Source organism: Kiloniella majae, assembly GCF_002118315.1.
GTDB lineage: Bacteria > Pseudomonadota > Alphaproteobacteria > Kiloniellales > Kiloniellaceae > Kiloniella > Kiloniella majae.
In genome coordinates, this window is the sequence record NZ_MTSZ01000001.1 from 402,804 (window position 1) to 518,146 (window position 115,343).

A 115,343-nucleotide genomic window follows, 5' to 3' on the forward strand; every position below is an offset into this window, starting at 1 on the left:
ACAAATATTTTTCAACATCTTAGCAATTCACTTCATCAAAATTATTTTAAATCAAAACAGCAGACTAGATAGTGATTGTTATGAACACTCGCAACCGAAACAAACCGTACTTGTTACTCTATAACTGCTCACCCAACGAAAATGTGAAGAAATCTTCAGGATTATCGATTTCCTTTAATCGCTTATTTTCAATCAGCCAGTATCTGGTGCCAGTATTTCTTACAAAAGCCCTGTCATGACTAACCAGAAGACAGCTGGCATTATGGGCCTGTAACTCTTCTTCCAAAGCCTCCTGCCCTTCAATATCCAGGTGGTTGGTGGGTTCATCCAACAGATAAAAATTCGGATTGCGAAGCCGAAGATCCAGCATCGCCAAACGTGATTTCTGTCCACCGGATAACGCACCGATGGGTTTACTTTGCATATCCAGATTAATGCCAGCCCCGGCCAGCAAGGCAATGGCACGCTGATCCCCCACATCAAAGCGTTCAGTTATAACCTCTTGCGGTGTTGCTTGATCGTCCAGTTGGGACAATGCTTGATCGGAATAGCCCATGACAACGCTTGGTGTGGATTTGATCGTCGGGTGTTCGTCCATGACGGCCTGTTGCACCATACGGATCAACTGGGTTTTCCCGGTTCCGTTACGCCCAAGCAAAACAATACGATCCCCTCGTTTGATCCACAGAGGTGGGGTCTTGAATAAAACTTTGCCATCAGGGGTTGTGACTTCCCCCTCTTCCAGTGTGATCAAAGCCTTGGCATGGGTATCTGAATTGACGAGTTTGATGGCTCCCGCCGACTTGTCTTTATAGGCTGCCTGAGATTGTTGTTCGATTTTATCCGCACGCTCTTTAAGCTGCTTGGTTTTGGTGATCAGCAGATCACTACCAGAATTAACCCCGATATTCTTAAGCTTCGCAGCCTGACGTCGAAGTTGTTGCGCCTTGCGAGCATCATTTTCAAACTGACGCTCTTTCGCGGCATCACTTTCATCCAACGCTGCCCGTGCCTGACTATAGGAAAGCGCAAAACTTTGCGACTGATCTTCCCGTAGAAAAAGCGTGCGATTGGTCACGGCATCGAGAAAAGCACGGTCATGACTGGCCACCAGTATCGGCGTATCCCGCGCCACAGTATCCAGCCAATTCTGAAGGAACCCAATGCGCGAAAGATCAAGATGGTTGGTCGGCTCATCCATTAACAATAGATCAGGTTCTCCTACCCACACCCGGGCAAGTAACATGACGCGTTGCCAACCACCGGACAGTTCACGAACCAAGCGACTGTGTAACTCTATGGGAACCGACAAATCATCCAGAACAACGTCCACGCGCCAGCTTTCATATTCTGCCTGCTCGGTAGGTAGAACAGAAAGCACAGCATCATAGAGGCTTCGCCCCATAAGTTCGTCGGGAACATTTTGTTCCACATACCCGACCTTAAGTCCCCGGGCGCGGGTTATGTCCCCCTCTGTCGGCTCCATCCCACCAGCAAGACAACTCAACAACGTGGATTTCCCGCGTCCATTGGCGGCAACCAAACCAATGTGGTCACCTTTATTGATGGAGAAATTTAAATTGGAAAAAAGTGGTGCCCCGAGGGTGATACCAAGATCCTTGGTATTAAGAAGTGTCATAACAATCTCGTACAGAGTTAAAGCGCTGACCTACATTTCTCGGGTTATAGAATTAGGGCCAAGCATTCAAGGAGTGGAATATTCTCAACACATTGCAACCTTAATCGCGCGTTTTCAAGTACTTTCAACGCACTTGAACCTTAAGCCCTCACTTTAATCATTAAGTAAACATAAGATTGCAAATCAAAAATTTGAGCGCAAACAGATATACGAGCCAACCTCTAGCTGACTTCTTTACGCTCCCAGACCAATGACGCCACGGCAATGTCTTCAGCAGCAATCCCGGTCAGATCGGCGATTGTAATATCATCAGCATTTAAACGCCCCTGCTGTTCACCCGCAAGAACAAGCCCCAATGAGATGGCCCGATCTTCTGAGACTAGACAACCGCGAACTGCATGCCCCAGATCGCCGTGATGGACACATTGGGCAAGGTCGTCGACCATAATAACCGCAGCTTGCGCAAACAATGCTGCGCCCAGTTCCTGTTTTCCCGGATTGTCCGTTCCCATGGCAACGATATGAGTACCCGGTTGCACATCCTCATTAAGTACCAATGCTTTTGGCGACGGGGTTGTTGTAATGACGAGATTGCATCGTTTAAGGAGATCTTTTACTTCTGATGCTGTGCTGACGCCATATCCCTGCGCTGTCATGTCATCGACGTAATTCGCTACCTGTTCAGGATTGCGCCCATAAACCACGATTGACTTTAATCCTAAAAGACGACAGGTCCAATCTGCTTGTAGCCGGGCCTGTTCCCCTGTGCCAATGATACCAACTGCGCTCACCTTATCCGGGGCGCCGGCCTGTGCCGCCAACGCACCCGCCGCTGCTGTGCGGATATCTGTGAGCCAGCCCTTGTCATCCAACACACAGACGGGCGCGCCCGTTTGCGCACTCAGGACCAGCATCATGCCACTATTGGGGGACAGGCCAAGCTTACCGTTATCTCGAAAGCCACTCGCTATTTTCACCACAAAGGTATCGGCCCCTTTTTGATGACCATACTTGATATGGCACTCCCCAACTGCCGGATTATCTAGTTGCAAGATACCCGGTGGTGGTGAGTTTACGTCCCCTCGCCCATGAGAAATCAGAGCCTCCTTTACAGCTGAAAGAATATCATCTTCACTCAGGCAAGCTTGAATTTCATCGAGCGTTATAATCGGTAATGTATTCATGTGTTACTCTTGAGGTAAGCACGGAAAACGGCAAGACCTTCATCGATATTTTTGCGTCCAAAGCCGACCCGAAAACGGTTCCAGATCACAGGTAGCAGGTCAGATTTATAAATCCGCGGTGGTAGAAGTAACACACCGGATTTATTGATCAGATCTTCACAAAAATCATCCGTTGTTCCCTGGCCTTTATAAGCGGGAAATCCAACACATCCCCCATCGGGCACCTGCCAATCAAACAGATCAGGAAATTCATCAAAAAATTCTGTCAGCTTGTTAGCGTTTTCTTTCACCAGTTTGCGGTTGGTCGCAAGGATCTGCTCTCGCGCTCGCAGAGCAATGATAGACAACCACTCGCTCGGCCCGGAATTACATATAGAGAGATAGTGTTTGTAACATTCCATTTGTTTCAGGAGATCCCGATCCTGACAGGCAATCCAGCCGATACGTAACCCTGGCAGTCCGTAAGCCTTTGACATCACATTCAAAGATAGTGCCTTTTCATAAACATCTGCAGCATGTGGCAATCGTAGGCTCTCATCACGCTCAACACCCCGATAGACTTCATCACTAAACAGATAAATATCGTGGGCACGGCAAAGTTCAATCAAGCAATCAAAGGAACTGCGTTTTAAAATGGCCCCAGTCGGGTTATTGGGAAAGTTAATGGAAATCAGCTTTGTATTGGGGCGAATTGCCTTTTCAAGCGCATCCATATCCAGCGACCAGTTATCATCCGGGTCAAGCGGAACACCCGTGACCTCACAGATATCGAGAGGTAGAGTTTCTGCCGCCTGATAGTTTGGCACTACAACAATAGCATGATCCCTAGGTTCCAACAGAACCCGCATTGCTACGTAAACACCTTCCTCAGCCCCGGCAAAACACAGAATATCCTCCGGTGTTAACCCGTTATATGTATTGGCAATCTCTTGCCTTAACATAGGATGCCCAAAGGTTTCGGTATAACTTAGTGGTAAATCATAAAACATCTCTCGATCTTCTTCGCTTGCCATCGCCAAAAGCTCATTAATGGTCATGCTCTGAATATCAGACGCAGTCATATGATATCTGGCTTTGAACTCCCAATCAGAAAAAAACGTTTCCAGTGAAAAATTACGCATTCTCTTTCTTTCTCTCGACTGAGTTGATCACACCACAAAATGTCTCATAACCGATATTGCGTCCGCAGATTACAACCGCAATCTTTTCCCCCGCGTAATCACGTCCGGTTTTAAGAGCAGCAGCAACGGCAACACCCGCGGCCCCTTCAATAATAAAGCGTTCACTGGTCGCCACATCGCGCATGGCTTGCGCAATTTCTTCTTCGCTGACCAAGACATGACGATCAATAACTTGCTGACAGATCGGAAAGGTAACGGTGCCCTCTTCAACACCGCCTGCGGAACCGTCAGCCAGGGTGTCGGCCTCCCACGCGTCATAAATCTCGCCCTTTTCCAGACAATAGTGCATTGATGCCGCGTTTTCGGCCCAACACCCGATGATATCAACATCAGGCAAACACGATTTGAGATAACTCCCCACACCCGAAATAAGCCCCCCGCCGCCAACACAAATATAGACGGCAGCAAGGTCTGGGCATTGCATCGCAAGTTCCAAACCGATTGTTCCCTGTCCAGCGATGACATCCAGGTCTGCATAGGCAGAAACGTAGGTGATACCCTGTTCTGTTGCTGCCGTTCTTGCCGTACGTTCACTATCCACACAGGTGCCTTCGACCAAAACGGTTTTCGCCCCCATCCTGGTGATGTTCCCATGCTTCAAAGGAGACACCGTATCCGGCAAATAGATCGTGGCTTCCACATCCCCGACGCTGGCAGCCTGAGCTGTCGCCATGCCATGGTTCCCGGTTGATGCCGTTGTTATTCCTTTTGTACGTTGCTCTTCGGACAAGGTCAGAACCTTGTTCATCGCCCCGCGCATTTTGAAGGACCCTGTACGTTGCAAATGCTCACCCTTAAGCAAAAAGGTCGCCCCCGTACGCTCACTAAAGGACGGCGCTTCGTCCAACGGCGTTTCACGCACACCGCCATCCACAGCCTTAATTCGCTGATTAGCCGCAACAATTTCCTCGACCAGATTGCGATCATTTATGATCATGCCGATCCCCTTTGCTCTTTTAAATATTTGTATACGGTGGCGCGTCCAAGCCCCAAACAACGAGCCACATAGTTGGCAGATCCTTGCCCCTGAAAAGCCCCTTTAGCTTCCAGAGCAATAACCAGATCATGCTTTTCACGTCGTCCGAGCGCTTGCAGGCTCAGTCTGTTTTCCAACAACCATTCCTGAATAAAAATGTTGATCCGCTCATGCCAGTCATCGCGAAAGATCTCCTCAATCTTGTCGCTTTGGTTCTCGCTGTTCTCTTCGGGCTCACATCCTTCTTCTGGCGCTCCCAGCATCATTCCCAGAACCTGATGCATCCGGTTCATGTCTGACATATCCAGATTTACACAGATCATAGCTTCTGCTTCACCACCACTATTCCGCATGACAATACTGATAGACTTGAGAACTTTACCGTCCCAATTCACCTTGCGATAAGGCCCAAGCACGCGATCACCCTCGGCAAACTCTACTTCGTCCATATGGGATGGTGATCCAATTTCACGATTGGAATAGTTATTCGCCAGATAAACAATCTCTTGCATTTTCAGATCGTGTATCACGACTTCGGCATGGGGATGCATTAATGCCGCAATCCCGTCTGCCATAGATTTGTAGTTCGTCAATTCTTCCATAACTAGACATATAGTCTATATTTGGAATATGAGTCTAGAAATATTTTGCAACAGATATTCCATCAATATTTAAGGTCGAGAAAAGAAGAATTATTTGTCGCCTGATGTCTAAAATTTTAAGTTGTTTATCTTATGAATAGAAAATATACTTATTCCTACATTGTTATGTGAAAGCCTCACAATAACAATCCGTCGGTTCAACCTTCGGCTTCATCATTTCATTTTACCGCTAATCAGCCCGATTGGTAGATAGCCACCGGGGATTAGCAGATGACCGCTGGGATTTTGACGTGCCGATTATAAATAATATCCACACGAGTAATATCACTATCGGCGTAAATATTCGTTATGCGCGACTTTTAAAAAATCTGTCCAAGTCAGACCTTGCACATAAGGTCGGTGTTAAAGCGCATTATATCCAACAATGTGAAGCCGGTGAAATCGAAATTCCCCCGCCCCTTTTACAAGATATCGCCAATGTCCTTGGTGTTACGATTTCTTCGTTTATCAATACAACAAAACGCGCCCCCGCCAGCAAAGACAGCTATCTTTCAAAAGCGCTGAAAGCAGTTAACGAATTAGAAGATTCTATTGCGCAAAACCACGAATACAGATTAGCCGAAACGGGCAACTCGAATATCAGAACAGACTAATCCCATTTGAATTCTGATGAAAGGTCTTCAGCAGTAAGACAAGTTAGTCTGAAGCATTCTTTCCTAGTTGCTTAATAATTGCGCCGGTAAAGGTCGTAACACCTTCTTTCTTGGCAATTTTCTTGTGATGAGAAAACAGTGTATTCACAGAAATTCCCAACATTTCAGCCATTGCTGCATTAGAGAGTTCAGGCTGATTAATCTGCAGTCTCAAAATTTTTTGCTGTATCGGTGAAAGCGTGATGTTTTCCCTGCTCAATTGCCGCAACAATGTATGACCCGAGCAAAGTTGACGATCCAGCTTATCAGCCGCCAAAGCCAAAATCCCGGAATGTTTTTGGTATAACTCTTCCACAGGACAATCTGTTGTCAGAATTAAAGCTGATTTTAGATTGCTGCGCCCTGAAAAAACAACAACACCATCTTCCATCCCAAATAGTTTCCATAAATTATCCGCTACTTTAGCTTCTGCACTGCCAACAAGAATAGTACGCCGGGCCTCTGCAAAGGTATAACTACGATGCCACTGATGAATAGCACGTGCTACGGGACAAAAACGGTATACTTGCGCTGCGTAATAGTGCTCCTGAAAACCTCTTGCCAGAAGACCTTCCCAGTTGTCCATTACATCCGGGTACCATCGCTGAAAGAACAAACCATTAAAACCCAGATTTAGAATCAGATCTCTGGTCTCTCCAGGCGTTTCCGCCTGGAGAATATCTTGCGCAAATTTTAACTCTTTCACACTTATGTTTATCCTTGGGTCTGAGCAAAAACATCTGGAAAGGCGCGTACAGCCTGCCGCAATGAAACCTCCCCCCTCAATCTAGCCTTGTCTTTTGTTGTCTCCAACGACAATTTGATCGGCACATATTCATGTCCGCGATAGTTAAGTGGCTTTTCCCCCGTAGGTCTAAAGCCATAAAGCTTCCAAAACCGCATCAACTTCGGATCTTCAACAATACCAATCACAGTTTGCAGACCCATCATTTCTGTGTATCGCTTTGCATTTAAAAGCAAAGATCGGAAAATCCAAGGATTTTTCCCCCTAACCTCTTTCAAGACAGAGAGACGTTCCCAAATTGTCGTACCACCTTCATCCATAGAGATAATGCGAATTCTCATTGTACCACAAACAATCCCGTTCCATTGGGCAATTAAGTGGGCTGAACACAAATCATTTCCGTCAAACTGCTCCTCCTCTGGCTCTCCTCCCTCACCCATAAAAACTTGACGTCTTATGCCATAGGCAAGCTCTAGTTCATCCAGAGTTTTAACAATAGAAACATCAATAGCGGATTTAGTCATTATCTTATCCTAACCTTTAAGTGAACAAACACTCGTTAGAATAAGGCGTGAAGTTAACTTCTTTAGTTATGGATAGTGGCTGAGATAAAAATATACGAAAATTTCATTTTTTACGCACATTATAAATCTGGGAAACTCCAATACGCTCTGTTTTTTTACTAAGGCAGTAAGCAAGATCTCAATAAAGGAGAGATCAGAATGAACCGCTTTAGCTTTATATTACTTCTAAGTATCTTTTATTCATCAATGCATACCACTGCATTCAGCAGGGATTTCGTCATCATGGCTAATCCCCAGGAACCATATAAGTTTCAAGAAAATGGGATTATCCAAGGGATCGATATCGAAATTGTCGATATTGTCATGAAGAAGCTGAATATTGCCTATGTCATAAAATTTATAAAATCTGATGCCCGCATTCAACAGGAAGCTCAAAAGGGTAGAGCTGACATGTTGCTTCTATTCTCGAAAAGAAAATCCAGAGAAGAGTATCTACTCTATCCAGAAGAATCCTATGTGAATATAACCTGGAACTTCTTCATTCGAGCCGAAGACGAGAATAAGATTACCTTTGACACCTTCGATGATCTCAAGGGACTAACAATTGGCGCAACCAATGATATTTCCTACACCCCTGCTTTTTTTGATGCCAATCTTAGACTTGAAATGGCGCCACGTAATGATTTGCAAATCGGTAAACTTTTAAAAAACCGGTTAGACGCCGTCCCGATGAATACAATCAGCACACTTTATGAAGAAAAGAAAAAAGGCAATCTTGAGAAAATTACCTTCTTACCCAAACCACTCAAATCAAAGCCTTATTACAACGTTTTTTCCAAAGCCTCTACCTATCCAAATATCAGAGAAATACATCGAAAATACAATCAGATCATTAAAGAGCTAAAGGCAGACGGTACAATTCAAAATATTTTTGAAAAATATCTCTCAAAACAGATAAATATTCCTAACTCTTAGGCTATTTCACTCAATCCTCTGAAATAAAATCGCAACAAGCTTCAAACGCAAGCTTTCAAACATGGAATAAATCTCGAATACACGGTTAGAACTTACTTATCTGACCAGATCGCGAGTTCATTGCCATTCGGGTCCTCAAAATGAAACCGCTTCCCCCCGGGAAATTCATATATATCCTGCTTAATAACACCGCCTGCCTCTTTAACTTTGGCAAGAATTTTCCCGAGATCATTACTATACAAAACAACCAACACCCCCGGATCAGCAACTGGCCGCTTGCTTTCTCCGTTAAAACCACCTTCAACACCTGCACCAGAAAAGCTGATATAATCCGGGCCCCAGTCCTGAAACACCCACCCAAAACAAGTTTCATAAAAGGCTTTTGTCGCGGATACATCACGCAAAGGAAACTCAATATAATTAATATGATTGTTAGTATTACTCATCAAAACATAATCTCCATGACCGGATTAATTCGTTTAATCTTCAGCCGCTATTATCAAGCTTTTCATTTTGGGATAAAGGAATATTATTAAAACAATTATCCCATATATGGAACACCTTCATGCACTACAATGCCATGGCGATTTTCGTTTACATCGTTCAAACCAAGAGCTTTACCAAAGCAGCCAAAGAGTTATCCCTTCCCCTTTCCACACTAAGTCGAAAAATTACAGAACTTGAAAAATCTCTTGAAACTAAACTACTTACTCGTACAACGCGTTCAGTTGAACTAACGGATATCGGCAAAATTTATTATCAACATTGCCAAGAAGGCTTGGCATCATTCAATTTTGCAAACCAAACGCTGCGCCAATACAGATCAACGGAACAGGGGCAACTTCATATATCTGTTCCACCCAACCTCGCAGAACCATTGTTTCTGCCAATCGTAAAAACATTTCAAAGTCGATACAAACAAGCGAAGGTAAATGTCTCTATTTCGGAAAGGCTATTAAACTTCGATGACGATAATCTTGATATATCTTTTCGGGTTGCACCACCTGAAAACCACAACCATGTCGTCGTTTCCCTGCTAAAATACCGTCATATCCTGATCGGGGCACCAAGTTATCTCGCCATTAAATCCCCCATAAAGAAACCAAGTGATCTAAAAAAGCATTCGCTCATAGGATTTGGGTTTCATAATAAACCAGAGCTTATCTGGCGATTTCAAAACGGCAAAAAAAATTATGAACACTCATTCTCGCCCAATCTTTCTATAAATGACTATATGAGTGTCCTCGAAGCAGCAAAACTTGGGATGGGTATTGCAGAAGCTCCCTCAATCTTGTGTACCGAGAAAATTGACGCCGGAGATATTGTTAAACTGTTGCCCTCATGGCATTTTCCGGAAATAACCCTTTTTGCAGTGCATCAGGGGTCTCAAAGACTTTCTCGCCTCGCAAGGCTATTCCTAGATTTATGTAAAGATCAGTTTCAGATCAAAAGATATGAACTCACCAATCGTTAGATGTTTAGTATCTGAACCTGTTTAAAGAAAGCTGCGCGACAGTATATCAAGCTTTTTCAGTTTATTTTCAACTTAGTTCCCACGCAAATCCACAATGGCTACGTATCGTGTCAAGCACGCCCCATACCCTAAATATAGCCCCATTAAAGCCATTGATATACAACCACTATTACACTTATGTGAAATTCTTCTTCTCAAAAGAAGTATTTTCAGGTTATAGTGTATGGAAAGTTGTTGACGTGAGTGCGTTACCTGAGTGTTTAGCGAAACCACTAGGGGGAGACGACAAGATGACTGATCGTATCAGGCATAATAGCCGCAAAGATCAGAACACCATCTCCACAAGCCTCAGCCCATTCTGGCTTCGCTTTTGTTTCCCCGCTTTTCAAATTTTTTCTTTAGTTTCATCCTTTTCACTTCTTCCCAATTGCAAAAAAACTAACCGTTTTTTGCAAGGTTTTCGAGACAGAACTCTTGAGATCAATGCTCTAAATTTATTTTTACAGAATAAAACCTCCCTACCCTGAGCAAGTATAGTTTGTGTCAACTTGCTAACTTCCCCGGTCTCCCTTGGCCGGGGATTTTTTTTCAAACACCATCCCCATACTACCTTCAAAAACTATTGTTCTCACTCAACAAATTAGTACTATCTTCGCATAATAAATTTATCCTCCAAAGGCAGAAATCATGGCTGATATCGCACTTGAGTGTTCTTGCGGCAAAGTAAAGGGAGTGGCGAGGAACATATCGCCAACAACGGGGCGACGCGTCATCTGTTATTGCGGAGATTGCCAGAATTTCGCAAAAAAAATTGGCCGTGCTGATGATGTTCTCAATACTCATGGCGGAACCGATATTTTTCAGATCACACCGTCTCAAGTTGAAATTACGCAGGGGCAAGATCAACTTCGCTATTTAAAGTTATCAGAAAAAGGTATCTATCGCTGGTACACTAACTGTTGTCAGACACCTGCCGGAAATATGGTAGGCCCCAAACTTCCCTTTATCGGTATCGTTCACAACTTTATGGCTTGTGGAGATGACTGCGAAAAAGTTCTGGGGCCAGTACGCTATTCAGTTATGGAACAAGGCGCAATAAAACCTCAGGACACAACAAAATCAATGCCCTCGGCTGAAAAATCTGCTGGGAAATTTCCAATAGGTTTGATGATTAAAATTTTTGCGCGACTATTTATTGATAAGATCCAGGGTAAAAACAGGCCAAATGCCTTTTTCAAATCTGATGGAACACCTGTTTCAGAATAATGTCCCGCGAACGTTGTTTCGTTTAACAGTGATCAAATAACAAAGAAAATAGCAAAGATCGTCAGCACTAATATTGCTGAACCGAATATAATTGGGTGACCAGTTTTTTCTTATGGCCTGACTTATTTTCTTTTCTGACGCAGTTTATGATTTTGGCCCAGCTTGTTATTTTGGCCGTGCGCTTTAACAGGAATAACGCAAGGCACCTCAGCTTTTGAGCCACCAAACGTTTGGTTCAAATTCATCAAAAAAGAAATCAGCGGTTTTAAAAATACCATTGTGGTCTTCCTTATTATTTTGCCAATTCTTGGTCTAATCTTCGAACTTCGAATATCAAAGTCACAATCCTATTAGACCACGTAATTTTGCGAGCAAATCACCAAGGAGCACACCCTCATCTAGAGATCTCAGTTTTTCAGAAACATTTTAAAATAGCCTTAACAAGCCAGCAAATAAATCACCCTTAACATTCGGAACGGATCTATAGTCAAATCAACCAGACATCTGAGTAAGCCAATTTGTGATCCGCTGCTCATTTACCCCAAAATCACTTTTCCCATAGTGGGAACGACTATAGATCGCCAAGGTCGAGGTTGTTGAGCCAAGCGGGATAAAACGGATCGTAATGCTATCGGGATAACGTATCCACTCTGTTCGTTGAATAAAATCATATTGTTGCTTTTGCTCATCTGCGGCCCCCTCTTCTATCCGGGGCTGTTTCTTGATAAATGTCAGCCACTCTGCCTTTAGCTCATCCACAGATAAATTGTAAACCGGGCTTTCCCGGTGGGCAGATGCCTGACAGAAACTTTTAGGGCAAACCAGAAATTGATTTAGGGTTGATGGCAGTGTCAATGTACTGAAATTAATTTTCTTTTCTTCGATCGGACCAAAAACAAGCTCCAAACCCCGGTCTCGCCCAATAAAAATCAACCCCACCAATATGAAAATGATGATACCGACCAATAGTCCCATAAAAACTTTCAGAAACATCATTACTGTCTTCCTTATACTGGCTCGTTTTCATCTGTACTGGTCTATATTGCTCTGATCTATATTGCCTGTGGGATCACACTTTTAAATAGGCGGCTAAGGCGGCTTTAAACAAGAATTGAGTTCTCTTTAACACTTTATAGCTATGCTATTGATTGAAAAGTGAAGGTAATAAGTAAAAACATAATAATTCAAACTGGATAGCGAGGAAAGCAAACAGATGCCTTTAAAATTTTCTTCTGCCGCTTCACCAGAAAACACTAATCGCTATTCAAACAATGCGCCCGATGTTTTCAGTCGTGGAAGCCTGATGTTCACCTATGAACTTTTGCGCAAAAACAATCCAGAACTGGCATTGACCGTACGTAATATTGTTCATGGAACACCTTTGGATAAATCAGATCAGAATATTGACTGTCAAAACACGGATCACTTTCAGGTACAGCTAAGCCCCCTTCAGATACGTGCCATCGTCGAAGGACTTGTTGCTCAGGACATTCCCTCTCCCTCCCCTGAAAATATGGGCAAGGTTATCATGGCCAAGGCACTGGTTGATGAATGGGCTAAACTAGCCCGAAAAATGCTGCAGGAACTTCCCGAAGAACAAAGTAGCTCGTTTTGATCCTGGTTACTTATCTTCATTTTCCTGTTGCTTGTTCTTTGGATTAATCTTCACCATATCTATTAAAACAGAATGTGGCAGTGCCGGAACAAAATTGCCATCCCGTCCCTCCATGTCTTCATTGGCGACCATTGAGTTAATGATCGCTTCTTCTGTTGCCTGTATAACCGATTCAAACAGGAAATCCAGATCCGCATCGGGGATAAAGGCGACACTTTGAACAGCAGGTTTTGTCTCAGCCAAGACATCACCATTGGCTGTTGAAAAGGCCAGAAAGATATCACCGGACCCATGCGCCCCGATCCCGCCGGTTTTCCCCATCCCCAAAGCCGCCCGACGCGCCAACCGCTTGAGTTGATGCGGAAGCAACGGCGCATCCGTCGCAACAATACCAATAATAGAACTAAGCTCTGTACTGGCGGTCTGTTCGACCATCTTTGGTTCAGACAACCCTTTACCAATGGGGTGCCCCAGAATTGTCAGATCGTCACGTTTACCAAAGTTCGATTGTACAAAGACACCGACAGTGTAATCCCGCCCGGCATAGCCAACCCGACGCGAGGCGGTCCCCGACCCGGCTTTGAAACCAAAGCTCTTCATGCCCGTCCCACCGCCAACACTTCCCTCTTCTATCGGGCCGGATTTCGCCGTTTCGATTGCCTCGTACACGTGTTCATTCCTGACATGAAAGCCATTAATATCATTCAGAAAACCATCATAAGTTTCAGCGGCGACAGGCAAGCCAAAACTGTCCAGAAACTCAACAGGGTAAATCTGACTGGCCCAGCGCAGGGTCGCATCCCGGGTCAGACCACAGGCATGGGTGTTGGTTATGGTAATCGGCAAGGTCAGCAAGCCAACTTCTTCCAGATAGTGAGAAGACGTCAGCTCACCATTTCCGTTAAAGGAAAAACATCCCGCGAAAACAGGTTTACAGATCTCTGACTTAGGACGAGGTAAAATAGCCGTGACGCCCGTTCGCACAGGGCCTTTGCCAACCTGCAAAGCTCCTTGCCCTTCGATCAAGGTCGTATAACCGACACTCACCCCGGCAACATCGGTGATTGAATTGTGTTGTCCCGGTTCACCGGGAAATTCCAATCCAAGCCCCGCTGCCCTCATTTTCCTCGCAGGTGTAGTTTTCTTACTGTTAAAGGAAATATCAGACATCGCTGGCTTTCTGTTCTTCAATAAAGCATCAAGAGTTCTAGCCCAGTAGTATTGTCGGAAACCAGTCTTCACGCAACTTCTCGCCTCTTTGATGCCATGCTCGAGAAAAGGCGATAAATGAAGGCTGGCTTCCTATCCCAATAGACAGCCATAAAGTTCTTGATATACTCTTGAGCCAACAAAACCCCATAATAAACAGGTTGCGGATCAGGGAGGTCGAGAATGTCAGGTGAAATCGTACAATCAACAAACTTTAGACCTGACCATGACCATACTAATTTTAACACTGCTCTCTGGGTCAGTTCACTCATTGACAATATTGGGAAAAAACATTTTTTCCCGTGGGTTGCTGATCAGCTAAAACACGTTATCCCACACGAATTCTGTATGATATTTCAATATCAAAAAGAACAGCGACCACAGGTTCTCTACGACGGATTAAGCCCGCTGGGATATCGGGAAGGTTTGAAAAATTTTCTGCAAAGTACCTGGCAGATTAATCCCTTTTACCACGCCTGTCGCGAAGGTTTGAAGCCCGGTCTGCACACGATGGAAGCCCTGTCACGGGAAATTTCGTCACGCTCCTATGCAGAGAAATCCAAAAGCCCCCATGATTACAAAATGCGCCCAGATCAAATGGAAGAAATCGGCTATGTCACAGATGGTTGGCCACTGGGTATGCAGGAACTTATGCTGGCTATTCCCCTGCCCGGTAATGATGTGATTGAAATTTCTCTGTCGCAAAAAACAGATCACGCGGGCAAAAACGCCGCCTTGCTTGAACGCTCGCAAGAATTGGTGCCCATTATCATCAGCGCCATCAAAAAACACTGTGAAGCCCTCGGCTTAACACAAGAAGCAGCACAGCAAGCTCTTATACCGGACCGCTATGATCTTACACCGAGAGAAGAAAACATCATGGATCTGATCCTATCTGGACACGGATCAGAGGCAATTGGCCTTCGCCTTGGCATTGCCCTGCCAACGGTCAAAACGCATCGCAGGAACCTCTATCGCAAGCTTGGTATTTCAACACAGGCAGAGCTTTTTGCGCTTGTCTCCCAAAGAGTTCACTAGAATTGAGCTTCGCCCTTCAAACCACTGATCATCCCAAACTCATCCTTTAGGATGATTGTTCGGACCAAAGAGGCCTGACAACAATCCTTGCAGAACAAAGTGGTTTTTGAGGATTAAATTATGACCTTCCCCATTGAAAGCGTTCGCGCGCAATTCCCTTCCCTGTCCTTGACCGATAGCTTAAACGGTAAAGAGCAACGGCGGATCTATCTGGATAATCCCGCCGGGACACAGGTAACATCGCGCGTGATTGAGGCGGTTTCGAACTGTTTTCTTAACGCAAATGCCAATCTTGGCGGATACTTTCCAACATCAATTGCCGCAGAAAAGGTCGTTGATGATTGCCATCTGGCCATGGCCGACTTCATGGGGTCTGATGATCCCGGCGAAATCATTATCGGCGCGACCATGACAACGCTAACCATGCACATGTCGCGCAGTATCTGTCGTAATTTCAAGCCGGGGGATGAAATCATCGTCACCCGGATGGATCACGAAGGCAACGTTGCTGCATGGTTAGAGATTGCGCAGGATCTGGATCTGGTGATCAAGTGGGCCGACTTTGACAAGGCGAGCTGGAAAATCGAACCGGAACATATCAAAGGCCTTATTACTGATAAAACAAAGCTGTTGGCGTTGAACTATGCCAGTAACCTGACCGGGGCCATCAACGACGTTAAGTCCATTATTGCCGAGGCCCATAAATCTGATGTGCTGGTTTATGTTGATGCGGTTCAACTGGCCCCGCACCACCAGATTGACGTCAAAGACCTGGGCTGTGATTTCCTGATCTGTTCACCCTACAAATTCTTTGGCCCGCATATCGGGGTTCTTTGGGGCAAACGATCAATACTCGAGAAAATGCACGCCTATAAATGCCGCTGTGTACCGGAAACATTGGCAACCAAGTATGAAACCGGCACGCCCGCGATTGAGCTTTTGGCCGGATTGACCGCCGCCATAGATTATTACGCATGGCTGGGCGGCGAACTGGGCCAGACAGGATCTCGCCGTGCGCAAATGACCACAGCCTTTAGCGCCGCAATAGAATACGAAGAAAACCTGACCAGTCAGCTTATCGAAGGCTTGCAAGAAATTGATGGTGTGGAAATCTTTGGCCCCACCGCACATAACCAGATGAAGTCGCGGGTACCCACCGTGTCTATCCGCCACAACAAAGTAAAGCCGGATCCCCTCGCAAAGGCTTTGAGTGAAGAAAATATCTTCGTCTGGAGTGGCCATAACTATGCCATTGGTGTTGTTGAAAGCCTTGGTATTCCAATGGACGAAGGTATCTTGCGTATTGGCATCGCCCATTACAACACCGCCGAGGAAGTAGAGACAATCCTTGGCTCAATCAAAAACATTGTGACCAACATCTAACGCTTTACGGCATCCGGCCGATAACAAAAAGCCCTCATATCTTCTGCCTCCCCTGCGATATATGGTAGATGTATTATGAGGGCTTTTCGTTATGAGTTTTTTTCGGGTTATCCTCATTTGGGCCTGCTCTCATAAAAGTGAAGGTAAATCATATCCCGTGACTGGCCTCGTGTATGATTTATCGGCCATACTCAATACCAAGAAAATGACACGCCTGTTTCAGTTTTTACGCCAACGTTTTGAGCCCCACAGTTTAACCGCATAAAACGGAGATATTCATATCATGACAATATCAAAAACCTTTGCTGTCGCCGGAACGCTTTTGTTGATGGCAATGCCACACGCAATGGCAGCCGAAGATCACCCTATGGGCTTTTTCGTGACATCTGTCGGTTCCGGCCAAGGGGGTAATCTTGGTGGTCTGGAAGGCGCGGATGCCCACTGTGCCAAGCTTGCCGAAGCTGCGGGGTCAAAGGGTCGGACATGGCGGGCCTATCTCGGCACACAGGAAGAAGGCAAACGCGGTGTCTCCCCGCGGGATCGTATTGGCCTCGGCCCCTGGTATAATGCCAATGGTGTCTTGATTGCCAGTGACGTCGACCAGCTTCACCTGAACCCCAACATCGTCATGCGCACTGCTGTTGATGAAAACGGTAATCGTGTTAACGGACGCGGCGACAAACCAAACCAGCACGATATCCTCACCGGTGCTATGTCAGACGGCACAGCCTATTTCCCTCGGGATAAAAATGATCACACCTGTAGCAACTGGACCAGTTCCGGCGAAGGTGCCACCACGGTCGGCCACCACGACCGCCACGGCGGCGGCAACACATCCTGGAACGCCGCCCACGACAGCCGAGGTTGCAGCCAAAGTGATCTAACTAAAACGGGAGGCTCCGGCCTGTTCTATTGCTTTGCTGCAGATTAGAAGGGGTTGCCCCAGATTATAAGAACTTAACAAAACAGGCCCAGAAGGAAATCAGCCTGATGGGCCTGTTTCTGAATTCAACCGAAGCTGAATCCAGCGCTACCAATCAGAAACATGATGCACCTATTCCAAAGTCTTCGACTTATTTGTCAAAACCCCTTAATTTTCGGCTTTTCTTGGAGGCGTTCTGTTTATCACATATTTTGAGAGAAAATCACGCATGCGAGTACGCGTACCTTCCCAATTACAAAGCTCAGTCTTTGGAAATTGGTATGAAATATCCCAGCCTTCAAATGTAGTTTTTGCATTACAAAAACGATTGTTTTTGAAAGATTTACAATTGGCGTAAAAACCATCTTCACGTTGTATTTTTTTGAGGACTTTTTTTACGTCTAACTCCTGAATTTCCATTGTAGTAAGTGGATAAAAATGTTCTCCATTAGTGAAGGGATAAACATCTTTATACTCTGGGTTAGAAAATGTAGGCTCTGAGCCATCACTATAAATAGTTAAGTCACAAAATTGATCTGTTTCTCTGTAATCACCATCCAAAATCGACGAATATTTTGGACCAGAAATAGGCGTAATACCTGAATAAATATCTATATATGATTGATTTCGAGTTAACTCTCTACGCGCTTTACTATAAGCATCCATATCAAGTACGAGTTTTTCTGTTTCTCTGAGCTTTGGCTCAATTGCCTCGAACGCATAATAATCGAGCCTTAATCCAATTTTCCACTGCGGCCCACCATCCTGATTACCTCTGTAAAAATACATATCTGCAGGAAAAGCAAAGCTGATGCTTTCTCCTGTGGTTTGATATTTGTCTTCTCTAGTCGAATTGTATTTATGAAGTGTGACTATGATAGGCTCTGAACCTTTATCCACCACAGGCCCCGGGTTTAGCCTTACTGGCACAGAATAAGGATATTTGATGGCATACCAAAGCTTATAGCCAGCAATAGAAATTATTATCAGAAGGGATGTGGCTATAACTTTACGCATCAGATCTATTCAATTCACTACTTAAACTAGTAATTTCACCTTACAGAACACCCTATCATTCGCCAACAAAAACAAAACAATGACTTGAAACACCATACTCTTTAAACTTTAAAAATAGTTGTGGTGTTTCATAGATACCAAATTAAAATAACTTATTAGCTAAGGAAAATACCGTGAAGTGTCTGGTTGTTATTGCGCATCCGTTAAAGGATAGTTTGTGCAAACATCTCGCGAAGGAGGCAATCGCGCATTTAGAGGCCAAGGGCTATGAGATCACGGTAAAGGATCTCTATGCTGAAAGCTTTGCACCTACCCTCACCCATGCTGAACGGCAGAGTTATTTTACGGAAGAGTTTGATAGCAGTGTCTTGGAGCAGGACCTTAGACAGTTAAAAGAAACACAATGCCTTGTGCTGATCTTTCCGACGTGGTGGTTTGGTTTTCCCGCCATTCTCAAGGGCTGGTTTGACCGGGTGTGGGCGCCGGGGCATGCCTATGATCACGCAGATGATAACAAGGCTATTTTGCCCAAGCTCGACAATCTGGTTGAGATGAAGGTCATTACCACGCTTGGGTCGCCCAGATGGGTTGATCTCTTGATTTTGCGTCAACCTGTCCGGCGGGTTCTCAAAACTGCAATCCGGGGAACCTGCGCGCCCAAATGTCGCTTTCAGATGCTCTCTCTTTATGCTAGCGAAAGCCTGAGCAAAGAAAAAGTGGATCGTTTTATCCGGAAAATCAGAACACGGTTTTAAACCAACGTTCTATAGCCATTTATCTGAACCCTTGCTCACCCGATATTTCATCGGTCGTATAGGCTTATCTATACTTCTCTCTGTACGTCTTGAACAAAAAATCAAGTTAAATAACTAAACCAGAAGAACAATCCACTTCGAATCAATTCAATTTTCAGAATTCAAAACTAAAACTAATAATTACGTACTAGCAATTAAACTTGAGCAGCGTCCTGCTCGGCCTGATCATCTTTGATGCCACGCTGAACACGATTTACTTCGCTGGAAATTTCAAAAAGAAGCTGCACCATACGTTCGTGCATGGACTGTAGACGGGTAATCTTGCTCTGTAGATCAGCAGTTTCAATAACTTCAACATTTGGCGGTAAGCTGGTATTGTCTTCGGATCCTTCCAGCAACCAAATCATATTCACGCTCAAGACACCGGCCAGCGCGACAAGTTTGTTGGCACGAGGCTCTGAACGATCACTTTCCCAATTATTCATGGTCGAGACTTTAACTCCGACACGGCGCGCAAGCTGTGATGCACTCAACCCCTTACTCTTACGTGCTGCCTCGATACGTTCGCCCATCGTGATATATGTCATAAAAATTTCCTAATATAATTAAACAAAACATTCATTAAAGAGCTTCGGGGATCATTACTCATATGATAACAACAACACAGAGTGTATCCCTTTAGCACTACCCAAAGGGATACACTCTTGAGAACGTCATAACAAGAGAAATTTTTGTGAAAGGGCAAAACCCATCTATTAATTAATTGATTTTAATTATTATTTTTTCAGTAAAATCACATAACACGCAAAAAAAGCCTCATCCTGCATCCTAACCACATCTTGTTATTTTCTTTACCTATCCGGTTTATTCTTGCGCTATGAAGACAGATAGCTTGCTGGCCCTGACATAATATATGCCCCTACAACACATGATCAAAATACCTCACCATAATACAGCCCCGGCATGGCTGCCCCGCAGTATCGTTGATTGACAGAAGGGCCATTCAGCTATAGTGAGACCGCACTCTTTTAATTTGAAATTTGGCGATAATGAGCAATTTTTCCGACCTTGGCCTTCGTGATCCTATTCTCCGTGCAATCAAAGAAGGCGGTTATGAACAGATGACGCCTATCCAGTCACGGGCTATTCCCAACATTATGGAGGGAAAAGATCTGATTGGTGTTGCCCAGACCGGGACTGGAAAAACAGCGGCTTTCTCATTGCCGCTGATACAATATCTGCTCAAAGGCGAAGGCAAGCGCAAAGCCAAGACAGCAAGGTCCTTGATTCTGGCCCCGACACGTGAACTTGCGATCCAGATTTCAGATAACGTCCGTGACTATTCCAAATATCTGCACCTGCGCAGCACCATCGTTTTTGGTGGCGCATCCGAAAAACCACAGATCAAGGCAATGGCCCCCGGTGTTGATATCCTGATCGCAACACCCGGTCGTTTGCTGGATTTGATGTCACAGGGTCATATTAAACTAAACGAAGTTGAATTCCTCGTCCTTGACGAAGCTGACCGGATGCTCGACATGGGCTTTATCCGTGACATCAAGAAAATCATCAAGGAACTGCCAGAAAAACGGCAGACTGTACTGCTTTCCGCCACCATGCCGAAGTCTGTTACGACACTGGCCAACACCATTCTGATCAACCCGGTACGTGTAGAGGTTGCCCCCGCAGCCACCACCGCTGAGAAGGTTGAACAACATGTCATGATGGTCCCCAAAAGCCGTAAACGTGATTTGCTGGGACATGTGCTCAAGGACGACGCAATCAAACGGGTTCTAATTTTCACCAGAACAAAACACGGCGCGAACCGCGTTTCCGAGTTTTTGGAAAAACAGGGTATTACCTCTGCCGCTATTCACGGCAATAAATCCCAAAATGCCCGTCAACGCGCCCTGGCTGATTTTCGGGATGGCGCGATCCGTGCGCTGGTTGCCACTGATGTTGCCGCACGCGGTATTGACGTAGATGGTGTCACCCATGTCATCAACTTCGAACTTCCAAACGAGCCAGACAGTTATGTTCACCGCATTGGTCGGACAGCCCGCGCAGGCGCCACAGGTATTTCCTATTCCTTCTGCGATCATGAAGAACGTGCATACCTGAAAGATATCGAAAAGAACATTCGTCAAAGCGTGCCTGTTTTTGAAGAGCATCCTTACCACGAAGAAGGTATGGCCGCCGCCCCTGCGGGCAGTTCAAAAGACGGAAAGAATGGCGGAAGACCCAACCGGAATTCCCGCAACGGTAAGCCCCGAAACGATAAATCCGGCAACAAAAGCCGTCGTGGCAATTCGCAAAAGCCATCCGGAAGATCCAAGTCTGCAGCAGGAAAACCTAATCCGGGCAACCCCAGCCAAGGTAAACCAAGTCAAGGTAAACCCAATAATAGTTCGGGCAATAACGCTGGAAACAAATCAGGCAGTCGGCCAAGCAACGGACCGGGCAACCGACCCAATAACTCAAAGAGCAACAGATCCAGAAACAGGCCCGGCAATAAAAGCTCTAACGCTGCTTAACCCTGGTATTGTTCGTATTACTCCTAGAAACAAAGGGATAGTGCTTTTCGTATTGTTATTGATTGCGTTCCCAAAGCTTTCACGAGCTGTCTTGATCCTGCAAGCCATGTTTAATCAAGAGATTACGATAGGTACCGTCAGTTTTCATGGCACGTAGTTGCGTGTCGATCAGTTCAAGGATTAGTTTATATTCAGGTGTTTTCCTGGATATTCCGATGTAAAGTTTCTTTACCTCAATAGCTTCTGTTCCATAAGAAAACATATTGAGATTGGGGAAGAGTTTATTCGCAGTATAACGCGCCACCAATTCATCAGCCAACGCGGCGTCAACACGTCCGTCTTCAAGTTTTCTAAGTATTGTTTCCAGATCTTTTGACACATCTCGTTTGAAGTGTGTCGCCTCGGCAAAAGATTTTGGATAGGCATAATCCTGTGCCACACCAACATAGAGATTTTCCAGATCCCGAATGGAATTAACTCTGCGTTTGCCCTCTTTTAAAGAGATAAAAACCAGTCTGTTTTCACCTAACACCGCACCATAGGCAATTTTCTCTGCCCGTTCGGCTTGATACCACAGACCCGGGACTAAATCGACTTTGCCATCATAGGTTTCCTTGAGCACACGCGACCAGGGAATGGCTTTTGCTTCAACCTTAATACCTGCACGATCCATCGCTTTTTTCAACACCTCAACGACAAAGCCTTGTTCAGGCAGGTCATACCCCATATAGGGTGCCCATTCGGATACACCGATTACAAGGGGGCGCTGTGCGATACTGTCAAGAATAGATTCATCAACTTGCTCGGCATAACTAGTCCCAGACAGAAAAAAGACAAACATGACTAAACAACGATAGAGAAACTGAACCAGGATATTCATCAAATAGATCCTATAAACCCTATAAAAAATGTCCCCTCATAGAACGGCAAATGATCAGGAAGACCGATCTGCCTGTGTAATATTGTGCTTCGTCAAAATCGCATCGTAAGTGCCATCAGCTTTCATATCCGCAAGCGCTTTCTCAAACAAATCCAGTATGCGTTCATGATCCGGGTTTGCTTTGGATATTCCTAGAAAAATATCCTTACTTCCCAATACCTTGCGTGAATAACGAAACTCAATCATTCCTTCAAAAAGTCGATAAGTTGTATGGCGAGCAACCAATTCATCCCCCAACGCGGCATCAATACGCCCTCTGGCAAGTTTGCTAAGATTACTATCCAGATTTGGTGATAGATCTTTGATAAAATGTGTCGCATTTAAAAAATGTTGAGGGTAGGCATAGTCTTTCACAATGCCCACACGCAGATGATTAAGGTCATCCAGCGTCTCGATAACATAGGGGGATTCAGGATGACTGATAAGGACCAATCTTGCCTTTGCCAATACAGGTCCATACGCGATTGTTTTTGCCCGTTTTTCTTTGTACCAGATACCGGGAATGATATCGATTTCTCCCCGGCTCGCGCCCTTTATCACACGTGACCACGGCATCTTTTCTGCTGTGCTGTCATAACCAGCTCGCGTTAAGGCAACTTGCACAATATCCGTTAACAAACCATGCCCGGGCAGATCATATCCATTATAAGGCGCCCATTCGGACACGCCGACAACAAGTTTTTTGTTTTGAGATGATGATATTGTTGCTTGAGCAGAAACAGGTGAAATGCAAAGACGACAAACACAAAATACAGCCAGAAGCAACAACAGTTGTCCCAGTTTGCACCTTGTATATTCTTTACCTACAATACGTTTCATGCGTGATTCCTAACGCCGTTTTTACCCCTCACGCCAGAATCATTATTGCTATACTGATCTCTTCTTTAGTCCTGTAAAAGAAAACAGTCTATAAACCCCTGTTAGGTTTTATTGTACCCTCTTGTCCTTTTTCATTGGTTAAGAGGTTTTATTCTCAAAGACCTTTATACTACCCGCGAAAGATATATAAATATAGCCCCAAAGAGAGAAAGAAAGGATGGCATAGTAGGCCGATAAGAAAAAGGCTTCTAATTACCAGTTATCAAGAGACTGATTTCAGGCCAGTGATAAACCACAATGCTGATAGAAATTGGATTAATGGCAACGGCTAAAACCGAGCCGACAATATTCGTCACACGGGGATAATCGGGTGCAAAGTAATGAATAGTCTTTACCCAGATCATAGCCCACCATTTAAGAACCTGCCAAATCGACCTGAGAACAATATTATAGACAATATGTGTCACAGTTTTCCTGATCGCCGCCCAAAAAGCCGCAAACAGTATTAAAAACAGAGTTGAAAAAACGCCTTCCAAATCACTCCCCCTCAAAGACCTTATTCTAAAGTGGCCCTGTTTTTATTTAATTTCAAACAAAACCACACACGCCAGACTTGCAAAGACCTTTCTTTAGGTGTTTCATTCACATTCTCTTCCTTAGCAAAGTTTCCTTTGAAAGCACATTCCATGATTATCAAAGCAGCCGTTGTTGGCCTTGGCTCGGTGAACAAAAATCTGTTGAAGATCCTGATCAATAAAAAAGAACAGCTACAGAATAATCACGGTATCAGCTTTCAAATTGTCTGTGTTTCCGACAGCTCTGGTGTTGCGATCAATCCCGATGGTTTCGATCCACAGGATATGATCAGCCGAAAAGAGGCCGGTGAACGCGCCTCTTCTTTTCAAGGCTTTAGAAAAGACGCGTCCATTCAGGATATCCTGGAGGATACTAAAATTGATCTGGTTTTCGAAGCCTCTCCTGTCGATTTGAAAACGGGGGAGCCCGGCCTAGGCATCACCCGCACTGCTTTGTCCAAAGGCATTTCTGTTGTACTTGCCAACAAAGGGCCTGTAGCCCTTGCCTATGAAGAGTTACAGAAAATCGCAACCAAAACCGGGGCTTCTTTGGAAATGAGCGCAACGGTATGTGGCGGTTTACCAATTCTCAATATTGGTAGACGGGATCTGATCGTCGCTGATATCACCAAGCTTCAGGGTATTTTCAATTCCACCAGTAACTTTATTCTGGATGAAATGGCAACGGGGCGTTCCTACGACGATGCGTTGGCCGAAGCACAGGAACGCGGCATTGCCGAAGCTGATCCCAGCCTCGATGTCGGTGGATGGGATACTGCGAACAAACTGGTCATTATTGCCAATGCCATTTTAGGACAGACCGTTACCCTCAAAGATGTTGATGTTACTGGTATCGAAAATATTACCGAGGCTGATCTGAAATCTGCTCAAGCCAACAACAAACAAATCAAACTGGTTGCTAAATATGAAAATAACCAGTTGTCTGTTAGCCCTCTTGCTTTGCCACAAGATAGTTTCCTGGCCCATTGCACAGGTTGGGAAATGGCCGTAGAGCTTCACACCGATATCTATGGCATCATGTATCACAAACTCTGGGAACGTGAACCGGCCCCAACCGCCGCATCCATGTTGCGCGATGCCGTGAACATATTTGAAAACAAGACTTACTGAGTTACGAACAGAAAACAACGAAACGATGCCCCGCGCAGAAAAGACACTCGCTTTGGAAACAACACCAGAAAAAACTCCCCTGAATAGCCAGGCTTATCTTATTTTGCTCCTGCTTTTTATCGGGGTTTTCTGTAATGGCATGATTGTGCCTTTTATGGGCTTTTTCATTATCGATGAACTAGGGCGTGATCCTTGGGAAATCAGTATCTATGTCGGTCTTGTCAGTGTCTTGACCCTATTGATGAACCGCCAGTTCGGAGAACGCTTTGACAAGGGGGCGCGGGTACGTCCGCTAATTGCCATATCTGCATTTGCATTTCTGACCGCAACAACGACCCTTTCGCTGTATCCCTCCTATTGGGTGATCGTCGGTTTTATCAGTATCTGTTTCAGCTTCTCAAACGCCTCAACCTCCCTCATGTACAGCTTTGGGCGTGCCTATGCCGAAAAACAGGGCATGGCCATTACCGCCTACAATTCCTACCTGCGCAGCATGACTTCACTGGGCTGGATGATGGCACCGGCTTTGTCCTTTTTCCTTGCCGGGCAATGGGGGAACAGTTTCGTGTTCTATACCGCAGCCTCTCTTGCCGTTCTCTGGGTTATTTTGTGGTTTTTCGTTGTGCCAACTGACTTCACCGCCGCAGCCAAAGAACCATCATCGCAACAAGCATCATCTGAACATAAATCGCTCAATCACGGTTTATGGTTGGCCGCCACCGCCTGCCTCTTTATTGCCGGGGCACACATATTGACCAGCGCCGCCTTGCCACTTTACTTTACACAGGAAGCCAAACTGCCAACCTATGCACCGGGACTGGCCTTTGCGATCAAGTGCCTGACCGAAGTGGTGGTTATTCTTATGATCCCCTATGCCATGCAGAAATACAGCCCGCGAACAGCTCTCTACGCAGCAACACTGATCGCCATGCCGACCTTCTATATCCTCTCCCAAGTGGACAGTTTGCCCCAGTTGGTAGTGGGTGCCGCGCTGGAAGGTCTTTACTACGGTATATTCGCGGGTGTCAGCATCACCTTTGTCCAAAGCTTTGCCAATGGCCGTCTGGGCCGCGCCACCTCTCTCTACATGAACAGCCTCTTCCTCGGCGGCATGCTAGGCAATGTCTCCATGGGCCTTATCGCCAGTGCCTACAGCTATCAAACAGCCATCCAGCTTTCCCTGATAATCATCACCATCGCGCTCGTCGTTCTTATCGCATCCCGACGCAGTGACCGGGCTGTTGAGAGTGGGTTAAGTGTTTAGATTCTGTGTAAAGGATAACATTCCATATTCATCTTAAGTACTGACTCTTTTGCATTAATTCGTCAGAAAGCGCTTCAATTTCATCCGTTATTAAATCACTAAGGATTTGCCTGTATCCTGACCAATATTGCGTTCACTAGGTGTTATTGTTCAGGGCAAGAGATGAAGAAGTTATCCGCGTTATATATCGTATCAGTCCTGTTCCTGATACTTAGTCCATCCCATTCACATGCGAAGAACTACAGCGTCTGTACCGTTGAAATTCCGGGCGGGATGACAAAGGATAAAGAAGGTCCTCAGCCGCTGTTTAATTTTTATCAGGAAGTTATAAAACGGATTTCCGATAAAACCGGGCACACATTCGAGTTGCAATTCGCGCCTTCTTTACGATGCCAAAACCTGTTTTTCAAACGGGAAATTGACATCATCTGGCCCTATATTATCAGTGGCGAGGCAGACAGATTTAAAGAAGCCGGTTATACATTCCTCCCCATATATTCCATGCCAATCATTATGGGTGGGTATTATATTTTCACGAGAGAAGAAGACCCAGTTGCACATCAAGTTGCCGATTTAGAAGGTAAGAGTGTTGTCAGTGCAAGGGGTTACGGCATTCCAATAGAGCTGGAAAAAAGCACCAACATAACAAAATCAATTACAAACGGTAACGAGCTCATTCCCCCAATGCTCCTTGGCAAAAGGGTCGATGCCGGCATTATCCAAACTGGTTGGGTGCCGACACTCAGGGAACAGGGGCTGTTGGAAGGTCTGCACCACGGTGAAGTTATCGATTTTTGGGGTGGCTCTTTTACCTTTTACCCGGATGAGGAAGGCGTGGAACTTATGAACTCCTTCTCGAACACTATCCTTGAACTGGTAACAGAGGGAAAATACAGAGACATGATGACTGGCGCGCCCTATTACATTCCTAATTATTAAAGAGCCTGCCTATTAAGCTAAACCAACGTGTTAACTGTTTCCATAATTCACCATTAAAATAACAAACCAGAGCATGGGATGAGAGACAAAGCCGAGAATGCGTCCCCATAATATTGCATCGTCAGCACCATTAGGTGTGTTCGAAAGCACATTTTCCATAAATCTAGTCGTTACAGTAAACCAACTAAGCATCAGAAATTTTAATACTGAAACATACACAAATTTTACAACAACAAATACAACTATAAATAAAATAGCTTTCATCCTGCCCCCAATCAGCAATTACAGGATGCAGCTTAGAGGAGAAAAAGGCAACCAGACAAGAAGCTTAAACCTTCTAGCCCAATTTAACATCGCCGAGGGCACCCGGTGACAAAACGTTCTTTATCTGCGCGACCAGTTCTTTGACCTTTTTTGGGGTGTAGCTATCGTAAAATCCTTGGTTGCTTCGCCCTATGGCATGTTCGGCAGAAAAACTGCCGTTGTATTTTTCCACCACAATCCGGACCACCCATTCGCGTATAGACGAAATAAAGCTTTCATCGTCTAGACGAGCATCATCCTGTGGGATCGAAAGATTAAAGTGCAGACCACCATCACCCACATGACCAAAATCACAGATCCGCACATTCGGGAATTCTTCCGGCAATTCCTTCGCCATAAAGGCCCGAAACTTCATCAGGTCGCCACGACGGAATGACACATCAAAAGCCACCAGCTTACCGGCGTGTTTCACCCCTTCGGAAAGAGCATGCCGCAAGGCCCACATTTCTTCGGGACGCCCAATAAAGGCATTTTCCAGTGGCGCATCTGCATCTTCCCAGATCTCTGCCAACACCACTTCCATCAACTCGTCCAAACTCTGCTCGCTTTCGCGTTTGGCCCAGGTTCGGGACAGTTCGACCAACAGCACATAATCCGGAATCTCACCTCCGGGAAAGGGATTACGTAGCGAAGGCACATGATCAAAAGCGGCGCGGATCGCCTCAGCCGACATACCTTCGAAGGCGGTCAGGTTGGTATCACAGCGTTCTTCCATTTCCAGCAACAGCTTGAGGACAGCGGCTTCATCCCGGGGCACCAACAGCGCGGCCGTAGATTGCTGTGGCAAGCGGACGACATTTAATACGGCTTCTGTTACGACACCCAGAACACCTGTGGTCCCAATAAACAGATGCTTCCAGTCAATACCCGTATTGTCCTTGCGCAGACCCGACATGAAATCAAGCTCAGTCCCAGCTTCGTCAGCCAAAACAACCTTTACCCCCAAGGTATTCTGGCGCACATCACCATAACGTAAGAACCGGGCACCACCAGTGTTGGTCGCGATCATCCCCCCTATGCGAGGATCAGCGCCAAGATCAATCGGGAAAACATAGCCCTTGGGTTCCAGAAAGGCATTCAGATCAGACAGACGCACACCAGCCCCCACCGTGACCGAACGGTTTTCTTCGTCAAAAATAATCTGCTCAGAGGTAGTTATCTCTGCATCAGTAGCTTGAAGCGCACTCGTTTCTGTCAGGCGATCAAAACTGAGAACGCCCTGAGTGCCCGAACTATCAGGTGTCGAGGCCCCAACCAAACCACTATTGCCGGATTGTGGCACAAGAGTAATACCCCGCCCATAACAATAAGCCAGCACCCGAGAGGTCTCCTTACTGTTCCCCGGACGCACAACAAAAGCGGCCTCCCCCGAACCATAGCGTACACAGCTTTCATAAGGGGCAAAATCACCCTTGCTACTTCTGTCTGGTCGCAACAGTCCTTTTTCACCAACAATATCATTCAGGGCGTCAAGGTCTTGCTGGGTCACAAGAGTCTGCAAGGTCGGGGTTGTCATTTTGATAAACTCTGGTTTTAAAACAGTAAGGTGCCCCAAAACAGGACATGTATCAGGGCACCCGTCAATATTGGCAATGTTATAAGCAGAGGTGCCTTACATAGCCATCATTTCTTACGTCACCTGCTTTTCTTACGCTGCTTCTGACGCTTCTTGAGATGGAAGAGATTTTTCAGACAGCTTCTCAAGACAACGTGTCAACGATGCCTGTTCCAGTTCGGCATAGAGAGCCAGCTCGTCCAAAATCTCCGCACCCAAGGCTTTTTCAAATGCGGCCTGACTTGGGTTACTGTAAACAATCCCTGCCCCACCATCACCAAGGTTGGACTGGAAAATGCCCGCTGCTGATACTGGCAGGAAATCTTCATAGACAATAGGGTCCATACGCAAGATGCCTGCTTCCAACAAGCCATCAACGGTGCCGGAAACACCTACGGATCGGGAAATTTCAACGCCCTTTTCAGTTAGCGAATAACGGAAAAATGCAAGCCCTTCCGTACGCAGTTCCTCATAGGTGTCTGGAAAGGCCGCAAAGCTTTCAACCAGCAGATCCTCGTAAGTACCCTCTCCTGCCCGCACACCTGCGCGGGTTTCATCCAGCAGCTCGTCATAGAGCGTACGGCCTTTCGGGGTCAGGGCAATACCACGCTGTTCGATCTCACCAAAACGGGCAGTGTGTGATCCCTCTTCCCACTTTCCATCAGCTTGTTTGAAGAACACCTTTTCTTCCAAAGCCTTGAATGATGTCTGGCGCAACAGGATCGGGCATTTACGCTGCGGTGGGCCTTCGATAACAGCTTTGGGATCAATACCGCGCTGTGGCATTCCCACCTGAACAGCATCAATATCCAATGTCCGCGGGGTCAAGTGATTGATATGCGGACCATGGAAGCTGACAATATCTGCAATCAGGCGATGTTCATCATGCAGTCTGTTATAAAGTTCCTTGTCTATGTTGGCTTTAGTATGCCAACGGAATGTTTCCAGTGCTTCGGTGACAAACTGTGTAGCATCTTCGGCGTTCAATCCGCCCTGTGCTTCGGCCCGGTCAATCAGGTTCAAAGCTGCTGTGGTAAAGATTTCACGGTTGTCCAGCACCTCTTGTGCCGCAACCCGAAGTGCTTCGTCTTCAATAAGTTCCAGGCGCAACAAAGATGTGAAAATACGGAACGGGTTCTGGTTCAAATCAACCTCATCCACCGGGCGGAAAGCTGTGGAATGCACAGGGATACCCGCAACGGACAAATCGTAATAACTGACAGGCTCCATGCCCATGACCGCAAAAAGGCGGCGCAGGGTAAAAAGCTCTTTTTCTGTGCCGACGCGAATAGCCCCATGGCGTTCTTCGGTAATACGGTCCAGACCATCGGTGTGGGTCAGTTGATCACGAAGATCCTTGTCTTGTTCCAGAGACGCCGCATTGACATCGGCCACCAGATCCATCAACTCGCCATAGGCTGGAACCTCTTCCTTGTACATCGCTGACATTGCCTGCGAGAACTGGGCGCGGATTTCATTTTTCCCCAAAAAGGCATTGGTCTGAATGTTATCGTTTGTCATTACTTTATCTCCGAACGCAACTACGGTTGCTTTTGCTCGCCTAACGAGCCTTAACCTATATTCAGGTTAGGAGATAGCATTTGTGAAAGCGCGAAGAAAAACGATATCTTTTCATCACTTCATGAGTTTTACGAATGTCTAAAATAACCATCACTCTCATGAGGGAATATTTTTATTCCGGGTCAATCCCGCCATATACACTAATAGCTTCTTCACGGCCTCTGACCTTATGAGTGCCTTCATCACAATAGTAATTCCGCCAGCTTTTAAGACCTTCGAATTCTGCCTGTCTCAGGATATCTTCGCTGACCAGAACCCGCTTATCGAACTTGCGACAAAGCTCCTGAAGCCTGCTTGTGGTGTTGACCGTATCACCAATGACTGTAAAGCTCATGGACTCCCGAACGCCAATGTCCCCCAACACCACTTCACCATAGTGAACAGAGATATCTGCAACGATCTTTTCACGCCCCTGTGTTATGCGTTTTTCATTCCACCGATCAAGCTCTTTGACCATATCATAAGAGCATTTCAGGGCATTGACGGCGTCTTTATTTCCGGCTTCCGGCATCCCGAATATTGCCAACAATGAGTCCCCGGCAAAGTGTTCGATTGACCCGCTATAGGAAAAAATCACTTTGGCCATTCGGGTGTAGAAGGACTGTAAAATAGCCACAACGCGCTCGGGATCCAGCTTCTCAGCAATCGTTGTCGATCCCTGGATATCAATAAACAACACAGCAACATTCTGACGACGCATCTGGCCCAAGGGATTATCGTGTTCCGATAGATGCTCTGCTGTTTGCGGTGAAAAGTATCGGGCCAGATTGATCCGTTTTCGATTGGCTTCCGCAGCTTCATAGCGGGCCTGAACCAACTTGTTCTCTGTTTCAACGCGTCTTGATATATCGCGCTGTACGGCAACATAACAAGTAGCCTTTCCAAAGTGATCTAAAACAGTTGAAATACTCCATTCCATCATAAATTCGGAACTATCTTTGCGGTAATTAATCGTTTGCCCTTCCCATACCTCTCCCGCAGCAAGGGTTTCTCTCATATTATCAAAGATATGATGGTCTGTTTTTTCGCCTTGTAAAACGCGGGGAGACTTCCCCAGAATTTCTGCCCGGGACCAGCCTGTCATCTTTTCAAATGACTGGTTCACATAAATTATTTTTGGCCCAGGAGCATCCAGATCGCAATCTGTAACCAGAATACTGTCTGTCGCATATTCAAGAACATCGTTAGCATCAAAGTGTGCCGTTACATACTTTGTCATTCACCTCACCTATTGGGAGAACGGGAATATCTATGCGAGCAACCAGTACAAAAAGAATAACCCTTTTCCTTTATAATAGATACCAATCTAATCTATTATTATGACACTGCCCTACAAAAGTTCCGTCTTGGTCCTCTGTTTTTCTTGGCCCTCTGTTTTTCTTGCGACATTCTTTATAATTTTTTGAGAAATAATCATGCCTCTTTTATCCGATATGCTGAACAATCCCATCGGCGCAGTTACCTATACGTTCGCCGACAGCTCCAGCGGCATACTCAACGCTCGTTGGGCATTCAGTGCACAGGAAGATGTCCATATTGTCTGCAAAGGTACTGCTATCCCGGATAATTTTGAGAAACCAGATACTCCTCCAAAGGTTCTCACCGTGCCTGCTGATAAGGATCCCTTTATCGGGCCCTATACGATTACCTATGCTGGTCCCGATGGTCAGGAGAGTGATCCCTGGGATCTTTTGATTACCCGGAAAAATGAGATTTATTACGCGGTTTGGTCAAAGAATGACATCGCGCACTATCATGGCATTGGGTTCGTTTCACAGGAAAGTTTGATCTGTGGATGGCGCCCTGTAACATAATTCTACAAAAATAATATAATCATATCGTCAGGGTGGTTTAGCAACCAGGAGAAGTAAGTGAAAAAAACACAGGAAATATTGTCCCAAAATACCACTTTAAATATTGATTGGCATTCAGCTGTGTTGACGCGTGAGACACCCATTACGAAAAACTACAAACATACTCAAAATGTCCGAAGATTTATGAACTCGGAATGCGGTGATCGCTTCAAATTTAACAGGGCCTTTATGAGTTGGATCAAAAATGGAGAGCCCAAAACATTAGGCGACGTAGCAGACCACTGGCTAGCTCAAAACGCAAGTTAAGAAACGACTGGAGAGATTCAATTTCAGGAGGCACTTAATAATCTGCTTACCTGTCAGCATTTCATCTAAACGAGGTAATACTCAATCTGTTCTGTCGGCTGGATCTCTGGCCGGATTTCTGGCTGAATTTTTTGGTATTTTTTTGTGATCAGCTTTAAAGTTTGCACTAAACTTTGACCAGAACCTGGCCAAGCGTATACGCAATGGCAAGAACGGCACCAGTGCCGCATTATCAGACGTCTCATCCCAAAACATAACGCCCTCCCCGGCTATATTTGTTCAGCTTTATTCGAGCACTTTTATTTTCATGAGAAAACTCTACGCCCGTTATGTGACTCTAATGTTGCATTTTTATGAATTCACTTCCAATCAGACAGGCAAAAAAGATAAAACCGTGCTATAATTAAATTCTGTTTTTGATCCACATCGCTAAAAACATGTAAAAACAAATACTTGTTTCACAGCATATGAACAATTAGGGAAAACAGTACGGAACAAGCCCAAAACCCTTAAGGATTTTGTTAATATTCCGCTGACTATACTCAAGGTCTGGCTTTTATAAATCGGTGAAATCACAAAAAAATACACGATAAAAAAGCCAGACGAACAGGATGTTTTCAGGTTGCTTTCAAGATCGTTTTCCTTGAAGGCTGGATGCCTTTGAATGCATCTCTTTTTTATGTTTATTTTGGCATATTCTGGTACTCCTCAGGCATTTTGAGTACCCTGTTCGCTAGGCTTGGAAATCAAATCGGTCACTCTGGTGACATAAATAAATATCCCGAGCCTCTTCCAGTGCGGTTTTATTTGTTGTTGTGTTGCCAGTGCTTAATCTCACTCTTAAAGGAGTTGAGACTTAAAAAGAGTTGGGGCTTAAAGGAGTTCAAATCGTGGCCTACAGTGCAAAAAATCTTAGTGAAGCTTTGGGAAAAGAAATGGCGCAAGGGTACCGCGCGCGTAAAATCGCAAAGCTTGCCGGTAAAATCCACCATAATCATCGCAGCGAACTTTCTCGCTACCTTGATTGCAAGTTGATGCAACTTACGGCAATGGAAGAAGGACCAGAATTCGAGTTTTCCGAAGGCGAAATGCAGCATCTTATTTCAGAGCTACGAAGTCATTAAACACTTCCTGCTTGCTCCGAACTGATCATTAGAACGATCACATAAATCGCTATATAAGTGAGCAACTGTGAACGTTAATTTACATGGAATTTTCTCCCGGGACAATAATCCGAGACAATAATCCGGGGCAGTGATATCGTGTATACAGACGGTCTATAAAGGCAATCCATGGAAACAGAAGAGAAGCCAACGTTGCGTTTTTCTTGTCTTTTGACTTTCTCTGATCAACTGGAACAGGCTTTATCCAGATCAAGCTCTTTAAGGCGACGCGATAAAGCCGTCTTGCTGGTATTCAACGCATCTGCCACGGCAGATAGAGTTGGCCTTGTGCCGTATGCATCTGATGGCGACAAAAGTACAATCGCAGCTTCAATATCCTGTCTGGACAAGACTTTTGATTTACCGCCTTTGTTTTCCTGGCTGGTTTTCCTCGCCTTAGAGGCTGTGACCTGAGCGCCCGTTTTCTGTTTTTCTGCCTGCTCGGCTTCCGTTTTTCGGGTACTCGTTTTACGGGGGGTGGCGCTTTCCATTCCCTTAAGTGTTCGCTCTATGGACAGGTCCCGTTCGTTATCCGCCAGTGCCGCAATGAAACCATGAAACATCTTCCCAAGCGGCGTCCCCGAATTCAGTCCCTCACAGAGCGATTGAAAATAAATTCCCCGCGATTGTATATCCTGTAGAAAGGTAATCAGATCAACAGTACGACGCCCAAGCCTGTCCAACCGCCAAACCACCAGACTATCGCCAACACTCAATTCAGCCAAAGCATCTTCCAAAGCAGGACAAACGACCCGATTGGACGCCAGAATTTCAGAATAAACCTTTTCGCAGCCCTCAGCCTTCAACGCTGCAACCTGCTGATCCAAATTCTGTCCCTCCCCCGATGCCCGCGCATACCCGATCTTCATTTTGCCCTACCCAGGGTTTTCCATTATCAGGATAAGCATCGCCTTGTCTGATAGTGCTTCATAGGAATGCTTCACATCCGCAGGATAGCGAAAATAGTCACCCTCAGTTAATTCTTGCAAATTGCCCTCGGGGCCAAGGCGGACCTGTCCGCGACAAACAAAAGCATGCTCAACTGTGTTTTGTGTATGGGCCGCCGCCTCTCTCACCGAGCCGCTTTTAAGATAAACGCGATAGAGATCCCGTCGGCAAGATGTTGGACAATCTGCCAATAGGGTTGAAGAAAGTTCCGACAGATCAGACGACAACTGATCCTCTTCGTCGGCCCTGATAATTCTGAAATCTGACTTCGGTGTCTCAAACAAAAAGCTGAGCGGAATATTCAACGCAGAGGCTATCGCCCAAAGCGTTTCAAGACTGGGATTGCCCTGTCCGCCTTCCAACTGAGAGAGGGTTGATTTGGCAACACCCGCCTGGGAAGCCAATGCGGACAAGCTCATCTTGGCGCGGGTGCGTTCGCGTTGTATCGCAGTTGCAATCAAAGATACCGGGGTCATATCAACAACTCTGTTCTTTATAAAAGACAAACGTTCTATTTGACGAACAATACACAATCGTTCATTATGCTGAACAATATTCTTATTTAACGAACAAAAGTCAAGATTTCAGTTCGTGCAAACACCAGATCATTGGCGTTATGACACCTGAAACCTCAAAGCCGATCACTCCATGGCCGAGAGTTTGTACTTTGTTAGGGAGCACGTCGTATGAGCGACAAAACATATGCATCAGAGACCATTATCGTCCCGGACAGGACATTGGCGGTAAACTCTAAAACCAATATGGCATCAGACATAAAAGATGGCATCAAGGATGTCTCACCAATTCTGTTTGCCATTGTCCCCTTTGCTGCGGTTTTTGGCGCTGTTGCTATTGAAAGTGGGTTGAGCTTTGGGGAAACCATGCTTACTTCGTTGTCAATCTATGCCGCCGCCAGTCAGTACGTCATGATCGACCTGATGGGCCAAAATGTTCCCGCTTGGTCCATTGTTCTCGCCGTCTTTGCCGTTAATTTTCGCCATGTACTCTACTCAGCATCAATTGGGCGAACAATGGGAGCTTTTTCACCACTTCAAAAAGCTCTGGCCTTTTTCCTATTGGTCGATCCGCAATTTGCATCCTCTGAATCTCGTGCCGCAAAATCCGGGCTGAGACCAGCATATTACTTTGCCTATGCAGCGATGATTTATTCCACATGGCTTGCAGCCAATTGCATTGGTGCTCTGTTTGGTTCCCTCATTGAATCACCTTACGACTATGGGTTGGATTTTATCCTGCCGCTTTATTTCACTGGTCTTGTCGCTGGCTTTCACAAGCGTCCGAACTTCATCCCTGTTCTTGCTATTAGCGCAAGCATTTCTTTGCTCGCCTGGTTTACGGTCGGAAGCCCCTGGCACATCACCCTTGGTGGTATCGCCGGATTAATAACTGCAGCCGCCTTAAGCAAACCTGCTAAAGGAAACACGAAAGAGGAAACAGCAAATGCATGATAATACGGTTCTCTTGATCCTCGCCTGTGCTCTGGCAACCTATGCGACCCGAACAGGTGGCCATTTGGTCCTCTCACGTTTTGGCACAACGCACCACCGCCTCGAAGCAGCGCTCGAAGCTGTCCCCACCGCCGTTTTGGCGGCCCTGGTTGCGCCGTCACTTGTGACCAACGGCCCAGCCGAAGCACTCTCCATTGTCATCGCCGGCATCATCGCCTTGCGATATTCGCTGATGCTCAGCGTGCTATCCGGTATAATCTGTCTGATTGCCTTACGATGGCTGTTGGCCTGAGTACCGACAAAATGCCGGATTTTTTCCCCGATTGCGTTCGCTGTTATTATATTCCCACTCTTGCAAACTATATTTTGCCTGACGAAACACTCCTCATGCTCAGCTTAACTGCATAGAGAGACAGATAATAAACTATCTCGCGCAGTGTCGGGCATAGCCCATATTATGGGATGCAATTGCAATTTCACTCTGATAGATTGTTTTTCCAACTAACTTTTTCTTGGATAACTTCATATGTATATCGGGCGTTTCATCACAATGGGGCTTGTTGGCCTAGGCCTTAGTGGCTGTTCTTCTATCGTTAACGGTACAGATCAGGATATAACCATAAATACAAACCCTCCTGGTGCGAGCTGTATTCTAGAACGCAAAGGCGTTGAAATTGGCAGAGTTCCGAATACCCCCGGAAGCGTTAATATCACCCGAACCAAAGAAGACATTACAATTACCTGTAACAAAGATGGTTACCAGACGGCTACCTACATCAATGACAGTGGCTGGGAAAGTGGTTCAGGAGCTGCCGGCATCGCCCTTGATGTTGTGCTCACACTAGGGATCAGCAGCGCGATCGATTCTGCATCTGGTGCTGACAATCAATATGAAAGCCCTGTCAATCTAACGCTCAATCCTGTTCAGTAATATAGAACCGAAACGACTTAATGTAATTTTTTTGCATTGTTGTGACACTTTAAAAGTACCCTGCATAAAACGACATGCAGGGTACGTCACCACTCTAATAACGTCTATAATTTTTCCACTTAAGCGCAAGGAACTACTTTACCATCTTCAATTTTGATCCAATCAATTATAAGCAGGTCAAACCAGATGAAAAAAGCAAAGAAACAGGAAACATTCCTGTTTAACTATTGTCGGGATTATTGGCAAAACGCTGCGCCCAAAAGCTGGCTTTTCCTCTTTGGGAAACCGCCCCTGGAAGAACCACTAAATATGAAAGTTGCCCGCGGTTATACCCAAGCCGTTCGCACCCAAGAATACAGCCCGGAAAACTTGCTAATTCACCTGTCCAACCGACTGAACCAACTTGATCAGATCCGGGAGCAAGAAGCCAGCTTCTTCGGGCGTCTCTATAATAGAATGGCTGGTAATGATCCTCGTCTCATTACGTTGGATGGTACCGTTATCCAGCAACTTTACGATACTGTTGAAGAAACACCTGCCATCACTATTGACCGGCAGAAGCTTTATGAAATTGATCATGCCGAGCTAAGGGCGCTTTATAACCAAGCATCACAGGTGATTTCGCCTACATCTGGATAATGGGGTATCGGGAAATGAATATAAAAAAATATAGTGACCCCCACAAAAATTCTGGTTTCAGAGATGCAATCACGCATGGGGTTACAAAATTTCTTTCTACTGCCACCTATAGCCCAGAGAACCTGATCATCGCGACAGAAGAAAAACTCAAGGTGATGCGCGGAATTATTGATCGGGACAGAACCTTTTGGGGCCGTTTGAAGAATAAATTTAACGGCGAAAAACCGGATCGCATTCTGGTTGACGGCGGCATGTTGATTCAACTGTTTGAAGTATCAAAACAGACATGTCCATACACCCTAACCCCAAACCATCAATACACCATTCCCTATTCAGATTTTTTTGAGCTCTACAGAAAGCTCTCGCTGGTTTTGGCCCCAGAAAAGACTGTGAGACTTGATGATCTGGGTTAAAAATTACTCTTGGGGGTTAAAAACTACTCTCGGGTCAATTTTTTAATCAAACAAAACAATTCTGTAATAATGCGGGGCTATTGTCCGAAGTGGAATAAGCCGTGATAGCTCCTTAATGCCTGCGAAAATTATATGGGCATTAATCTGACAAAAAGAAATGTCCCGCGAATGAAACCAAATCTGGCAGAACGCTTTTTACTTGATGAATGTAATCCAGAGACAAAACGGCTGTTGGAAACAGAAATTGATGAAATGATTTCAGGGCGCGGCCCCCGTTTTCGCGAGCATCATTTCAACCTCTATGACATCAAGCTGGATGCCGTACGCCGAAAGGTGAGCATTTTTGACATCTTTGATCCCAAAGAAAGTGGTCGGATGGAGCTTGAAATGTTCCACTTCCGCCTGTTGCTCAAGCGCCTGACCAGCCAGACGGTTCCTGACGATTATGGTAAAACGGGTGGAGGCGTTCTCAACTTTCTAACATCAAGCGCCAAAAAACTTTCTCCACGAAAAAGCAGTATTGCCTTTAAGAACAAGGTCCTGAAGAAAAAGCGCGAAATCTACAGCCTTTATGAAACCACGCCGGCCCTGCCAAAAAAAATCACCACACTCGGCCTGATCGAGAATAACAAAAAAATTACGCTGCTGGTTGAGAATGATTCCAACGACAAAGAAAAGGCATCGGCAGAACAAAAGGCCCGATTTTGTATCAGCTTCCCCAAAACCGTAAGTTATCGCCAATCCACCGAAAGCTATCGTTTGAGGATGCTGGCAACCATGGACCCCTCGCTTGTGGCCTCAACTGGCTATGGTTTGTTTACGGTGCAAAATTCCAAATTTTTCAAATGGTTGGACAAAGAAAGTTATAACCGCTTTGAAAAGCGGGCCCCAACTCATTACCTGTTGATCACCCATCACGAGGTTTATGATATCCTCAGCTATCATCCGCCAGAGGTAACAGAGCTTCAACCAGACACCCTGCCCCAACAGGATCACGATATGGAGCAGGGCTTTTCAATCTGGGATCTAGTTTAGCTCTTTAATACTTTATCATTGTTCTCTTACCTAAAAAGAACAATTCGAAACAGACATGAAGTAACAAATTCATTGTTCTCCACAAGAACGGAAAATTACTCTTCCAGCGTTTCAAAAATTGCAGCCCCAATTTCTGCAATGGCAGCATTTCGGGTTTTAAAGTCTGCGTCATTTCCTGTCATATATACCGAAGCAACCACAGCCTTACGTGAAGGCGGCCAGATAACAGCAATGATTCCTCGCGATCCAAAGCCGCCAGCGCCTGTTTTATCAGCGATTTTCCATTCCTTGGGCAGTCTGGATCGGAAAAGATCATCAGCCACCTGATCATTAAGCATCCAATTCGTTATCTCTATGCGGGCTTCAGGAGATAAAGCATCTTCAAGAAGCAGTTTCTGCAGGCTTGTTGCTATGGCTTTTGGCGATGTTGTATCCCGTAAATCATCCGGCTGTGCTTCATTAAGTGCTGTCTCCCACCGATCAAGCCGTGTGGTATTGTCCCCGATTGATCGCATGTATTTTGTAAACCCTTCGGGGCCACCGATTTCTTTCAGAACAAGATTACCAGCAGTGTTATCGCTGATGGAAACCGTTGCTTCGCATGACATCCGTAATGATACTTCTCCATCATCCGCATACTTCTCGATAACCGGTGAATAGGAAACAAGATCATCTCTTGAGACAGAAACCATACGTTCCAGCGTTTCGTCCTTTCTCTCGTTCTGGGTCAGCAACGCAGCACAGGCAAAAGGCTTGAAAGTACTGGACATAGGGAATTTTTCATCTGATCGGTATTCCCAGTTTTGCCCTGTCTGCAGGTCATAAACAGCAACACCGATACGCCCTCCGATACTTTCTTCTAAGCCTATGACTGTTTCTACAATACGATCTGCCGCCCCGGCAGATGAGGCACTGATAACCAGACAAAAGACGCCAATAGCCCTTTGGAAATTTTGCAGTGAAATACGCATCACTCAATACACCTTAAAATAAATGAGATAGAATTTTAGAGTTTTCAACTCTCGTTCTCATTTGTGTTTTTTTAAGGGTGAATTCTGGAATAATAATGACTTTAAAACAATGTCATCAAATACTTACATTGCTTTAGCGCGAAACAGCCAGTCGCGTTGCCAACCCGACAAAAACAATACTAAGCAGCAAACCATTGACATGTCTTCCAAGGTTCCGAGTTGATTTGAGCTTGTTGCCAAGAACTTTCCCAATCTGGCTAAAAAAGAGTGAGAACCCGCAGTTAATCACCAGTGCAAAACCGGAAAGAAGAAAACCGAGGGCTAAAATTTGCGAAGTTAAGCCGCCTGTTCCAGTCGTGCATTGAGGCAGGAAAAGAGAAAATGAGCGTAAAGCCTTCGGATTTAGCAAATTACTAAAAAGTCCCTTGGACACAAGATCATACTTGCTCAAAGAAATATCATCAGGCTGATCAAAAGGCTTCTCTTCATGCCGATACCAACACAGCAAACGCTTATATCCCAACCATCCCAAATAGCAGGCACCAATAATTTTCACTCCAAGCGCAACGTTCGGCATTGCCTGCATAAGTTGACCAAGGCCAAAAGCAACCAGCAACCAGCAACCAGCAACCAGCAACGTCTGGATAACACCCGCAACAAAAATCCCCAGAGAAATCATCAAACCAAAGCGAAATCCACGAGTAGATGAATAAGCCGTAATCAAAACCAGATCAGGCCCCGGTGCAATAACCACAAAGAAAATCGCCGTCAAAAACAACGGCAAAACAGACACATCAATCATCGCCGGAAAATCTCCACCAGAAAAACGATGGACTTTATTTTGATGTGATTAGATGCTTATGACTAATGAAATTTTTTGATAGTTTTGATAATAATACTAAAAAATCAATACCTTAAAATAATTCAAAATATTTCATCCGATAGATTTAAGGTCGCCACACAACCATAGAAAGCAAATCATACAATCTATTGACTTTTGCATTTAAGTTTCATAAATTAATTAGGTGAAACCTAAATGCAACTAAGCAAGGCATCTCAATGTCAGCACGAATCATAGAATTCAAAAGCACGACTCAACCAATTGCTCACTTTATTCGTGTTGATAATGCTCATCGAAGATTTGGCGATTTATATGCAGCAGGGCGCCTCCCCATCAGACGTGCAGTGTTTGATGCATCAAGAATAGCAGGGCAAAAAGAATTTGTAGAAGCATTACGTAGAGACGGAGTAGAAATCGTACTGGACACTGAGGTAGCGGAGTTAGCTGCACCTGAAAAATTCAAAACTCATGTTAAAGATGCTCCTTGGGCTTCAGCGGCAGAAGGGGATTTACTTGATCCTCATTTTTTTGATGGGACACATTCGCAAGTTAATATTATAAATTGGATAGCAAAATTTGCAGTGGAACAAAAAGTTCATACAGTATTAGCTCCGTCCCACTATTTAGCTGATAAAAATTTTTCCAACTGGCTTTCTGTTGATACTCAGTCATGTATCGAATTAAGAAAATCTTTAGATCGTGAAGGCGGAAATAATATCGCGATTGACTACCCAATCATCCACTTACATACAGCATTAAATCAACAAAGTGTACGCAATCAAATAGTCGAACGAATTAATGATCTCCCCATTGACAATATTTGGATAAGGGCATCAGGACTAGGCACTGAGCCGAAACCTCAAGCCACAAAACAATTTCTGAGAACTCTTTATGATTTTCACAATTTCAACAAACCGATTATAATAGATCACGTTGATGGCTTAATGGCACAATCATTAGTTGCTTTTGGAGGAGCTTCTGGATTAGCCCAAGGAATTGGAGAGCGTTGCCAATTCAAAGCTAATTCTTGGCACAAAACGCCTCAAGAGAGAGATAGTAGTAAGCCTTTTGGTCGAACAACTTATATTCCTATATCAGGCTTAGGTCGACGCCTCAGTGCCAAAGAATTAAAGCTATTAGCTAGTGCTAAAGGGGGTAAAAAGTATCTAGGATGCCAAGATATATGCTGCAAACATGGCGTCCAAAATATGTTGGAAGACAGTCGACAACACTCTGCTTATCAAGCAATCTCCCCTATTAAACGGCTATCTGAAGTTCCTGATTTGAATAGGGAAAATTTTTTCTTAGAATCCCCTCTTTTAGAAGCAGAGCGTTTAGCGAGAAATATAAAAGATTTAAACCCATCACCAGCAGAAGCTGAGAAGTATAGTATTGATATATCCAGCCTAAAAGGCCGCTTGACAAAATACCATCACAGTGTAGGAAAGCTGAGCGATGCACTGAGCTTGCTACATAGTGAACGCGGTGCTGGTGCTCCACGTGCAAAAGTTTGTTCATACCGAACCGGTTGTATAAATATTGCACAAAACAGAAATAGATAGATAAGTACAATGTTGAAAGCTGTTCCAAGATTTTTAGATGAACTGAACTCCAATGGAGGGCTTAAAGGAACCGACATTGCCAATATTACCGAAGTATCAAAAGCGACCGTTTCTCGCTGGAAATCTGGTGACATTAAGCCCCAACCAAAAAATGAGCTTATCTTATCAGATTTACATTACATTGTAGGTCGTTTACGTGATTACTATACCTCACAAGAAATACGCACATGGCTTTACGCTCGACATCCACAACTGAACGGAGAGAGAGCTATAGATCTAATACACGAAGACCGTACGGTTGAGGTCCTCAAAGTAATTGACCGATTAGAAAATGAGGTCTTTCTCTAAAAAATGGTCCGGAAACGAAGAGATAACAATCTCATTGACGCCATAGAATCTATCGATCCTCTCCCGTTTTCCTCAACGGTATGGCGCATCACCAGAAAAGAACGAGACCCAACACAGTGTTCTAGGTCGGGAGGGCGCTGGGATGATGGAACTTTTGACGTTCTATATACATCGGCAGAACGTCATGGCGCAATAAACGAGATGAAATTCCATCTGTTACGCGGGCAACCTATCATCCCATCGCTAGTTTCTTATTCACTATACGAGCTTGATGTATCATTGGATCGTGCATTAAAAATATTAGACATTAATATGCTTGAGGAAATCGGTTTAGATACAAGTAAATATGGACAATTATCTTACGAAAATAAAGACAAAGAATACCCCAGATCACAAGACATTGCAGAAGTAGCACACTTCTTAGAATACGATGGGTTGGTTGTCCCTTCTGCACGACATCAATGTATGAATGTAGTTATTTTTTGTGACCGCGTACCTCCTGATACAATTTCTGTAAAAAAAGACCATGGAACAATCCTATGGGATAAAGAATAACTACATGATTAAGCTCTACTCACCTTAAAGCTCAAGAAAAAAATTCTCACCCCCGCCAACGCAACACGTGCTTTTCAACCAATCCAATGGCTGAATTCACAAGCACGCCAAGGATTGAGAGGATGGCTACACCTGTGAAAAGGCGTTCGAGATCATAGAGAGATCCGGCTTGAAGGATATATGCACCGATGCCATATTCTGCGCCCAGCATTTCTGCGGCAACCAACAGGATAATCGCGATGGCAAGGGCAATCCGCAGGCCAGAGAGTATGCCCGCCATGGCTCCGGGCAGGACGATTTTGCGTACGATGGAAAACCACGAGAGATTAAAACTCTGTCCCATGCGGATCAGGCCCCGATCCACGTTATCCACGGCCCCATAGGTGGCAACAACCATTGGTGTGAAGGTCCCAAAGGCAATGAGGGCGTATTTGGATGCTTCGTCAATACCAAACCAGATCACAAATAGCGGTAACAACGCGATCTTTGGCACCGGGAAAAGAGCCGCGATCAAAGGAACCAGCCCCGCCCGGACATAGGCAAAGAGGCCAATGGCAATTCCCAAACTTACCCCCAACAAAGTCCCGATAGCAGCCCCGATGACAAAACGCATCAAACTCGGCACCAGATGCGTCCACAACAGTCCCGAACTGTAGAGTTCGACAAAGGTATTTAGGACATCCGATGGTTTGGGGATTGTCAGAGCAGAGATAAATCCGATGCGGGTTCCTGCCTCAAGAAAGACAATCAAGACAAAGAACACCACAAAGCCCATCCACGGGCGGGATACCGGGACAAACCCGCCGCCCCGAAAGGGAACAGGCTGCTGTTTACTTGCCAAGCAGGAGCCGGATGCCCGTATGGAATGACCAGACTTTGACTTCTCAGATATTGAATTCTCAGGCATTGATCAGCTCCGCATCTGCGGCCTCGGCCTCATCGCGCATCATCTGCCACAAGTTATTTTGTTGTTGTTCCAAATCAGGGTCGGCGTGCCTGCGCTCAGACAGAGGTTTATCAATGGTCACAATTTCCCGGATTTCCCCCGGACGTCGGGAAAGCACAACAATCCTGTGCCCCAACCGCACCGCCTCGGCCAGATTGTGTGTCACATAAACAGCCGTAAAAGGCTTGCGGCTCCAGAGCGAGACAATATCATCCATCAGAAGCTCGCGGGTTTGGCTGTCCAGCGCCGAAAGGGGTTCGTCCATCAACATAACCGCCGGGTTCACTGCCAAGGCACGGGCAATGGCGACCCGCTGTTTCATGCCGCCAGAAATCTGCTTTGGAAAGACATCCGCAAAATCGCTGAGCTTACAACGCGCGAGAACATCTTTGATTATCGCCTGGCTTTTGGCCTGACCAATACCGTGATCTTCCAAAACCAGCGAAATATTTCCCGCAACAGTACGCCACGGCAAAAGGGCAAAGTCCTGAAACACATAAGTCAGTGGATTAAGGCATCCTTCGGGAACATCACCGACCTGAAGAATGTCGCCCAAAGTGGGGCGTTCCAACCCGCCAAGTAATCGCAACAGTGTTGATTTACCACAGCCAGATGGCCCGACGATACAAACGATCTGCCCCGACGCAATATCCAGATTTATATCGCGCAGAACTTCTCTCTCGCCATAGCTATGATGAATGCCTGCCAGCTTAATATCCATAACGCCAACTTGTTATATTCAAATGGAAACAGCGGAGCATAAGCTCCGCCGTCTAAATTTCACCTGCTAACAGGTCAAGAACAATGCTCTTAAAGTGTCTTTACGTAGTTCGTATCAATTAACTGATCCAGACCAATCGTTCCGTTTACCAGCTTTTCAGACTTGAACCAGTTCAACTGTTTTTCGATGGATCCCACATTCATTGCCACACCCGGGTTCAATCGCATCGACCCGTTAATGATCGACTTGGCGGCCTTTTCTCGTGGCTTGCCTGCATAGACATACTGGTGGATCAAATCTACCATTTCTGCGCGGCCCGCGTCCCCCAGCGTACCATCAACCATCGCGGCGTTATAATCGGCAATACCTTTGCTGTAGGCCGCAATAAAGTTTCTGGTCATTTCCGGTTCTTCTGCCGCATTCTTTGCAGAGGTAAAGGCTGTCGTCACTTGATAATTCGGTAAATAATGCGACACATCACCAATGATATGAACTGCACCTGAACCGGCAAGAGGCTTGGCAATATGCGGCACAATAGACCAGGCATCAATCTGTCCGGTTTTCAATGCACCGATAATAGCCCCAACTTTCTGAAGCGGCTTGAACTTCAGACCAACACCTTCCTTCGCCGCAATTTGAGAGCCCATGTAATGGAAGGATGATCCGGCTGTGGTCATGCCGAAGGTCTTGCCATCCAGTTTGTCCGGCGATGTAACCCCGGCCTTGAAGGCCGCATCAGATACCAGTATTTTCTGCCCATCAATACCCTGCTCTTCAGACAGAACCCCGCCAATAACCTTAATCGCGCCCTTATCAGCTAGTGAAATCAACCCACCAGAGATCGCAGTCACTCCGAAATCTACGTCACCGGATGCAATGGCAACCGCCATCGGTGTTGCCGCCTGAAAGAATTTCAGCTCAACATCCAGACCCATTTCCTGAAAGTATCCTCGCTCCAGCGCGATAAAGCTTGCCGAATGGCTGGTAAAACGAAGTGCACCAACAGTTATCTTACGGTTCTTGGAAAAAGCAGGTGTCCCCAGTGTTGTCGCAGCCAAAGTGCCGCCCATCAATGCAAGGGCTTCGCGTCGGTTCAGTTTCATTTTTTCAGCCTTTGTTTTTTTCGTCGCAGATTTTCATTTCCTGATTGATGAAGTACTCCCGGCCTCACAAAACAATAGATGACGGGCACAATAGGAAATACAGCGAATAGAGATCGTGTTGACGTATAGAAGAGTTATTCAAGAGAAAGTAGTGCCTAAAATAGTCCATCTGGTCAAGTCATGCGATTTAAAATCAACATCAAAAATGACAAAACAATCTTGATATAAAAGCCAAAATTTTGATTATTTTAAAATTCAAACTTCGACCTTTAACGAAGCATTTTTTCTGACATAAGTGATAGAACAGAGATCATTCCCTTACTTATCTGGACATGTACTATGTTGCTCAACTATCTCTACGCAAACTTTTATGAAGAAGCCTCACTACTAAAACAATCACAAATCTCACGAGATAAAATTCAGCTTTTCATCAGAGAAAAAAGAGCACCACAGCCGTCTTATGTGATAGACGCAAATCTGGGCGCAGTCTCTTTTGTGAGCCAAGCGACGCTTTCCGAAAACTACCGCTTTTATCCCAAAACCTATCCAAATTGGCTCAATATTTTAAGAAGCGAGAAACTGGATACGGGAGACAAAGCCAAAGAATATTTTAAACAGGCTTATCAAGCCGCAGGGCAAAGCTTCTTCGAAAGTAAACTGGGCAATGATCTATTAGAAGAGCATCCAACGTTGCCTGACTATTTGACACCTGTACATTTTAACGAAACATGGGATCATTTCCTGGGGGGTGTCTTTGGGGTCTGTACACGAGAAAATTTGCCACAAGGTATTTTTGAAAAACAGCTTCTCGTTCGCTTTATCGATTACATGAAACAACATCACAGCCCAGAGAATATATCCCCTCTCAGCAAATCAAGACTGCAAACTGCCGTTAGTTTTCTGAACAAGGTAGAAGCCGACTTCGCCCCACACGAGGTTCCTACGACCTCACGCCAAAGATGCATCAATGATGTCAGGGAACAGTATAGAATTTAATGTATTTGGTTGCTATTCCATAAAGAACCCTTGCGCCTAACACTTTGGTAGATAGAATAAGATTCTCGCCCAAAGATATTTATCCTCCCTGACAATTCTCTATCGTAAACCACGGGGTAACAACATGCCACGCATTGCATTTTTAGGAACTGGCCTGATGGGCACAGGTATGGCTGGACAGCTTATTGATGCGGGGCATGATGTGCATGTGTACAACCGGACGCATGAACGTGCGATGCCATTGGTAAATCGCGGAGCCACATTGGCAAACTCTCCCGCGATAGCCGCGAAAGATGCCGATGCGATCTTTGTCATGGTGGGGGATGATATTGCTTCTAAAGCCATATGGATGGGGCCAGAAGGCGTATTGAGTGCCAACATCAAGCCCGGCACATTAGCTATAGAGTGTTCCACCCTGTCCCATGACTGGGTAGAAGAACTCTCCGTCGCCGCAAAAACATCAGGGTTGGATTATCTGGACTGCCCAGTTACCGGGTTACCCGATGCTGCAGCAAGCGGTCAACTCACCCTCTTCTTGGGCGGTGAACAGAGCACCATTGATAAAGCCCGCCCCTATCTGGAAACCATTGCATCAAACCAGCTTTATTTCGGCTCCATTGGATCCGGCACAGCCTATAAGCTGATCGTTAATCTAATGGGCTCTATTCAAATCGCTGCTGCGGCTGAGGGTTTAATAACCGCCGAACGCGCCGGATTGGACCTTGAACTTGTGGCAAAGGCGCTCGGCATGGGTGGGTGTGGCAGCCCACAGGTCGCGCGCAATGCCCCGCTGATGGTTGAAGGGCAGCACGAAAAAGATGTTCTTTTTTCGACCAAATGGCGTCTGAAGGATACCGATTATGGATTGAAGTACGCCCATAAGCTTGGTCTGAACCCACAGATAGGCTCCGCCACGCTCGATGCTTTTCAGGCGGCAATGGACGACGGGTATTCAGCCTCAGCGGAAACCAAAGTTATCGACGCTTTGCGTAAGCGTTTACCCCAATAATCCTGTGACAATGGATATCAACCAAGTGGATATCGCTCCCTTCTCCCCGCCTTTCGGAATACGCCAAGAAACTTGTTAACCAAGAATGGTACGCTTAGCGTATCAATTCGGGACGACACGACTGGCAGGAATAATAAAGCTCACTGTTGTGCCTTTGCCCCGTTTGCTTTCTACTTTGATTTCACCATCATGAAGCTCTGCCATACGCACACAGAGGGTTAAGCCTAGCCCCGTTCCCTCTGACGATCGTATCAGGGGGTCTTGTCCACGATTGAATACTTCGAGGATGTCATCGATTTCATCTTCGGGAATACCAATCCCTGTGTCTTTAACCGAAAGAACGATTTCTCCGACCTCTGTCATATGATCAGCAATGGTGATTGTCCCTCCGTCAGGCGTAAACTTAATCGCATTTTCCACAAGATTAATCAGTATTTGCTTCACATGACGAATATCTACCCTTACCTGGGGAAGAGCGTCCGACGCATGCCAGTGAATTGTTTTCTTGGGGCTGTTTATCTTCCCTTCGATCAGACCTTTGACAATGTCGATCACGTCACCTGTGGTTGTTAGCTCTTCGTTTAGGGACATTTCGCCCAAATCGATAACCGATAAATCCATCAAATCATCAACAAGTTCGAGCATATGTTTCCCGGCCGATTGAATATGATTTAGATATTCCGAAGACTTATCTTCATTGAGCTGTTTCTTTTTGTTCATCAGCATAAATTCTGTGTAGCCAATAATGGCGTTCAACGGCGTCCGGAATTCATGGGAAAGGTTAGTCAAGAAGGTATCTTTAGCCTGATTGGCACGATTGGCACTCTCTTCGGCCTTGCGGCGCTCTTTGACCTCATGAATAAGCCGGGTGTTATTATCCCGCAGGTTCCTGCTCTGCAGATCCATACGACGTTGCAGATAGGTATTCCATCCAAAAAACAGAACCAAAATGCCCAAGCTGCCCGCCGTAATCTGCCAAAAGATTGTGTAATCCGCTTCAGGTTCAACCTGTAACCCGATCCATTTATTCCTGATTTCACGGTGTTTTTCATCCGGGATGGACTGAAGCGCCTTTTTCATAATGAAAGCAAACTCGGGCCAATCGCTGCGCACACCCATGCTGATTTCGTTTTTGAACGGCGTCTGTCCCGCAACACGTATATTCAACAATCCCTTTTCGCGCAGGGTCTGGCCGGTCACCAGAATACTGCCAATATAGGCATCAACCTCATGAGCATTCAGCAGGTCAATGCCCGCCTCAACCGTTTTTACCTCGACCAATTCCAGTCCCCAGTTACCTGCGCGAATATTTTCGGTGACAGCATAGTTTTCAACAATCGCGACCTTCTTGTTCTTAAGGCCCGCGATGCCATCAATGTAGGGGACACTATCAAGCGCGAAAATAACAAGAGGCAATTGCAAGTACGGGTCAGTAAAGGAACTATATTCTTTACGGGAAATAGTGGGAGCCGCAGCAGAGAACATATCAAGCTCGCGATCTTTCACCATCTCTACACTGGTTGCCCAGTTGTACTGTTTACTAATTTCAAAGGTAACACCCAAACGCTCGGACAGTTCGTTCAAATAGTCAATTGCAACGCCTTTAAAGACACCGTTCTCATCGACGTATTCCACTGGCGGGAATTCCAAATCTGCTGCAACCCTGATGACTGGATGTGCCTTGAGCCAACTACGTTCTTCACTGCTTAACAACAACTTGCGTTGTGGGTCTTCAACCCAGTCTTTTAAAATAACGCGTTGTTCTGACAAAGAAATGCTATCCAGCGCTTTTTGCAGGATAGCTTGTAAAACAGGATTATCTTTTCGAACCGCTATCGCATTTATGGATGACGTTTCTTCCAGCTTTCCATGTTGGGATAAATTATCGATAAGCTCGTTACGGATAACATACATCGCCGCAGCCCGGTTCCCCACATAGGCATCCACCTGCTTTTTCGTGACCGCATCCAAAGCATCACTGGTCGTCGCATAGGTTTTCACTTCAATCGAAGGATGATTTTTACGAAACTCATTCGTTAAGAAAAAATCTTCTTCCAACGCAACGGTTTTTCCCTTTAAATCATCCAGTTCGTTATAATAAACACTATCTTTACGCGCAAAAATCACATGCGGCACATTCAGATAGGGCGTCGTGAACAGCAATCGTTCTCTTCGACTGGCCGAGGGAGTGATATCCATCAAAGCATCGATTTCACCGCGTTCCAATTGCCCTAACAACATTCCCCAATCGCCCGGTACCAGTTTGATTGCTCCGTTCAGGCGTTTGTTGAAAAGATAGGCGAGGTCAACACCAATTCCCTTTGCCTGTCCGCTATCGTCCAGATAGTCCATAGGCGGCCAGGCGTTCATCATACCAATCTTGATTTCCGGATTATTCCGAAGCCACTTTTTCTCCTCATCGTCCAGAACAAAGGGCGGCGTCTGATTGTAGCGATCAATAATATCGTCGAGGATCGGTATCCAGTTTGAGGTGATTCTGTTCTTTTTACGCAAAGGCATTTCGCTCAGCACTTTGTCAATAATCCCGACAAGTTCCGGCCAATCTTTGCGCACAGCAAAACGCTGTCCGTTATTACGCAGATCATACTTACTGGCCACTCGCAGGTTAACCAGACCGTATTCCTGTGCCACATAGATACTGACACCCAATACACCGACGTAGGCATCTGCATCATCAATCGCCACCGCCTGTAGCCCCTGCAAAGGTGTATCGACATAGACAGGAACGATATCGGGATAATCAGTCAGCACCCGTTGTGTCGAGGCATAGTCTTTGACCAGCGCAACGCGTTTACCAATAAGATCCGTTGGATGCTGCATATTGCGTCGCCCGACCTGAGACATAATAACCAACGGCGTGTTAATATAGATCTGCGAGAAGTTGAGAAATTCGTCCCGCTTCGGGGTTTTCACCGCCGTTGCAATAACATCTATCGCCTTTTCTTTGGCACCACTGATTATTTCCGGCCAGGTTAGATCGGGCATGATTTCAAACTTCAGCCCCGTCTCGCTTTCGATGTGTCGAACAAAGTCCGGTGCTATGCCTCGGTATCCTCCGGCGCTTTTTTGAAAACTATAGGGCGCATAGTCACCATCAATGCCAATGCGAATAACCGGATGTTCTTCAATCCAGTTTTTTTCAGATGGTGTTAGTTCTATGGCAAAGGCCGTTTGCGTTAAAGAAAACAAGGCTAACGATAACGTAGCTAAAAAGGCACAAAATGTTTTGCGAAAACTGAGCTTATAACACACCAATTTTCCAAAGAATGCATCCCCGACAAACTCGACACAGTTGCGCCACCAAATCCCAGCCACGTTTTAGGCCCCCTGATTTCGATCAACCCCTTATACCGCCATCCTTTAAATAGATCGTTTTCAGTACAAGAATGCAACCAAAAGTAACTTTATTCGCGATTTACTGAGAGAAAAGTAATTCACATGAACAATGTAAGTGAAACGGAAATGACGTAACGCAACTGAGAACTTAGATCATCCTTGACCCAACACATAGCTTTTTGCAAGGTAGAGGCATCCTAATGTGTTGTCATCGTTACATGCCTGAATATAAAGTGCCCTTGCTAACATATAATTTACTTCAACGCCGCGGCCTTCTTCGTACATATTACCAAGCTGTACACAACTCCATGAATTTCCACTGTAGCATCCTTTTGTGAAAAAAGCCGCTGCAACTGAATAATCCTGTCCAACGCCACGACCTTCTTCGTACATACTCCCCAATAGAGAGCACCCCCAGGCATCTCCACCACCACATCCACGATTATATAGTGGCATTGCTATTGAATAATCCTGTTCAACGCCGCGACCCTTTTCATAAAGAAAACCAAGGCGAGAACAACCCCAAGCGTTTTCACCTTCACACCCTTGGGAAAAGAAGCTCGCGGCTATTGAATAATCCTGTTCAACGCCATCGCCTCTTTCATACATATACCCCAATTGAGAGCAGCCCCAAGCGTTGTTATCATCACACCCTTTCTCAAAGAAGTTAACAGCTGTTGAATAATTCTGATCTACGCCACGACCTCTTTCATAAAGAAGGCCAAGGCGAGAGCAACCCCAAGCGTTTTCACCTTCACACCCTTGGGAAAAGAGGCTAACGGCTGTTGAATAGTTCTGATCAACGCCATGACCCTTTTCATACATGTATCCTAATTGAGAACAGCCCCAGGCGTTGTTATCATCACACCCTTTTCTAAAGAAATTCACGGCTACCGAATAATCCTGTTCAACGCCACGACCGTTTTTATAGAGAAAGCCTAAACGCGAACAGCTCCAACCATTTCCACCGTCGCATCCTCGATTATACAAACTCATCGCTGCCGAATAATCCTGATCGACACCATTTCCTGTTTCATAGAGAAAACCTAGGCGAGAACAACCCCAAGCATTTCCATATTCACACCCTTGATTATAGAATTTCACTGCTGTTGAAAAATTCCGATCAACACCACGGCCTTTTTCATACATAAAGCCAACATTGCTACAGCCTTTTGCATAGTTTCCATTACAAGCTTGTTTGAAAAGTAAAACGGCCTTTTCCTCATCCTGAGGTAAAGAGTTCCCATACTTGTAATTACGGCCTAAAGAGTTGCAACTTTTCGCTTGCCCTTGATTACAGCTTTTTTCATAAAATTCTGCTGTCTGATTTTTATTACGATTACCACTCTCTTTTGTAATAATGTCGGTAAATGATTTTTCGTGGTAACAGCCTTTTTCTTTTCCCGCTTCGCACATATTTTTAAAAAGAGAAACAATTCTTGTCCTCTCAAAAGCCTCTATTCTGCCATTGACATACATCCAGCCAACATAACCACAACTTTCCGTGTATTCAGAATCACAGGCTAGAATAAAATATTCAAACGCTTCCCTATCACTTTGAGCAACACGCCGACCGTTAAAGTATTGCAAACCGATAGTATTACAGGCTTCACCATCTCCATTGAGACAACTTCGCTCGACCAACACATCATTGATGTCACGTTGGAAAATCAATAAAGCAATAGATACTAAAAGCGCGACAAGAAGATACGCCCATCTATGCTTTATGGGGCTCTCACCGATTAATTTATTTTCAGACATGTAAGTTCAATTTCAGTAAGGTTCAAAATACACTTAAAAATTGATAATGATTTTATTTTATTAAACTAAGGTAAAAACAGGCATTTGATATAAATGCATCAAGTACAACTTTATTATAAACCAACTCATGTCTTTATTTTTTCATCTTGATTATTCCTTAGAACTTTGACAGCATCCGCAGCGATGGTTTCTGGATATCAAAGCTGAGTCCGGAATGAAAAGGGAACACGGTGCGGTGTAACCATCAGGTGCCAATTCCGTGACTGCCCCCGCAACTGTAAGCGGCGAGCCACTCTGAAATTTACCACTGAACCTCAATCAGGTTCGGGAAGGTTCAGAAGTTGCTGCGACCCGCAAGTCAGGAGACCTGCCATCTTTGTGATTAACGCTAACCGGGCGGGGTGCCTCGGGATAGAGTGATAAAGATGGTTATCCGGCACGACAGCCGCGACCTGATATCCCTGTTCCACTCTCTCTGCTCTGGCACGGAGGGTGCTATGAAAAAAACAGTCAATTTATTCGGCTCATTGTCGACGACCCCGTCCAATACGTCTGGCTGGCCCTATGCACAGCTATCGGGCATGAAATCTCAGTGTTCAAACTCTTGGGCTACTAAACGCCAAGCTAGTGCCCTGCCAATCCTGAAACAAAACCAGCGCTTCTTTGATATTGCGCTACAGGATTAAAACTAGCAGATAAAAATAGTTACGTTATAACATAACAAACCCTCAATTAATTAAAGCAAGCTCAATAAATGAACCCTGTGTCACTTCAGGCCCCTACATCACTTCAAGCAACGGACCTCTCATGGGGCCCCAAAGGGCAACCTGATCTTTTGTCGGGCATCAGCTTTCGTGCAGAACCCGGCCGTATACTGGGGATTGTCGGTCCCAACGGTGCGGGAAAATCAAGCCTGTTACGCCTGCTCTATCGCTTCCATCGTCCTAGTCGCGGACAGGTATGGATAGATGATCAGGACCTCTGGGAGATGTCTCCTCGCACTGCAGCACAAAAAATCGCTGCCGTACTTCAAGAACAGCCAACTGATTTTGCTTTGAGCGTCGGGGAAATTGTTGCCCTTGGCCGCACACCGCACCGTCGGGGTTTTTCACAAATCGGCTCGCGGGACAAAGCGATCATTGATACAGCCCTGACAACCTTGAACTTGCAAGGTTTTGCCAAACGCTCTTTTGGCACCCTGTCAGGTGGTGAACGTCAACGCGTAATGGTCGCCCGTGCCCTTGCCCAGGAACCCCAAGTTCTGATTTTGGATGAACCGACAAATCATCTCGATATTCGTCACCAACTCGAAGTGCTCTCACTGCTTCGTAAACTTGATATGACCATCATCACCAGCCTGCATGACCTCAATCTGGTGGGACAATATACAGATGATGTTCTTGTTCTCGCCAACGGTCACTGCCTGGCTTTCGGTCCTTCAGATAAAGTTCTCACCGAACCTCTGGTTGATCGCGCATTTGGTGTAACCAGTCGAATTGAACGTCTAGTGCCAAGCAATCAATCACATTTTACCTTTCATCTCGAACCTTAGATTTATGCTTCTATCGGAGAAAAATATGCACAAAAATTCTCGCCCCGTTTCTAGTTCCATTTCGGGTTTATTATCTGGTGGTCTTTTATCACTCACTGTGACAGCCACGACCCTTCTCTCCCCCCTACAGGCTGCCGCTGATCCCGTCACCGTACAAAGCTGTAATCGTCAGGTTACTTTTGACACACCGCCAAAGGCTGCTGTTTCCAACGATGTTAACCTGACAGAAATGATGCTGGTCCTCGGCCTTCGCGATCGCATGGTCGGCTATACCGGTATTTCCGGCTGGAAAACACTGGACGAAAAAATGCGCGATGGTGTTGCCGAGCTACCAGAATTATCTGAAAAATATCCAACAAAGGAAGTTTTGATCGGGGCTGATGCCGACTTCTATTTTGCCGGGTGGAACTATGGCATGAAAGTTGGTGGCGAAGTAACGCCGGAAACCCTGACACCCTTTGGTATCAAGGTTTATGAGCTGACTGAATCCTGCATCCATATTGGTGAAAAGAGCAAAGTCACCATGCAGGATATGTACAATGACCTGCTCAACCTGGGGGCTATTTTTGGTGTTAAAGAAAAAGCCCAAGCGCTTGTTTCCGAATATAAATCTGAACTATCCGATTTTGAAAATGGTCTGAAAAAACCAGCCAATCCATTGCGGGTTTTTGTCTATGACAGCGGCGAAGACAAGCCGTTTACAGCCGGACGTTATGCCATGCCAACGGCCATAATAGAAGCGGCTGGCGGCACCAACATCATGGATGATTTTGATAAAAGCTGGGCAAAGGTCGGTTGGGAAGCTGTTGTGGATCGCAATCCGGAAGTTGTTGTGATCGTGAACTATGGCAATGTCACTGCCGAGCAAAAAATCGCCTATATGAAAAACAACCCGGCCTTTGCCAATATTGATGCCGTTAAAAATGATCGCTTTGTGGTTCTGGAATATGTCGAAGCAACACCCGGTCCCCGTAATATCGACGCTGTAAAGAAACTGGCAACAGCCTTTTACGGCTCATAAGAACGAACAGGCATCAAGGGGAGGTTGGTAAAGATGAGTAGTATCACGCCACGTGCAGGGGAAAAGTCAAACTGGATAACACCATCACTATGGAAAGTGTTTTTCCAAGAAAGAAAGTTTGCCTTTCTCATCATATCTGGGCTTTGCGGCCTGCTCTTTTCGATCTCCCTTGCTGTATCTGTGGGGGCAATTCCTGTCCCTCAACAAACCGTTTGGTCCATCCTAATTAATAAACTCAGTCCCGGCACGCTTGAACAAAGCTGGTCCGTTGGCCGGGAAGCCATCGTCTGGGACATTCGTTTCCCCCGGGTTATTCTGGCCGGGTTGGTGGGGGCCGGACTGGCTTTGGTCGGAGCGACATTACAGGCTGTTACCCGAAACCCGCTTGCAGATCCTCACCTTTTGGGGATCTCTTCCGGCGCAGCCTTCGGGGCTATTCTGGCCTTATTGCACACAGGCATTTTTCTTGGCCTTATCACTGTGCCTTTGTTTGCCTTTGTCGGCGCTCTAGGAGCTTCCGCGCTGGTTTTGCTGGTCTCACGCATGACATCCGCAACCTCTGCAGATCGCTTGATACTGGCCGGTGTTGCCGTGTCCTTTGTAGTGATGGCCGGAGCGAACATACTGATCTTTATCGGTGATCCCAAATCAACTCATACCGTTGTTTTCTGGATGCTTGGCGGCTTGGGTCTCGCCCAATGGTCACAGCTACTTTACCCCTTGGTAATCCTTATTATCGGCGGGTTATATTTTTGGCTGAAATCGACAGAGCTCAACGCCATGACAGTGGGCGATGAAACCGCTTCTACACTAGGTATTCCTGTTGCCCGTTTTCGCTTGACGATATTTGTTGTCGGGGCACTTGTCACCGGCGTTATGGTCGCCTTTTCCGGTATGATCGGTTTTGTCGGCCTGATGGTGCCGCATATCCTTCGCCGTTTTGTCGGTGGTAACTATCGCTATGTTTTACCCGGTTCTGCACTGGTTGGGGCAATCTTCCTGATCTGGGCTGATATCATCGCACGTACGATCATGGCCCCCGAAGATATGCCCATTGGCATTATAACCGGCCTGATCGGCGGTCTGTTCTTTATCTGGCTTTTAGGTCGCGGACAACGAGGGTAAACGACATCTCGTCAATTACGTTATCTCCAAACAAAAACAAAGCTCTATCAGCAAATAAAAGGAAAAAACTGTGGGTACAACTCCATCTGTTGAAATTCGAGAAATAACAAAGAGCGATATAGATACCCTTTATGAACTGATCATTGCCATTGCCCGACATCACGATCAGGAACAATACGTTCTGACAACGCAAGAACAGCTTCGCCAAGCAGCCTTTCCCGATGGTCAGAGCCCTGCAAAATTTAGTGCTCTGCTTGCCGAGGTAACAGATAGTAACGGAGCGATAAAAATCGCGGGCTACGCATCCTTCACATGGAACTATTCCATTTGGCTCGGTGGAAATTTAATGAATATTGATGACGTTTTTGTCTGGGATGAATTTCGTGGACAGAAGCTTGGCGAAAAACTGATGCTCGCCGCCCGCGACCTTTGCAGAGAAAAAGGCGTTGAACGACTGCGTTGGGAAGTCCAACAAGACAATGACAAAGCAATTAATTTCTACCAACGCCTCGGCGCCCGCGTGGATATCAAGGGTGTCTGTAAATGGAGCATCGAATAAAGCCCAGATAGTTGAAAGCAGACACCTTATCCACATCGCCTCTGATATTCTTGATACTTATTTGGCTATTAACCATGGCTGTAGCAAACGACTGAGCCAGGGCATAATTGGCCAGGTTAATAAGGCGGATAGCACAACCACAATAATAAAGACCTGAAGCAGCTGAGGTAGTGATCCTATAATCGGGGCTGTCAGTTCCAATAAAAGGATCAGCATCGGATAAACACCAATGACACTCAGAACTATGCGCTTCCAAATTGGGGGCAACCCGGGTGGCAATCCTGCTTCTGCCCCTTCTATATGATCGAACCAAAGTCCGATCCCTGATGCTTCTACGATATCTGCAGCTCCGCCTGTGATAGCTTCGATTTGAGAAAGCTTCTTTTGAATCAGTTTGTTTTTCCGCCATTGCTGCGCGGCTTTCTCATCAGCCCAACGGGACAGAACTGTATATTCAATCTGATGAGGACGATTATAACGAACGGTATCAACGGACAAAAAACCATCTTCAGCTTCGAAAAACTGGTGTAGTTCATCAACCAGCGCCTCATAGCGATCCTGTTTAGATAGGGGAACATAGTCTGTTACAGCAAGAACAACAGGATTACTCATGATACCGCTTTCAAAACAGTGTTTTGGTTGTTTTCCTGATCAGCAACAGAACTTCTTGTAAAATTCAAATCCGGACCGACCGGAATGATACCACTTGGGTTCAACCCCCGCAGGCTGCCCCAATAATGTGTTTTGATCTGATCCAGCTTTACCGTTTGCGCAATATTACCATGCTCATAAACTCTCTTTAACAAGCCGGACAGGTTCGGATAGTCAGCAATACGGCGAATGTTACATTTGAACAGGGCCACATACACAGGATCAAAGCGAACAAGTGTTGTGAAGAGGCGCAAATCTGCTTCTGTCAATTGATTGCCCACAAGATAATCCAGACCAATCAGGCGCTTTTCAAGAATATCCAGCGTATCGAATAACTCATTTACGGCATCTTCATAAGCTGCTTGGGTTCCGGCAAACCCACAACGATACACACCATTATTGATCTTTTGATAAACAAGATCATTCACCGCATCAATTTCGCTCAGCAATTCATCTGGCACAAAGTTAATATCATTTCCGGCAACCCCAACAAAGGCAGTGTTCAGCATACGCATAATCTCGGCTGATTCGTTACTCACAATGGTCTTCAGCTTTTTGTCCCACAGTACAGGCACACTCACCCGCCCTGTGTAGTTTGGATCAGCCAAGGTATAGATTTCATGCAAAAAGGATTTATCCGACAGATGATCTGAAAACCCGCCCTCTTGATCGGTGAACTCCCACCCATCGTCCTTTAAGATCGGATTTACTGTTGAGACGGAAATTGCGTCTTCCAGTCCCTTTAGAGAACGCATAATCAAGGTACGATGCGCCCAGGGGCAAGCATAACTGACATAGAGGTGATAACGCCCAACTTCAGGAGCAAACTTTGCATCTCTTTGACTTTGTCCCTTTTCATTGATGGCGACATCTTCATTTATACCCGCATCAGATGATATCCAGTTCCGAAAAGACGTTTCTTCGCGATGATACTTTCCATCCTTGGATACCTTGATTTCGCTTTCACGGGTCCAAACACCATTAATCAATTTCCCTGGCATAATCTTGGTTCCTTTTATTGTGAGTTGCTCTATTTGTTCGTCTTGAAGAACAATATGAACTAACAACAAAATCAGAACAAGGTAGATAAAATGAATTACATAGTTCTAAAAACAGAACAATTAAATGATAGACCTCTCAACAGCACCTACCTGCTGGCAGCACTTTTTCAGGCGCTTTTAAATAATATTTTTACAAGATTAAATCGTCGACAATTCCGTTAACGTAACTCTGTTCTCGACAGGACCAGTCTCACCATCACAGGACGTATCCCCAAAAGAAAAGCCGTCGAAACCTGTTTGATCCATGGATACCTGTGAAATCAGCACTGCCGGATCTTCCCAGTGCTGTAGCTCAATCAAGCTATAGGGGCGCCGCCAAAGCCATTCACGGTTATCAACAGCTTCAAGATCTGGAACAGGCAAAGCCTCGTTATTCCAGCTGTAAAAATAGAGACAAAACCCCCTGTCACTTACAGGTTGGATCGACATCAGGCGCATTCCCAGTTTATCCTCGAAATAGTCCCGAGCTGCCCCCAGATCAGTAACACGCAGGGTAATATGTGCCAGAATAGCCTGATCTGCGATAACATGGCCAGACGCAAGAGTACCGCGATCAAGAGCTTCTGCATTCCCCTCAAATCCCTGTTGCAGCAATTCAATATGGAAGCCCTTGGGGTCGGTCATCTTGGTCATATAGCCAATATCCCTGAACTGACAGGGATCATTCAAGACGAGACCTTTCTCCCGAAAATAACTGACGGCTTCGTCCAGATTCTTGAGGGTAATACCGATTTTCCAATAAAAATCTTTTACCCCAAAATTTGTTATTGGCGCTTGATAGTTAGAAACATCTGCTTTTTGAAACACCAGACTATTTTGCGAACAGTCAAAACTGAACGCAATACTATCGGCGTCACGATAAACAACCGTCATCCCGAGCAAATCAGCATAAAATGCTTCAAGGTCAGTAAAGTCGCTGACCCGAAAATAGGTGGCGGTAATCCGTTTCACTTTTGATACTCCTTAACTTAAGGGAGAATTAACTCTGCACTTTCTATAGTAAGTAACAATTTGTCTTTCTGCAGGTCTGCAATTTACAGATTTCAAAACCATAGGCTGTCATATTGTTCAGGTTACTTCGATACTTTTCCATTACCAGTGCACTGGCCATTTTGCTTGTGACCTTTAGCCTGTCCTATCTCTATTGGAAAAAAGAAAATACCCAGCTCACAAATGTTATCGAAACGCAAAATGTTGCCCTTGCTCAGTCCTTTGCCAATATTATCTGGCCCCGTTACAGCAACTATGTAAATAGCGTCTCCAACCTTGATGGAGATGGCCTTCGTGTTCGCCCCGAAACCCGGGACATTCACAGAGTGCTCAAATCCTTGACCAGAAACACCCCCATTTTAAAAATCAAGATGTATAGTCTAAACGGCCTGACCGTCTATTCATCTGAATTTGCCCAGATGGGGGACAGCAAGGTCGGCAATGCCAACTTCGAAGCAACCCTGACAGATTTACAACCCCATACAAAAAATTCCTTTCGTGAAACCTTCCCCACTTTTGACGGCGAAGTAAAAAACCGTCATCTGGTAGAAAGTTATATCCCGATCAAAGGCCCGGACGGCAAGCTGGAAGGCGTCTTTGAGCTTTACAGCGATGCCACACCGCTTGTTGAACATATTGAAAAAACCACCTTTCAGGTCGTGACAGGGCTGTTGTTATGTTTCGGCGTCCTCTATGCGGTTCTTTTTCTCATTGTACGCCATGCAGATAACATTATGCGCAAACAACTTGATGACATCCACAAAGCACAGGAAGCAGCAACCACCGCCAACGCCGCGAAATCCAATTTCCTTGCCACCATGAGCCATGAAATCAGAACACCTCTGAACGGTGTTTTGGGGTTGGCACAACTGCTCATGGATACAGATCTGAACAAGGATCAGCAGAAAAAAGTAAAAACGATTTTATCTTCTGGTGAAACCCTTCTGGCTATTATCAATGATGTCCTGGATATGAGCCGGATCGAAGCTGCAAGCATTGAGTTGGAAGAAAAAACCTTTGACCTTCGCGAACTTGTCACCGTCATTGCCACCCCTTTTCAGGGCCAGATTGACAGTAAGGGACTGGAACTCAAAGTCACTTATAACATTGATCAAGCCCCCATCCTCAACGGCGACCCTGTCAGGCTCCGGCAAATTTTGTGGAACCTAATCAGCAATGCAATTAAATTTACCGAGCAAGGCTCTATCACAGTCTCTATCAACAGTGTTCCCCAAAACGACATCCGGGTAAAAGAAGTCAAAGATTGCGCCTATCTCATTTCAATCATCGATACAGGCCCCGGCATTGCCCCGGACAGGGTGAATTCGATTTTCGATCCCTTTACTCAGGAAGATAGCAGTATCAACCGAAAACACGGGGGCACCGGACTCGGCTTAACAATCGTAAAACAGCTCGCCGAACTTATGGGCGGTGACGTTTTCATTGACAGTAAGCTTGGTCAAGGAACCCGCTTTGATGTTGTTTTACCCTTTATGGAATCAACAATTGAAGACTTCGACAGCCCCCTCATCACTAGGCCAACATCACAAAAGGCCATCAAGGTACTCATTGCTGAAGATAACGATCTGAATGCAACGATTGCCATTGCTTTTCTTAAAAAGTCCGGTTGCGAAGTCAAACGGGTTGAGAATGGTAAAAAAGCTGTAGACGCCGCCGAGGAAGGCTGGGCCGATCTGATCTTGATGGATATCCACATGCCGGAAATGAACGGCATGGAAGCCACAGAGATCATCAAGGCAACAGACCACGGAAAATACCTGCCCATCATTGGCCTGACAGCCGAGGCTTTCCTTGAACGACACACTGAGTTCCTTGAGGCAGGTATGGACGATATCCTAACCAAACCCTTTACCGAGCAACAGCTTAACGAAACACTGGATCGATATAGAGCGGCGTCCTAAATCTGCTCGCTGATCACCTCTGTCAATTTTCACCCAGCAAGGGACCTACCCCTGAGCTTCGAAATGGTCTTCCCGCAGCGCCATCGTGCCATCGGCCTGAAGGACCCAGAGTTCGCGTGTAATAATTCCTTGCGCCTTATTCATCTTCCAGCCACTGGTCAAAAGGGCTGATGTCTCGTCCAGAACCGTGATTTCCGGATTGAGATAGTCAACACCCGTAAAACCGTCATTGATCAGGTTCTGCCAGAAACACTGAATTTCTGTATGCCCGGTAAAGGTACCAAAGGGCGTGGCAACCATAACTGCATCTGCTTCGTAACAGGCGGCACACCCGGCGGCATCGCCTGAATTAAAGGCCGTTTTCCACTTTTCACTCGCTTTGATAACCACTGTTTTTAGATCTGTTGTCATCTCTCTGTCTCCTCAGTTTATCCGAATATCCTTGAGCCAATTGGCACGCTTCCTATTTGGCCCACGTCCCATCTGGTTCGTTTCCCACCAGGCTCATCTCAGGATCTTTATTGCATGAGAAGACAAAGACGATAAGATAGGATTAGATGATTTCATAGTTTAGGAAAATTAAACAGTGAAGCCGAATGTACACGACATGTTGACCTTTATTGAGGTTGTTGATACGCGCTCGTTCACGACCGCATCCACCCGTTTAGGACGCAGTAAATCCGCAATCAGCCAAACCATTTCCCGGCTGGAAGCAGATATGAATACCCGCCTGCTCCAACGCAGCACCCGTTCATTGACCCTGACCGATGCAGGCGCACGTTTCTATGACAGCTGCCTAACCATAAAGGATGCCTACAACACCGCGCTTGAAAGCATTTGGGAAGACCAGGGCAATCCACAGGGCACTCTGTCTATTACCGCCCCTCACGCGCTTTGCGCCGCTGTTATCACCCCGGCAATCAAACTCTATCTGGACCGTTATCCCCGGATGTCTGTTCGTCTGGTCGCCGAAGATGCCTCGATCAAACTTATCGAAGAGCATATCGATCTCGCCATCCGTGTCGGCAAGCTAGCCGGACAAACCGCCCGTATAACCAAGATTGGAACTTTAAGCGAAAGCCTCTATGCACATCCAGATTACATCAAAGCGCAAGGCGGCATTCCAAATGACCTGAACGATTTGAAAAAGTGGGGCCATATTGCCAATGAATGGCAGGGAAACCCGGTAACTTATAGCTTATCAAAAGGGGTTTCTTTTAAAGTTTTACCCCGTGCACGCTGTAACAGCCTGCCCGATATCCTAAAACTCACCCAAAGTGGCCTCGGGATTGCCAGATTACCAGACATCACGGCAACATCAATCGCCGCAATCAGTTCTCTGATCAAAGTATCTCCCCTTGGTGTCGCCCCGATCTATGCCTTGCACCAGTTTGATACAAAACCGCCACAACGCGTCCGCGATTTCATCTCACTTATCCGCGAACAGTTGCGATGAGACCCTTTTGGCAGAGACAAGCATATGAAAAATAATAAATTTGCAGTGGTTGGCTTCCTTTTTATCCTCGCCGTCGTGATCGGAAACATCCTTTACTTTCATCAGAAGGATCAGGTAGCTGTCTATGCAACACAATCAGATACAACCATCGAAGTATCCCCTGCTGAAAACATCCCTCTGCAAGCCATTGCTTTTGCCTTTGCAGAAACCGCTGAAATTTATGTTCAGGATGGCTATAATCTTAGGCTAAAAGAACCTCAGCCTACCAATTGTGCAAAATGCTTTAGCTTCATTTTTGATCACTATGGTGATCCCGGTGTTGTCTATGAATTGACCGTGCGCATTAACGAACAGGGACAAGCTGAATGGATAGAAGAATAAGATCGTCAATCTCGCGAAACGCGACTTAATATTGCTTCGCCATCTCTGTTGTCCCAGACCAGCCCAAATGTTCATAGAGGGGGCGTCCTTTGCTGGTTGCATGAAGGATTGCATAGCAAATGCCCCTGCGTTGGAACTCAGCATCTGCCATCTTCATTAAATCCGTCGCAATACCCTGCCCGCGATAGTCAGGTTCGACAAACATATTAAGCACATAACCCCGGCGATCATCTTGCGGGTGCGAAGGGTGTGGCGGCCAGTCAATAACCATCAAGCCAATACCGCCAATGACATCCCCCTCGTTTTCAACAATAAAGCCAAAATAACTTCCATCCGCAAGGCGTGGTCCCAACCACTCGCGAAAGGGCAAATGCATGGTCGTGAGTTCTTCTTCGCGAGGCTTCCCACTCGCCCGGAACATCTTCTGGCGATGCTCACAAATCAAATCCAGATCCCGGCTTTCAACTGACCTTGTTCTTAGCATTGTTAATTCCACTTCAAACGAACGATCTGACGTGTGCCAGAAATTCATCTGGAAAGCCAAGGCGGGTTGTCACGTCCAATAACTTTTCAGCATAGGCACGGTTGGTGCCACGGATCAGATGGCTGGGCAGGTTGTAACAGATGACGTCTTCCTCTGTACCATCTTGATAGACGGCGATTAGTTTTTCCGGTTGATATTCCTTTACACCGTCATCGGCGTAGAGTTCGGTAACCTGTGTTTGTTCCAGTGTCATAACAACACCGTAAGACCTGGCCCCGGCTTCATTGACAAGTGAAGCACGTTCACCAATTTTGAGGGCATAATTATCGACCCATGCTTTTTGCGAAAAGCTCGGCACAAGTCCTTTGGCAAGCAGCAAATCCTTGTCCATAAACAGACCATAGAAAAACACCTTCATGGTTCAATCCCTCTTGAAACACCCCAAAAACCCAAACCCCGACAAATCAAAACTTTCGATTTTTATCTTAGCTCAATAGCCTAAAATTATGACAGCATAATCTCGTCATGCTTGTGTCCATCAGACAGTCTTCACAGCGCTTCACCGGACTTTGATCCCATATGATCGTGGACAAGATGACGAAATCGCCCTTTTCGTGTACTATAGCGATTAGATAAGCGGATAGCGGCCCTGTTGGGCGGCACAATAACCGCCTTTGAGGAATGGCAGATTGTTTGGTGCTGCCCTTTTGATCGGCGGTTGCCTGTCGTCCGGCTATGAAGTTGTATCACGTTGTTAGTGCTGTTCGCGAACCCACTGGTTCAGGAGAAAAGCTAATGCCGAAAGCAGCAACTCAATACGATCCTGTTGTCGATCTGAACAGGACAGCCGTGAAAAGCGTTCCGAAAATCAATAAAATCACTGTTGAAGATCTTATGGATGTTATCGCCAAAGGACTGAGCGACTTCAAACAAAAGCCAAGTCATATTATACTGCTAGTCGTGATCTATCCGATCATCGGCCTTTTGGCTGCACGCATGGCTGCCGGATATGATATTATCCCCCTCGTCTTTCCGATTGTAACCGGTTTTGCCCTGCTCGGTCCTATCGCTGCTTTGGGCATGTATGAACTTAGCCGCCGCAGGGAAAAGGGAATGAGCCTGGCATGGCGTCACGTCTTTAATATCTGTCATTCCCCCGCCATCGGATCAATCAGTGCGTTAGGGATATTGCTCACCGTTATTTTTCTGGTCTGGCTGGTTACAGCGCTTATGCTTTTCAAAACAATTTTCGGTACAACAGAAATCACCTCTATTGGTGTCTTTATCAGTCAGGTTTTAACGACCCCCGCAGGGTGGAACCTGATCCTTATTGGCTGTGGCGTTGGCTTTATCTTTGCTGTTGTCGTGCTTTCCATCAGCGTTATTTCTTTCCCCATGCTGCTGGACAAAGACATCAGCGCAGCATTGGCGGTACAGACATCGGTCAAGGTTGTCATGACCAACCCCATCCCCATCATGGTTTGGGGAGCCATTGTTGCAGGTTCAATGCTTGTCGGGTCCATCCCGTTTTTTGTCGGGCTTTGCGTGGTAATGCCTGTGCTCGGACATTCCACATGGCACCTTTATCGCAAAGTGGTGACGGAATAAACACAAGTTCTATCAAATACTTATCACCAAATCTGAGCCGTTAATCACAATAACTGGCGGCTCAGGTTTTCTTCTTTTCTCTCAAACGAATTTCACCCCTCATATGAGGGTGGAAAAGGCAATAATATTCTCCGGCCATGTCTTCGGTAACAATCAGTGTCCGACGCTGATTTAATGTAAGCTCTTCCGTATCCCAGTGCCCATCAAGGGCCGTTGCCGTATGCGGACTGATATCACGGTTGATCCAACGGATCTTATCCCCCGAACAGACCTCAATCACGTCAGGTACAAAAACAAGATTACGAATTTCCACCGTATGTTCCCGACTGTCATCGGCAGCTTGTGCCAAACGGGAAACTCCAGCCAAAGAGCTCCCTCCGGCCAATATCCCAGCAGAGAGCCGGGTTGATGCAACAAGAAACCCCGTTGCACCAGCCAAGTTCATTGTTCCTGCTAAAAAAGACCGCCGTTCTGATCCCTTGTTATTTATATATTTCGGCATTACAGCACCTTTCATTACGGGTCATTACGGGACATTACAGGATTTTCAGTATCTTTTTTTGCAGAGGATCTTACTTCAGCTTCTTGACCATCATTTCCGCGTGCCCCTCATGAGCCTTGAAGATCTTAAGTCCTTGTTTGAACAACGCTTTTACTTCTTCATTTTCAATATTGGGGATAAAACTATGTTCAACCAACTCATTGACGGCCTTGTGATAGGCCAGTTCATTTGCGGCATAGGCCCGGTCAAATTCCACACCACGCAAAGCAGCCAGATCTGTGATGATCTTTTCAGAGTTTTTGTTCAAAGTCTGGCTTAGGAAATTATCCTGTGCCTGTGCGCCTAACTTGCCTAGAAGATCAAGCGCAGCTTTGTTAACCGCTTCATGGTCCCGGATCATAGTCTCGGCAAATTTCCGAACGTCAGGATTATCAGATAAGGCAAGCGCCAAATGTGCGTATTTGATATCAATGTTATCTGCACTGTAGGCAACATGAGCAATTTCCAGATCATTCAATTCAGCAGGATTTTCCGCCGCAGCAGGTACTGAGAAAGCAATACCAAAAGAGATTACGCCAAGGGTAAGCACTTTCATTGTTTCATTGCCCAGTTTCTGTACTTCAGAGATCAGTTTCTTCATTTTCTGTCCATTCTTCGTCAATAGATTTGATCAAAACGCGATGAAACAGGAAAGACTGAATAGACCGAACTGTGAATGCCTGAGAGTTCACAATATATGGCAGATCGTTCAAACCACTGGACGTCACTTCAAAGCCTGCACATAGTTAAACAACAGAGCCTACGATCTAGAGGGAAGGTCCTGTTAAAGGTCTGAGTGATTAAAGATCAGTGCGGGAAACGTTTGAAAGGTTTAGGTTATGCTGGATGCACTAAGTGATATTCTCACACGTCTTTCCGTGAAAGGTACCCTGTATTTTCGCACCTCCTTTACCTCAACCTGGGGCTTGGAAGTTCCTCCCTTTGAAAACGCGGCACGTTTTCACTTTGCACACCGGGGAACCTGTAAAGTTATGATCAACAAGACAGGTGAAAATCTGGTTCTTGCACAGGGCGATCTGGTGATCATCCCGCACGGGGCCAGCCATAGTCTTTTTTGCGAGAACACCTCACCCCACGAAATCCTGCCGTTGGATCGTGTTCTTGAAGAGTCCGGCTATAAAGGCGACGGTGTTTTGGTCTATGGTGGCGGTGATATCGAAAAAGAAACCCAATTGATCTGCGGTCATTTTTCCTTCGCCAGAGATGCAAGGCACATGATCTTTGATCAATTGCCTGATTATATTCACATTCCCAACTATGGCGAAACCGCCGGAAAATGGATGGAAGCAACCCTGCGCATGATTGGGGATGAAACCGGGGGCTCCAAATTTGGCGGTGATCTCATCGCCTTGAAAATGTCCGAAGTTATCTTTGCCCAAGCCATCCGAACCTTTATTGAAAACCAAGGGTCAGATATCACAGGCCTAGCCGCCTTTGCCGACCCGCATATTTCGCGCGCATTAAATGCTTTTCACAAAGCACCGGCCGAGAGTTGGTCAGTGGAAAGCCTCGCCCGTGAAGCGGGATTGTCACGAACTTCCTTTGCACAGCATTTTGCCAAAAAGATGGGCGTTACCCCCATTCAGTATCTGACGTCATGGCGTATGCAAATTGCACGGCAAGGATTGGTAGAACAGAAAATGAATGTTGCCGAAGTTGCTGCCTTGATCGGCTACGCATCGGAATCAGCTTTTTCCCGTGTCTTCAAAAAAGAAGTGGGCGCATCCCCGGCAGAATACAGAACAACCCATTAGTTTGAACGATCAGGCATATTTCCCGAACCATCTGAACTTCATCGTCCGAAAAACTCCCTTACATTGATCTTATGAGTTTCGAACCGTCTTTCCTCACAAGAGGAAAAGGCTCCTCAAAGACCGTTCGAATTTACGAACGAACTTAAATGTAAAGGATGCTTAAAATGATACCGCGTTTTGTCACCAAGAATATTCACGCCTACCTCGATTACCCTGTTGCGATCAGCCTCATCGTCCTTCCCTTTCTTCTTAATCTGGGCAGCAGTCACCCTGTCGCTATGTGGCTTTCCGTTGTCACCGGCGTGGCCGCTTTTATACTGACGCTCCTTACGGATCATCATCTGGGTATAATCCGAGTTTTACCCTACAAACTGCACTTGGCCGTTGATTTTGCTGTTGGTGTCCTTTTTGCCCTGATCCCCTTTATCCTGAGCTTTAATGGCATCGATGCAATCTATTATTGGGCAAACGGTCTCGCCGTTCTGACTGTTGTCAGTCTTCACAAGCCAGAAGAAACCATGCAACTGGCGTGATTGAGCAAGGATACAAATAACAACAGAACCTGTCCTGAACCAAGGGCGGGTTCTGTTGTTATGTATGATAGCCTTCGGTAACAACTTGGCTGTCCGCCTTTATGTTATTTGGGGCAATATCATTTGGTTTGGAAACAGTTACCTGTCTCCGAACACCCAGCCTTGGATGTAATTGCCCCGCAACAGCCCATGCCGCAAACATGCCAAGCCCCGCGGTTGCAAAGAGCGCCGAGATAGGCGCGACAAGCAAAACCAGCCACGCAACACCCGGGCTGATAATACCGGATACGTCCCGAAAGGTAGAATAAACCGCAGACATTTCTGTCCGTTCCGATGGTCTGACTGCCATCAGAAAGGGTAACCCCGCACAGATATCCAGCAGAATAAGAAACAGTGTTCCAAGTAACAGAAACCCGACTGTTATCCACGGTAATGACGCGCTGAAAGTCGCCGCAACAAAAACGCCGCCACCAACTAAAAAACCAACACGTATTGCATAGCGAACAGAGTTCCGCTCAATCCACATCAACATAAAGGGTGTCAGGAACAACAAGCTGTTGGAAATTGACAAAGCAATCCCGCCAATACGTTCATCCAGCCCGGCTTCTACCGCGTAAATTGGTAGATAAACGATATAAACCCACCAGCTACAGGACTTTATAACCGCAAACAACCATCCGGCAATCAGTCTTGGTTGCACAAAAAAGTGTTGAATAAAGGCCACAGGGTTAGGCGTGGGAGCCCGCGCTTTTGTAATGAGTTTCCCATCTCCGAGACGCATCCACCAAAACACGACAAGCAACACAGTCGCGCCCAAGGCCGAAACCAGAAATGGTGCAGGCGTCCACCACTGTAACAACCAGACCCCGCCCGCAGGTCCCGCTGACCATGCCAATGCGCTGTAGAATAATCTCAGGGTTTCAGATCGCTTCAGCTCAACCTTGGCAACGTAATCCAGAACATAGGCGTTAAAACAAACAAAGAGGATCACCACCGCAACGGTATAGGAAAAAAGAGCCAGCGCGATTGAAATGGCTGAACCCTCTATCGCCAGAAAAGAGCTGACAATAAAAAGCACGGCCCCCAACGAATACATCCAGCGACGGGGAATAAAGCGTGTCAACCAGGGCACCAGTAGCCCGCAGACAAGCGAGATAATCCCCACAAAGAAATATATTTCGGAAACAACCAGCGTATCCTGAAATGCCCGATACATCACAAGGGGAAAAACAGAGATCAAAATACCGCGGGAAATTGATTCAATACCGGACAGAACAGCAAAGCCCTTTGCCCCCGGCGTCGGGGCATGACGAAGCCATTCGGGAATTCGACGTTGGAACATCTAATCACCTCATAACCTGTTGGTTTTAAAAGAGCATGTTTTTTAAATGCCGTCTCTCTTATCACCGACAAGAATGATGGTTTTTTAGGTGAACCTGTCTTATTTACGCCGTTTGTGATGCCTCCATTGTCAAGGGCAACACAACGTTAATAACGCACAGCAGCGTTTGCTTCAATTATTGAACAAATCACAAATATGGGGGTTATTTTTTGATCAGGAAATATTAATCCTGCGTCAAATCTGTCTCTTGCATCGCCAAAAGGCGTGCATAGGCCGCTGTCCAAAGAGCAACGGTGAACACAAGCATCAGCCCCCATTGGACAAAAAGAACGAAAGTTTGAACGAAAACATCCGGCGAGCCTAACAGCATGTCAAAGAGATCAGGAAATTCAGCCAAAAAAGTGAAACAAGCCCAAATGACCGCGCCCAAAATTGCGGCGACAACTAAGTTAAGAAGAAACAGACCAAGAATAGCAAAATAATTGCCCTTACTGAGTTCTAGCGTACGCTTTAAAGCCTTAATAAAACTTGTTTTTTCTATAACCGTTAGCGGCATTAGGATAAAAAACAAAATACTGAATATATAGGTTGGCGCTTGTATAACGATATCCAGAACAACAGGGTATTCACTCAAGATACCTCCTGAATTGTCGAAAATCAGAAAAGCATTCACCCAAACATCATAAATATACACTTCAACTGTTGGGTAAACCACCTTAGCAATAATCAAAAAGATAAGAAGAACCGCATTAAAACGTAAAAATTCTTTGGGAAGCCACGTACCAGCCTCTTTACTGTCAGAATGGCGCAGTTGCTGAAAACAGCGCCAGGAAACCAACCAATAGAGAGTGTATGTAAGTAACACGACAATAGCCGTGTGGCCTAGATAGAGAAAACGTGTTTCACCGTTTGTAATCCCGGTGATAAAATCAGGAACTACTCCTATAGGCGAGAGGGCACTCCCCGTCACGAAGACAACTGCTATTAGCGCGAAGTATAAAAAATTACGCCCCCAAAGACTAAAAGCTTCCAACAGTGTATCAAAAACAGGAAGTTTTACGGGAATAGTCGAAGGAATTGCTGTCATTGCGAACGCTCTTTTTCTTCTAAAGGTTGATATTTATATTATCAGCACACTGCAAAAACAACCTCTAAGCCAAAAACTGTTCCCGTACTTTGTGCAAGCTTTCCATTACCGCGATGCAGAGACCCGAGATTTCATCGGTTGGGGCCAACATGTCGGGCACCATAATGGTTTGCAAGCCTGCCCCATGGGCAGATCTTACACCGTTATGTGAGTCTTCCAATGCGAGACAGCTTTGCGGCGATACGCCCAAATACTTTGTCGCCAGTAAATAAGGTTCCGGATCTGGCTTGCCACGGGTCACATCCCCCGACGTCACAATAGTCGAAAAATAGGGCATCACCCCGGCATGGGTCAGATGGCTTTCGGCACGCCGTCTGCTCGTTGAGGTCGCAACAGCAACAGGCAGATCCCGTTCTGCCAAGAGAGCCAGCAGTTCCTCTGCACCTGTTTTCAGCGGCACATGACGGGCGAATTCAATTTCCAATAATTCATGCATTTTGCTATTGAATTCATCAAACGGAAAATCGTTTCCCATCCCTTTACGGATAATATCTTCACCGGCCTGCATGGTAAGGCCGACCACAGACTTGTACAGTTCTTCACTAAGCTCGAAACCCAATTCCTTCGCCGCATCAACAGAAGCGCGCAGATAGATTATTTCGGAATCAATCAAAAGCCCGTCCATATCAAAAACAACGGCATGTAACTCATCGGCATTAAAGGGCATAGAAACGCACTTCCTCATTCAAAGGCAGAAAGAATTGAAACAAAGAAATTTAATTGGGCAGGACAAGCAGGACAAAAAGACCAAGAAAAGATAAAGGCCTATAGAAAAACAAAAACATTATTTACGCGCGGGAAGCTTTCGTAAAGTCATTCCGTACTTATCTTCGTCAGAAAAGCCCAGACTTTCATAGAATCCTTTGGCACCGCCGTCTTTGCGACCCTTGCCCGTCAAGAGCATGATTTTATAGGCATTGGCTTCCCATGCCATATCAATGGCCCGCTCCATAACCTGTCTGCCCAGTCCCTGTCCGCGATATTCCTGTGACGTAATCACATTTTCAATCAGAGCATAAGGCCGCCCGAGATAGGTCATATTGGGCAACACATGCAGCGTGACGATTGCACAGACAGGGGCACAGATTTGTCGAGCCACCGCCTTTGCCTCACTCTCTTGATCGACAGCAACAACAACCGACGTGCCGGGATGTGCCAGTAAAGTCCGCCACTGCGCCAATCCCTCTTCCCCTGAAATTCCGGGAACAGCCCCACCAAACTCGGCATAGAGTTCAACGGCGAAGGCATAATCTGTTTCTCTGGCAAGACGGATTAACATTGAAAAACCTGTTGCGAGATGACGTTTTAAATGATGGCTTTAAAAGAGCTAACGGTAGGACTTAAGCACACACACTCTATCCCCTTACAAATCAAAATTTCAACAAAGAAAGCCAGCTGAATTATAGCAACTGGCTTTCTTATACCTATCTCGTTCCTATGCTGCATCGAAAGCAGAAAGCACCATGTTTGCACCGGCTTCACGGGCGGTGGTCAAAGCCTGATATTCCGGCGACTGATAAAAGGCATTTAGCTTGTTCTGATCAGGAAAACGGAAAACTGCGGTACTTGGCAGTGGGTCTGTTCCTGTGAGAACTTTATCGGCCCCGCCTTTGAACAATAGCTCCCCGCCGAAAGAAGCAATAATCGGAGCTGCTGCTTTTGAATAGGCCGCCAGTTTAGTGGGGTCTTTAACGTCGAAATGAGCAACAAAATATGCAAACATGTTGTGGTTCCTTTTTGAATAAATAACAATGTTGAATGGGTAAAAGCACTCTCACACACATGCATAAAAACCGTAAATAGATAGATTTACATATAAACCATGCTATATTGCATGGATGAAAAATTGGGATGATCTGCGTATATTTCTTGCCGTTGCCCGCTGTGGATCAATCACAGCCGGGGCGGCACAGCTCGGGCTTGATCAAAGCACCGTGTCACGCAAACTCCAGTCCTTTGAAGAAAGACTGGGTCTTAACCTCTTTATCGGGACAGCCAAGCGCAACACCCTCAGTCCGTCCGGACACCGAATCTTTGAGGGCGCCGCCCGACTGGAAAAAGAGGTCGAGGATATCAACCAGAACATTGCCGGGTTGAGCGAGGAACAAGGCGGCACAATTCATATCGTCACAACTGATATTCTCTCGAACCATCTGCTGATGTCTGTGACATCCGAATTTCTGCTAGAATATCCTGATATTAACCTACGCATTCGCACGCAGGAGATGGATGGTAAAGATACATCCAACACCCCATTTCCTGGGGATTTGGCGCTCTATGCCACCAACTCCCCCAACGAAGATCTCTTTGGTCGCAAGCTGGCAACCGCTACCTTTGCGTCCTATGCATCCCGGGATTATCTCGACAGCTTAAAGGGTGATTTCGACAATATTGTCTGGCTCAACTGGGACGATGGCACAGCGACACCCACGTGGCCCAGACTGGCCCCGGAGATTCCAGATCATATGTGCCGACTGCGCAGTGATTCCGTCGCTACATTACTCGAAGCCGTGCGCTTTGGCATCGGGGCCACCATCCTCCCCTGCTTTATAGGCGAGCAAGATCCCAACCTCGTCCGCCTCGCCCCCGGCCAAACCGTCAGCCAGCGCGACATCTGGTTACTAATGCACAAAGACCTGCGCCGCGTCCCCCGCATCCGCACCTTTATCGACGTCTTCGTCCAACGGGTTCAGGAACGGAAAGGCATTATTGAGAGCGATTGATGACATTTTGAGTATTGATCGCATGTTTCTCCAAGAGATCAAGCCGATCACGCTGAGAAGTGTTGCCGTTAATATGAGGTCAAACTTCGTGTAATTGCCACTCATTATAGCTTCAGCTCCAATTGCCCGGCCTCACACCCCGGCCTTACAAATTATACAGTGGCCCTATCCCAGAAAAATTAATGGCTCTATGCCTCGTGAAAAGAAATCAATAAGACGAAGAGAATTATTGATAAATCACCAAGGCTTATACACCTCACTTCTTCAGCCAGGAAACGATCATGTCACTTTTTCACGGCCTCTCTGCCTTCCCCATAACACCGACAGATAAGGATGGTCGGATAAACAGCGATGCACTTTGTCTTTTGCTGGAACGGATCGTCAAGGCCGGGCCTGATTCCGGAGGGGATTCCGGGGTTAACTCTATTGGGCTGCTGGGCAGTACGGGCGGTTACGCCTATCTGACAAGGTCTGAGCGGCAACATGCCGTTTCTGTGGCTGCCGACTTCGTTGATGGTCGTGTTCCCCTGATTGTTGGCATTGGCGCACTCAGAACAGATGAAGTACAGCACTTGGCAAGAGATGCCCGCGATGCTGGGGCAGATGGCTTGTTACTGGCCCCTGTTTCCTACGCACCTTTGACTCAAGAAGAAGTCTATCAACATTTTGTTGCGGTTGCCGGGGTCACAGACCTTCCCATTTGCATTTATAATAACCCCGGCACAACCCATTTCACCTTTTCACTGGATCTTTTAAAACGTCTCTCGCAATTAGAGACCATTGCCGCGGTCAAAATGCCCTTACCGCAAGGTCAGGATATAGAGGCCGATCTGACGCACCTTCGCCAAAAGACTGCCCACAAGGATAGCTTTGCTATTGGCTATAGTGGCGACTGGGGTTGTGCCGCAGGTCTTCTTGCCGGGGCTGATACATGGTACAGCGTGATTGGCGGTCTTTTTCCGTCACAAGCGATGAAATTGGCAAAAGCTGCGCAAGCTGGTGACGTTCAAGAGGTTCAGCGGATCGATCGTTTTTTCCAACCGTTCTGGACGCTATTCAAAGAGTTTGGTGGTATGAGGGTTATGTATTCTGCCGCAAATATTCTGTCACTCTCTGATGCATCTCCACACTTGCCAATCCTGCCACTAGGCGCTGTAGATAAAGAACGAGCAATAAAAGCCATTAATTCCTTGGACAAACTGGGTTAAAGATCGTTTGGCATCTGTAAATATGTGCCACTTGCGCAGTGATACCGCCGCCATTCTGCACGACGTAATGCCCTATGGCAGTGGTTCCTGCGCCGTATTCTCTCGGTACAGTTCTAAAAGTTATTTGTTCGGTAAAGCTGGTTGCTGAAGAATACGTTCGCTTGGAAAAACAATTTCAACCTTTGTACCGGCCCCCTCATCACTGCTAATTGTGATATTTCCATTGTGCAACATTACAAATGACTTTGCGATATACAACCCAAGACCGCTGCCTTCATATTCACGGGTATGCACTTTTTGAATTTGTCGAAACGGCTCAAACACTGTTTCTAAACAATCCGATTTTATGCCAACGCCGTTATCGCAAATCTCAATCACTAACTGTTCTTCGATAGATAAATAGGATCGTAATGAGATCTTACCGCCTTGAGGTGTGAACTTTATCGCATTAGATAGTACGTTGTTTATGATGTGATTTACTTTTTCAGGGTCAGCAAATATCAATGCGGTACTGTCATCAAGCTGAAGATTAATCGTAATATTTTCTTGCTGTGCTGTCGCTTTAATCTTGTGAATACATGAGTTGAGTATCTCTGTAATGTCGCACTCGATGTCATGTAATTCTATCTGTCCAGATTCAAGTTTAGCGACGGTGAACACGTCATTAACAACGGAAAGAAGATTATGACCCGCAATATTTATGTCATCAGCATAGGCAATGTATTCACTTCCTATTGGCCCATTTATTTCATTTCTTAAAAGATCAGAGAAGCCAATTATAGAGTTGAGCGGTGTACGTAATTCATGGCTCATCGTAGCGAGAAAGGACGTCTTGGCGGCATTGGCATCTTGTGCTTCTTTGGTTGTCTTTTGTAATGCTTTCGTCATTTCGCTTAAGTCTTGTAATAGCGTGTCTTTTGCTTGCAACGTCCCGAAATAAAAATGAAGAGGATTGCTGGGCGCAAAATCGGTCATTTTAAGGTTTGAACTGGTGATTTCATCGATCGTGACTAACACAGGATAACCAGCAAAAAGAACATGACTATCACTAGGGTAAAACGCACCGTTAAAAAGAATTTTGTCTGACGTTGATCGCAAAGAAATAGGTTTCTTTAAGATGAAATCCAAATCTTCCAATGACCAGTTTACCCTAGGCCGTTCTAAAATAAATATGTCACCAACAGTTTTCCCAATCTGAATTTCGGGAATAATTTTTTCAAGATTCCCGCCAAACTCTGTAATAGAAAAATCTTTTCCAAAAACAAAATAATATCCTATCGCTTCAAGTAACGTATTGCTATCTATCGATGTTTTCATATTTTCTCTATTAAATATTCATCATATTTGATTAAATCGGAGCGCGTTTGTTCAATTGTCACATGGGCGGGGTAACTAAATTTCTCGCAAAGTCCTTTCAACAGACCTTTGACAAAATAGGTAAGTCCATCCCGATTGCTCATATAACGAACACAAATAGTATCCGCATTAACATGCTTACAAAGAAATGAAGGCGGAGATAAATCAGTTAATTGCGCCCCCAATGCTGCATGCAAGGAATCAAGATTATTCAAGAATGTAAAGATTGTGTCGCCATAGAGTTCATAATAAATCCCCCACGGTCCATCAGCAGTTTCCTTTATCCAGCCCCGACCAAGGGTTTCCAATAACAAATCAATATCAATATCCAGGGTCTCAACGGACTTTTTGATGATTAAAAAAGTTATCTCATCAGGATATTGTTGTAATTGCGAGAAATGAGGAATTTCAGGAATACTGGCAATAATATCAATCCACTTTTGTTCACCATAGGTGGTTTGTATCGTTTGAATAATATGCCTGTTCACCATTCCAAACATGTTGGGACCCCAAAGGGATAAATCGCTTTTCTATTATAGCTTTAAATATAACTTATTTTGATACCTATAATAATTAGTAAATAAACCTATAGGATACAAAACCAACTTGAGTTACTTATCCGATCATTACCCATGACCTGCAATTCATTCTGGATAACAAGATCAAAAAATCAGACCTAGTTGGCTACGAGTTCTCCAGGTAATATCAACACGTTATTGTCTGGGTGATGCCCTTGCCAAATCATTTATTTCAACCAATAAAAATTCTTTACAAAAACAACTATAAATCAATACTGTAGAAAACATTCTCACAGGATTGATACATGATCACCAACGACCATTTTCTCGCCAAAATTGATGCTCAACGCAAAGACAATGGCTTCCGTACTTTGGGCGAAACGATGGAACTCACTACGTGTGGCAATACGATCCTTGATCCCTTCTCGACCTTGATTTCTGTGCATGCAAAGATTGGAAGAGGCAACATCTTCTATCCTGGTATTGTTATTCGCGCTGACAATGCTGAAACAATCATGCTTGGCAATGGAAATACCTTTCATGCCCAGACCTATCTGGAAGCCAATGGTGGGACAATCATCATAGGTTCAAACAATCAGTTTGGCCCCGAAGGCGGCGTGACAATCAAGGCAAACAACCCCGACAGCGCTATTCATATCGGTGATCACGGCAGATATCTGGGCGGCGTTACCATCCTCGGTAATTCAACCCTTGGCAACGGTGCACAAATTCTAGGAAGCATTACCTTTGAAAGCTCTTCATTAGAAGCCGGTGGTTCCTTTACCGAGCAAGATCCTGATTTACGGGCCGCTGTCGCCAAAGGCCAAGGACTGATCCGTAACCAAAGCATTCAACAAGGGCACGTCGCTGTTATAGGGGAAGCGTCTCATCTTATAAACATTCTCCCTCAATCACATTTTCATCTCAAGAAAACATATCAAGAGTAAAAATCCGCCATTGTCCTCACTTTAACTTTCATTTCATCAACAAGCTCTTTTGGCCCTAAAACCTGACAATTTGTCCCTAGTTGCATGATATCAGCACAGGCATTCTCTATCGTTTCAATCGGGATCGTAATTTTGGCAAACCCGTCCGCATCAGGTTCTGGTTTGTTTTCCATCACAGCCCTTACAACTGGCTCACCTAACCGTGGCAGTTGGCGGAGGCCTTCTTTGTTTATCCGTAACGTCGCCTTATCCCGATAAATATTCTCTTCATATCGACGAACAGCCTTGCGCCATACATCCGCCAAATCAAAACTCTTTGGACGACTGAAACTTTCGCCCAAAACAGTTACTTGCTGAAACTTTCCAACCCGGTAAATACGCTCATTGCCAGCAATGTAATCCCCCCAATCTTTATCTCTGTTGTCTTTTTCGCTACAGGCCTTAACCGCAATAGCAACCAGATACCATTTCCCACCTTTGACAACTAGCCCCAGAGGACATAACTCTCGCTGGACTTCTCCGCGCCAGCTTTCATACACACAGGAAATTTTACGCAAGTTCCAGACGGCATCCGCAAGGTCCCGAAGATCTTCGGCGGGCTCTTCCATCCCGAACCATGAAACAGGATCCACATGGACACAGGCGGATATTTTGCCAATGAAATCCTTTTGTGATGCAGATAATGTCCCCAGAACTTTCTCCTGACCGCTCAGCATTGCGCTCTGTAACCCCAGCTGCCTGACCTGATCCGGCATACCGGAAAGTAATAGCGCTTCAGCCTCAATCGTCGTCAGACCTGTTGCCGGCATCTGCCATCCATCCAAAAGCTGAAAGCCTCCTGCGCGGCCCCGGTCAGCGTAAACAGGGACGCCTGAAAAGCTCAGATGATCCATATCGCGATAGATTGTGCGGACAGAGACTTCCAGATCTTTCGACAGTTTTTCCGCCGTAACCTGTCCCTTTTGTAGTCGCATCAGAATGGAAAGAAGACGAGACGCCCGCATTTATTTTTTGCCCACAAATAATACCTGACATTATTTGACAGGTATAAAGAATTATCTTCCCCAGGCATAGAGGCTTTTCAAATGAATATGCCAAGATCAACCCAATAACCTGACAGGCACGATGCCTCAATCTGGTAAAAAAATAAGAGAAACAAAATATGACACAACCACAAGCCGCAGCTTTCGACTTTCTCCTCGGTAAATGGAACGTGCGCCACAGGCGATTAAAAGAACGCCTTTACGGTTGTGAAGACTGGCAGGAATTTTCGGGACAAATGCACGCGCAACCCATTTTGGGCGGACAAGGTAATATGGATGATAATCTTCTCAATCTGCCCGATGGCCCTTATCGAGCGATTTCCTTGCGCACTTACGATCCTGAAAATGATATCTGGGCAATCTGGTGGCTGGACAATCGTACGCCACACAATCTGGATGTTCCTGTCAAAGGATGGTTTGAAGGAGGAAAAGGAACCTTCTTCGCTGATGATATCCTGAACGGTATCCCCATCAAGGTTCGCTTTCAATGGACCCGTATCGCCACGGCCACGCCCCGTTGGGAACAAGCCTTTTCATCAGATGGCGGCCTAACCTGGGAAGGTAACTGGACTATGGACTTTTCCAAACAGGAATAGCCTTCACCTGTCTAAAGAAGCGTGTAATGAGATACAGGGGGTTCTTGCCCCTGTATCAGAGGGAAGTTGCACCATACAAAATTATAAGACTGCCCCTAATTGGGTCTCGTCCTTATGCAACGTAAAACGCACCCAAGAAAAATTTCTTTGTTTTCGTAAACTCTATCATTTTGCCGCTGACTTATTCTTCCATACAGAATAACTAAAGTTTGTTAAGGTCGTCTGATGTTTGAGCTGATGCCTGCCTCCGAAACTATTGTTGTTATATTCCTCGTGTTTCTGCTCGCCGGGACTGTGAAGGGTATTGTTGGACTTGGTTTACCAACAATCTGCTTGGGACTTTTGACTGTTACTCTGGACCTTTCCAGTGCCATGATCTTGCTGTTGGTGCCGTCTTTGACCACCAATCTATGGCAGGCCTTGGTCGGGGGAAATTTCATCAAGCTGATCAGGCGACTTTGGTCCTTTTTCCTGTTCGCGAGTATCTTCATTATCCTTGGCGCTCTATTCGCCACCAACTTTCCAACAGATACTCTGTCCATTCTCTTGGGGGCTCTTCTGGTACTGTATGGCACAAGCAGCCTTTTGGGGTTACAGCTGAATCTATCAAAACAAAAGCAACGTTGGTGTGGCCCTGTGTTTGGGGCAATCAATGGTATTTTCACCGGTATGGCAGGCTCTTTTGTCGTTCCCGGTGTCTTGTATCTGCAAGCCATTGGCCTTCGCCGCGATGCTCTTGTTCAGGCAATGGGAATTCTTTTCTGTCTCTCGACCTTGGGGTTGGGTATCAGTATATGGGCGATCTCGATTGAAAGCCCGGGTAAAAAGAACGAAACCTTATATGGTACAGAACTTATCATTCTTTCCTGTGTGGCTCTGATACCGACCATGGTTGGCATGATAATCGGTCAGAAAATAAGAACCCACTTATCAGAAAGCCTGTTCAGGCGCTTTCTCTTTATGGCGCTGCTTATTTTAGGGCTTTATATTATCGCGAAAACAATTATCGCCTAGGCAACTAGTGTGAATACAGTTCTTGGTTAATAACGAAGAAACAGCGACAGGATCTAGATGCAGGGGATAATCTCATCAGTTTTCAAAACCTGTTCCGTGATCTCCTTTAAATTTCCAATTTTCACAGGCTTTTTGATATAAGCGCGGCATCCATTTTCATAAGACTTGGCAATCACATTCTCACTGGTATTTGCACTCACCATGACAATTGGAAGTTTGGGCTGTTTCAAAACATCGCGAATGTATTTCACCGCATCAACACCGTTCATTTTCGGCAGATTGATATCCATATAAACCAGATCAAAATCCTGCTCCATAAGCATATCAAACCCGTCTTCTGCTGTTTCTGCACAAAACAGTTTCTCCCCCCATAACTGTTCCACAAACAAGGAGAGGATACGTGTATTCAATGGTTGATCTTCAATATAGAGAAACTTCATGTCACCTCTTCTACGACAGGAAAATACCTCACTATATTACTCTGTTATTTATATAAAACTGCACGCATTATAAAATTGTACCATGGTTTTAGAATTATAAATGGCGTTCCAGCACCTTGACCGTTTCAATCAAATCAATGGGTTTCGTAATTGTTTCACTGAACTTTTGCCTTTTGATCTTTTTCATCGTCGGCTCGGAAAGATCTGCGGTAATGGCAATAACCGGCGGTACTTTAAGATGTTGTTGCTCAAGACACTTCATCGCCTCGATACCACTCATTCCCGGTAAATTGATATCCATAAAAATTATATCGCACCGATGGTTTGTAATATAATCAAGACCACTTTCTGCTGAGGGACAGCTATCAACTGTCATATCAGGATAAACCTTGTTTATAATCCCTCTTAACAAATCGACATTGGAAGGATTGTCTTCAATATAGAGAACATGGCCCGCTGGTTTAGTAAGTCTCTTCCCCATATAGTTTTTCAACTCTCCATCGCTTATATGAAATTTCTCATTTTCTTCACCCACAGGTAAATCAATCCAGAACTGGCTCCCTTCGCAAGTACTGGAAAAACCAATATCACCCTTCATCATTCGGATGATTTTTCGGGTGATGGAAAGCCCGACACCGCTGCCCTCTATTATGGAGTTTTCATGCCCCAAGCGATCAAAAGGTGTGAAGAGTTTATCATGGAGTTCAAGGGGTATACCATGTCCGGTATCAATCACATTAATGCGGACAAAGGAACTTTTCAGTTTTCTGTACGAGATAAAAACAGAGCCATCGTTTCGGTTATATTTGATCCCGTTGCTAATCAGATTAATTAAACACTGCCTTAGCCTTAATCTATCCGCGTGGATAAATGTTTTTCCGATATTTTCCGGTTTGAATATCACTTTGACATTGTGGCTGGATGCCAGAAATTTTGTGAGATCCATACATTCTTCTACGATTTCCGATACGTCGATATCTTCTGGATAAACGGCGACAATTCCGGATTCAATCTTGGAAAGGTCAAGTACATCATCAATCAAGCGTAATAAATGATCACCGCTTTTTAAAATATGTTCCACAGCCTCCTGATAAAGGTCGTATTTTATATCTTTCTCGTCAGTGATTTGTAAAAGTTGGGCAAACCCCAGAATAGTATTTAGGGGAGTTCGCAATTCATGACTCATGGACGACAGAAAATGTGACTTCGCAAGGTTAGCACGCTCGGCCTCTTCTTTCGCATCAATAATATCTCTTTCAGCCCTGACCTTTTCTGTCAGATCCCGTAAAATTCCCGTGAAATATACCTTATCCCCGACTTTCAGCTCGCTGACCGCCAGATACATGGATATTTCCCGGCCAGATTTGGTTTTACCCTCGACAATGCGTCCAATACCAATAATTTTGTTGGGGCCACCCGCCATAAAATTCGACAGATACTGATCATGTTCAGAGCTATAACGTCTGGGCATCAGGATCTTGACGTTCTCGCCAATAAGCTCTTCTTCTGCGTAGCCAAAAATTCTGAGAGTAGCCGGATTGACCATTTGAATAATGCCAAGATGATCAATAACGATCATGCCATCCACAACGGTTTGCCAAATGGATTGAAACAAAGGCGAATTGTTTTGGCTCCCAGATAAATCTCCGGATAGATCGATACTGCTCATCGGCAATTTCTCGTTATTATTGCAATCAGCATTCACTACTTATCACGTTACGCGGGATTACTTAAGGATGTATTACCCATAGAATAACACCCCTTAAATAAGAAAAAATATGTCACTAAACAGGGTCATTCGACCAGTAATGAAAAACGATTATATATGGGAGAGGATAACAATAATAAACCAGATCACGCCTATCTTAAGGTATTGATACAAAAATAATTTTCACGTCATTAACTATCAACAAAAGACAAAGCCTCAGCCTGGAATCAGGCACTCTATGGCGCGCTTAAATCGTTTAACGAGAAGAGATATGTCCTTAAGAACCACAGCAAAGAAAATATTGAATGGCCTGAGAACGCGAGCAGCATAGTTTAGAATGCTGCTCGCTCCGTGCCTTGGCCAATGCTTGGTCAGTGCTTAACCAGTATTCAAGAGGCTCGGATCTGGTTCATAAACTCATCAACCTGACGCGTCAGAACCGCCGCATCATCTTGCAAGGTTTGTGCTGCTGTCAAAACGGATTGGGAAACATTGCCAGCTTCTTCAATATTACTATTCACCTCGGTAATACTTCTTGTGACCTCACTGGTCCCTGCGGCGGCTTCTTGAACATTACGCGATATTTCTTGTGTAGCAGCGCCTTGCTCCTCCATTGCAGAGGCAATAACAGTGGAAATTTCACTGATTTGCGAAATCGTGTTTCCAATACCACCTATGGCTTCGACAGATGCATCTGTTTCATCCTGAATACCGGAAATCTGACTTGTGATTTCTTCGGTTGCTTTGGCAGTCTGGTTCGCCAGTGATTTAACCTCGGAGGCTACCACGGCAAACCCTTTACCGGCATCACCTGCACGGGCAGCCTCAATAGTCGCATTCAAGGCCAACAGATTGGTCTGTTCTGCAATATCGCTGATCAACTTGATAACATCACCAATTTTCAGGGCCGCTTCCGACAATCCCTGTACTTTTGCATTGGCCCGATCTGCCTCTTGCACCGCTTCTTGTGACACCGAAACCGCGCGGGTGATCTGCGCATTAATCTCGCCAATAGAAGCCGATAGCTCTTCCGTCGCACTAGCAACAGTTGCCACATTAGCCGACGCCTCTTCCGTAGCGGTTGATACAACAGTCGTCTGCCTTGATACATTATCCGTCACCGCGGACATGCTTTCCGCCGATGTTAAAAGATGATCGGACGAACTGGATACATTACCAACCACACCCTGAACCTGTTCCTCAAACTGATTTGCAATTCCCAAGAGCGTATCACGACGTTCCTGTTCCGCTTTGCGATCTTTTTCCACCTGCTCGGCCTGTAGGTCGCGAACCTGAATGAGCTTGTTACGGAAATGCTCCAGCGCCTTTGCCAGGACACCGATTTCATCACTCCGCTGTTGATCCTTGATCTCCACATCAGTCTCATCCCGAGACAAGACTTCAACAACATTGGTGATATTTTTAAGGGGCTTACTCATCAATACCGTAATTAAAACAGTGATAATCAGAGCCATAAGAAGCGTTAAGACCACTGCAGCAACAACCATGTTATTGCGGACACTGGTTGCGCCTTCCTGAACCTTATCCAACGGCATGATAGCTGCAATCGACCAGGGCGTTTTGGAATGCCCGACAGTCAATGGTACCAGGACATAAAGAGCTTCTTTACCTAGTTCGTTTGAATAACTAATCCAGCTTGCATTCTCACCTTTGGCAATAGCTGCTTTATAGTCCTCTAGCTGCGGTGAACTTTCTTCTATCGCTTTGCCGATTTGTTTCTTATCCGGATAGGCTGCCCAAACGCCATTATTAGTAATAAGTGTTACAATGCCTTCGTCATAAGGACGAATTTCAGCAATCTTGTCTTGTACTTCCCGTAGGTTAAAATCAATACCAACCGTGCCGATAAACTTCCCATCCTGAATTAAGGGGACCACAACAGAAGTCGCAAGGAATTCTTCAGTTCCTTCATCTTTGGCCAATTCCATGGAATAAGGTTCTGTAATCACCTCTGCCATGGCTTTTCTAGGGCCGTCGTACCAATCTGCTGTTTCACCCTTATCAATGTTAAGTCCCCTAACGCCTAAATCAGTGGCATTTTTAAGAAACCACAAATCAATAAAACGGCCACTTGCATTACTCTCTGGCGTGTTGGCAAAGTCAGCATCCTTACCGTCCAAAGCATTTGGTTCCCATCCACTCCAGACCGCGGCAAAATCAGGGTTATTCTGCGTAATACCCTTAAGTGCTTCCCGATAAACGTTTCGATCTTTAATCCCGGCACGATGATAAGCCAGAAATGTTTCAGCCATGGTGCGCGATGCCGTCATCGCCACATCAATATCAGCCTTGACCTGACTGCCGATATTTCCAGCAAGTTCCTGTCCGTGTTTTTCGGCAACATCCAGGATCGCATCCTGACTTTCTTTCACAACAAAGGCTGTCGTGGCAGTTAATCCGATGGCCAGAGTAATAACGACCGACGCTAAAATTTTACCCGTGAGGTTAAAAGATTTGTTCAAAATCTTTGGCATGATATGACCTTATGAGAGATTGGCAGTAAGCAAACGCAACAAAAATCTTCACGGTCAATTCTCTGCTACAAAGTATTAATTTGCCTTTAAGGAAAATTACAAAATCAACAACCGTATCCTATTGCTAGGTATTATTAATTTTTCCTGTCTATACTATAAAAAAATTGAGTTACCTGGAGAACTCGCATCTATATCCAGCAACTATTATTATATTTCTTCCGTGACGGCATATGTATTTAATTGATCAAGCAAGAGATCACTGGAACCAACTGCGTGGTCATAATGATTTGCCTGCCAAGGAAGAGTTGGATCCGATCAATATTCCAAAATTACTTGGAAACTCCTGTCTTATAGATGTTCTTGATGGCGGAACTGATTTTCGCTATCGCATTATTGGTTCCGCAATTCAGGACATATCCCGCGCGGGGCAATCGGGCAAAAAAATAAGTGAAATAGATACGCAACGCTCGCCCAGCAAAATTTATGATCTTTTCCATGAAACAGTCGAAGGTTACTGCCCACAATACACAACACTGGACTATATTGGAGAAGACGCAAGGGTCGGCGACATTCATATCGGCGTATTTCCCTTAGCAACTAAAGAAACGCCAAAGGAAGTAACGTTTCTCTGGAGTGTTGTAGAAGTTGATATAAAATTAAGTGAAAAATGAAAATGAGAAATATTCTTTGGGGTTTATTTGGGAATTTATTTGCGGGGCTTTGTGGTTGTCTTTCAAGCGGTTAAAAGCCATAGGGAATAAAATAAAACCACAAAACCCGACAAAACACCCCTTAAAAGAAGCAAAGGCAGAACGCTTTTATCCCCCCGGATAATCCTTAACGTTCCTCAAGCCGTGACTGCTACCTGTGTCACTTGAACGATCCTTCCTTACCCCGACACCCGCATACGTGACGTATACCACTACGCTGTAAAACCAGAACGCGACCCCACACTTACATATCGCATATCGTTCTGAATTTACTTACATCACAGTTATAAAAACTGCGGGTTAGTCATCTTGACCAGGATCTTACGTCCTGTTCTATATGGTTTTCACGTTGGCTAGATCCCCCCAATAGGAAGTGCCTTTGACAGTTTGAAACCAGACAAGAACACATGCTGTCGAATACCACACATACGAGCTACCACACGCTTTGAACGACAGGTTCAGGCCAAACACACAAAGCCACCCAATGACGCAACCACCCTACACGTCAACCCGTTCAAAAAAAGCTCTAGACGACCAAGCCCAGCTTCTAACGCACCCCACTCCATGTAATAGAAAATCAGCTTGTGCCCAAACACACTAAACTACAGTCACAAATCTGATCCGGTTTGAGTTGTAAACGACATCCTTGCAATGCCATACAAACCTTTATTTATGGAGCCACCCCTGACTACGTGGGGAGCGAATGTAGGAAAATTACGTTGAATTAGTTAAAGAGAGATTAACGCAATTACTATTCAATGACCAGTCTTAAGAATATTGTATACAACTCCTCTTAATACCCAGCAATAGGGTCAAGTATATACAACTTAAAAATCAACAAGATAGATTAAATATTGGAATAAATCTGAAAATTTTCACCTTAAACTAAAAATTTTTATTTCAAAAAAAATCTATAAAAACATTATTTTACGTTATTTTTTCGTACAATATTTCGATTCTATTTAAGAGTGACTATCAAATTCATCTCCACAAAATTTGTCACATATCTCCACAAGAGTTAACCAGAGCAAAACAGACCATTGTATGCGTACTAAAATTACATAAATATCAATTAATTATCTGATTTATGTTCATCAACCAAACGCACATTCGCGATAACAATAAATATGCAGACGACTGTATGCAGTGTGTTGTTATCTCTATATCCTTTGATATTTATGGTTTTATCTAAAAGGAAGGTAGGCCAAACACCCGGCAGAACGGTTCTTATGAGAGCCTGTGATGACACGATTTTAGAGACGACAGTCTTTAAAAAGTCTTAGACGAAGGAACAACATAACCACTCCCCATAAGAAATGTACGACAAACAAAAATAACCGCCAAACAGGCTTCAAAAATAACCATTGAGGTTGCGGCACCAGTCAATCCCCACTGCAAAGCAGTTGGCATCGCGAAAGCAAGCACACCAACACCACAAAGATTGAATAACAATACTTTATTTTGCCCATCATTCAGTCTCTCAAAGCTGCTAGCCGCCAAACTGATAAATCGAAAGGCTAAAGCAACTGACAACACCTTTAAAACCACAACAAGGGACGGCTGAGTTTCCGAGAAGAAAATGCTCGCCAGAAAATTTGCACTAAAAAACAGAGATGATCCGATGAAAAGACCAGCCAGTGTAGCTGAAAAAATATAAATCCGGCTCATTTTTGCTTGTTGTGTTTTATCCAATCGAACAATTTCTCTTATGAATATCTGATCAAGAACAAGGGCTGCAATGGACACAGCTCCAAAAACAGCAAAGCCGGCGTAAAAAATTCCAACTAGGGCCTCCCCCCCCAAAAAGAGTAACCCTGTGCCGATAATCAAAGGATATCCAGCCATAACCCAGTCAATGAGGCCGAAAGATATGGTTTTACGCAACAGTGCTCTCACACCAAACTTACCGTCTGATGACCAGACGATTAAACGTCCAGTAATCTTTCGGATAATACGGGCAGCAAAAACAATATGTATCCCCAAGAGAACAATCGCACATCCAGCAAAAGCCCAGGCAACAGCAATAGAGCTGTCAAAAATCTCGGCTGTCAGTGATAAAATAACCAGCATGACGATCCCCTGAAGCGAGAGCAAGGCCGCCTGCAAGGCAAAGCGGTCATAGGCCCTGAAGAAGGCCTGCATCACCATATTCCCAGCGAGAGCTCCCCCACCGATAGACATGGGAATAACCGTACTGGCAAGACTTTGAGAGAACTCACCCAAAAGGAAAAGCATTGCAATAATGCTGCATTCAATAAGGCTCAGAATACTGATCAACTTCAGGCACGTTACAAACAATTCATCTGAGCGCTCAGTCTTTGCCGAGACATCTTTGACAATAAACGTTGGTAACCCGACTGACACACCAAACATCACCAACAACGCAACCGACTGCCCATAGGAAAAACGTCCGTAATCTTCCAGAGTTAACCAGTGGGTAAGTACAATTGTCGTCGCAGCAGAAAAAAAGCGAAGCAAGACCATAGAACTCATCAACAGGATAGAGTTTTTGAGCAAACGGATTTTTGCTGTAATGCCTCTCACGTGCTGGCCTTTGAGACGGCCTTTGAGACGGATGACGTTTCCGATGTGACCTTCATAGCACCTGAACGATAGGCAAACACCCCTGCCAACCCTGAAGGCCAGGTCTTGATCGCAGTTGTTGTCTCAATTTGTTCTAATCCCAAACGTCGTTTAATCTCGTACTGGCTAAAACCACAACCGACTGATTTGATTTTATGCTTGATTGCATACTTGATGCCCTCGGCAATAATCAGTCGGTACAGATTGAGCGATTGAGACAAGCCATAGTCCATTCCCAATGATTTCTGAGTTATCTTATCATGATCCCTGTAGTTAATGGTACAGGCCACGATCCGCCCTTTTACCTTGGCACAAATAACGACAATGTTTTCACGTCCAAGAAATTGTTCAGCAGCTTGCAGAAAATTCGACGCATAAAGTGTCTCGCTACGGTTATGATCGGCAACATTCCTTAACAGGGATATTATTTCCTCACTATGGGCTGCAGGATCGGAAAGAACCTCAAATGACGTTCCCGCCTCTATCGCGCGACGGTAACATCTGGCAAGATAATTACGATGTTTGCTCTTCATCGCACTTTGCAAATAATCCTGAAAAGATGACCACTTAACCTCTAGATGTGTATCTGTGATACCCGGCGAGAAAACATACCCTTTTTCCTCTAAATATCGGAATAACAGTTTGTCTCGTTCCCGATCAAGAAGAACAAAACGGGCCGTCGGGGCAAGCCAGCGTCGACGCAATTGATCAACACCATCAAGTAACAGCGGAATAACCTTGTCAGGATCAGCCTGCGGGTGAACTACCGGGTGTTTGTGAAAGTTAACCGGGTTTAGTGGCCACAGGAGAGACCGTGCAATGCGTCGCTGCCAGCAACTTGGCAAAGGCAATGGATAAGGATAGCGATAGGCCCCACAATGCCCAACCATCTTGTTCCCATGATAAACCAGGACCATCGCAGTTCGGCTCCGCGGCCAGGTCGGTGCCTGAGCCTCGGTCCAAAATCGTTGCCAGTTATAACTTGTGTGTAAACTGTTACCAGCGACCTCATCCCAAGATTCCTGACAAATATCAGTAGGGTCTTCAGTCACCAGAATACGATAATCGCTCATGATCTCGCGAAAGCTTCCCGGGATGGTTGATCCGTTTGCGGTTCAACGTTTTCGTAAACACCCAAATAACGTCCGATGGGCTGCAACCAGCGAAAATGATAAAAGGCAATGATCGTGGCCAGTACGACATGCACACCGATAAACACAAAGGCCTCATTCTTGGTCGGATAGTGACCAATCCTGACCTTCATATGAGATGCCCATGACCACACTTCGGGTATCGGGTTATATTTCGATCCGATTTCATGTGGATTAAGTGTCAGAAAAGCGAGGTCTTCGATACCTGACAACATCAATATCAATAAACCGATTGCAATTCTCAGCACTGTTCCCGTTGATCCTCCCCCCATTCGAAACATCAGCGCAAAAGAGAGAATTAGGAAAGGCACCATCAAAAGGGTCATGTAATAAACATTCCCTGCATCCCTGAATGCAATATCAAAAAACATCTTGGGGACATAGAAGAAAAAGAAAACCGCAAAGCAAAAATAAGCGATGGGAACAGTTACCCGCAGGCGTTTGAATAGGTCCGGATCAAACAGGGATATTGCAAGAGCGGCCAGAAAAAAGGGCGTTAACTTGAAAACAAAGATACCCAGGCTTTTAACCTCGCGATCAGATGGCAAAAAAAGGATGGCATAGCCCCCAAGTAAAACCGCAAAGATGCCAAACAATATTGACCACTTGGTAGATCTAGACATTAACCACTACTCCTGCTTCATTTATATCTGGCTCTATATTTACTTGTTCAAGGCTATTTTGATCATCGATTACGAACGATATGTCGGACAAAAGACAGGACAAGCCCTGTTCGGTGAGTTCTCTGTTCTCATGCGCCAGCAACACCACACCCAACCGGTCAATCGTTCGCTCAAACCGATAAACCTTTTGTCCTGGTTGGACGAAAAGCGTTTGTTGTTTGCACGCCGGATGGGCTTCCAAGCGATCCATCCCTGTAATGCTTTTCAGAATACCTGTTCTAGCGGCCCCCATAACCTGCTGGATACCATATTTTTGGGGACGTAAAAAACCTCTTGGAACATGAACTTGTTTGCCAAGCGCCATACGCAATACCCAGTCTTGCGTGTCCACACCATAAGTTTCTCTCACCAGTGCTGGAAAACCATTACCGGAAAGACGCGCCCCCATCTCAATAAAACAAATGCGATCATCGGGCGTGAGGATGATGTCAAAATTAAGAGGTCCGTTTATGATATCCAACGCATCGGCAATACGTTCAATTAACGGAAGTAATTCCTGCTCCAAAACATCAGATAGCGGAAACCCGACCCTGTGCTGGGTAACAAGAAAATCCGGTGGGCCGGAATGCCCTCTCTGGCTAACGGCAGACAGAACACATCGTCCATCGAAACGGAAAGCTTCTACCCCAAACTGATCACCAACCACATAATCTTCAACAATGACCAATCCAGTAGGGGAAAAGGATGATGCTTTGTCATAACCTTTGCGTAGCTGATCCAACTCCGTAACAAACGTCAGCCCTTTACTTCCAGAAGAGTCAGCAGGTTTAACAATCAACGGAAACGGACGATCATGGGCAAAGGTCTCAAGTGTTTTAAAGTCCTTTGATGCACAATGCATCGGCGCAAAAATTCCCATTTCCTGTGCCAAAGAAGAAAAGAAGCCTTTATCACAAGACGCACGCACAGCTTTTTTACTGGGTGGGTTGGGTAAATTATAATGCGCTGCCAGATCGTAAATTGTTTGGTGGAATGAATCATTCCCCGGTGACGCAACGCCGTCTATTTTTCTCCCCCCCAACATTTTGATGATATCTGTTGCATCACGGCTTTTAAGTAACAGGAACTCATCCGCCACGGGACGCGCCATTGCCTCTGGATTGGCGTCGGCACCAATGACGTAAGCTCCTGCATTTTTGGCCACCCAATATAATGGCAACTGGTCTGGGCTAGCGCCCAGTATCAGAACCGTTTTGCCCTTAGCATAATCTCTGGGAGCATAATCTTTGGCAGCATAGTCGCCTGCCTGCTCTTTATCCACGAGTACTTCGTTGGCCGAAGCTGCATCAGAAAGGGTTTGTTCGATCAGCTGATCCATTATCAACTCCCCTCTCCACTTGCAACGAGGACGGGAGCAGACTTTGCTACCTTACCATATTCCAGAAGGTCCCTTGTATTGAAGTCCTGCTGACACTCGGGGATATTGCTTTCCCGAACATAGATCTGTTTATAGGGCAAATTGCTACTGAACGGGCGCTTTATATACTCACCTATAATTCCCAGACCGATCAAATTTCCCCCAGCGATAAGCGCCGTTAAAAATGCCGACCCTGCGCTATCAAGAAACAGGCTGCCCAGCGCCATTATCACAGCCAGACCAGCCAATATCCATATAAACATCAAGGGCATAACCGAGAAACCAAGAAACAGATCAAAGCTATGCTGGAACATTTTATAAAGCGTCCATTTTGACTCCCCATCCCGACGGGCATGGTGATCTGTTTCAATCGACGTATAATTATGTGTCACCTTGGGGACTGTCGCGATGAAATATTGTGCTCGTGCAGGATAGTTAATCACATCACGTGCAACAGCCGTCCGCATAACACGAAATACGGACGCACCAATGGGAATTTCTATAGCAAACAGGCGCTCCGCAATGAACTGCTGTATCTTCGTTCCCCAGACCCGATAAAAAGGATCATCACGATCACGCCTGATCCCAAACACAACATCATATCCTTCCTGAGCTTTCTCGATAAGCTTGTATGACTCCTCGGGTGGGGACTGCAGGTCACAGTCATACTGGATACACCAATCAAAGCGTGCGTAACGATACCCAATTCGAAAGGCTGCACAGTTTCCAAAATTTCTGGAAAAAGAAATATATTTAACCCGTTCATCTTTCGCAGCGAACGATTTAATCATCTCCAGAGATCGATCCGTACTCCCGTCGTCAGTAAAGATAATTTCATAATCTTCATAGGGTTCCAACGCCTTGGTATAGGCTTCGTAGGCCGCATCTAGATTTTCATCTTCGTTATAACAGGGAACGATTGCAGAAATCTTCATTGTACTTAACCTTCACTTACTAAGAACTTGATCTTCGCGCCAAATATCCTTTTAAAGATATCAAGCTGCGCGTTTGGCCTGCTGCCGGCAGTGCCAGGCCCAAGCTGTTTTAATAATTGTTTCAATATCACTATGGGCGGGCGTCCATCCAAGGAGCTCTCTGGCACGAGCCGCGTTTGCAACCAGTTTTGCCGGATCACCAGAACGGCGTGGCCCTATTTCATGAGGGACAGATTTTCCCGTTACCCTCTCCGCCACGGCCACGATATTCCGGATAGAAACTTCTTTTTCGGCCCCGAGATTACAGGCAAACGAGTCACAACCACCCAGTAATTTCCTAAAGGCCGAAACATGTGCTGTTGCCAGATCACAGACATGAACATAGTCCCGAATACAGGTTCCATCAGGCGTGGGATAGTCCGCTCCATGAATAGTAAGAGGTGTTCGATTGCTGATGGCCGTCAAAACATTGGGAATAAGATGAGGTTCGGGGTCATGATCTTCGCCAATATCCCCTTCAGGATCAGCACCCGCAGCATTAAAGTAACGAAGAACAGCCGACTTGATACCATAGGCGTTATCAAAATCAGACAACATCTTTTCCACTGCCAGCTTGGTATTCCCATAAGGGTTTATGGGTTTTTGAGATTGTTCTTCCGTAATGGGTTGAGTTTCAGGAATGCCATAGGTCGCACAGGTGCTAGAGAAAACAATGTGCTTAACACCTGTGTTTTTCATCGCTTCAAGTAGAGTGAAGCTCCCAAGTACATTGGTTCTATAATACTCAGCAGGCATCCCCATTGATTCCCCGATATACGCCCGCGCAGCAAAGTGTAAAACAGCCCGAGGCTTATATTCCCTGCAAACCTTCTCTAACTTGTTGCCATCAGCTATATCCCCACAAATGAACGGGCCCCATTGAACAGCCTGTTCATGGCCTGTACTGAGATCATCATAGGTAAGGGGTAAAATTCCATTCTGCCGTAAAGCTTTGCAGACATGACTACCTACGTACCCGGCGCCCCCTGTTACCAAAACCGGTATCAAATCAGGCATGAGCAACCTCCAGCTCCACCTTTGCAGACTTGAAACTCTGCGTTTGTATCGGTTTCTCTGTTGCTTGCTGGAAATAATTCTTAGTCCGGAACAGCCCTTCTCTCACACCAACCCTGGGTTCCCAATTGAGAATTTTTTTCGCGTTTGAAATATCAGGCCTGCGTTTTTTTGGATCGTCGACAGGGAGTGCGTGATGAACAACTGAACAATCCCGATCAACAAGGTCCATAACCAGTGTCGCCAGTTCCATCATCGTATATTCTTCTGGATTACCGGCATTGATCGGACTCTCATGACGCACATCACAGTCCATGCAGGCCATAATCAATCGGACGAGATCATCGACATAACAAAACGATCTGGTTTGAGTTCCATCTCCGTAAATTGTTAATGGTTCCCCCCTCAAAGCACTTGTGATGAAGTTTGAAACCACCCTGCCATCATCTGCCTTCATACGGGGGCCGTAGGTATTAAAAATACGGATGACCCGGGTATCAACATGGTGCGTACGGTGATAGTCATAAAAAAGCGTCTCTGCAGCACGCTTGCCCTCGTCGTAGCAAGCTCTTGGGCCGATGGGGTTAACATTCCCCCAGTACCCTTCCACCTGTGGGTGCTGTTCAGGATCGCCATACACCTCACTGGTTGAGGCCTGGAGTATCGGCACCCTATTCAAGCGCGCCAACTCCAGCATGTTTATCGCCCCGTGAATACAGGTTTGCAGGGTATGAATGGGATCTTTCTGATAATCAATAGGGGATGCAGGGCATGCCAAGTTATATATAGCACTGACATCTACAGATAATGGATTGATCACATCGTGTTGCTGAAATTCAAAATTCGGATGGTCCCAAAACTCAGCTAAATTATCCAGATTTCCTGTCAGAAGATTATCAATACATAGAACACGATGGCCGCGGTTAATTAATGCTTCACATAAATGAGACCCAATAAACCCGGCTCCGCCTGTAACTAGTACAGGCGCAGTTGTCATAGTCACGCCAAAAACTCCCAGTTCACACACAGCATTTGATTTATTTTTCTTTTAATAACTGTGTAGATTTTATATCACAGACTTGCGTCTGCTATTTTTAGTTGTGACAAATGACTATAAAAGGTTGAATTTTCATTATCCACACTCTATTTAGTTGTATCTGCAGGATATAATTCTGTAAATTATGAAAAATGGGATATTTTATATTATATAAATAAAAAAAAGAGCGAAATGTTCTGCGCCATTTAAAATCATAACAGACTGAAAAAACCATAACATATTAATAAACAAAAGATATATGATGAGACCTTGCTCATTTTTCGGGAAAATAATCAAAAACGTCGATTTTTCCTAATTTCATTAGGTTATAGAGAAATTATCTAAAATTTTGACTTTCATCCTGCAAGCAGCTCGGCAACAGCTAATCTTTTTCTATGGCAAATAAAATTACGACACCTCAAAAAAGATGTCATGAGGAGAAACGTCTCAACTCAACCATAGGATTTAGGGGGAAATTATAAATGAACGAAGCGTGACTTTCCTAACAACACACGAAAATCACGCCCCCTCAACAAATGCATTTGTACCTGGTGTTTACTCTTGTTTTAAGTTTCTAAACACAAAAACGTTCATTCTGGCTTCATCGGCAACAGCTTCAGAATGATCGAGACATTCAAATCCTGCTTTCGTCAGATGAAGCAGCACCTCTTCAGGTGTCATGCCGATACGATCTTCAAAGATCTCTTCCACAACAATAAATCGTCCATCAGATTTAAGCACTCGTTGCACTTCACTTAGTCCCAGAGGGATATCCTGCCAGTGATGCAGAGAATTAATCGCCCAGGCAACTGTCACGAGATCACAAGACAGTGGAATGGCTTCGGCACCGCCCAATAAAAACCGCATGCGTGGGAAAGCCGGATGACACAAGCTTTCTTCCTGCGACACCCGCACCATAACCGGAGACGGATCAATACCAATAAGCTCCCCGGCAGTGACGATCTCGCCAGCAGCCCTCAAGGCAGAACCACTACCACAGCCTATATCAAGAACATGATCATTAGTCTCAAGCTGTGCCTGTTCAGCTGTCAGGCGATTGATCGGGTGTTCCCCATACTCCCTGATATAATAAAGCGCGGCTTCATCACACCATTTGCCAGCAACATTGTGCCCCTGATTTTTCTCGTCCTTCATCATAACCATTCCTTACTTTTTCATACCATACGTTAGACTAACTAACTATTATTCATAAACTCTTACAATAATTTGCTCTCTTTTCCCTTACGGAACTGCAAACAGAACTAATCGTCGTTATTATTTCGGTTAAAGTGCTTTGTTGATTTTCAACAAACAGGTCTTAAACGCTTCCAGTTCATCAACCGTAAGAACCTTGGCAATATCTATGGCTGAAGCTTCATAGACAGCCTCTTCCTCTCGCAAGTATTCCCTCGCCTTTTCAGTCAAGACAATGTGTTGGGCTCGCGCATCGTGCTGACACTGAAACCTTTGGATCAAACCACGTTTTTCCAGCTTTGTAATGGCAACACTCGCCGACGCCTTTTTGATTTTCAAAAGCTCAACAATGTCTTGCAAATGATGTCCATGCCCATCGGAATGGCCACAGCCTTCTCCCTCATCCGCATTTGCCAGTTTTTCCCCGTCCAGTCGCTCAATTGCACGTAAATAACCGTACTCACTACAAGTAAGCGCATTAGGACGTTCGGAAATGTCCGTCCACAGGCAGGTCAAATAGCGATGAAACTGATCAAGGGAATTTGTTAAAGACATAAGTTATCATTTAGTTAGTTATGCGAACTACCTAAATATCCGCTTTCCTCTACAGTGTCAATATCGCAAGGAAGGGTTAAGGTAGCTACTGCCCTATATAGCTATATTTAGGCTCAAGCGTTCCGTCTCTAGCAGTGATTTTTTCAATCTCCTGCCTCAGGCGTTCAACAATTGCATCATCCGTTTCCAGACTGAATGCTGCAAAAAACTTATTCTCCATTACAAAGACAGCAGGCTGAAGGCCTTTTTCGCTTACCTTTTCCTTCTCCAGAATAGAGGGCAAGTTTGATGCAGCCTCGGCATAGAGATCGGCACGACCGCTCATCAACATCCGCGTTGCCAAAAAAGGATCACCAGTCAGAATGAGATTTTGATCTTCGCTAAATCCAAGTTCTTTCAATTTTTGTTCTGTATACGCAGATCTGACAGCAACAACAGCAAAAGCCTTCGCTTCCTCTAGTGACGTCACAATCACATGTTCATTATCCGCTTTTTTGTAGAGAAAAGTCGGCTCTGGAGGCTGAATTTCTGCAACCCATTTAAACGTATTTTCGCGCTGGGCGGTACGCACAATGGTATAGATCAGCGTATTGGGCCTTGTTTTTGCCATCTCATAGGCTCTGGCCCAAGGGAAAGACCGAATGCTATAGCTAAATCCCGTGTTTTCCAAAGCTTCACGAAGGATATCTGTTGATGTCCCCAGGACCTTCCCTTGTTGGGTATAATTATAGGGCGGCCATTCTTCCGTAACCACTTCGATGCTCTGCGCTTGCACCGATGTCGTTAGCAATATTACAGCAAACAGAAAATAAAACTGCACCCACTTATAATACTTAAAAAATATCATTACCCGGCCCAGTCACAACGGAAGGAAACGCCCTCTAAAAAAGCGTTAGAAGGACGCAGAATACACTATTCGGAGCAAAATGTCTGTCTTTTCCGCAAAAGCTGCACCTTACTTCCTTCTTTGCCATGACCACATCGCAGGGTTAGCAATCCGTTCAGATCTGCTCAAGCCCGACACCTTCTTGCGAGATTATTTTTCCCAATCTTCACCGATCGGGCGTCGGTCTCGATTAGTTTCAGTCTGTATCAGACTTCTCGCTTCTTTCAGATCATAAACTGACGGGTCATCGGGTAATTCGTTATTATGCTCTGAAACATAGGCAAGTTCGTAAAACATTGGAAAGTGATCGGACCCCATGTAGGGTTGACGCCTGATTGCGACAAGTTCAAATTCTTCCGAATGAAAAATATGGTCCAGCGGCCATCTCAAAAAAGGAAACCGGGCATCAAAAGAATTAAACATGCCACGCCCCTGACGCGGATCAAGCAGGCGAGAAATTCGCAGGAAACGTCGGGTCGTTGATGACCAGGCAACATCATTTAAATCACCCGCAACCACCAGAGGTCTTTTTCTATATCTGGCTCTTTTACCGGCCACCAGAATTTCGGCATCCCTGCCGATAGTATCTCGATGCGGCACCGGTGGATCAGGATGAATGGCAATCAAATCAAACTCATCCCCGTTCTCTAGCTTGAAACGACAGTGAAAGCTCGGAATACTTTCGTTCAGGAGAAACTCTATCTCTCCTTTTGTGACCTCTAGTCGGGATGCCATAAACATCCCATAGCTATTATCCTGTGGACAGCTTAACCGGTACACATAACGATCGGTCACCTCTTCCAAAGCGTCAAGCCACACTTGATCTGTTTCCATCAAAACCAGAATATCCGGATCACAGTCATCGATGATATCAATAAGCTTGTCATGCCTTTTGTTGCTCTGTTTTACATTACAGACAAGCATCTTGAATGTTTGGGCACTATCATGCTTTTCCGGTTGAAATCTGGCCGATTGCTGACGCCAGAAAGGCGTGAAGCGGATGATATGAAGAAGTTCGATACAAACTGAAACCGCAAGCATGCCAGAAAGAACAAAACAATACTGGCTCTGTGGCAGCAACAGCACAACACACACCAAGGTAACAACAGAGATTGTCAAAATTTGCAGACGTCCAAAATCAAAAACCCGGACGGCGCCATGCGCAATTGGGATAAAGGGGATGAGGCTTGCCAAAAGGCAAAGAAATGCGAATGATCCCAATAGATAGTGCAACATAGACAACCCTGTTAACTCTCCAGATCCCCTATATAGGGGATACATACAATAAATCAAAGTTACTGATTATTTTAAGCAGACACCATCTGCCACATAACCTATAAAAATTCCATTATGATATAAATATACTATTGGAGAATTCTGACTGTTTTCTTTCGATTATAAGTCTCATTTTACAGACAAGGGATAAAGCTTTTGAAGAGATAATTATTTCAAAACAAGCAGTACTCCAGAAGAGCTTTATTCCTCTTCCTTTGCTTCTTTTTCTTTATCATCATTCCCGGAAAACCACGTTCTGCATAAGCCGCCAGCCAACAGCGTCAAACTAATAGCACCAAAAGCTACGATACCAAGCGTATAAAACCCAAACCCAATCGTAAGACCGATCCCCCCGGCAGCCCAGATACTGGCGCCCGTCGCCGTTCCAACCACGCGGTCACCCCGCTGAATAATAGCTCCAGCGCCAAGAAATCCTATGCCAGTCATCACCCCTGAGACAATCGTGGAAAGATCAACCTTGACGATATCTTTAGCCGAAGCAAAATCAGAATAAATTTCCTGCCCCAAAATCGCCAGAACACAGGTTGTTACCGCAACAATCATGTAGGCGCGAAAATCAATTGGCTTATTCTTGGTGTCTCTCTCCAAGCCCAGAACAAGTCCAAAGGCCATCGTTAAACCGATACGAAGCAACAGCTCTTGCCACGAAATATAGGTTAAATCCAAATTCAGATCGATCATTCTTGTCCCCTCTCCACCACGAGATACTACCTTGCCCTACCAAATCTGCAAGATAATCCCCTGATTTCAAAGAATTGAGGCTTAGTTCTAATCCAGGTACAGACGGTTGTTCCAGGTACAGACTATCAACGTGTCACAACTTTCAGAATGATTTTCAAAGAAAAGCTTAGGGGGATAAAAAATGCTCAAAATATAACAGGCACAATAGATCTCTGTAATTTACAGATGGAGGTTTACAGTCTGGCTTTACAATAGCTTAAGAAGCCTGTGTGTTCCGCCCATCTATCTTATTTTCACAGCCTTTCTTATCAAGATCCACTGTCTTCTGAACCGTTGCCAGAATAACCATCAACATATCCACATTTTCGCCATCCGATGCCAAGGGAAGAATAAGATCTTCGACGTCGAGAACATCTTTTTTCGGGCCAACGTAAGGGGTAAAGGCATAAACCGGCTCTGCAAGTTCAACGGCTCTACTACAATTTTGCCAAACCGTTCCCGGGGCCTTTAGAATATCAATAGAGCTCATCCACTCCCCCGTATAATCCCGTGAAAGTAAGGGTACAATTCGGGTTCCCACCAGTCGGAAGCGAAAATCCAACGGCTCTTCCTGAACATCCAGCAACAGAATATTTGGCAAAAATGCGACCATCTCCGCAGGGCTTATATCCTCGCGGCTTGGAAGCGCTTCTCCGCTGCATTTCGCAAGCCAGTATTTGTGTGCCAAGCCTGCAGCAACAGTTCTATATTCCACGTTAAGCATATTGGTTCTATAATCCCTCAGGGCCAGTATTCTCAAGCCATGCAATTTGCAATGTAAGGTTAAATCAAGCCATCACCTGGCTTCTCTTTGGACCATAAACAAATAAAACGACTTAGATTTAGGTCCAAATCTGGCCTGTTTCAAGACAGGCAACTCTTTGGGAAACGCACACTGTTTATGACAAATAAATCATAAACACAGCCCATAAGACTGCGCGGTTATGATGTATAGACAAGTAAATGTCAAGCATAGCAAAACAAAGGATACAGGTACAATCGACCGCGTCATAGATAACTTAAGACAAAAGTTGTCTTTAGCAAAACGGGGACCACAATGAACTCAAAGAGTTAGTGTATCCCCGTCCTGATATAATACGTAATATTACCTAAAGCCCTGATTTATTCACACGCCTCGGGGATATCATTGATATCGTACGGCGTCGCTTCGTATAGAGACTTTATCCAGTTGGCATAGATTGCGGCGGTATAACGCCAGGTATTAACCGGGGCCTTTTCGATATCATCATCCGGGAAATAGTTCGGCGGGATTGGTAGCTCGGGATAGGCATCACGATCGCGCAGATATTCCTTTTTCATGGTTTCAGTATCATATTCAGGATGGTTGAACATATAGATCCGACGCGGATAGGTCTTGCAGCCTTTCTTGAAGGCTTTGTTCTCTGCCACGATAAAGGTATCCCCCTCGTCCGTGCAGGAAACAAGCTCCAACGCGTCGTATCCTTCGACCTTGTCCCGGCTCAAACGCTGCCAACGCCCCACTGGGATAGGAAAGCGATCTGGCAGACCAAAAAGAAGGTCCGCGCTATCAGCTTCTATTCCATGCTCAAAGACACCCAGCGTCTTTGTCTTGCCGTTGTGACACTTGATATCATGGAAATAGCGCATCGCGGCAAAACCAGCCCAGCAAATATACATGGACGACAAAACATTGGTTTTTGACCAGTTAAAGATTTCCTGAATTTCGCCCCAGATCCCCTCGCTCGTCACATCAGCATCCAAAAGGTTGACGCCCGTAACCAGCAAGCCATCAAACTTGCGATGTTTAACGTCGCTCCAGGAATTGTAATATTTACTGATATGTTCACTCGGCGTGGATTTGGATTGATAACCAGCCTGCACACTCGCCATATAGCTGTCTGTCGCGATAAAGGTCAGTCTGATCTGCAACGGGGTATGACCCAACCACCGCGCCAGTTGCAGCTCTGTTGTCTGCTTGTCTGCCATGAGGTTCAGGATCGCAATTTCCAGCGGACGAATGTCTTGATGAAGGGCCTTTTCCTCTGCAATCGCCGTGGGATCCCCCAGCGACGGCAAAAAGGGATGAGCTTCACTGGCTGTAATAACGATAGGCAAACCAATAATCCTCTAATGAACAAACAATCCTGTGCATCCTGTTCATAATCAGGATAACACAACAACAAAGACATAAACTAAACTTGATATAGATGGTTAGTACTCAAATCAAGCCCACCCTACCCAAAAGATCCTAATAAAAGATCTCAATAAAGGAATACAAATTTTAATCGCATCTGATCACTAAACCGTAGATTGGGTTTGAAAAGATCAATGAAGCTAGCCCACTGAGATATTCTGAACCAACGATATAGCCGATCCATTTGAAAAGTCACTGCATTCAAATTCTCTAAACACAGCAACTTGCTTTCTGTCTAAACGTAACTTACTCGCTGTTAAGAACCTTGTCACTGGACAGAACCTGGGTCACTGTGGTCACAATAATATTCCAAAAACAGCACCAGACATTAAAATCCGCATCATGTCCAAAACACAAAAGAAAACCATTCTGACCTGCGCAGTTACAGGAAACCTGACCAAGCCTGAACAGCATCCGGGTTTGCCCATTACACCAAAGCAAATTGCGGATGCCGCCTTGGGCGCTGCAAAGGCCGGGGCGGCTATTGTGCATTTGCATGTGCGTGATCCAGCGACGGGCAAGGGATCGATGGATCTTAATCTCTATGAAGAGATGGTTGGCCTGATCCGACAGCAAAATCAAGACATAATCCTCAACCTGACCACGGGTGAAGGGGGACGTTTTATTCCCTCTGACCATGATCCCAAAGTTGCGGCAGAGGGCAGTACGCTCTGTCAGCCTGAATTGCGTGTCGCCCACGTCGAGAAACTTAGGCCCGAAATCTGTACCCTTGATTTCAATACCATGTGGTCGGGGGAAGCCGTAGTGATCAATACGCCGCGCAATGTAGCGATCATGGCTGATCGTATCTACGCTGCGGGCACCAAGCCAGAGATTGAGCTTTTTGATGTTGGTGACCTCAACATGGCATTGGATTTTCTGGACAAAGGCATTCTGAAAGCCCCGACCATGATGCAAATTGTCATGGGCGTTCGCTATGGTATTTTACCTACCCCGCAAAGTCTGATGTATCTGGTATCGCAAATTCCCGAAAATACCGTATGGGCTGCTTTTGGCATTGGCCGTCACGAGTTTCCAATCCTTGCTCAATCTTTCCTGTTGGGTGGACATGTCCGGGTCGGCATGGAAGATAACCTGCAAATCCGCAAAGGCGAGCTTTGTCGTAATAACGCCCAACTGGTCGAAAAAGCAGCCGATATTATCGATAATCTGGGGGGAACCCTTGCCACACCGGATGAGGCAAGAGAGATATTAAGGTTATAATAAGAACACTACTTACCCTCTCAATTCTTTCTTCTCAGAAACTTCACCTCCCTTTCAGGATCTAATAATGTCAAATACGCAACAAGCACACGCAGCCGTCGCTGATGTTTCCAAAGAAGAAATCACACAGCTGATACAAGCAAGAAAACTGCTAAAAGAAAAAGTGAATGTATCGTGGTACTGGGCAATCTTTATGATCGGCATTGTTGCCCCCGCCCTGTTCGCCCCCATTATCCTGATTGCTTCAGCACCAGCCTCCGTCATCATCACACTTTATCTTTTGATCGTACCTGCGCGTCGGCTGAAAAAGAATATTGCAGCATTGAATGTCAAAGTGCATGAAACCCGCAATCTGTCGATCGGCGATTTCTGTGGGTCGCCACAGGCTGAACTGCCCCTCTATCAAATTATTGATATTCAGGAAGAACCCAAATTGCTAACACTGAAGACCCTGTTGTCCAAAGAACAAGGCGATATAGGCAAAATCATCAGGGATCAGAGAGAACAGTTTCTCGTGCCCTATCTATTTAACGATTAAGAGAAAAAACACTGCGTGATATGAACATATCACATATCAGGCGATTTTCTCATCCGGTCCCTCTGCCGGCCCCACTGTATGTGAGTCTGCTTGCTGCAATTCAGCAGTTTGTTTTTCAAGGTAAGTCCGCATGATCTCTGTTACTTGTTCGCAGTCTTCAATAAAACCGGGGACCAGTTCATAAGCCTTTTCCGCTTCACCCTGCTTTGCCAAAGCTTCCAGCTTTTCCGTTTGTTGCCCAAGCCCCTTTGCCCCGAGTTCAAAGCATATCGGCTTGAATGAATGCGCTGCGTTTTCAAGCGCTGTACTATCCTTCTGATCAAGAGCCTGTTGCATGTTTGGGGCTGTTTGTGCTGCAAACTCCACAAAACACTCAACGATAGGAATAACCTTGTCCCCTATTTTTTCTTTCAGGACTTCAATCTCTGAAAAATCAACCAGCTTGGTCCCTTCTTCTGATTTTGTACCCTCGTCGTTATCTCCATTTATGTCTAATTCGTCCCCTTGATGACCGCCATCAACCACCCAGTGCTGCAAAACCTTCTCGAGATCCTTGATCTGTACCGGCTTTGAAATAAAATCGTCCATGCCTGTATCCAGGCATTTCTGCCGATCCCCCGCCATGGCATTGGCCGTAAAGGCAATAATCGGGATGGATTTATAGCGATCTTCCTTGAGATTACGAATTCTCCGGGTTGCCTCAAAACCATCCATTTCCGGCATATGGCAATCCATAAAGATGATATCAAAGCGCTGCTGGCTTAGCTGTTCAAGAGCTTCTTTTCCGTTTCCAGCCGGGGTCACGATACATTCGTAGCGTTCCAGAATTTTGGTGGCAATCATCTGGTTGATCGGGTTATCTTCGGCCAGCAGAACCCTGATACCTTGAAAATTGAGCGTTGTTTGTGGTTTGTCCTGAGCTTCACTGAAACTGTGCCGTGTAAAAAGTGGTGTTTCCGCTACCTTGCCCCGTGTTGCCCAAACCGCAGCAAGGGTCGATTTTATGATGCCCGGGAAGATCGGTTTGGTCAGATAACCGCGAAAACCAAGCTCTTTTACCAGCTTGCCATCCCCTCGTTCAGGGGAAGACAGCATCAAAACCATTTGTGGTGTTTGAATTGCCGGGTCTTCCTGAATCTCCTGCGCCAGCCTATGGCCATCCATTCCCGGCATACAATAGTCCGTCAACATAAGGTCAAAGGGTCGATCTTGCGCGGCGTCTTCACGTAAAATTCCCAGTGCCGCCTCGCCCGTATCTGCCTGATGAATATCCATATCAAGGTCGATCAACTGTTCCCGCACAATATCCCGGGAAACAGCATTGTCATCTACTATCAGTAACCTAAGACCGTCCATAGGCGCTTGTGCATGAGAGTTTGCAATCTCTTTGGAGACGACGAGTTTTTCCTGTTTCGCAAGTTCAACATTAAAATAGAAGCTGGACCCTTTACCCAATTCACTTTTAACCGCAAGGCTCCCCCCCATCATGGAGATCAAGTCCCGGCAAATTGCCAAGCCTAGCCCGGTTCCCCCAAAATGGCGTGTTGTCGAGGCGTCGGCCTGCGAGAATTTTTCAAAAATCAGTTTCTGTTTATCTTCAGCAATACCAACACCGGTATCACTCACCTCAAATTCAAAATTGATTTTGCCATCATCCATCTGACCATCACTCATCTGGGAAGAACGTATCCGAATAAAGACGTGCCCGTGATAGGTAAACTTGATGGCATTGCTGATCAGGTTAAGAAGTATTTGCCTGATACGTCCGGGGTCACCAATCACGTAACGATCAAGATCCGGCGAAAAACTAACCAGGAATTCGATATCATCATCTTTACGCTTGGGCATGACCAGATCAACAACATCTTCGATAAGCTGTTGCATATCAAAGGGAATAAGCTCCAGATCCAGCTTGCCCGCCTCAATTTTTGAAAAGTCCAGAACATCATTAATCAGGCTTAACAACGCATTGGCAGACTTCATCACCGTGTCAGCAAAGTTGTGCTGTTTGGATGACAAATCCGTATCAAGCAATAATCCCGTGGCCCCGATAATGCCGTTCATCGGGGTCCGTATTTCATGGCTCATACTTGCCAGGAATTCTGATTTCACTTTATTTGCGGTCTGTTCTTTTGCAGCCAGTGCATCCAGTTTTTTATTCTTTTCTTCCAGAAAAATATTCGCCTGTTTCAAATCTTCGGTACGTTTAAACACGATCTGGTTCAGGTTTTCGTTCAGGCTTTTCAAAGACCCTGCCATATCCTGGAATGAATTGGATAATTCTTTTGCTTCTTGCCAACCTTTTGTTACCGGTGGCACATCAAATGCACCCGATGCAAGGTGATTGGTCATCCGCTTCAAATGCTCAATCGGACGGGCAATGAAATAAGCCACAACAATGCCGGCCAAAATAGAAACAATGGCGACTAGCCCCGCAAGCCACAACAAAGATTGATTGGCTTTTTCAATTGTCGCGTTGACTTCTGCCTCATTTATTTTGACAACCAGTCCCCAATCAAACTCGGGGATATAACGTGTAAAGGCACGCACAGGTTCCTCGGTATAATCCGGGGCTTCTTTCATAACGATCTCATTGCCAAGCAGGGCCTGAATGATTGGAACATCTTTACGGTCTTTAGAAACCCTGCGCTTGAAAGCAGCATCCTCATCATAACGTAAAGGCACGGCAAAAAGGGCATCGCCATTACTGGCGCGCACGGCAATCAACCATTCTCCTGTTACGCCTAACCCGCTTCTGTCCTCGATAAGGTCAGAAAGGAAACCCGCCTTGAATTCAACGGAAATATATCCAATAGCGCGGCCCTCATGTATCAATCTGACCGCACTCTGAACAACGCCTTTGCCCTTGTCGATGAGACGCACCACATAATCTTTTTCGGGAATAAGAAAGACGCTATCAGGGGCATCATCGGTATTTGTTGTGGCCACTTTCTTGCCGACGAGATCAAAAATTTCAATGGCCTCTAACCGTCGCATATTGCCTTTGGCGTCGTTCAGAATTTTTGTAATTTTGTCTTTGTGTTGCTGTTCCTTGGTTCTGTTCCACTTGTCCAGGCTGATCCGCATTTGCGTTCGGCTGGCAATAAGCGCCGTGTTGTCACGAACACGGTCAACAACCGCAAGGACCCGTTTCTTGGCAATCAGGGAAACAGAAGACAAGTTGGCTTCAACCTGTTCTTGATGTTGTTTGGAAGAGTATTGGAGAAAGTACTGAAAACTCAGGAAAAATGGCACCACTGAAATCAGCAAAAAAGCCGTAATCAACATATGCTTTAGTTTCATCGATACGCATTCCCAATCAATACAAACGTACCCCCGTACTCTCGATTATTCTCGGCCGCTCAAACCAGCACCTACGTCTGAACTAATATTGTTGCGCACGGCTGACAGAAGCCAAGTACCCAAATCTTAATGATATCAGGTATAAAATATCCGCGCCCCCAGCAGTGTGCAGGATGCAGTATAGTTTCAATTGGTTAATTTTTATTACCCTGTTTAAAGTCGCGGATAACAACCTTGTGACCTTAGAGATAAGAGATATCCGGAATGACATCTCATCCAAAATCAACACCACTATTCAATCACATTATCCAGCGGCATTTTCGTGATAAAATAATCAATGGCATTCTTGCGAAAATCCGGATCACCGTCATTCCATTCTTCATGATAGGACAGGAATTCAAGCAAAGTTTCCTCGGTCAACAGCGCGTTTATTTTACGAATGACCTCTTGGCCAAAATCATCATTTAAACAGGCAACATACACCTTTTTATAGATGTTATGTTCTTTGAGCGGATAGGAAATATATTCATCAGGTAAATCCTTGATACGCATCTGCGTTCTGATCGTGCTGGGATAGGCCAGTGTATAGTCCGCACGACCACGCGCCAGAAGGTCCAGATCTAGCGTATTTTCCGTACTGTACTGCTCGATCAGGTTTTCCTGTCCGACATAGGGAAGCAAATAGGGGTAGAGAACAGGATAACGGCTTTGCCGGGCGGCACGGTTAAAATCCACATTCATGATCATCAGTTTCAGATCAGACTGTTTCAACAGTGCTTCCAGGGAAACAACCGTTCCTTTGGGACCAATACGATCTTGGTGGCGTTTGTGAAAAATAGCCACATGCGGCGGTGTAAAGCTATAGGGTTTTGACAACAATAGCTTATCAGGGAAAAAGCCGCCCCACAGATGCGCAGAACAACGGTTGGGTTTCAAAACCTCCCGGCTCCAGCGCGGAATATTTACCGGGCGAATGCTGTGCTCATATTCAGGTAAGTGCCGAATAAAGAAGTCCAGAAACTTGTCAGCATAGCCCTTTCCCTTCCAGGGACCCGCATTAATAAATTCTGGCGGATGATTCCAGATATACCAGATCAGTGGTTCTTTTTGAGGCTGTTGGTTTTGGCTGATTTGTTGGGCATGAAGGGGCTGCGCAAATGCCATCAGACAAGTGAAGATCAATACCACTCTTAAGAGAACACATAATGATCTGGCGATGAGGAAAACCACTCCGACTTCACTCCCTATACTTCTTGTAACGACTTCTCATTATTGCGTTTGTATAACGTCAGGCTTTTTATATTTCTGATATCGCCTTGAGAAACATAATCTGAAGAAATTATTAGCTGCAGCAACGATATTATAACCTAGTGAAAAACTGGTTAATAGTTCGGAAATATATCAACAAAGGCCAAAAACACTCTAAAGCAAAATAGCAGTCCAGACCAAAAGTTAGAACAGGACGTTCCCTTCAATAACATACCAAGCGATCATGTTGTATTTTCTCGTCAAAAGTTCTACTATCACCCTAATAAATATTAGTCTTTTGATCTTTAGGGATCAAAAATCGAGTAATACAATAACAAGTTTATCGCGTACTTCTCTTGCCGTAAGTCAAAAAAATAAGTGCGCTAAGCAAAGCATTAAATCGGAATAACCAGTCAAATGACAGATCTTGAACCAACACTTCATCTGGTATGTGGGAAAATCGCCGCAGGTAAGTCAACACTGGCGCGTGAGTTGTCGATTGATCCAAAGATTATCCTGATTAACGAAGATACCTGGCTTTCGCGGCTTTATCCCGAAGAAATCAATACCATTCCCGACTATGTTCGCTGTTCGGGCCGTCTGCGCAGCATTATGGAAGATCACCTGCAACAATTGCTACAGGCCGGGTTATCGGTCGTACTGGACTTCCCTGCGAACACACCGGATATTCGGGCATGGATGCTGGGCATTGCCACCCGTGCCAAGGTGGAAAACAAACTGCACTATCTGGATGTCAGCAATGATCTGTGTAAAGAACGGCTCCACGCGCGCAACGCATCCGGGTCACACGAATTTGCCCCCAGCGACGAAGAGTTTGAGGTGATTACCAGCTATTTTGTCCCCCCCAAAAAAGACGAAGGATTAAATATAATCCTGCATGTGTAATCGCAGGTGTGTGTAATCGTTTGGCTGTTGACGTCATACCTGGTCTATCGCGGTAATTTGACCTATCATCCTTTCAGATGGCCAGAAATCTGGTTCCTATATTTCGGGTATCTCTTGAATGACAAATACTCCAGCTACAAACGCTCAGGCCCCAAATACTGAGGTCCAAGATACTAAGGCCACAGACAACACATTAGCAGAAAATGCTTCCAAGATAGCCGCCACCCGCATTCTTCTGGGTGTAACCCTTATGGCTTTGGCAATGATTGTTGTGCCGGGAATGGATGGCATTGCCAAATACCTCAGCGATAGTCATTCCACCTCACAGATTGTCTGGGCACGCTATGTCTTTATGACTGTCATGTTGCTGCCCTTTATCCTCTTACGCTATCGACGGGAAGTACTCCGCCCCAAATCCCCCGCCAAGCAGGGATTGCGCGGGTTGCTGATCATTGCCTCCAACTTCCTGTTTTTCTGGTCCCTCGCCTATATGCCCATTGCCGATGCACTGGCCTTACTGTTTGTCTATCCACTGGCAATCACCATTATGTCCGGCCTGATCCTCAAGGAAAAAGTCGGCCCCCGCCGCTATGGGGCCGTTGTGGTCGGTTTTCTTGGTGTGCTGCTTATTCTCAGACCCGAAGCAGACAATATTTCCATCCCCGCCCTGCTCGCCATCGCAGCAGGCATTTTGCACGGCGCCTATATTGTCCTGACCCGCTCTCTCGCCCAGCAAACACCCGCGTTGGTAACGTTGTTCTATACCGGCATCGTCGGGGCCGTTGTTATGTCCGCCGTTGCACCCTTTTACTGGTCAGCGCCCACGGCTGATAGCTGGTTCTGGATGGTTATTCTGGGCCTTTGTTCCGGTCTGGGGCATTTCCTGCTAACAAAAGCCTGCGCCCTTGCGCCAGCCTCTATTCTCGCCCCGCTTGGTTATGTAGAGATCATATCCGGCACGCTGATTGGCTATTTTATCTTTGGTGATTTCCCCGACCTGCTGACCTGGGCGGGTATTATCGTGATTTGTGGCAGCGGTTTGTTTATTGCCCTGCGCGAAGCACAACTTAAAAACAGGGAGACCTGAGGGAAGCAAGGTATTATTTTCTTTAAGATGCCTGCACCACCAACCCCATGAAATCAACTTAATACAAATGCCGTTGAAAGCCGACGAAGGCGTCGCGGATGCGGGGGATGCCGCCGAGTTCGATGGCTGCGTCGCCGGTGGAGTTGTATTTCAGCTCCAGCAAGCTTGGCAGTTTGGCCTGATCCAGTTCCTGAACGCCCTGTTCTTCATATTGGCCGAGGACGAATTCCAAAAATGCCTGTAGCTTGTCGTCGTAATTGCGCAGGATCGTGTCTTTGTGGGTATCCACGCGCTCTGTTCTGGTGATCGGGTCCATGGCAAAGGCGATATAAGCCAGTACATCAAATAGGTCGCTTTTTTGTGCGTCGATCAGCTTGGCAACTTCGCTCAAAACCGCTTCGCCGTACCCACGTTCTTCCAGTCCCTGTATCAGGGCCTTGCGGGTATCGGGCTTGCCCCAAAGCATACGCAGTTCGTCTTCGTCGCGAAAGAGTTCCGGCAATTCCCCAAACAACTTGTTCACAAACTGTGCCGATGAAACGGGCTTGCCATCTGGCCCCCAAAAGCTGGTCGCGGCCATGTGCTGTATGCGTCGGGCCGACCCGTCCGCCAGCTTGATCAAAATGGTCTGCTTTTCTTCCGGTTCCCCCGGATCATAGCCACCGGGTTCATCCTCCATCCCTGTGGGTTCACCATCTTTATCCGGCTTTGGCGAACGCACAGGTGCATCTGCGGGATCAAGGGGTTCACCGTCCCATTCGGGATCTTCGAACATTTCATAGTTTTTGCAAAAATCGTAGATCGTGAAATAGTCTTTATCATCAAACAGGCGCGTGCCCCGACCGACGATCTGTTTAAATTCGATCATCGACTGGACCGGACGCATCAACACCACATTGCGTACATTACGCGCATCGACCCCGGTGGATAGCTTGGTGCTGGAGGTCAAGACTGTGGGGACGGTTTTTTCGTTATCCTGAAAGGCACGCAGGAAAGCTTCGCCGCGCGCGCCATCATCGGCCCCAACGCGTTCACAGTAATGCAGGTCGGAACTTTCCTTGACCTGATTGATCAAATCACGGATCAGCGCAGCGTGGGGTTGTCCTTTACAGAAAACGATGGCCTTTTCCTGTTGATTGGCCTCGTCCATAAAGATCTCAACCCGCTTGGCTTCGCGTTCTTTGATCACAATGCCGCCGGATTTGTTGAAATCCTGCTCCCGGTAACGCTTGCCCTCTTCGATGATATCCGCACCCTCTAAAACCGTATCACCGGGGGTAAAGACATAATCGTCCATGGTGGTCGTAATCTGGCGCACACGGAACGGGGTCAGGAAACCGTCATTGATGCCTTCTTTGAGCGAGTATTCATAAACGGGCCGCCCGAAATAGGAATAGGTATCCACATTCCCCTTGCGCTTGGGCGTCGCGGTTAGACCAAGCTGCACAGCGGGTTCGAAATATTCCAGAATATCCCGCCACGCGCTTTCGTCTTTGGCTCCGCCCCTGTGACATTCGTCAATGATAATAAAATCAAAGAAGTCTTCGGGGTAATCACCGAAATAGGGCGTACCATCCGGCCCGCTCATAAAGGTCTGGAAGATGGTAAAGAAGATATTGGCGTTCTTGGGCACCCGCCCCTTTTTGCGCACTTCATCCGGCGCAATGCGCACCAGCGCATCTTCGGCAAAGGCAGAAAAGGAATTAAAAGCCTGATCCGCCAAAATGTTCCGATCCGCCAGAAAGAGGATACGCGGACGGCGCGTTGGCTCGCGCGTCAGGTTCCAGCGGCTTTGAAACAACTTCCACGCCAATTGAAAGGCAATGGCAGTCTTGCCTGTGCCTGTCGCAAGGGTGAGCAAGATACGGTCCTTACCCGACGCAACAGCATCAAGGGTGCGCTCAATGGCATTGTCCTGATAGTACCTGGGCTGCCACGTCCCGCCGCGATCTTCAAAAGCCACCTCGGCAAAGCGGTCACGCCAATAATTCTCGACATGGTAAATGCGGTTCCACAGGGTTTGCGGTGATGGCACCGCGCCCATGGAAGAAAGCTCGATCTCTTTGCCCGTCTTGGTGTCAATCTCGTAGAGGCCCTTGCCGTTGGTGCTATAGGCAAAACGCACTTGCAAGCGTTCTGCATATTCAACCGCCTGTGGTCGCCCTTCAGATACCGGATATTTCTCTGCCTTGGCCTCAATCACCGCCAGTTTCTTGTTGCGATAGATCAGCACATAATCCGCCGCCAAAGGCTGCGCCCGGCGTCCACCGCCGACCAGACGCCCCTGCGTGATGGTATGTTCCACAGAAATACAACTACCCTCAACCACCGACCACCCCGCCGCCAACAGCGCGGGATCAATCAGATCTAAACGGGTCTGGGCTTCGTTTCTGCTCATCTATTTTCTTTCATATGGATGGTCAGTTAAGAAAAATATAAACGTTAAGTCACTGTATTTAAAAATCATTTCAAAACCATGGCTCTATATTTTGAGACTGAGTTAAAACCCGATTAAGAAACATCAGGCAACATCCCGCATATCAGAGGTAAGCTCCCCGGCAAAAGCCTTCTGCATCAGGGATTGTTTGAGTTCCATAAGGGCGGTGAGTTTTTGTTTGTAGATGTCTTCGAGTTCCTTTGAACTCTCAAGTAATCCTTCAAGGGATTTTAAGATATCCTTTTGTTCTTCTATAGGAGGAAGACTAATTTGTAAGTTTTTAATCATGTCAATTTTGAGAAATTTCGTACCTACTCCGATAGAACTATTCTTAAGCTCCTTTAAACTTTTAACCAATTGGAAGTATAGAAATCTGTATAAAAGTTGGTCAACATTGTTAATGCTAATAACATATGTTCTTTGATATGCATTAAACTTTCCAGCGTAGTGTTTAACATTAAAATCACCCGAGGCATTATTTCCTGCTAATAATATCGCCTCACGATCAAAAGCATAATGATCAATTTTGTATATCTCTCTTGAGCATGTGAAAAACGGATACTCCCCACTTTCGACGGCTGCATTCGCATTTAATCTACCCGTTTTGATGGTTACCAAATTACCCATCGGAGATTTTTTATAGGAAAGATTATTGAGGTAACTTTCGAAGAGTTCTTTGGCGTTGGCGAGGTTTTTCTCGGTGTTTTCTATCGCCTTATCAATCCCCGCAAAGGCCTCATCCAATATCGCCACAATGCGCTTTTGCTCTTCTAAGGGAGGAAGTGGGATATCAATGTTCTCAATAAAATCCATTGGTATTCGTTTATGACCAACAGCCCCAGTCATAAATTTAGCACCGTTTTCTCTAAATGACGCTCTTGAAAGAAAGTAATATAGATACTCTGGAAATAAGTTTTCCTTTGATCTAAAAACTAGAAACTCACTTGAGCCAAACCCAATCCCATTAATAAGATTTTTCGCAATACCTAGCTTACCATTTTCAAAGCATGGTGTTATTTTTGCTAAGAGAACATCATTATCACCAAAGTATGTATAACCTTTATAAACACTCCCAAGGTCACGTTTTTGAGTTGATCTAAAGTGTTTTTTGTCAATGCCAAGGTTATCCATCGGGACAAACGAAACTTGATCCTCTTCTGCCATTATATCTTTTACCTGCTTTTTTGCAGGTTTAATTTTGCAGATATCTTTAAGCTTTATATCATCCCACATCACAACATCCCCCGAATATTTGCGAGGATCTTTGCGCTTTCAGCATCCAGTGCCGCAATCTCAGCCATAATGTCGCTTGGCTCACGCAAGGGAGCTTCTTCGGGGGTGTTGGGATTTTTCACGGACAGGTCAAAGGTGGCTTCATCCAGATTAGCGCGGGCGATGGTCCAGGATTTTTCGCTTTCGGCTGATGTCTTTTGCAGGATGACAAACTCTGCCATATCATTGTCGTTGAGCGGGTTGGTCTTGCCCATGTTGCGACCGGGGTCAAGTTGGTAGAACCATGTGTTCTTGGTGGCTTTGCCTTTTTCAAAAAACAGCACCACAGTTTTCACGCCAGCGCCGAGAAAGGTGCCGGATGGCATGTCGAGGACGGTGTGCAGGTTACAGCTTTCGAGCAGTTCCTTGCGTAGTGCGACAGAGGCATTGTCACTGTTGCTCAGGAAGGTGTTTTTAATCACCACTGCCCCGCGACCGCCCGCCTTGAGGGACTTGATAAAATGTTGCAGGAATAAAAAGGCTGTCTCGCTGGATTTGATCGGGAAGTTCTGTTGGACTTCCTTGCGTTCCTTGCCGCCAAAGGGCGGGTTGGCGAGGATGACGTGATAGCGATCTTTTTCCTGCAAATCCATGATATTCTCACCAAGGGTATTGGTGTGAACAATGTTCGGCGCTTCGATACCGTGCAGGATCATGTTCATGATCGCGATTACATAGGCGAGGCTTTTCTTTTCCTTGCCGTAAAAGGTATGTTTTTGCAGGGTTTCCAGCGCCGCCGTGGTGGTTGCTTTTTCTCGCAGGTAATCAAACGCTTCGCACAAAAAGCCCGCAGACCCCACCGCGCCATCGTAAATACGGTCGCCAATTTTGGGGTCAACCACCTGTATCATCGCGCGGATCAGCGGACGCGGGGTATAGTATTCGCCGCCGTTACGCCCGGCGTTGCCCATGTTTTTGATCTTGGCTTCATAAAGATGCGACAGTTCGTGTTTTTGTGTTTGGCTGTTAAAGGACAGGCCGTCCATTTCCTCGACCACATCGCGCAGGCTGTACCCGCTTTGAAAGCGGTTTTTGATCTCACCAAAAATC

General features: G+C 45.6%; 117 protein-coding genes and 1 riboswitch (2 of these 118 cut by a window edge). Of the genes, 48 read left to right on the plus strand and 69 right to left on the minus strand.

Translation table 11 applies throughout. The features are described 5' to 3' along the window. The 6 genes from BKB51_RS01875 to BKB51_RS01900 form a co-directional block, all read right to left on the minus strand. Positions 1 to 18, minus strand: partial view of a hypothetical protein gene (locus BKB51_RS01875; RefSeq protein WP_085899394.1) — the 5' portion only. 513 nt of this gene lie to the left of the window's left edge; the window shows 18 of its 531 coding nt (coding positions 1-18); its start codon is at positions 16 to 18; its stop codon lies off the left edge, out of view. 100 nt (positions 19 to 118) lie between these two features. Continuing rightward, entirely contained in the window at positions 119 to 1,639 is a 1,521-nt protein-coding gene (locus BKB51_RS01880) for an ABC-F family ATP-binding cassette domain-containing protein (RefSeq protein WP_085899395.1), read from the minus strand. 221 nt (positions 1,640 to 1,860) lie between these two features. Then, entirely contained in the window at positions 1,861 to 2,823 is a 963-nt protein-coding gene (locus tag BKB51_RS01885) for a Rossmann-fold NAD(P)-binding domain-containing protein (RefSeq protein WP_085899396.1), read from the minus strand. Then, the gene (locus BKB51_RS01890) at positions 2,820 to 3,944 is read right to left on the minus strand and encodes an aminotransferase class I/II-fold pyridoxal phosphate-dependent enzyme (RefSeq protein WP_085899397.1); all 1,125 of its coding nucleotides are present in this window, start codon (positions 3,942 to 3,944) and stop codon (positions 2,820 to 2,822) included. Before BKB51_RS01890 ends, BKB51_RS01885 begins: the two co-directional genes overlap by 4 nt. After that, positions 3,937 to 4,941, minus strand: a complete 1,005-nt coding sequence (locus tag BKB51_RS01895) for a threonine/serine dehydratase (protein ID WP_085899398.1) — start codon at positions 4,939 to 4,941, stop codon at positions 3,937 to 3,939. The genes BKB51_RS01890 and BKB51_RS01895 overlap by 8 nt, the downstream gene beginning before the upstream one ends. Further along, positions 4,938 to 5,573, minus strand: coding sequence for a helix-turn-helix transcriptional regulator (locus BKB51_RS01900; protein WP_218043936.1), 636 nt, complete (start codon positions 5,571 to 5,573; stop codon positions 4,938 to 4,940). The genes BKB51_RS01895 and BKB51_RS01900 overlap by 4 nt, the downstream gene beginning before the upstream one ends. A gap of 299 nt (positions 5,574 to 5,872) precedes the next feature. Between BKB51_RS01900 and BKB51_RS01905 the strand changes: the two genes are divergently transcribed. After that, entirely contained in the window at positions 5,873 to 6,235 is a 363-nt protein-coding gene (locus tag BKB51_RS01905) for a helix-turn-helix domain-containing protein (RefSeq protein ID WP_158090113.1), read from the plus strand. A 43-nt stretch (positions 6,236 to 6,278) separates the two neighbouring features. Here the strand turns inward: BKB51_RS01905 and BKB51_RS01910 are convergent, their stop codons facing one another. Both BKB51_RS01910 and BKB51_RS01915 read right to left on the minus strand, forming a co-directional pair. Then, positions 6,279 to 6,980, minus strand: a complete 702-nt coding sequence (locus BKB51_RS01910) for a helix-turn-helix transcriptional regulator (protein ID WP_085899401.1) — start codon at positions 6,978 to 6,980, stop codon at positions 6,279 to 6,281. An 8-nt stretch (positions 6,981 to 6,988) separates the two neighbouring features. Next, positions 6,989 to 7,543 carry a GNAT family N-acetyltransferase gene (locus tag BKB51_RS01915; protein ID WP_085899402.1) on the minus strand — a complete coding sequence of 185 codons (555 nt, stop codon included), beginning with the start codon at positions 7,541 to 7,543 and terminating at the stop codon, positions 6,989 to 6,991. A gap of 282 nt (positions 7,544 to 7,825) precedes the next feature. Between BKB51_RS01915 and BKB51_RS01920 the strand changes: the two genes are divergently transcribed. Then, positions 7,826 to 8,518, plus strand: coding sequence for a substrate-binding periplasmic protein (locus tag BKB51_RS01920; protein WP_198946600.1), 693 nt, complete (start codon positions 7,826 to 7,828; stop codon positions 8,516 to 8,518). 92 nt (positions 8,519 to 8,610) lie between these two features. Here BKB51_RS01920 and BKB51_RS01925 read toward each other — a convergent pair whose 3' ends face one another. Then, a complete protein-coding gene (locus BKB51_RS01925) occupies positions 8,611 to 8,964 on the minus strand; it encodes a VOC family protein (RefSeq protein ID WP_085899403.1) in 354 nt (117 codons plus the stop codon). Positions 8,965 to 9,083: 119 nt separating this feature from the next. Here BKB51_RS01925 and BKB51_RS01930 point away from each other — a divergent pair, with 119 nt between their 5' ends. Together BKB51_RS01930 and BKB51_RS01940 are read left to right on the plus strand one after the other, a co-directional pair. After that, positions 9,084 to 9,992 (plus strand): LysR family transcriptional regulator, encoded by a 909-nt coding sequence (locus tag BKB51_RS01930; RefSeq protein WP_085899404.1) that lies wholly within the window; start codon positions 9,084 to 9,086, stop codon positions 9,990 to 9,992. Positions 9,993 to 10,679: 687 nt separating this feature from the next. Further along, a complete protein-coding gene (locus BKB51_RS01940) occupies positions 10,680 to 11,258 on the plus strand; it encodes a DUF6151 family protein (RefSeq protein ID WP_085899406.1) in 579 nt (192 codons plus the stop codon). A 122-nt stretch (positions 11,259 to 11,380) separates the two neighbouring features. On the opposite strand, the gene BKB51_RS20690 is transcribed toward BKB51_RS01940, so the two are convergent. Together BKB51_RS20690 and BKB51_RS01945 are read right to left on the minus strand one after the other, a co-directional pair. Continuing rightward, positions 11,381 to 11,536, minus strand: a complete 156-nt coding sequence (locus BKB51_RS20690) for a hypothetical protein (protein ID WP_158090114.1) — start codon at positions 11,534 to 11,536, stop codon at positions 11,381 to 11,383. Positions 11,537 to 11,750: 214 nt separating this feature from the next. Next, positions 11,751 to 12,254 (minus strand): DUF1499 domain-containing protein, encoded by a 504-nt coding sequence (locus tag BKB51_RS01945; RefSeq protein ID WP_085899407.1) that lies wholly within the window; start codon positions 12,252 to 12,254, stop codon positions 11,751 to 11,753. A gap of 217 nt (positions 12,255 to 12,471) precedes the next feature. On the opposite strand from BKB51_RS01945, the gene BKB51_RS01950 reads away from it, so the two are divergent. After that, a complete protein-coding gene (locus BKB51_RS01950) occupies positions 12,472 to 12,873 on the plus strand; it encodes a hypothetical protein (protein WP_085899408.1) in 402 nt (133 codons plus the stop codon). A gap of 6 nt (positions 12,874 to 12,879) precedes the next feature. Here the strand turns inward: BKB51_RS01950 and BKB51_RS01955 are convergent, their stop codons facing one another. Beyond that, complete coding sequence (locus tag BKB51_RS01955) at positions 12,880 to 14,115, minus strand: DmpA family aminopeptidase (protein ID WP_245813195.1); 1,236 nt, start codon at positions 14,113 to 14,115, stop codon at positions 12,880 to 12,882. A gap of 150 nt (positions 14,116 to 14,265) precedes the next feature. Between BKB51_RS01955 and BKB51_RS01960 the strand changes: the two genes are divergently transcribed. From BKB51_RS01960 to BKB51_RS01970, 3 genes are all read left to right on the plus strand, one after another. Next, the gene (locus BKB51_RS01960; protein WP_085899410.1) at positions 14,266 to 15,120 is read left to right on the plus strand and encodes a helix-turn-helix transcriptional regulator; all 855 of its coding nucleotides are present in this window, start codon (positions 14,266 to 14,268) and stop codon (positions 15,118 to 15,120) included. Between the two features lie 120 nt (positions 15,121 to 15,240). Continuing rightward, positions 15,241 to 16,503: a cysteine desulfurase-like protein gene (locus BKB51_RS01965; protein WP_085899411.1), complete on the plus strand. Its 1,263-nt coding sequence runs from the start codon at positions 15,241 to 15,243 to the stop codon at positions 16,501 to 16,503. Between the two features lie 283 nt (positions 16,504 to 16,786). Further along, positions 16,787 to 17,434, plus strand: a complete 648-nt coding sequence (locus tag BKB51_RS01970) for a hypothetical protein (RefSeq protein ID WP_085899412.1) — start codon at positions 16,787 to 16,789, stop codon at positions 17,432 to 17,434. A 159-nt stretch (positions 17,435 to 17,593) separates the two neighbouring features. Here BKB51_RS01970 and BKB51_RS01975 read toward each other — a convergent pair whose 3' ends face one another. Next, positions 17,594 to 18,442: a hypothetical protein gene (locus BKB51_RS01975; protein ID WP_085899413.1), complete on the minus strand. Its 849-nt coding sequence runs from the start codon at positions 18,440 to 18,442 to the stop codon at positions 17,594 to 17,596. 173 nt (positions 18,443 to 18,615) lie between these two features. Between BKB51_RS01975 and BKB51_RS01980 the strand changes: the two genes are divergently transcribed. Next, entirely contained in the window at positions 18,616 to 19,197 is a 582-nt protein-coding gene (locus BKB51_RS01980; protein WP_085899414.1) for an NAD(P)H-dependent oxidoreductase, read from the plus strand. A 194-nt stretch (positions 19,198 to 19,391) separates the two neighbouring features. On the opposite strand, the gene BKB51_RS01985 is transcribed toward BKB51_RS01980, so the two are convergent. Beyond that, positions 19,392 to 19,784, minus strand: a complete 393-nt coding sequence (locus tag BKB51_RS01985; RefSeq protein WP_047763110.1) for a helix-turn-helix domain-containing protein — start codon at positions 19,782 to 19,784, stop codon at positions 19,392 to 19,394. Positions 19,785 to 20,246: 462 nt separating this feature from the next. Here BKB51_RS01985 and BKB51_RS01990 point away from each other — a divergent pair, with 462 nt between their 5' ends. Further along, entirely contained in the window at positions 20,247 to 21,731 is a 1,485-nt protein-coding gene (locus tag BKB51_RS01990; RefSeq protein ID WP_085899415.1) for a DEAD/DEAH box helicase, read from the plus strand. A gap of 79 nt (positions 21,732 to 21,810) precedes the next feature. Here the strand turns inward: BKB51_RS01990 and BKB51_RS01995 are convergent, their stop codons facing one another. The 3 genes from BKB51_RS01995 to BKB51_RS02005 form a co-directional block, all read right to left on the minus strand. Further along, complete coding sequence (locus tag BKB51_RS01995) at positions 21,811 to 22,611, minus strand: substrate-binding periplasmic protein (protein ID WP_085899416.1); 801 nt, start codon at positions 22,609 to 22,611, stop codon at positions 21,811 to 21,813. Between the two features lie 54 nt (positions 22,612 to 22,665). Continuing rightward, on the minus strand, positions 22,666 to 23,490 hold the full coding sequence (locus BKB51_RS02000; RefSeq protein ID WP_085899417.1) for a substrate-binding periplasmic protein: 825 nt from the start codon (positions 23,488 to 23,490) through the stop codon (positions 22,666 to 22,668). A gap of 248 nt (positions 23,491 to 23,738) precedes the next feature. Then, on the minus strand, positions 23,739 to 24,026 hold the full coding sequence (locus BKB51_RS02005) for a hypothetical protein (RefSeq protein ID WP_085899418.1): 288 nt from the start codon (positions 24,024 to 24,026) through the stop codon (positions 23,739 to 23,741). 150 nt (positions 24,027 to 24,176) lie between these two features. Between BKB51_RS02005 and BKB51_RS02010 the strand changes: the two genes are divergently transcribed. The 3 genes from BKB51_RS02010 to BKB51_RS02020 all read left to right on the plus strand — a co-directional run bounded on the left by BKB51_RS02010 (position 24,177) and on the right by BKB51_RS02020 (position 27,399). Then, positions 24,177 to 25,196 carry a homoserine dehydrogenase gene (locus BKB51_RS02010; RefSeq protein ID WP_085899419.1) on the plus strand — a complete coding sequence of 340 codons (1,020 nt, stop codon included), beginning with the start codon at positions 24,177 to 24,179 and terminating at the stop codon, positions 25,194 to 25,196. Then, positions 25,177 to 26,460, plus strand: a complete 1,284-nt coding sequence (locus BKB51_RS02015) for an MFS transporter (protein ID WP_125911760.1) — start codon at positions 25,177 to 25,179, stop codon at positions 26,458 to 26,460. The genes BKB51_RS02010 and BKB51_RS02015 overlap by 20 nt, the downstream gene beginning before the upstream one ends. 162 nt (positions 26,461 to 26,622) lie before the next feature. Continuing rightward, on the plus strand, positions 26,623 to 27,399 hold the full coding sequence (locus tag BKB51_RS02020) for a type 2 periplasmic-binding domain-containing protein (protein ID WP_125911761.1): 777 nt from the start codon (positions 26,623 to 26,625) through the stop codon (positions 27,397 to 27,399). A gap of 30 nt (positions 27,400 to 27,429) precedes the next feature. Here the strand turns inward: BKB51_RS02020 and BKB51_RS21230 are convergent, their stop codons facing one another. From BKB51_RS21230 to BKB51_RS02040, 4 genes are all read right to left on the minus strand, one after another. Further along, positions 27,430 to 27,558, minus strand: a complete 129-nt coding sequence (locus BKB51_RS21230; protein WP_276327907.1) for a hypothetical protein — start codon at positions 27,556 to 27,558, stop codon at positions 27,430 to 27,432. Between the two features lie 178 nt (positions 27,559 to 27,736). Then, positions 27,737 to 29,239: an FAD-binding oxidoreductase gene (locus BKB51_RS02030; RefSeq protein ID WP_085899423.1), complete on the minus strand. Its 1,503-nt coding sequence runs from the start codon at positions 29,237 to 29,239 to the stop codon at positions 27,737 to 27,739. 132 nt (positions 29,240 to 29,371) lie between these two features. Further along, positions 29,372 to 30,799, minus strand: coding sequence for a 2-oxoadipate dioxygenase/decarboxylase HglS (gene hglS / locus BKB51_RS02035; RefSeq protein WP_085899424.1), 1,428 nt, complete (start codon positions 30,797 to 30,799; stop codon positions 29,372 to 29,374). A 172-nt stretch (positions 30,800 to 30,971) separates the two neighbouring features. Further along, a complete protein-coding gene (locus tag BKB51_RS02040) occupies positions 30,972 to 32,078 on the minus strand; it encodes an adenylate/guanylate cyclase domain-containing protein (protein WP_085899425.1) in 1,107 nt (368 codons plus the stop codon). Positions 32,079 to 32,274: 196 nt separating this feature from the next. Between BKB51_RS02040 and BKB51_RS02045 the strand changes: the two genes are divergently transcribed. Both BKB51_RS02045 and BKB51_RS02050 read left to right on the plus strand, forming a co-directional pair. Beyond that, on the plus strand, positions 32,275 to 32,673 hold the full coding sequence (locus tag BKB51_RS02045; protein ID WP_085899426.1) for a hypothetical protein: 399 nt from the start codon (positions 32,275 to 32,277) through the stop codon (positions 32,671 to 32,673). 57 nt (positions 32,674 to 32,730) lie between these two features. Then, positions 32,731 to 32,979 (plus strand): DUF6434 domain-containing protein, encoded by a 249-nt coding sequence (locus tag BKB51_RS02050; RefSeq protein ID WP_198946601.1) that lies wholly within the window; start codon positions 32,731 to 32,733, stop codon positions 32,977 to 32,979. Positions 32,980 to 33,060: 81 nt separating this feature from the next. On the opposite strand, the gene BKB51_RS20695 is transcribed toward BKB51_RS02050, so the two are convergent. Further along, a complete protein-coding gene (locus BKB51_RS20695) occupies positions 33,061 to 33,234 on the minus strand; it encodes a hypothetical protein (protein ID WP_158090115.1) in 174 nt (57 codons plus the stop codon). A gap of 635 nt (positions 33,235 to 33,869) precedes the next feature. Between BKB51_RS20695 and BKB51_RS02055 the strand changes: the two genes are divergently transcribed. Then, positions 33,870 to 34,103: a hypothetical protein gene (locus tag BKB51_RS02055; RefSeq protein WP_085899427.1), complete on the plus strand. Its 234-nt coding sequence runs from the start codon at positions 33,870 to 33,872 to the stop codon at positions 34,101 to 34,103. 224 nt (positions 34,104 to 34,327) lie between these two features. Here BKB51_RS02055 and BKB51_RS02060 read toward each other — a convergent pair whose 3' ends face one another. Continuing rightward, positions 34,328 to 35,011 carry a recombinase family protein gene (locus tag BKB51_RS02060; RefSeq protein ID WP_085899428.1) on the minus strand — a complete coding sequence of 228 codons (684 nt, stop codon included), beginning with the start codon at positions 35,009 to 35,011 and terminating at the stop codon, positions 34,328 to 34,330. Positions 35,012 to 35,017: 6 nt separating this feature from the next. After that, on the minus strand, positions 35,018 to 35,566 hold the full coding sequence (locus tag BKB51_RS02065; RefSeq protein ID WP_085899429.1) for a helix-turn-helix domain-containing protein: 549 nt from the start codon (positions 35,564 to 35,566) through the stop codon (positions 35,018 to 35,020). Between the two features lie 210 nt (positions 35,567 to 35,776). On the opposite strand from BKB51_RS02065, the gene BKB51_RS02070 reads away from it, so the two are divergent. From BKB51_RS02070 to BKB51_RS02095, 6 genes are all read left to right on the plus strand, one after another. Continuing rightward, positions 35,777 to 36,559, plus strand: coding sequence for an AzlC family ABC transporter permease (locus BKB51_RS02070; RefSeq protein ID WP_198946602.1), 783 nt, complete (start codon positions 35,777 to 35,779; stop codon positions 36,557 to 36,559). Continuing rightward, positions 36,552 to 36,851 (plus strand): AzlD family protein, encoded by a 300-nt coding sequence (locus BKB51_RS02075; protein ID WP_085899430.1) that lies wholly within the window; start codon positions 36,552 to 36,554, stop codon positions 36,849 to 36,851. Before BKB51_RS02070 ends, BKB51_RS02075 begins: the two co-directional genes overlap by 8 nt. A 234-nt stretch (positions 36,852 to 37,085) precedes the next feature. After that, positions 37,086 to 37,490 (plus strand): hypothetical protein, encoded by a 405-nt coding sequence (locus BKB51_RS02080; RefSeq protein ID WP_085899431.1) that lies wholly within the window; start codon positions 37,086 to 37,088, stop codon positions 37,488 to 37,490. Positions 37,491 to 37,676: 186 nt separating this feature from the next. Next, positions 37,677 to 38,129: a hypothetical protein gene (locus tag BKB51_RS02085; protein WP_085899432.1), complete on the plus strand. Its 453-nt coding sequence runs from the start codon at positions 37,677 to 37,679 to the stop codon at positions 38,127 to 38,129. A gap of 14 nt (positions 38,130 to 38,143) precedes the next feature. Then, positions 38,144 to 38,542, plus strand: coding sequence for a hypothetical protein (locus BKB51_RS02090; RefSeq protein ID WP_125911762.1), 399 nt, complete (start codon positions 38,144 to 38,146; stop codon positions 38,540 to 38,542). A gap of 168 nt (positions 38,543 to 38,710) precedes the next feature. Then, positions 38,711 to 39,577 (plus strand): hypothetical protein, encoded by an 867-nt coding sequence (locus tag BKB51_RS02095; RefSeq protein WP_125911763.1) that lies wholly within the window; start codon positions 38,711 to 38,713, stop codon positions 39,575 to 39,577. Positions 39,578 to 39,672: 95 nt separating this feature from the next. Here BKB51_RS02095 and bla read toward each other — a convergent pair whose 3' ends face one another. Next, positions 39,673 to 40,548 (minus strand): class A beta-lactamase, encoded by an 876-nt coding sequence (gene bla, locus BKB51_RS02100; protein WP_085899435.1) that lies wholly within the window; start codon positions 40,546 to 40,548, stop codon positions 39,673 to 39,675. Positions 40,549 to 40,681: 133 nt separating this feature from the next. Beyond that, a complete protein-coding gene (locus BKB51_RS02105) occupies positions 40,682 to 41,350 on the minus strand; it encodes a LysE family translocator (protein WP_085899436.1) in 669 nt (222 codons plus the stop codon). A gap of 257 nt (positions 41,351 to 41,607) precedes the next feature. Here BKB51_RS02105 and BKB51_RS02110 point away from each other — a divergent pair, with 257 nt between their 5' ends. The 3 genes from BKB51_RS02110 to BKB51_RS02120 are packed head-to-tail and all read left to right on the plus strand — an operon-like array spanning position 41,608 to position 43,854. Continuing rightward, positions 41,608 to 42,951, plus strand: coding sequence for a hypothetical protein (locus tag BKB51_RS02110; protein WP_085899437.1), 1,344 nt, complete (start codon positions 41,608 to 41,610; stop codon positions 42,949 to 42,951). Between the two features lie 9 nt (positions 42,952 to 42,960). Beyond that, the gene (locus tag BKB51_RS02115) at positions 42,961 to 43,299 is read left to right on the plus strand and encodes an antitoxin Xre/MbcA/ParS toxin-binding domain-containing protein (RefSeq protein ID WP_085899438.1); all 339 of its coding nucleotides are present in this window, start codon (positions 42,961 to 42,963) and stop codon (positions 43,297 to 43,299) included. Between the two features lie 3 nt (positions 43,300 to 43,302). Then, positions 43,303 to 43,854, plus strand: a complete 552-nt coding sequence (locus BKB51_RS02120; RefSeq protein ID WP_085899439.1) for an RES family NAD+ phosphorylase — start codon at positions 43,303 to 43,305, stop codon at positions 43,852 to 43,854. Positions 43,855 to 43,900: 46 nt separating this feature from the next. Here the strand turns inward: BKB51_RS02120 and BKB51_RS02125 are convergent, their stop codons facing one another. The 3 genes from BKB51_RS02125 to BKB51_RS02135 all read right to left on the minus strand — a co-directional run bounded on the left by BKB51_RS02125 (position 43,901) and on the right by BKB51_RS02135 (position 46,624). Beyond that, positions 43,901 to 44,761 carry an ABC transporter permease gene (locus BKB51_RS02125; RefSeq protein ID WP_085899440.1) on the minus strand — a complete coding sequence of 287 codons (861 nt, stop codon included), beginning with the start codon at positions 44,759 to 44,761 and terminating at the stop codon, positions 43,901 to 43,903. Continuing rightward, the gene (locus BKB51_RS02130) at positions 44,754 to 45,521 is read right to left on the minus strand and encodes an ABC transporter ATP-binding protein (RefSeq protein WP_085899441.1); all 768 of its coding nucleotides are present in this window, start codon (positions 45,519 to 45,521) and stop codon (positions 44,754 to 44,756) included. Before BKB51_RS02130 ends, BKB51_RS02125 begins: the two co-directional genes overlap by 8 nt. An 89-nt stretch (positions 45,522 to 45,610) precedes the next feature. Continuing rightward, on the minus strand, positions 45,611 to 46,624 hold the full coding sequence (locus BKB51_RS02135; protein ID WP_085899442.1) for an ABC transporter substrate-binding protein: 1,014 nt from the start codon (positions 46,622 to 46,624) through the stop codon (positions 45,611 to 45,613). Positions 46,625 to 46,963: 339 nt separating this feature from the next. On the opposite strand from BKB51_RS02135, the gene BKB51_RS02140 reads away from it, so the two are divergent. Together BKB51_RS02140 and BKB51_RS02145 are read left to right on the plus strand one after the other, a co-directional pair. Continuing rightward, entirely contained in the window at positions 46,964 to 47,620 is a 657-nt protein-coding gene (locus tag BKB51_RS02140; RefSeq protein WP_085899443.1) for a DUF6058 family natural product biosynthesis protein, read from the plus strand. Positions 47,621 to 47,744: 124 nt separating this feature from the next. Then, positions 47,745 to 48,629, plus strand: a complete 885-nt coding sequence (locus BKB51_RS02145) for an NAD(P)-dependent oxidoreductase (protein ID WP_085899444.1) — start codon at positions 47,745 to 47,747, stop codon at positions 48,627 to 48,629. A 102-nt stretch (positions 48,630 to 48,731) separates the two neighbouring features. Here BKB51_RS02145 and BKB51_RS02150 read toward each other — a convergent pair whose 3' ends face one another. Beyond that, positions 48,732 to 51,965, minus strand: a complete 3,234-nt coding sequence (locus BKB51_RS02150; protein WP_085899445.1) for a transporter substrate-binding domain-containing protein — start codon at positions 51,963 to 51,965, stop codon at positions 48,732 to 48,734. Between the two features lie 174 nt (positions 51,966 to 52,139). Next, positions 52,140 to 53,747, minus strand: coding sequence for a tetratricopeptide repeat protein (locus BKB51_RS02155; protein ID WP_085899446.1), 1,608 nt, complete (start codon positions 53,745 to 53,747; stop codon positions 52,140 to 52,142). A 167-nt stretch (positions 53,748 to 53,914) separates the two neighbouring features. After that, positions 53,915 to 54,136, plus strand: a riboswitch (cobalamin riboswitch). A gap of 108 nt (positions 54,137 to 54,244) precedes the next feature. On the opposite strand from BKB51_RS02155, the gene BKB51_RS02160 reads away from it, so the two are divergent. From BKB51_RS02160 to BKB51_RS02180, 5 genes are all read left to right on the plus strand, one after another. Then, the gene (locus BKB51_RS02160) at positions 54,245 to 54,433 is read left to right on the plus strand and encodes a hypothetical protein (protein WP_085899447.1); all 189 of its coding nucleotides are present in this window, start codon (positions 54,245 to 54,247) and stop codon (positions 54,431 to 54,433) included. A 68-nt stretch (positions 54,434 to 54,501) separates the two neighbouring features. Continuing rightward, a complete protein-coding gene (locus BKB51_RS02165) occupies positions 54,502 to 55,299 on the plus strand; it encodes an ABC transporter ATP-binding protein (RefSeq protein WP_085899448.1) in 798 nt (265 codons plus the stop codon). 25 nt (positions 55,300 to 55,324) lie between these two features. Next, entirely contained in the window at positions 55,325 to 56,320 is a 996-nt protein-coding gene (locus BKB51_RS02170; RefSeq protein WP_085899449.1) for an ABC transporter substrate-binding protein, read from the plus strand. A gap of 33 nt (positions 56,321 to 56,353) precedes the next feature. Continuing rightward, the gene (locus tag BKB51_RS02175; RefSeq protein ID WP_085899450.1) at positions 56,354 to 57,445 is read left to right on the plus strand and encodes a FecCD family ABC transporter permease; all 1,092 of its coding nucleotides are present in this window, start codon (positions 56,354 to 56,356) and stop codon (positions 57,443 to 57,445) included. A 70-nt stretch (positions 57,446 to 57,515) separates the two neighbouring features. Continuing rightward, positions 57,516 to 58,004: a GNAT family N-acetyltransferase gene (locus tag BKB51_RS02180; protein ID WP_085899451.1), complete on the plus strand. Its 489-nt coding sequence runs from the start codon at positions 57,516 to 57,518 to the stop codon at positions 58,002 to 58,004. A 57-nt stretch (positions 58,005 to 58,061) separates the two neighbouring features. Here the strand turns inward: BKB51_RS02180 and BKB51_RS02185 are convergent, their stop codons facing one another. The 3 genes from BKB51_RS02185 to BKB51_RS02195 form a co-directional block, all read right to left on the minus strand. Further along, entirely contained in the window at positions 58,062 to 58,616 is a 555-nt protein-coding gene (locus tag BKB51_RS02185; protein WP_085899452.1) for an antibiotic biosynthesis monooxygenase, read from the minus strand. Further along, on the minus strand, positions 58,613 to 59,656 hold the full coding sequence (locus tag BKB51_RS02190; protein ID WP_085899453.1) for a glutathione S-transferase family protein: 1,044 nt from the start codon (positions 59,654 to 59,656) through the stop codon (positions 58,613 to 58,615). Before BKB51_RS02190 ends, BKB51_RS02185 begins: the two co-directional genes overlap by 4 nt. Before the next feature lie 198 nt (positions 59,657 to 59,854). Then, entirely contained in the window at positions 59,855 to 60,667 is an 813-nt protein-coding gene (locus tag BKB51_RS02195) for a VOC family protein (RefSeq protein ID WP_085899454.1), read from the minus strand. 113 nt (positions 60,668 to 60,780) lie between these two features. Between BKB51_RS02195 and BKB51_RS02200 the strand changes: the two genes are divergently transcribed. Continuing rightward, positions 60,781 to 62,628: an ATP-binding protein gene (locus BKB51_RS02200; RefSeq protein ID WP_085899455.1), complete on the plus strand. Its 1,848-nt coding sequence runs from the start codon at positions 60,781 to 60,783 to the stop codon at positions 62,626 to 62,628. A 45-nt stretch (positions 62,629 to 62,673) separates the two neighbouring features. Here BKB51_RS02200 and BKB51_RS02205 read toward each other — a convergent pair whose 3' ends face one another. Beyond that, positions 62,674 to 63,039, minus strand: coding sequence for a YybH family protein (locus tag BKB51_RS02205; protein WP_085899456.1), 366 nt, complete (start codon positions 63,037 to 63,039; stop codon positions 62,674 to 62,676). 175 nt (positions 63,040 to 63,214) lie between these two features. Here BKB51_RS02205 and BKB51_RS02210 point away from each other — a divergent pair, with 175 nt between their 5' ends. After that, positions 63,215 to 64,084, plus strand: coding sequence for a LysR family transcriptional regulator (locus tag BKB51_RS02210; RefSeq protein ID WP_125911764.1), 870 nt, complete (start codon positions 63,215 to 63,217; stop codon positions 64,082 to 64,084). A 24-nt stretch (positions 64,085 to 64,108) separates the two neighbouring features. Then, entirely contained in the window at positions 64,109 to 64,465 is a 357-nt protein-coding gene (locus BKB51_RS02215) for a hypothetical protein (RefSeq protein ID WP_085899458.1), read from the plus strand. Between the two features lie 25 nt (positions 64,466 to 64,490). Here the strand turns inward: BKB51_RS02215 and BKB51_RS02220 are convergent, their stop codons facing one another. After that, on the minus strand, positions 64,491 to 64,949 hold the full coding sequence (locus BKB51_RS02220; protein WP_085899459.1) for a GNAT family N-acetyltransferase: 459 nt from the start codon (positions 64,947 to 64,949) through the stop codon (positions 64,491 to 64,493). A gap of 13 nt (positions 64,950 to 64,962) precedes the next feature. Further along, positions 64,963 to 65,367, minus strand: coding sequence for a gamma-glutamylcyclotransferase family protein (locus tag BKB51_RS02225; RefSeq protein ID WP_085899460.1), 405 nt, complete (start codon positions 65,365 to 65,367; stop codon positions 64,963 to 64,965). A gap of 377 nt (positions 65,368 to 65,744) precedes the next feature. Here BKB51_RS02225 and BKB51_RS02230 point away from each other — a divergent pair, with 377 nt between their 5' ends. Beyond that, on the plus strand, positions 65,745 to 66,557 hold the full coding sequence (locus BKB51_RS02230) for a DUF2189 domain-containing protein (RefSeq protein WP_085899461.1): 813 nt from the start codon (positions 65,745 to 65,747) through the stop codon (positions 66,555 to 66,557). 61 nt (positions 66,558 to 66,618) lie between these two features. Here the strand turns inward: BKB51_RS02230 and BKB51_RS02235 are convergent, their stop codons facing one another. After that, positions 66,619 to 67,059 (minus strand): cupredoxin domain-containing protein, encoded by a 441-nt coding sequence (locus tag BKB51_RS02235; RefSeq protein ID WP_158090116.1) that lies wholly within the window; start codon positions 67,057 to 67,059, stop codon positions 66,619 to 66,621. 70 nt (positions 67,060 to 67,129) lie between these two features. Next, positions 67,130 to 67,699, minus strand: a complete 570-nt coding sequence (locus tag BKB51_RS02240) for a DUF4142 domain-containing protein (RefSeq protein ID WP_085899463.1) — start codon at positions 67,697 to 67,699, stop codon at positions 67,130 to 67,132. 238 nt (positions 67,700 to 67,937) lie between these two features. Here BKB51_RS02240 and BKB51_RS02245 point away from each other — a divergent pair, with 238 nt between their 5' ends. Next, positions 67,938 to 68,873: an AraC family transcriptional regulator gene (locus BKB51_RS02245; RefSeq protein ID WP_085899464.1), complete on the plus strand. Its 936-nt coding sequence runs from the start codon at positions 67,938 to 67,940 to the stop codon at positions 68,871 to 68,873. 164 nt (positions 68,874 to 69,037) lie between these two features. Next, a complete protein-coding gene (locus BKB51_RS02250; RefSeq protein ID WP_085899465.1) occupies positions 69,038 to 69,406 on the plus strand; it encodes an SPW repeat domain-containing protein in 369 nt (122 codons plus the stop codon). A gap of 58 nt (positions 69,407 to 69,464) precedes the next feature. Here BKB51_RS02250 and BKB51_RS02255 read toward each other — a convergent pair whose 3' ends face one another. From BKB51_RS02255 to BKB51_RS02275, 5 genes are all read right to left on the minus strand, one after another. Continuing rightward, positions 69,465 to 70,748 carry an MFS transporter gene (locus BKB51_RS02255; RefSeq protein ID WP_085899466.1) on the minus strand — a complete coding sequence of 428 codons (1,284 nt, stop codon included), beginning with the start codon at positions 70,746 to 70,748 and terminating at the stop codon, positions 69,465 to 69,467. A gap of 223 nt (positions 70,749 to 70,971) precedes the next feature. Continuing rightward, positions 70,972 to 71,835 carry a glycerophosphoryl diester phosphodiesterase membrane domain-containing protein gene (locus BKB51_RS02260; RefSeq protein WP_085899467.1) on the minus strand — a complete coding sequence of 288 codons (864 nt, stop codon included), beginning with the start codon at positions 71,833 to 71,835 and terminating at the stop codon, positions 70,972 to 70,974. Positions 71,836 to 71,899: 64 nt separating this feature from the next. Then, on the minus strand, positions 71,900 to 72,562 hold the full coding sequence (locus BKB51_RS02265; RefSeq protein ID WP_158090117.1) for an HAD family hydrolase: 663 nt from the start codon (positions 72,560 to 72,562) through the stop codon (positions 71,900 to 71,902). 117 nt (positions 72,563 to 72,679) lie between these two features. Beyond that, entirely contained in the window at positions 72,680 to 73,174 is a 495-nt protein-coding gene (locus tag BKB51_RS02270) for a GNAT family N-acetyltransferase (RefSeq protein WP_085899469.1), read from the minus strand. A 156-nt stretch (positions 73,175 to 73,330) separates the two neighbouring features. Beyond that, entirely contained in the window at positions 73,331 to 73,618 is a 288-nt protein-coding gene (locus BKB51_RS02275) for a DUF1330 domain-containing protein (RefSeq protein WP_085899470.1), read from the minus strand. A 115-nt stretch (positions 73,619 to 73,733) separates the two neighbouring features. Here BKB51_RS02275 and BKB51_RS02280 point away from each other — a divergent pair, with 115 nt between their 5' ends. Beyond that, positions 73,734 to 74,618 carry a LysR family transcriptional regulator gene (locus BKB51_RS02280; RefSeq protein ID WP_085899471.1) on the plus strand — a complete coding sequence of 295 codons (885 nt, stop codon included), beginning with the start codon at positions 73,734 to 73,736 and terminating at the stop codon, positions 74,616 to 74,618. Positions 74,619 to 74,899: 281 nt separating this feature from the next. After that, on the plus strand, positions 74,900 to 75,826 hold the full coding sequence (locus BKB51_RS02285; RefSeq protein ID WP_085899472.1) for a dihydrodipicolinate synthase family protein: 927 nt from the start codon (positions 74,900 to 74,902) through the stop codon (positions 75,824 to 75,826). Between the two features lie 120 nt (positions 75,827 to 75,946). Here the strand turns inward: BKB51_RS02285 and BKB51_RS02290 are convergent, their stop codons facing one another. Both BKB51_RS02290 and BKB51_RS02295 read right to left on the minus strand, forming a co-directional pair. After that, on the minus strand, positions 75,947 to 77,143 hold the full coding sequence (locus tag BKB51_RS02290) for an ATP-binding protein (protein ID WP_085899473.1): 1,197 nt from the start codon (positions 77,141 to 77,143) through the stop codon (positions 75,947 to 75,949). Continuing rightward, positions 77,140 to 77,682: a heme NO-binding domain-containing protein gene (locus BKB51_RS02295; protein ID WP_085899474.1), complete on the minus strand. Its 543-nt coding sequence runs from the start codon at positions 77,680 to 77,682 to the stop codon at positions 77,140 to 77,142. The genes BKB51_RS02290 and BKB51_RS02295 overlap by 4 nt, the downstream gene beginning before the upstream one ends. A gap of 323 nt (positions 77,683 to 78,005) precedes the next feature. On the opposite strand from BKB51_RS02295, the gene BKB51_RS02300 reads away from it, so the two are divergent. Beyond that, a complete protein-coding gene (locus tag BKB51_RS02300) occupies positions 78,006 to 78,647 on the plus strand; it encodes an LbetaH domain-containing protein (protein WP_085899475.1) in 642 nt (213 codons plus the stop codon). Here BKB51_RS02300 and BKB51_RS02305 read toward each other — a convergent pair. Then, positions 78,638 to 79,651, minus strand: a complete 1,014-nt coding sequence (locus BKB51_RS02305) for a helix-turn-helix transcriptional regulator (RefSeq protein ID WP_085899476.1) — start codon at positions 79,649 to 79,651, stop codon at positions 78,638 to 78,640. The genes BKB51_RS02300 and BKB51_RS02305 overlap by 10 nt on opposite strands. Positions 79,652 to 79,809: 158 nt before the next feature. On the opposite strand from BKB51_RS02305, the gene BKB51_RS02310 reads away from it, so the two are divergent. Both BKB51_RS02310 and BKB51_RS02315 read left to right on the plus strand, forming a co-directional pair. Continuing rightward, a complete protein-coding gene (locus tag BKB51_RS02310) occupies positions 79,810 to 80,286 on the plus strand; it encodes a DUF1579 domain-containing protein (RefSeq protein WP_085899477.1) in 477 nt (158 codons plus the stop codon). A gap of 225 nt (positions 80,287 to 80,511) precedes the next feature. Further along, positions 80,512 to 81,300 (plus strand): sulfite exporter TauE/SafE family protein, encoded by a 789-nt coding sequence (locus tag BKB51_RS02315; RefSeq protein ID WP_198946603.1) that lies wholly within the window; start codon positions 80,512 to 80,514, stop codon positions 81,298 to 81,300. Between the two features lie 53 nt (positions 81,301 to 81,353). On the opposite strand, the gene BKB51_RS02320 is transcribed toward BKB51_RS02315, so the two are convergent. The 3 genes from BKB51_RS02320 to BKB51_RS02330 form a co-directional block, all read right to left on the minus strand. Further along, a complete protein-coding gene (locus BKB51_RS02320) occupies positions 81,354 to 81,740 on the minus strand; it encodes a response regulator (protein WP_085899478.1) in 387 nt (128 codons plus the stop codon). 94 nt (positions 81,741 to 81,834) lie between these two features. Further along, positions 81,835 to 83,409, minus strand: a complete 1,575-nt coding sequence (locus BKB51_RS02325) for a PAS domain-containing hybrid sensor histidine kinase/response regulator (protein WP_085899479.1) — start codon at positions 83,407 to 83,409, stop codon at positions 81,835 to 81,837. A gap of 428 nt (positions 83,410 to 83,837) precedes the next feature. Then, positions 83,838 to 85,943, minus strand: coding sequence for a methyl-accepting chemotaxis protein (locus BKB51_RS02330; RefSeq protein WP_085899480.1), 2,106 nt, complete (start codon positions 85,941 to 85,943; stop codon positions 83,838 to 83,840). A 230-nt stretch (positions 85,944 to 86,173) separates the two neighbouring features. Here BKB51_RS02330 and BKB51_RS02335 point away from each other — a divergent pair, with 230 nt between their 5' ends. Continuing rightward, positions 86,174 to 86,614: a PAS domain-containing protein gene (locus BKB51_RS02335; RefSeq protein WP_085899481.1), complete on the plus strand. Its 441-nt coding sequence runs from the start codon at positions 86,174 to 86,176 to the stop codon at positions 86,612 to 86,614. Positions 86,615 to 87,922: 1,308 nt separating this feature from the next. Here BKB51_RS02335 and BKB51_RS02340 read toward each other — a convergent pair. From BKB51_RS02340 to BKB51_RS02405, 14 genes are all read right to left on the minus strand, one after another. Further along, positions 87,923 to 89,197 carry an MATE family efflux transporter gene (locus BKB51_RS02340; RefSeq protein WP_085899482.1) on the minus strand — a complete coding sequence of 425 codons (1,275 nt, stop codon included), beginning with the start codon at positions 89,195 to 89,197 and terminating at the stop codon, positions 87,923 to 87,925. Continuing rightward, entirely contained in the window at positions 89,194 to 90,309 is a 1,116-nt protein-coding gene (locus BKB51_RS02345; RefSeq protein WP_085899483.1) for a GNAT family N-acetyltransferase, read from the minus strand. Before BKB51_RS02345 ends, BKB51_RS02340 begins: the two co-directional genes overlap by 4 nt. Further along, positions 90,306 to 91,010: a hypothetical protein gene (locus tag BKB51_RS02350; RefSeq protein ID WP_085899484.1), complete on the minus strand. Its 705-nt coding sequence runs from the start codon at positions 91,008 to 91,010 to the stop codon at positions 90,306 to 90,308. Before BKB51_RS02350 ends, BKB51_RS02345 begins: the two co-directional genes overlap by 4 nt. Next, a complete protein-coding gene (locus BKB51_RS02355) occupies positions 91,003 to 92,388 on the minus strand; it encodes an ATP-grasp domain-containing protein (RefSeq protein WP_085899485.1) in 1,386 nt (461 codons plus the stop codon). Before BKB51_RS02355 ends, BKB51_RS02350 begins: the two co-directional genes overlap by 8 nt. A gap of 2 nt (positions 92,389 to 92,390) precedes the next feature. Beyond that, positions 92,391 to 93,362 (minus strand): glycosyltransferase family 2 protein, encoded by a 972-nt coding sequence (locus BKB51_RS02360; protein WP_085899486.1) that lies wholly within the window; start codon positions 93,360 to 93,362, stop codon positions 92,391 to 92,393. A gap of 60 nt (positions 93,363 to 93,422) precedes the next feature. Next, positions 93,423 to 94,418 (minus strand): UDP-glucose 4-epimerase GalE, encoded by a 996-nt coding sequence (gene galE, locus BKB51_RS02365; protein ID WP_085899487.1) that lies wholly within the window; start codon positions 94,416 to 94,418, stop codon positions 93,423 to 93,425. After that, positions 94,411 to 95,412 carry a UDP-glucuronic acid decarboxylase family protein gene (locus tag BKB51_RS02370; protein WP_085899488.1) on the minus strand — a complete coding sequence of 334 codons (1,002 nt, stop codon included), beginning with the start codon at positions 95,410 to 95,412 and terminating at the stop codon, positions 94,411 to 94,413. The genes galE and BKB51_RS02370 overlap by 8 nt, the downstream gene beginning before the upstream one ends. A 594-nt stretch (positions 95,413 to 96,006) precedes the next feature. After that, on the minus strand, positions 96,007 to 96,609 hold the full coding sequence (locus tag BKB51_RS02375; RefSeq protein WP_158090118.1) for a class I SAM-dependent methyltransferase: 603 nt from the start codon (positions 96,607 to 96,609) through the stop codon (positions 96,007 to 96,009). 126 nt (positions 96,610 to 96,735) lie between these two features. Beyond that, positions 96,736 to 97,200, minus strand: coding sequence for a MarR family winged helix-turn-helix transcriptional regulator (locus tag BKB51_RS02380; RefSeq protein WP_085899490.1), 465 nt, complete (start codon positions 97,198 to 97,200; stop codon positions 96,736 to 96,738). Between the two features lie 85 nt (positions 97,201 to 97,285). After that, entirely contained in the window at positions 97,286 to 98,047 is a 762-nt protein-coding gene (locus tag BKB51_RS02385; RefSeq protein WP_085899491.1) for a substrate-binding periplasmic protein, read from the minus strand. Between the two features lie 189 nt (positions 98,048 to 98,236). Beyond that, complete coding sequence (locus tag BKB51_RS02390; protein WP_158090119.1) at positions 98,237 to 99,322, minus strand: endonuclease/exonuclease/phosphatase family protein; 1,086 nt, start codon at positions 99,320 to 99,322, stop codon at positions 98,237 to 98,239. Between the two features lie 240 nt (positions 99,323 to 99,562). Continuing rightward, positions 99,563 to 100,063 carry an MgtC/SapB family protein gene (locus BKB51_RS02395; protein ID WP_085899493.1) on the minus strand — a complete coding sequence of 167 codons (501 nt, stop codon included), beginning with the start codon at positions 100,061 to 100,063 and terminating at the stop codon, positions 99,563 to 99,565. 256 nt (positions 100,064 to 100,319) lie between these two features. Continuing rightward, positions 100,320 to 100,826, minus strand: a complete 507-nt coding sequence (locus BKB51_RS02400; protein ID WP_085899494.1) for a PAS domain-containing protein — start codon at positions 100,824 to 100,826, stop codon at positions 100,320 to 100,322. 398 nt (positions 100,827 to 101,224) lie between these two features. After that, a complete protein-coding gene (locus tag BKB51_RS02405) occupies positions 101,225 to 102,199 on the minus strand; it encodes a homoserine O-succinyltransferase (protein WP_158090120.1) in 975 nt (324 codons plus the stop codon). Positions 102,200 to 102,620: 421 nt separating this feature from the next. Here BKB51_RS02405 and BKB51_RS02410 point away from each other — a divergent pair, with 421 nt between their 5' ends. Next, positions 102,621 to 103,502: a beta-keto acid cleavage family enzyme gene (locus BKB51_RS02410; RefSeq protein ID WP_085899496.1), complete on the plus strand. Its 882-nt coding sequence runs from the start codon at positions 102,621 to 102,623 to the stop codon at positions 103,500 to 103,502. Between the two features lie 67 nt (positions 103,503 to 103,569). Next, positions 103,570 to 104,040, plus strand: coding sequence for a hypothetical protein (locus tag BKB51_RS02415; protein WP_085899497.1), 471 nt, complete (start codon positions 103,570 to 103,572; stop codon positions 104,038 to 104,040). 36 nt (positions 104,041 to 104,076) lie between these two features. On the opposite strand, the gene BKB51_RS02420 is transcribed toward BKB51_RS02415, so the two are convergent. Together BKB51_RS02420 and BKB51_RS02425 are read right to left on the minus strand one after the other, a co-directional pair. Beyond that, entirely contained in the window at positions 104,077 to 107,343 is a 3,267-nt protein-coding gene (locus tag BKB51_RS02420; protein ID WP_085899498.1) for a response regulator, read from the minus strand. 291 nt (positions 107,344 to 107,634) lie between these two features. Beyond that, the gene (locus BKB51_RS02425; protein ID WP_125911765.1) at positions 107,635 to 108,573 is read right to left on the minus strand and encodes a hypothetical protein; all 939 of its coding nucleotides are present in this window, start codon (positions 108,571 to 108,573) and stop codon (positions 107,635 to 107,637) included. A 435-nt stretch (positions 108,574 to 109,008) separates the two neighbouring features. Here BKB51_RS02425 and BKB51_RS02430 point away from each other — a divergent pair, with 435 nt between their 5' ends. Both BKB51_RS02430 and BKB51_RS02435 read left to right on the plus strand, forming a co-directional pair. Then, a complete protein-coding gene (locus tag BKB51_RS02430; protein ID WP_085899500.1) occupies positions 109,009 to 109,497 on the plus strand; it encodes a P-loop nucleotide/nucleoside kinase family protein in 489 nt (162 codons plus the stop codon). A gap of 118 nt (positions 109,498 to 109,615) precedes the next feature. After that, positions 109,616 to 110,584, plus strand: coding sequence for a DMT family transporter (locus tag BKB51_RS02435; RefSeq protein ID WP_085899501.1), 969 nt, complete (start codon positions 109,616 to 109,618; stop codon positions 110,582 to 110,584). A 58-nt stretch (positions 110,585 to 110,642) separates the two neighbouring features. On the opposite strand, the gene hsdR is transcribed toward BKB51_RS02435, so the two are convergent. From hsdR to BKB51_RS02450, 3 genes are all read right to left on the minus strand, one after another. Then, positions 110,643 to 112,982 (minus strand): EcoAI/FtnUII family type I restriction enzme subunit R, encoded by a 2,340-nt coding sequence (gene hsdR / locus BKB51_RS02440; protein WP_085899502.1) that lies wholly within the window; start codon positions 112,980 to 112,982, stop codon positions 110,643 to 110,645. 123 nt (positions 112,983 to 113,105) lie between these two features. Beyond that, positions 113,106 to 114,254, minus strand: a complete 1,149-nt coding sequence (locus BKB51_RS02445; RefSeq protein WP_085899503.1) for a restriction endonuclease subunit S — start codon at positions 114,252 to 114,254, stop codon at positions 113,106 to 113,108. Continuing rightward, a protein-coding gene (locus BKB51_RS02450) for a class I SAM-dependent DNA methyltransferase (RefSeq protein ID WP_085899504.1) crosses the window boundary here: on the minus strand, positions 114,254 to 115,343 show its 3' portion. 362 nt of this gene lie beyond the right edge of the window; 1,090 of the gene's 1,452 nt are visible here — the last part of the coding sequence; its start codon lies off the right edge, out of view — the gene reads right to left on this strand; the stop codon is at positions 114,254 to 114,256. Before BKB51_RS02450 ends, BKB51_RS02445 begins: the two co-directional genes overlap by 1 nt.

Coding starts and splice junctions, on each gene's coding strand:
- BKB51_RS01895 (WP_085899398.1), bottom strand. CDS start 4,941: ATGATCATAAATGATCGCAATCTGGTCGAGGAAATTGTTGCGGCTAAT.
- BKB51_RS20690 (WP_158090114.1), bottom strand. CDS start 11,536: ATGGTATTTTTAAAACCGCTGATTTCTTTTTTGATGAATTTGAACCAA.
- BKB51_RS01985 (WP_047763110.1), bottom strand. CDS start 19,784: ATGACATATATCACGATGGGCGAACGTATCGAGGCAGCACGTAAGAGT.
- BKB51_RS02245 (WP_085899464.1), top strand. CDS start 67,938: ATGCTGGATGCACTAAGTGATATTCTCACACGTCTTTCCGTGAAAGGT.
- BKB51_RS02165 (WP_085899448.1), top strand. CDS start 54,502: ATGAACCCTGTGTCACTTCAGGCCCCTACATCACTTCAAGCAACGGAC.
- BKB51_RS02295 (WP_085899474.1), bottom strand. CDS start 77,682: ATGTTTGGAATGGTGAACAGGCATATTATTCAAACGATACAAACCACC.
- BKB51_RS02175 (WP_085899450.1), top strand. CDS start 56,354: ATGAGTAGTATCACGCCACGTGCAGGGGAAAAGTCAAACTGGATAACA.
- BKB51_RS02305 (WP_085899476.1), bottom strand. CDS start 79,651: ATGCGGGCGTCTCGTCTTCTTTCCATTCTGATGCGACTACAAAAGGGA.
- BKB51_RS02350 (WP_085899484.1), bottom strand. CDS start 91,010: ATGTCTAGATCTACCAAGTGGTCAATATTGTTTGGCATCTTTGCGGTT.
- hsdR (WP_085899502.1), bottom strand. CDS start 112,982: ATGAGCAGAAACGAAGCCCAGACCCGTTTAGATCTGATTGATCCCGCG.
- BKB51_RS02370 (WP_085899488.1), bottom strand. CDS start 95,412: ATGACAACTGCGCCTGTACTAGTTACAGGCGGAGCCGGGTTTATTGGG.
- BKB51_RS02315 (WP_198946603.1), top strand. CDS start 80,512: ATGTTTGAGCTGATGCCTGCCTCCGAAACTATTGTTGTTATATTCCTC.
- BKB51_RS02215 (WP_085899458.1), top strand. CDS start 64,109: ATGAAAAATAATAAATTTGCAGTGGTTGGCTTCCTTTTTATCCTCGCC.
- BKB51_RS02310 (WP_085899477.1), top strand. CDS start 79,810: ATGACACAACCACAAGCCGCAGCTTTCGACTTTCTCCTCGGTAAATGG.
- BKB51_RS02355 (WP_085899485.1), bottom strand. CDS start 92,388: ATGGATCAGCTGATCGAACAAACCCTTTCTGATGCAGCTTCGGCCAAC.
- BKB51_RS01965 (WP_085899411.1), top strand. CDS start 15,241: ATGACCTTCCCCATTGAAAGCGTTCGCGCGCAATTCCCTTCCCTGTCC.
- BKB51_RS02000 (WP_085899417.1), bottom strand. CDS start 23,490: ATGAAACGTATTGTAGGTAAAGAATATACAAGGTGCAAACTGGGACAA.
- BKB51_RS02265 (WP_158090117.1), bottom strand. CDS start 72,562: ATGCCCTTTAATGCCGATGAGTTACATGCCGTTGTTTTTGATATGGAC.
- BKB51_RS01915 (WP_085899402.1), bottom strand. CDS start 7,543: ATGACTAAATCCGCTATTGATGTTTCTATTGTTAAAACTCTGGATGAA.
- BKB51_RS01880 (WP_085899395.1), bottom strand. CDS start 1,639: ATGACACTTCTTAATACCAAGGATCTTGGTATCACCCTCGGGGCACCA.
- BKB51_RS02325 (WP_085899479.1), bottom strand. CDS start 83,409: ATGAGCAGTATCGATCTATCCGGAGATTTATCTGGGAGCCAAAACAAT.
- BKB51_RS02285 (WP_085899472.1), top strand. CDS start 74,900: ATGTCACTTTTTCACGGCCTCTCTGCCTTCCCCATAACACCGACAGAT.
- BKB51_RS02260 (WP_085899467.1), bottom strand. CDS start 71,835: ATGACAGCAATTCCTTCGACTATTCCCGTAAAACTTCCTGTTTTTGAT.
- BKB51_RS02375 (WP_158090118.1), bottom strand. CDS start 96,609: ATGATGAAGGACGAGAAAAATCAGGGGCACAATGTTGCTGGCAAATGG.
- BKB51_RS02075 (WP_085899430.1), top strand. CDS start 36,552: ATGCATGATAATACGGTTCTCTTGATCCTCGCCTGTGCTCTGGCAACC.
- BKB51_RS02320 (WP_085899478.1), bottom strand. CDS start 81,740: ATGAAGTTTCTCTATATTGAAGATCAACCATTGAATACACGTATCCTC.
- BKB51_RS02290 (WP_085899473.1), bottom strand. CDS start 77,143: ATGAAAACATCGATAGATAGCAATACGTTACTTGAAGCGATAGGATAT.
- BKB51_RS02095 (WP_125911763.1), top strand. CDS start 38,711: ATGAAACCAAATCTGGCAGAACGCTTTTTACTTGATGAATGTAATCCA.
- BKB51_RS21230 (WP_276327907.1), bottom strand. CDS start 27,558: ATGGAAAATGTGCTTTCGAACACACCTAATGGTGCTGACGATGCAATA.
- BKB51_RS01995 (WP_085899416.1), bottom strand. CDS start 22,611: ATGAATATCCTGGTTCAGTTTCTCTATCGTTGTTTAGTCATGTTTGTC.
- BKB51_RS02385 (WP_085899491.1), bottom strand. CDS start 98,047: ATGATATTTTTTAAGTATTATAAGTGGGTGCAGTTTTATTTTCTGTTT.
- BKB51_RS02080 (WP_085899431.1), top strand. CDS start 37,086: ATGTATATCGGGCGTTTCATCACAATGGGGCTTGTTGGCCTAGGCCTT.
- BKB51_RS02125 (WP_085899440.1), bottom strand. CDS start 44,761: ATGCCTGAGAATTCAATATCTGAGAAGTCAAAGTCTGGTCATTCCATA.
- BKB51_RS01920 (WP_198946600.1), top strand. CDS start 7,826: ATGGCTAATCCCCAGGAACCATATAAGTTTCAAGAAAATGGGATTATC.
- BKB51_RS20695 (WP_158090115.1), bottom strand. CDS start 33,234: ATGTTTTGGGATGAGACGTCTGATAATGCGGCACTGGTGCCGTTCTTG.
- BKB51_RS02360 (WP_085899486.1), bottom strand. CDS start 93,362: ATGAAGATTTCTGCAATCGTTCCCTGTTATAACGAAGATGAAAATCTA.
- BKB51_RS02040 (WP_085899425.1), bottom strand. CDS start 32,078: ATGACAAAGTATGTAACGGCACACTTTGATGCTAACGATGTTCTTGAA.
- BKB51_RS02160 (WP_085899447.1), top strand. CDS start 54,245: ATGAAAAAAACAGTCAATTTATTCGGCTCATTGTCGACGACCCCGTCC.
- galE (WP_085899487.1), bottom strand. CDS start 94,418: ATGCCTGATTTGATACCGGTTTTGGTAACAGGGGGCGCCGGGTACGTA.
- BKB51_RS01975 (WP_085899413.1), bottom strand. CDS start 18,442: ATGCGTAAAGTTATAGCCACATCCCTTCTGATAATAATTTCTATTGCT.
- BKB51_RS02230 (WP_085899461.1), top strand. CDS start 65,745: ATGCCGAAAGCAGCAACTCAATACGATCCTGTTGTCGATCTGAACAGG.
- BKB51_RS02115 (WP_085899438.1), top strand. CDS start 42,961: ATGTTGAAAGCTGTTCCAAGATTTTTAGATGAACTGAACTCCAATGGA.
- BKB51_RS02020 (WP_125911761.1), top strand. CDS start 26,623: ATGAAGAAGTTATCCGCGTTATATATCGTATCAGTCCTGTTCCTGATA.
- bla (WP_085899435.1), bottom strand. CDS start 40,548: ATGCGTATTTCACTGCAAAATTTCCAAAGGGCTATTGGCGTCTTTTGT.
- BKB51_RS02105 (WP_085899436.1), bottom strand. CDS start 41,350: ATGATTGATGTGTCTGTTTTGCCGTTGTTTTTGACGGCGATTTTCTTT.
- BKB51_RS01885 (WP_085899396.1), bottom strand. CDS start 2,823: ATGAATACATTACCGATTATAACGCTCGATGAAATTCAAGCTTGCCTG.
- BKB51_RS02140 (WP_085899443.1), top strand. CDS start 46,964: ATGTTGCTCAACTATCTCTACGCAAACTTTTATGAAGAAGCCTCACTA.
- BKB51_RS02415 (WP_085899497.1), top strand. CDS start 103,570: ATGTCAAATACGCAACAAGCACACGCAGCCGTCGCTGATGTTTCCAAA.
- BKB51_RS02190 (WP_085899453.1), bottom strand. CDS start 59,656: ATGCCAGGGAAATTGATTAATGGTGTTTGGACCCGTGAAAGCGAAATC.
- BKB51_RS02235 (WP_158090116.1), bottom strand. CDS start 67,059: ATGCCGAAATATATAAATAACAAGGGATCAGAACGGCGGTCTTTTTTA.
- BKB51_RS02390 (WP_158090119.1), bottom strand. CDS start 99,322: ATGTTGCACTATCTATTGGGATCATTCGCATTTCTTTGCCTTTTGGCA.
- BKB51_RS01950 (WP_085899408.1), top strand. CDS start 12,472: ATGCCTTTAAAATTTTCTTCTGCCGCTTCACCAGAAAACACTAATCGC.
- BKB51_RS02395 (WP_085899493.1), bottom strand. CDS start 100,063: ATGATCGATCTGAATTTGGATTTAACCTATATTTCGTGGCAAGAGCTG.
- BKB51_RS02185 (WP_085899452.1), bottom strand. CDS start 58,616: ATGAGTAATCCTGTTGTTCTTGCTGTAACAGACTATGTTCCCCTATCT.
- BKB51_RS02130 (WP_085899441.1), bottom strand. CDS start 45,521: ATGGATATTAAGCTGGCAGGCATTCATCATAGCTATGGCGAGAGAGAA.
- BKB51_RS02155 (WP_085899446.1), bottom strand. CDS start 53,747: ATGTCTGAAAATAAATTAATCGGTGAGAGCCCCATAAAGCATAGATGG.
- BKB51_RS02145 (WP_085899444.1), top strand. CDS start 47,745: ATGCCACGCATTGCATTTTTAGGAACTGGCCTGATGGGCACAGGTATG.
- BKB51_RS02090 (WP_125911762.1), top strand. CDS start 38,144: ATGAATATAAAAAAATATAGTGACCCCCACAAAAATTCTGGTTTCAGA.
- BKB51_RS02345 (WP_085899483.1), bottom strand. CDS start 90,309: ATGAGCGATTATCGTATTCTGGTGACTGAAGACCCTACTGATATTTGT.
- BKB51_RS01970 (WP_085899412.1), top strand. CDS start 16,787: ATGACAATATCAAAAACCTTTGCTGTCGCCGGAACGCTTTTGTTGATG.
- BKB51_RS01890 (WP_085899397.1), bottom strand. CDS start 3,944: ATGCGTAATTTTTCACTGGAAACGTTTTTTTCTGATTGGGAGTTCAAA.
- BKB51_RS02225 (WP_085899460.1), bottom strand. CDS start 65,367: ATGAAGGTGTTTTTCTATGGTCTGTTTATGGACAAGGATTTGCTGCTT.
- BKB51_RS02110 (WP_085899437.1), top strand. CDS start 41,608: ATGTCAGCACGAATCATAGAATTCAAAAGCACGACTCAACCAATTGCT.
- hglS (WP_085899424.1), bottom strand. CDS start 30,799: ATGACAAACGATAACATTCAGACCAATGCCTTTTTGGGGAAAAATGAA.
- BKB51_RS02045 (WP_085899426.1), top strand. CDS start 32,275: ATGCCTCTTTTATCCGATATGCTGAACAATCCCATCGGCGCAGTTACC.
- BKB51_RS01930 (WP_085899404.1), top strand. CDS start 9,084: ATGCACTACAATGCCATGGCGATTTTCGTTTACATCGTTCAAACCAAG.
- BKB51_RS01990 (WP_085899415.1), top strand. CDS start 20,247: ATGAGCAATTTTTCCGACCTTGGCCTTCGTGATCCTATTCTCCGTGCA.
- BKB51_RS02300 (WP_085899475.1), top strand. CDS start 78,006: ATGATCACCAACGACCATTTTCTCGCCAAAATTGATGCTCAACGCAAA.
- BKB51_RS02420 (WP_085899498.1), bottom strand. CDS start 107,343: ATGAAACTAAAGCATATGTTGATTACGGCTTTTTTGCTGATTTCAGTG.
- BKB51_RS02120 (WP_085899439.1), top strand. CDS start 43,303: ATGGTCCGGAAACGAAGAGATAACAATCTCATTGACGCCATAGAATCT.
- BKB51_RS02205 (WP_085899456.1), bottom strand. CDS start 63,039: ATGACAACAGATCTAAAAACAGTGGTTATCAAAGCGAGTGAAAAGTGG.
- BKB51_RS01940 (WP_085899406.1), top strand. CDS start 10,680: ATGGCTGATATCGCACTTGAGTGTTCTTGCGGCAAAGTAAAGGGAGTG.
- BKB51_RS01945 (WP_085899407.1), bottom strand. CDS start 12,254: ATGATGTTTCTGAAAGTTTTTATGGGACTATTGGTCGGTATCATCATT.
- BKB51_RS02255 (WP_085899466.1), bottom strand. CDS start 70,748: ATGTTCCAACGTCGAATTCCCGAATGGCTTCGTCATGCCCCGACGCCG.
- BKB51_RS02070 (WP_198946602.1), top strand. CDS start 35,777: ATGAGCGACAAAACATATGCATCAGAGACCATTATCGTCCCGGACAGG.
- BKB51_RS01960 (WP_085899410.1), top strand. CDS start 14,266: ATGTCAGGTGAAATCGTACAATCAACAAACTTTAGACCTGACCATGAC.
- BKB51_RS02240 (WP_085899463.1), bottom strand. CDS start 67,699: ATGAAGAAACTGATCTCTGAAGTACAGAAACTGGGCAATGAAACAATG.
- BKB51_RS02380 (WP_085899490.1), bottom strand. CDS start 97,200: ATGTCTTTAACAAATTCCCTTGATCAGTTTCATCGCTATTTGACCTGC.
- BKB51_RS02430 (WP_085899500.1), top strand. CDS start 109,009: ATGACAGATCTTGAACCAACACTTCATCTGGTATGTGGGAAAATCGCC.
- BKB51_RS02280 (WP_085899471.1), top strand. CDS start 73,734: ATGAAAAATTGGGATGATCTGCGTATATTTCTTGCCGTTGCCCGCTGT.
- BKB51_RS02030 (WP_085899423.1), bottom strand. CDS start 29,239: ATGACAACCCCGACCTTGCAGACTCTTGTGACCCAGCAAGACCTTGAC.
- BKB51_RS02220 (WP_085899459.1), bottom strand. CDS start 64,949: ATGCTAAGAACAAGGTCAGTTGAAAGCCGGGATCTGGATTTGATTTGT.
- BKB51_RS02250 (WP_085899465.1), top strand. CDS start 69,038: ATGATACCGCGTTTTGTCACCAAGAATATTCACGCCTACCTCGATTAC.
- BKB51_RS02435 (WP_085899501.1), top strand. CDS start 109,616: ATGACAAATACTCCAGCTACAAACGCTCAGGCCCCAAATACTGAGGTC.
- BKB51_RS02010 (WP_085899419.1), top strand. CDS start 24,177: ATGATTATCAAAGCAGCCGTTGTTGGCCTTGGCTCGGTGAACAAAAAT.
- BKB51_RS02135 (WP_085899442.1), bottom strand. CDS start 46,624: ATGAAACTGAACCGACGCGAAGCCCTTGCATTGATGGGCGGCACTTTG.
- BKB51_RS02410 (WP_085899496.1), top strand. CDS start 102,621: ATGTCCAAAACACAAAAGAAAACCATTCTGACCTGCGCAGTTACAGGA.
- BKB51_RS02170 (WP_085899449.1), top strand. CDS start 55,325: ATGCACAAAAATTCTCGCCCCGTTTCTAGTTCCATTTCGGGTTTATTA.
- BKB51_RS02445 (WP_085899503.1), bottom strand. CDS start 114,254: ATGTGGGATGATATAAAGCTTAAAGATATCTGCAAAATTAAACCTGCA.
- BKB51_RS01925 (WP_085899403.1), bottom strand. CDS start 8,964: ATGAGTAATACTAACAATCATATTAATTATATTGAGTTTCCTTTGCGT.
- BKB51_RS02330 (WP_085899480.1), bottom strand. CDS start 85,943: ATGCCAAAGATTTTGAACAAATCTTTTAACCTCACGGGTAAAATTTTA.
- BKB51_RS02400 (WP_085899494.1), bottom strand. CDS start 100,826: ATGCTTAACGTGGAATATAGAACTGTTGCTGCAGGCTTGGCACACAAA.
- BKB51_RS02275 (WP_085899470.1), bottom strand. CDS start 73,618: ATGTTTGCATATTTTGTTGCTCATTTCGACGTTAAAGACCCCACTAAA.
- BKB51_RS02085 (WP_085899432.1), top strand. CDS start 37,677: ATGAAAAAAGCAAAGAAACAGGAAACATTCCTGTTTAACTATTGTCGG.
- BKB51_RS02335 (WP_085899481.1), top strand. CDS start 86,174: ATGTATTTAATTGATCAAGCAAGAGATCACTGGAACCAACTGCGTGGT.
- BKB51_RS02060 (WP_085899428.1), bottom strand. CDS start 35,011: ATGAAGATCGGGTATGCGCGGGCATCGGGGGAGGGACAGAATTTGGAT.
- BKB51_RS02065 (WP_085899429.1), bottom strand. CDS start 35,566: ATGACCCCGGTATCTTTGATTGCAACTGCGATACAACGCGAACGCACC.
- BKB51_RS02270 (WP_085899469.1), bottom strand. CDS start 73,174: ATGTTAATCCGTCTTGCCAGAGAAACAGATTATGCCTTCGCCGTTGAA.